Annotated in this window: 93 protein-coding genes and 6 pseudogenes (2 of these 99 cut by a window edge); 53 read left to right on the top strand and 46 right to left on the bottom strand. The window is 70.6% G+C overall.

Going from position 1 to position 115,343, the window contains the following annotated elements:
• The 4 genes from ACFPZJ_RS29955 to ACFPZJ_RS29940 form a co-directional block, all read left to right on the top strand.
• Window positions 1-1,310, top strand: the 3' portion of a protein-coding gene (locus tag ACFPZJ_RS29955) for a phytoene desaturase family protein (protein ID WP_381028039.1). 310 nt of this gene lie to the left of the window's left edge; the window shows 1,310 of its 1,620 coding nt (coding positions 311-1,620); the start codon falls outside the window, past its left edge; it ends in the stop codon at window positions 1,308-1,310.
• Between the two features lie 46 nt (window positions 1,311-1,356).
• Window positions 1,357-1,818 (top strand): hypothetical protein, encoded by a 462-nt coding sequence (locus ACFPZJ_RS29950; RefSeq protein WP_381028037.1) that lies wholly within the window; start codon window positions 1,357-1,359, stop codon window positions 1,816-1,818.
• Between the two features lie 91 nt (window positions 1,819-1,909).
• Window positions 1,910-2,770, top strand: a complete 861-nt coding sequence (locus ACFPZJ_RS29945; protein ID WP_381028034.1) for an oxygenase MpaB family protein — start codon at window positions 1,910-1,912, stop codon at window positions 2,768-2,770.
• Between the two features lie 213 nt (window positions 2,771-2,983).
• A complete protein-coding gene (locus ACFPZJ_RS29940) occupies window positions 2,984-4,801 on the top strand; it encodes an ABC transporter ATP-binding protein (RefSeq protein ID WP_381028032.1) in 1,818 nt (605 codons plus the stop codon).
• A 62-nt stretch (window positions 4,802-4,863) separates the two neighbouring features.
• Here the strand turns inward: ACFPZJ_RS29940 and ACFPZJ_RS29935 are convergent, their stop codons facing one another.
• Entirely contained in the window at window positions 4,864-5,571 is a 708-nt protein-coding gene (locus ACFPZJ_RS29935; RefSeq protein ID WP_381028029.1) for an AAA family ATPase, read from the bottom strand.
• Between the two features lie 93 nt (window positions 5,572-5,664).
• Window positions 5,665-6,708 (bottom strand): serine hydrolase domain-containing protein, encoded by a 1,044-nt coding sequence (locus tag ACFPZJ_RS29930; protein WP_381028028.1) that lies wholly within the window; start codon window positions 6,706-6,708, stop codon window positions 5,665-5,667.
• Between the two features lie 445 nt (window positions 6,709-7,153).
• Here ACFPZJ_RS29930 and ACFPZJ_RS29925 point away from each other — a divergent pair, with 445 nt between their 5' ends.
• Window positions 7,154-8,410 carry an ABC transporter substrate-binding protein gene (locus tag ACFPZJ_RS29925; RefSeq protein WP_381028025.1) on the top strand — a complete coding sequence of 419 codons (1,257 nt, stop codon included), beginning with the start codon at window positions 7,154-7,156 and terminating at the stop codon, window positions 8,408-8,410.
• A gap of 35 nt (window positions 8,411-8,445) precedes the next feature.
• On the opposite strand, the gene ACFPZJ_RS29920 is transcribed toward ACFPZJ_RS29925, so the two are convergent.
• From ACFPZJ_RS29920 to ACFPZJ_RS29895, 6 genes and pseudogenes are all read right to left on the bottom strand, one after another.
• On the bottom strand, window positions 8,446-9,189 hold the full coding sequence (locus tag ACFPZJ_RS29920) for an ABC transporter ATP-binding protein (RefSeq protein ID WP_381028023.1): 744 nt from the start codon (window positions 9,187-9,189) through the stop codon (window positions 8,446-8,448).
• A 32-nt stretch (window positions 9,190-9,221) separates the two neighbouring features.
• Entirely contained in the window at window positions 9,222-10,115 is an 894-nt protein-coding gene (locus ACFPZJ_RS29915) for an ABC transporter ATP-binding protein (RefSeq protein ID WP_381028020.1), read from the bottom strand.
• Window positions 10,105-11,097, bottom strand: a complete 993-nt coding sequence (locus ACFPZJ_RS29910; protein WP_381028018.1) for a branched-chain amino acid ABC transporter permease — start codon at window positions 11,095-11,097, stop codon at window positions 10,105-10,107. Before ACFPZJ_RS29910 ends, ACFPZJ_RS29915 begins: the two co-directional genes overlap by 11 nt.
• 10 nt (window positions 11,098-11,107) lie before the next feature.
• The gene (locus tag ACFPZJ_RS29905) at window positions 11,108-12,103 is read right to left on the bottom strand and encodes a branched-chain amino acid ABC transporter permease (RefSeq protein ID WP_381028015.1); all 996 of its coding nucleotides are present in this window, start codon (window positions 12,101-12,103) and stop codon (window positions 11,108-11,110) included.
• An 80-nt stretch (window positions 12,104-12,183) separates the two neighbouring features.
• A complete protein-coding gene (locus ACFPZJ_RS29900) occupies window positions 12,184-14,607 on the bottom strand; it encodes a transglycosylase domain-containing protein (protein ID WP_381028014.1) in 2,424 nt (807 codons plus the stop codon).
• Window positions 14,608-15,110: 503 nt separating this feature from the next.
• Window positions 15,111-16,090: pseudogene (locus ACFPZJ_RS29895) on the bottom strand (alkaline phosphatase family protein); the annotation flags it as partial.
• Between the two features lie 202 nt (window positions 16,091-16,292).
• On the opposite strand from ACFPZJ_RS29895, the gene ACFPZJ_RS29890 reads away from it, so the two are divergent.
• From ACFPZJ_RS29890 to ACFPZJ_RS29880, 3 genes are read left to right on the top strand one after another with little or no spacing between them, the layout of a single operon-like run.
• Window positions 16,293-17,072, top strand: a complete 780-nt coding sequence (locus tag ACFPZJ_RS29890; protein ID WP_381028011.1) for a hypothetical protein — start codon at window positions 16,293-16,295, stop codon at window positions 17,070-17,072.
• A 52-nt stretch (window positions 17,073-17,124) separates the two neighbouring features.
• Entirely contained in the window at window positions 17,125-17,490 is a 366-nt protein-coding gene (locus ACFPZJ_RS29885; RefSeq protein ID WP_381028009.1) for a phage holin family protein, read from the top strand.
• Window positions 17,466-18,164: a DUF3618 domain-containing protein gene (locus ACFPZJ_RS29880; protein WP_381028006.1), complete on the top strand. Its 699-nt coding sequence runs from the start codon at window positions 17,466-17,468 to the stop codon at window positions 18,162-18,164. The genes ACFPZJ_RS29885 and ACFPZJ_RS29880 overlap by 25 nt, the downstream gene beginning before the upstream one ends.
• Window positions 18,165-18,168: 4 nt before the next feature.
• Here ACFPZJ_RS29880 and ACFPZJ_RS29875 read toward each other — a convergent pair whose 3' ends face one another.
• Window positions 18,169-20,193 carry a glycosyltransferase family 2 protein gene (locus tag ACFPZJ_RS29875; RefSeq protein WP_381028004.1) on the bottom strand — a complete coding sequence of 675 codons (2,025 nt, stop codon included), beginning with the start codon at window positions 20,191-20,193 and terminating at the stop codon, window positions 18,169-18,171.
• A 379-nt stretch (window positions 20,194-20,572) separates the two neighbouring features.
• Window positions 20,573-20,827, bottom strand: a complete 255-nt coding sequence (locus tag ACFPZJ_RS29870; protein WP_381028001.1) for a DUF3072 domain-containing protein — start codon at window positions 20,825-20,827, stop codon at window positions 20,573-20,575.
• 222 nt (window positions 20,828-21,049) lie between these two features.
• On the opposite strand from ACFPZJ_RS29870, the gene ACFPZJ_RS29865 reads away from it, so the two are divergent.
• Window positions 21,050-22,030, top strand: coding sequence for an alpha/beta fold hydrolase (locus ACFPZJ_RS29865; protein ID WP_381027998.1), 981 nt, complete (start codon window positions 21,050-21,052; stop codon window positions 22,028-22,030).
• A gap of 39 nt (window positions 22,031-22,069) precedes the next feature.
• Here the strand turns inward: ACFPZJ_RS29865 and ACFPZJ_RS29860 are convergent, their stop codons facing one another.
• From ACFPZJ_RS29860 to ACFPZJ_RS29845, 4 genes are all read right to left on the bottom strand, one after another.
• The gene (locus ACFPZJ_RS29860; RefSeq protein ID WP_461097246.1) at window positions 22,070-22,270 is read right to left on the bottom strand and encodes a helix-turn-helix domain-containing protein; all 201 of its coding nucleotides are present in this window, start codon (window positions 22,268-22,270) and stop codon (window positions 22,070-22,072) included.
• A 110-nt stretch (window positions 22,271-22,380) separates the two neighbouring features.
• Window positions 22,381-23,880, bottom strand: coding sequence for a serine/threonine-protein kinase (locus tag ACFPZJ_RS29855; RefSeq protein ID WP_381027993.1), 1,500 nt, complete (start codon window positions 23,878-23,880; stop codon window positions 22,381-22,383).
• A 216-nt stretch (window positions 23,881-24,096) separates the two neighbouring features.
• Window positions 24,097-24,825 (bottom strand): GAF and ANTAR domain-containing protein, encoded by a 729-nt coding sequence (locus ACFPZJ_RS29850; protein ID WP_381027990.1) that lies wholly within the window; start codon window positions 24,823-24,825, stop codon window positions 24,097-24,099.
• A 180-nt stretch (window positions 24,826-25,005) separates the two neighbouring features.
• A complete protein-coding gene (locus ACFPZJ_RS29845) occupies window positions 25,006-25,512 on the bottom strand; it encodes an ATP-binding protein (RefSeq protein ID WP_381027987.1) in 507 nt (168 codons plus the stop codon).
• A 219-nt stretch (window positions 25,513-25,731) separates the two neighbouring features.
• Between ACFPZJ_RS29845 and ACFPZJ_RS29840 the strand changes: the two genes are divergently transcribed.
• Window positions 25,732-26,346, top strand: a complete 615-nt coding sequence (locus tag ACFPZJ_RS29840) for a dihydrofolate reductase family protein (protein ID WP_381027984.1) — start codon at window positions 25,732-25,734, stop codon at window positions 26,344-26,346.
• Between the two features lie 125 nt (window positions 26,347-26,471).
• Here the strand turns inward: ACFPZJ_RS29840 and ACFPZJ_RS29835 are convergent, their stop codons facing one another.
• The gene (locus tag ACFPZJ_RS29835) at window positions 26,472-27,233 is read right to left on the bottom strand and encodes a ZIP family metal transporter (protein ID WP_381027981.1); all 762 of its coding nucleotides are present in this window, start codon (window positions 27,231-27,233) and stop codon (window positions 26,472-26,474) included.
• A gap of 58 nt (window positions 27,234-27,291) precedes the next feature.
• On the bottom strand, window positions 27,292-27,528 hold the full coding sequence (locus ACFPZJ_RS29830) for a hypothetical protein (RefSeq protein ID WP_381027978.1): 237 nt from the start codon (window positions 27,526-27,528) through the stop codon (window positions 27,292-27,294).
• 435 nt (window positions 27,529-27,963) lie between these two features.
• Between ACFPZJ_RS29830 and ACFPZJ_RS29825 the strand changes: the two genes are divergently transcribed.
• The gene (locus tag ACFPZJ_RS29825; RefSeq protein ID WP_381027976.1) at window positions 27,964-28,707 is read left to right on the top strand and encodes an SOS response-associated peptidase; all 744 of its coding nucleotides are present in this window, start codon (window positions 27,964-27,966) and stop codon (window positions 28,705-28,707) included.
• Window positions 28,708-28,885: 178 nt separating this feature from the next.
• Here ACFPZJ_RS29825 and ACFPZJ_RS29820 read toward each other — a convergent pair whose 3' ends face one another.
• Window positions 28,886-29,470 carry a TetR/AcrR family transcriptional regulator gene (locus ACFPZJ_RS29820; protein ID WP_381027973.1) on the bottom strand — a complete coding sequence of 195 codons (585 nt, stop codon included), beginning with the start codon at window positions 29,468-29,470 and terminating at the stop codon, window positions 28,886-28,888.
• Window positions 29,471-29,680: 210 nt separating this feature from the next.
• Between ACFPZJ_RS29820 and ACFPZJ_RS29815 the strand changes: the two genes are divergently transcribed.
• The 8 genes from ACFPZJ_RS29815 to ACFPZJ_RS29780 all read left to right on the top strand — a co-directional run bounded on the left by ACFPZJ_RS29815 (window position 29,681) and on the right by ACFPZJ_RS29780 (window position 40,636).
• Window positions 29,681-30,112, top strand: coding sequence for a tautomerase family protein (locus ACFPZJ_RS29815; protein WP_381027970.1), 432 nt, complete (start codon window positions 29,681-29,683; stop codon window positions 30,110-30,112).
• Window positions 30,105-31,115, top strand: a complete 1,011-nt coding sequence (locus ACFPZJ_RS29810; protein WP_381027967.1) for a zinc-dependent alcohol dehydrogenase — start codon at window positions 30,105-30,107, stop codon at window positions 31,113-31,115. Before ACFPZJ_RS29815 ends, ACFPZJ_RS29810 begins: the two co-directional genes overlap by 8 nt.
• An 80-nt stretch (window positions 31,116-31,195) precedes the next feature.
• Window positions 31,196-31,903 carry a PaaI family thioesterase gene (locus tag ACFPZJ_RS29805; RefSeq protein WP_381027964.1) on the top strand — a complete coding sequence of 236 codons (708 nt, stop codon included), beginning with the start codon at window positions 31,196-31,198 and terminating at the stop codon, window positions 31,901-31,903.
• 175 nt (window positions 31,904-32,078) lie between these two features.
• A complete protein-coding gene (locus tag ACFPZJ_RS29800) occupies window positions 32,079-33,056 on the top strand; it encodes a hypothetical protein (protein WP_381027962.1) in 978 nt (325 codons plus the stop codon).
• Window positions 33,057-33,404: 348 nt separating this feature from the next.
• Window positions 33,405-35,267 carry an HSP90 family protein gene (locus ACFPZJ_RS29795; protein ID WP_381027959.1) on the top strand — a complete coding sequence of 621 codons (1,863 nt, stop codon included), beginning with the start codon at window positions 33,405-33,407 and terminating at the stop codon, window positions 35,265-35,267.
• A complete protein-coding gene (locus ACFPZJ_RS29790) occupies window positions 35,268-38,294 on the top strand; it encodes a hypothetical protein (protein ID WP_381027957.1) in 3,027 nt (1,008 codons plus the stop codon).
• A 185-nt stretch (window positions 38,295-38,479) separates the two neighbouring features.
• Window positions 38,480-38,911, top strand: a complete 432-nt coding sequence (locus ACFPZJ_RS29785) for a nuclear transport factor 2 family protein (RefSeq protein WP_381027954.1) — start codon at window positions 38,480-38,482, stop codon at window positions 38,909-38,911.
• 249 nt (window positions 38,912-39,160) lie between these two features.
• Window positions 39,161-40,636, top strand: coding sequence for a SulP family inorganic anion transporter (locus ACFPZJ_RS29780; protein WP_381027951.1), 1,476 nt, complete (start codon window positions 39,161-39,163; stop codon window positions 40,634-40,636).
• Between the two features lie 35 nt (window positions 40,637-40,671).
• On the opposite strand, the gene ACFPZJ_RS29775 is transcribed toward ACFPZJ_RS29780, so the two are convergent.
• A complete protein-coding gene (locus ACFPZJ_RS29775; protein WP_381027948.1) occupies window positions 40,672-41,859 on the bottom strand; it encodes a PucR family transcriptional regulator in 1,188 nt (395 codons plus the stop codon).
• A 204-nt stretch (window positions 41,860-42,063) separates the two neighbouring features.
• On the opposite strand from ACFPZJ_RS29775, the gene ACFPZJ_RS29770 reads away from it, so the two are divergent.
• The 5 genes from ACFPZJ_RS29770 to ACFPZJ_RS29750 all read left to right on the top strand — a co-directional run bounded on the left by ACFPZJ_RS29770 (window position 42,064) and on the right by ACFPZJ_RS29750 (window position 46,490).
• On the top strand, window positions 42,064-43,020 hold the full coding sequence (locus tag ACFPZJ_RS29770) for an NfeD family protein (protein ID WP_381027945.1): 957 nt from the start codon (window positions 42,064-42,066) through the stop codon (window positions 43,018-43,020).
• 17 nt (window positions 43,021-43,037) lie between these two features.
• A complete protein-coding gene (locus ACFPZJ_RS29765; protein WP_381027944.1) occupies window positions 43,038-43,436 on the top strand; it encodes a DUF3040 domain-containing protein in 399 nt (132 codons plus the stop codon).
• A 58-nt stretch (window positions 43,437-43,494) separates the two neighbouring features.
• Window positions 43,495-43,896 carry a CBS domain-containing protein gene (locus tag ACFPZJ_RS29760; protein ID WP_381027941.1) on the top strand — a complete coding sequence of 134 codons (402 nt, stop codon included), beginning with the start codon at window positions 43,495-43,497 and terminating at the stop codon, window positions 43,894-43,896.
• Between the two features lie 17 nt (window positions 43,897-43,913).
• Window positions 43,914-45,203, top strand: coding sequence for a Na+/H+ antiporter NhaA (nhaA, locus tag ACFPZJ_RS29755; RefSeq protein ID WP_381027938.1), 1,290 nt, complete (start codon window positions 43,914-43,916; stop codon window positions 45,201-45,203).
• A gap of 153 nt (window positions 45,204-45,356) precedes the next feature.
• Window positions 45,357-46,490, top strand: coding sequence for a site-2 protease family protein (locus ACFPZJ_RS29750; protein WP_381028341.1), 1,134 nt, complete (start codon window positions 45,357-45,359; stop codon window positions 46,488-46,490).
• Between the two features lie 1,044 nt (window positions 46,491-47,534).
• Here the strand turns inward: ACFPZJ_RS29750 and ACFPZJ_RS29745 are convergent.
• Together ACFPZJ_RS29745 and ACFPZJ_RS29740 are read right to left on the bottom strand one after the other, a co-directional pair.
• Window positions 47,535-49,070 carry an alanine/glycine:cation symporter family protein gene (locus tag ACFPZJ_RS29745; protein WP_381027935.1) on the bottom strand — a complete coding sequence of 512 codons (1,536 nt, stop codon included), beginning with the start codon at window positions 49,068-49,070 and terminating at the stop codon, window positions 47,535-47,537.
• A 744-nt stretch (window positions 49,071-49,814) separates the two neighbouring features.
• The gene (locus ACFPZJ_RS29740) at window positions 49,815-50,177 is read right to left on the bottom strand and encodes an STAS domain-containing protein (RefSeq protein WP_381027932.1); all 363 of its coding nucleotides are present in this window, start codon (window positions 50,175-50,177) and stop codon (window positions 49,815-49,817) included.
• A 168-nt stretch (window positions 50,178-50,345) separates the two neighbouring features.
• Between ACFPZJ_RS29740 and ACFPZJ_RS29735 the strand changes: the two genes are divergently transcribed.
• Window positions 50,346-50,825: an ATP-binding protein gene (locus tag ACFPZJ_RS29735; RefSeq protein ID WP_381027930.1), complete on the top strand. Its 480-nt coding sequence runs from the start codon at window positions 50,346-50,348 to the stop codon at window positions 50,823-50,825.
• A gap of 108 nt (window positions 50,826-50,933) precedes the next feature.
• On the opposite strand, the gene ACFPZJ_RS29730 is transcribed toward ACFPZJ_RS29735, so the two are convergent.
• Window positions 50,934-51,476, bottom strand: a complete 543-nt coding sequence (locus ACFPZJ_RS29730; protein WP_381027927.1) for a GNAT family N-acetyltransferase — start codon at window positions 51,474-51,476, stop codon at window positions 50,934-50,936.
• Between the two features lie 122 nt (window positions 51,477-51,598).
• Between ACFPZJ_RS29730 and ACFPZJ_RS29725 the strand changes: the two are divergent.
• Window positions 51,599-52,718, top strand: a pseudogene (locus ACFPZJ_RS29725) (pyridoxal phosphate-dependent decarboxylase family protein); the annotation flags it as partial.
• A gap of 205 nt (window positions 52,719-52,923) precedes the next feature.
• Here the strand turns inward: ACFPZJ_RS29725 and ACFPZJ_RS29720 are convergent.
• A complete protein-coding gene (locus ACFPZJ_RS29720; protein ID WP_381027924.1) occupies window positions 52,924-54,195 on the bottom strand; it encodes an MFS transporter in 1,272 nt (423 codons plus the stop codon).
• A 386-nt stretch (window positions 54,196-54,581) separates the two neighbouring features.
• On the opposite strand from ACFPZJ_RS29720, the gene ACFPZJ_RS29715 reads away from it, so the two are divergent.
• From ACFPZJ_RS29715 to ACFPZJ_RS29690, 6 genes are all read left to right on the top strand, one after another.
• Window positions 54,582-55,145: a dihydrofolate reductase family protein gene (locus tag ACFPZJ_RS29715; RefSeq protein ID WP_381027921.1), complete on the top strand. Its 564-nt coding sequence runs from the start codon at window positions 54,582-54,584 to the stop codon at window positions 55,143-55,145.
• A 401-nt stretch (window positions 55,146-55,546) separates the two neighbouring features.
• A complete protein-coding gene (locus ACFPZJ_RS29710; protein ID WP_381027918.1) occupies window positions 55,547-57,373 on the top strand; it encodes a glycosyltransferase family 2 protein in 1,827 nt (608 codons plus the stop codon).
• Window positions 57,374-57,409: 36 nt separating this feature from the next.
• Window positions 57,410-58,471: a UDP-glucose 4-epimerase GalE gene (galE, locus tag ACFPZJ_RS29705; RefSeq protein WP_381027915.1), complete on the top strand. Its 1,062-nt coding sequence runs from the start codon at window positions 57,410-57,412 to the stop codon at window positions 58,469-58,471.
• On the top strand, window positions 58,468-59,865 hold the full coding sequence (locus ACFPZJ_RS29700) for a UDP-glucose dehydrogenase family protein (RefSeq protein WP_381027912.1): 1,398 nt from the start codon (window positions 58,468-58,470) through the stop codon (window positions 59,863-59,865). The genes galE and ACFPZJ_RS29700 overlap by 4 nt, the downstream gene beginning before the upstream one ends.
• The gene (locus ACFPZJ_RS29695; RefSeq protein ID WP_381027910.1) at window positions 59,850-60,803 is read left to right on the top strand and encodes a UDP-glucuronic acid decarboxylase family protein; all 954 of its coding nucleotides are present in this window, start codon (window positions 59,850-59,852) and stop codon (window positions 60,801-60,803) included. Before ACFPZJ_RS29700 ends, ACFPZJ_RS29695 begins: the two co-directional genes overlap by 16 nt.
• A 5-nt stretch (window positions 60,804-60,808) precedes the next feature.
• Window positions 60,809-62,479 (top strand): right-handed parallel beta-helix repeat-containing protein, encoded by a 1,671-nt coding sequence (locus tag ACFPZJ_RS29690; protein WP_381028338.1) that lies wholly within the window; start codon window positions 60,809-60,811, stop codon window positions 62,477-62,479.
• Window positions 62,480-62,521: 42 nt separating this feature from the next.
• Here ACFPZJ_RS29690 and ACFPZJ_RS29685 read toward each other — a convergent pair whose 3' ends face one another.
• From ACFPZJ_RS29685 to ACFPZJ_RS29675, 3 genes are all read right to left on the bottom strand, one after another.
• Window positions 62,522-63,688 (bottom strand): glycosyltransferase, encoded by a 1,167-nt coding sequence (locus ACFPZJ_RS29685; RefSeq protein ID WP_381027907.1) that lies wholly within the window; start codon window positions 63,686-63,688, stop codon window positions 62,522-62,524.
• A gap of 58 nt (window positions 63,689-63,746) precedes the next feature.
• A complete protein-coding gene (locus tag ACFPZJ_RS29680) occupies window positions 63,747-65,072 on the bottom strand; it encodes a nucleotide sugar dehydrogenase (protein WP_381027904.1) in 1,326 nt (441 codons plus the stop codon).
• Between the two features lie 93 nt (window positions 65,073-65,165).
• A complete protein-coding gene (locus tag ACFPZJ_RS29675; RefSeq protein WP_381027902.1) occupies window positions 65,166-66,575 on the bottom strand; it encodes a glycosyltransferase in 1,410 nt (469 codons plus the stop codon).
• An 80-nt stretch (window positions 66,576-66,655) separates the two neighbouring features.
• Here ACFPZJ_RS29675 and wecB point away from each other — a divergent pair, with 80 nt between their 5' ends.
• The 5 genes from wecB to ACFPZJ_RS29650 all read left to right on the top strand — a co-directional run bounded on the left by wecB (window position 66,656) and on the right by ACFPZJ_RS29650 (window position 73,381).
• Window positions 66,656-67,744, top strand: a complete 1,089-nt coding sequence (gene wecB, locus ACFPZJ_RS29670) for a non-hydrolyzing UDP-N-acetylglucosamine 2-epimerase (RefSeq protein WP_381027899.1) — start codon at window positions 66,656-66,658, stop codon at window positions 67,742-67,744.
• Window positions 67,737-68,420 (top strand): class I SAM-dependent methyltransferase, encoded by a 684-nt coding sequence (locus tag ACFPZJ_RS29665; protein WP_381027895.1) that lies wholly within the window; start codon window positions 67,737-67,739, stop codon window positions 68,418-68,420. Before wecB ends, ACFPZJ_RS29665 begins: the two co-directional genes overlap by 8 nt.
• Window positions 68,420-70,231, top strand: a complete 1,812-nt coding sequence (locus ACFPZJ_RS29660; RefSeq protein ID WP_381027892.1) for a hypothetical protein — start codon at window positions 68,420-68,422, stop codon at window positions 70,229-70,231. Before ACFPZJ_RS29665 ends, ACFPZJ_RS29660 begins: the two co-directional genes overlap by 1 nt.
• Entirely contained in the window at window positions 70,228-72,414 is a 2,187-nt protein-coding gene (locus tag ACFPZJ_RS29655; protein WP_381027889.1) for a glycosyltransferase, read from the top strand. The genes ACFPZJ_RS29660 and ACFPZJ_RS29655 overlap by 4 nt, the downstream gene beginning before the upstream one ends.
• Before the next feature lie 103 nt (window positions 72,415-72,517).
• Window positions 72,518-73,381: a glutaminyl-peptide cyclotransferase gene (locus ACFPZJ_RS29650; protein ID WP_381027886.1), complete on the top strand. Its 864-nt coding sequence runs from the start codon at window positions 72,518-72,520 to the stop codon at window positions 73,379-73,381.
• A 134-nt stretch (window positions 73,382-73,515) separates the two neighbouring features.
• Here the strand turns inward: ACFPZJ_RS29650 and ACFPZJ_RS29645 are convergent, their stop codons facing one another.
• Window positions 73,516-74,088, bottom strand: a complete 573-nt coding sequence (locus ACFPZJ_RS29645) for an AAA family ATPase (protein ID WP_381028336.1) — start codon at window positions 74,086-74,088, stop codon at window positions 73,516-73,518.
• A 255-nt stretch (window positions 74,089-74,343) separates the two neighbouring features.
• On the opposite strand from ACFPZJ_RS29645, the gene ACFPZJ_RS29640 reads away from it, so the two are divergent.
• From ACFPZJ_RS29640 to ACFPZJ_RS29630, 3 genes are all read left to right on the top strand, one after another.
• Window positions 74,344-74,673: a trypco2 family protein gene (locus tag ACFPZJ_RS29640; RefSeq protein ID WP_381027883.1), complete on the top strand. Its 330-nt coding sequence runs from the start codon at window positions 74,344-74,346 to the stop codon at window positions 74,671-74,673.
• A 65-nt stretch (window positions 74,674-74,738) separates the two neighbouring features.
• On the top strand, window positions 74,739-79,523 hold the full coding sequence (locus ACFPZJ_RS29635) for a tetratricopeptide repeat protein (protein WP_381027881.1): 4,785 nt from the start codon (window positions 74,739-74,741) through the stop codon (window positions 79,521-79,523).
• A gap of 307 nt (window positions 79,524-79,830) precedes the next feature.
• The gene (locus tag ACFPZJ_RS29630) at window positions 79,831-80,796 is read left to right on the top strand and encodes a YihY/virulence factor BrkB family protein (protein WP_381027878.1); all 966 of its coding nucleotides are present in this window, start codon (window positions 79,831-79,833) and stop codon (window positions 80,794-80,796) included.
• A gap of 34 nt (window positions 80,797-80,830) precedes the next feature.
• Here ACFPZJ_RS29630 and ACFPZJ_RS29625 read toward each other — a convergent pair whose 3' ends face one another.
• From ACFPZJ_RS29625 to ACFPZJ_RS29615, 3 genes and pseudogenes are all read right to left on the bottom strand, one after another.
• Complete coding sequence (locus tag ACFPZJ_RS29625; protein WP_381027875.1) at window positions 80,831-81,256, bottom strand: DUF6003 family protein; 426 nt, start codon at window positions 81,254-81,256, stop codon at window positions 80,831-80,833.
• Window positions 81,257-81,406: 150 nt separating this feature from the next.
• On the bottom strand, window positions 81,407-81,997 hold the full coding sequence (locus ACFPZJ_RS29620) for a TetR/AcrR family transcriptional regulator (RefSeq protein ID WP_381027872.1): 591 nt from the start codon (window positions 81,995-81,997) through the stop codon (window positions 81,407-81,409).
• Between the two features lie 149 nt (window positions 81,998-82,146).
• Window positions 82,147-82,674: pseudogene (locus ACFPZJ_RS29615) on the bottom strand (hypothetical protein); the annotation flags it as partial.
• Between the two features lie 379 nt (window positions 82,675-83,053).
• On the opposite strand from ACFPZJ_RS29615, the gene ACFPZJ_RS29610 reads away from it, so the two are divergent.
• The 3 genes and pseudogenes from ACFPZJ_RS29610 (at window position 83,054) to ACFPZJ_RS29600 (ending at window position 85,239) form a co-directional block, all read left to right on the top strand.
• Window positions 83,054-83,614: a hypothetical protein gene (locus ACFPZJ_RS29610; protein WP_381027870.1), complete on the top strand. Its 561-nt coding sequence runs from the start codon at window positions 83,054-83,056 to the stop codon at window positions 83,612-83,614.
• Between the two features lies 1 nt (window position 83,615).
• Window positions 83,616-85,047 (top strand): annotated as a pseudogene (locus ACFPZJ_RS29605) (dihydrolipoyl dehydrogenase family protein).
• Between the two features lie 69 nt (window positions 85,048-85,116).
• Window positions 85,117-85,239, top strand: coding sequence for a hypothetical protein (locus ACFPZJ_RS29600; protein WP_381027868.1), 123 nt, complete (start codon window positions 85,117-85,119; stop codon window positions 85,237-85,239).
• A 552-nt stretch (window positions 85,240-85,791) separates the two neighbouring features.
• Here the strand turns inward: ACFPZJ_RS29600 and ACFPZJ_RS29595 are convergent.
• Together ACFPZJ_RS29595 and ACFPZJ_RS29590 are read right to left on the bottom strand one after the other, a co-directional pair.
• The gene (locus tag ACFPZJ_RS29595) at window positions 85,792-86,166 is read right to left on the bottom strand and encodes a TraR/DksA family transcriptional regulator (RefSeq protein ID WP_381027865.1); all 375 of its coding nucleotides are present in this window, start codon (window positions 86,164-86,166) and stop codon (window positions 85,792-85,794) included.
• A 44-nt stretch (window positions 86,167-86,210) separates the two neighbouring features.
• On the bottom strand, window positions 86,211-86,522 hold the full coding sequence (locus tag ACFPZJ_RS29590; protein ID WP_381027862.1) for a TraR/DksA C4-type zinc finger protein: 312 nt from the start codon (window positions 86,520-86,522) through the stop codon (window positions 86,211-86,213).
• A 372-nt stretch (window positions 86,523-86,894) separates the two neighbouring features.
• Between ACFPZJ_RS29590 and ACFPZJ_RS29585 the strand changes: the two genes are divergently transcribed.
• From ACFPZJ_RS29585 to secD, 4 genes and pseudogenes are all read left to right on the top strand, one after another.
• Window positions 86,895-87,848 carry a HAMP domain-containing sensor histidine kinase gene (locus ACFPZJ_RS29585; RefSeq protein ID WP_381027861.1) on the top strand — a complete coding sequence of 318 codons (954 nt, stop codon included), beginning with the start codon at window positions 86,895-86,897 and terminating at the stop codon, window positions 87,846-87,848.
• Window positions 87,849-87,850: 2 nt separating this feature from the next.
• Window positions 87,851-88,534 carry a response regulator gene (locus tag ACFPZJ_RS29580; protein ID WP_381027858.1) on the top strand — a complete coding sequence of 228 codons (684 nt, stop codon included), beginning with the start codon at window positions 87,851-87,853 and terminating at the stop codon, window positions 88,532-88,534.
• 98 nt (window positions 88,535-88,632) lie between these two features.
• A complete protein-coding gene (locus ACFPZJ_RS29575; protein ID WP_381027855.1) occupies window positions 88,633-89,043 on the top strand; it encodes a hypothetical protein in 411 nt (136 codons plus the stop codon).
• A 90-nt stretch (window positions 89,044-89,133) separates the two neighbouring features.
• Window positions 89,134-91,388, top strand: a pseudogene (gene secD / locus ACFPZJ_RS29570) (protein translocase subunit SecD).
• An 849-nt stretch (window positions 91,389-92,237) separates the two neighbouring features.
• Here the strand turns inward: secD and ACFPZJ_RS29565 are convergent.
• The gene (locus tag ACFPZJ_RS29565; protein ID WP_381027852.1) at window positions 92,238-92,612 is read right to left on the bottom strand and encodes a hypothetical protein; all 375 of its coding nucleotides are present in this window, start codon (window positions 92,610-92,612) and stop codon (window positions 92,238-92,240) included.
• 399 nt (window positions 92,613-93,011) lie between these two features.
• On the opposite strand from ACFPZJ_RS29565, the gene ACFPZJ_RS29560 reads away from it, so the two are divergent.
• The 3 genes from ACFPZJ_RS29560 (at window position 93,012) to ACFPZJ_RS29550 (ending at window position 94,700) form a co-directional block, all read left to right on the top strand.
• The gene (locus ACFPZJ_RS29560; RefSeq protein WP_381027849.1) at window positions 93,012-93,221 is read left to right on the top strand and encodes a hypothetical protein; all 210 of its coding nucleotides are present in this window, start codon (window positions 93,012-93,014) and stop codon (window positions 93,219-93,221) included.
• On the top strand, window positions 93,218-93,412 hold the full coding sequence (locus ACFPZJ_RS29555) for a hypothetical protein (RefSeq protein ID WP_381027846.1): 195 nt from the start codon (window positions 93,218-93,220) through the stop codon (window positions 93,410-93,412). The genes ACFPZJ_RS29560 and ACFPZJ_RS29555 overlap by 4 nt, the downstream gene beginning before the upstream one ends.
• Window positions 93,413-93,662: 250 nt before the next feature.
• Entirely contained in the window at window positions 93,663-94,700 is a 1,038-nt protein-coding gene (locus tag ACFPZJ_RS29550) for a PP2C family protein-serine/threonine phosphatase (RefSeq protein WP_381027843.1), read from the top strand.
• Between the two features lie 74 nt (window positions 94,701-94,774).
• Here the strand turns inward: ACFPZJ_RS29550 and ACFPZJ_RS29545 are convergent, their stop codons facing one another.
• Window positions 94,775-97,168, bottom strand: a complete 2,394-nt coding sequence (locus tag ACFPZJ_RS29545; RefSeq protein ID WP_381027840.1) for a putative bifunctional diguanylate cyclase/phosphodiesterase — start codon at window positions 97,166-97,168, stop codon at window positions 94,775-94,777.
• A 348-nt stretch (window positions 97,169-97,516) separates the two neighbouring features.
• Here ACFPZJ_RS29545 and ACFPZJ_RS29540 point away from each other — a divergent pair, with 348 nt between their 5' ends.
• Window positions 97,517-98,368 (top strand): alpha/beta hydrolase, encoded by an 852-nt coding sequence (locus ACFPZJ_RS29540; RefSeq protein ID WP_381027838.1) that lies wholly within the window; start codon window positions 97,517-97,519, stop codon window positions 98,366-98,368.
• A 48-nt stretch (window positions 98,369-98,416) separates the two neighbouring features.
• Here the strand turns inward: ACFPZJ_RS29540 and ACFPZJ_RS29535 are convergent, their stop codons facing one another.
• From ACFPZJ_RS29535 to ACFPZJ_RS29525, 3 genes are all read right to left on the bottom strand, one after another.
• Window positions 98,417-100,219 carry a heparinase II/III domain-containing protein gene (locus ACFPZJ_RS29535; protein ID WP_381027835.1) on the bottom strand — a complete coding sequence of 601 codons (1,803 nt, stop codon included), beginning with the start codon at window positions 100,217-100,219 and terminating at the stop codon, window positions 98,417-98,419.
• Window positions 100,220-100,569: 350 nt separating this feature from the next.
• Complete coding sequence (locus ACFPZJ_RS29530) at window positions 100,570-101,469, bottom strand: NAD-dependent protein deacetylase (RefSeq protein WP_381027832.1); 900 nt, start codon at window positions 101,467-101,469, stop codon at window positions 100,570-100,572.
• 276 nt (window positions 101,470-101,745) lie between these two features.
• On the bottom strand, window positions 101,746-101,979 hold the full coding sequence (locus ACFPZJ_RS29525) for a Rossmann-fold NAD(P)-binding domain-containing protein (RefSeq protein WP_381027830.1): 234 nt from the start codon (window positions 101,977-101,979) through the stop codon (window positions 101,746-101,748).
• 49 nt (window positions 101,980-102,028) lie between these two features.
• Between ACFPZJ_RS29525 and ACFPZJ_RS29520 the strand changes: the two genes are divergently transcribed.
• Window positions 102,029-102,469: a TetR/AcrR family transcriptional regulator gene (locus ACFPZJ_RS29520; protein WP_381028333.1), complete on the top strand. Its 441-nt coding sequence runs from the start codon at window positions 102,029-102,031 to the stop codon at window positions 102,467-102,469.
• A 305-nt stretch (window positions 102,470-102,774) separates the two neighbouring features.
• Here ACFPZJ_RS29520 and ACFPZJ_RS29515 read toward each other — a convergent pair whose 3' ends face one another.
• The 9 genes and pseudogenes from ACFPZJ_RS29515 to ACFPZJ_RS29475 form a co-directional block, all read right to left on the bottom strand.
• Window positions 102,775-104,751 carry a ricin-type beta-trefoil lectin domain protein gene (locus tag ACFPZJ_RS29515; RefSeq protein ID WP_381027828.1) on the bottom strand — a complete coding sequence of 659 codons (1,977 nt, stop codon included), beginning with the start codon at window positions 104,749-104,751 and terminating at the stop codon, window positions 102,775-102,777.
• A gap of 65 nt (window positions 104,752-104,816) precedes the next feature.
• On the bottom strand, window positions 104,817-106,223 hold the full coding sequence (locus ACFPZJ_RS29510; protein ID WP_381027825.1) for a glycoside hydrolase family 43 protein: 1,407 nt from the start codon (window positions 106,221-106,223) through the stop codon (window positions 104,817-104,819).
• 219 nt (window positions 106,224-106,442) lie between these two features.
• Window positions 106,443-106,910: pseudogene (locus tag ACFPZJ_RS29505) on the bottom strand (SDR family NAD(P)-dependent oxidoreductase); the annotation flags it as partial.
• The gene (locus tag ACFPZJ_RS29500; RefSeq protein WP_381027822.1) at window positions 106,907-107,878 is read right to left on the bottom strand and encodes a fumarylacetoacetate hydrolase family protein; all 972 of its coding nucleotides are present in this window, start codon (window positions 107,876-107,878) and stop codon (window positions 106,907-106,909) included. The gene ACFPZJ_RS29500 and the pseudogene ACFPZJ_RS29505, both read right to left, overlap by 4 nt.
• 117 nt (window positions 107,879-107,995) lie before the next feature.
• Entirely contained in the window at window positions 107,996-108,934 is a 939-nt protein-coding gene (locus ACFPZJ_RS29495; RefSeq protein WP_381027819.1) for a VOC family protein, read from the bottom strand.
• Between the two features lie 13 nt (window positions 108,935-108,947).
• The gene (locus ACFPZJ_RS29490; RefSeq protein WP_381027817.1) at window positions 108,948-109,961 is read right to left on the bottom strand and encodes an amidohydrolase family protein; all 1,014 of its coding nucleotides are present in this window, start codon (window positions 109,959-109,961) and stop codon (window positions 108,948-108,950) included.
• The gene (locus ACFPZJ_RS29485) at window positions 109,958-111,121 is read right to left on the bottom strand and encodes an FAD-dependent oxidoreductase (protein WP_381027814.1); all 1,164 of its coding nucleotides are present in this window, start codon (window positions 111,119-111,121) and stop codon (window positions 109,958-109,960) included. Before ACFPZJ_RS29485 ends, ACFPZJ_RS29490 begins: the two co-directional genes overlap by 4 nt.
• A 79-nt stretch (window positions 111,122-111,200) precedes the next feature.
• On the bottom strand, window positions 111,201-112,166 hold the full coding sequence (locus ACFPZJ_RS29480) for a cyclase family protein (RefSeq protein WP_381027811.1): 966 nt from the start codon (window positions 112,164-112,166) through the stop codon (window positions 111,201-111,203).
• The gene (locus ACFPZJ_RS29475) at window positions 112,163-113,143 is read right to left on the bottom strand and encodes a fumarylacetoacetate hydrolase family protein (protein WP_381027810.1); all 981 of its coding nucleotides are present in this window, start codon (window positions 113,141-113,143) and stop codon (window positions 112,163-112,165) included. The genes ACFPZJ_RS29480 and ACFPZJ_RS29475 overlap by 4 nt, the downstream gene beginning before the upstream one ends.
• A 120-nt stretch (window positions 113,144-113,263) precedes the next feature.
• Here ACFPZJ_RS29475 and ACFPZJ_RS29470 point away from each other — a divergent pair, with 120 nt between their 5' ends.
• On the top strand, window positions 113,264-114,178 hold the full coding sequence (locus ACFPZJ_RS29470; RefSeq protein WP_381027808.1) for a LysR family transcriptional regulator: 915 nt from the start codon (window positions 113,264-113,266) through the stop codon (window positions 114,176-114,178).
• A gap of 147 nt (window positions 114,179-114,325) precedes the next feature.
• Here ACFPZJ_RS29470 and ACFPZJ_RS29465 read toward each other — a convergent pair whose 3' ends face one another.
• Window positions 114,326-115,343: the 3' portion of an MFS transporter gene (locus ACFPZJ_RS29465; RefSeq protein ID WP_381027806.1), read on the bottom strand. 245 nt of this gene lie beyond the right edge of the window; the window shows 1,018 of its 1,263 coding nt (coding positions 246-1,263); its start codon lies beyond the right edge, outside the window; it ends in the stop codon at window positions 114,326-114,328.

Raw genomic sequence — 115,343 nt, 5'->3', positions numbered from 1 at the left:
ACGCCACCGCCGCCTCCCTCGAAGCCTTCGCGCCGGGCGACGGAGCCGCCTGGCGGCGGCTGCACGACGTGTGGCAGCGGCTGCGCCCCGACCTCCTGGACGCTCTGTTCACCCCTTTCCCGCCCGTCCGCGCGGCTGCGCGGCTGGCGTACCGGCTGCGGGCGGCGGGCGGACTGCGCATGGCACGTTCGCTGGTGCTGCCGGTGCGCCGCCTGGGGGAGGAGGAGTTCCGCGGCCAGGGCGGCCGACTGCTGCTGGCCGGCAACGCCCTGCACGCCGACCTCGCGCCCGAGTCGGCGGGCAGCGGCGGCTTCGGCTGGCTGATGGCCATGCTGGGGCAGACGTACGGCTTCCCCGTCCCCGTCGGCGGCTCCGGCGCGCTGACCCACGCCCTGGCGCGGCGCTTGGAGGCCCGGGGCGGACGGGTGCGCTGCGGGCAGCGCGTCGAGCGGATCGTCGTGCGCGGCGGACGGGCCGCCGGGGTGCGTACCGCGGCCGGTGACGCGGTGCCGGCACGCCGGGCGGTGCTGGCGGACGTGTCGGTGCCCGCCCTGTACGGCGAGCTGGTCGATCCCGAGCACGTGCCGCCGCAGCTCCTGGACGACCTGCGCCGCTTCCAGTGGGACTTCGCCACCTTCAAGGTGGACTGGGCGCTCGACGGCCCGGTGCCCTGGCAGGCCGAGCAGGCCTCCCGAGCCGGCACCGTGCACCTCGCCGACGGCCTGGACGAGCTGACCCGCTTCGCCGCGCAGATCGCCATGCGGCACGTCCCGGACCGCCCCTTTCTGCTGTTCGGCCAGATGACCACCTCCGACGCCTCCCGCTCCCCGCAGGGCACCGAATCGGCCTGGGCCTACACCCACGTCCCCCACGAGATCGGCACCGACGCCGCCGACGAGGGCATCACCGGCCGCTGGGACACCAAGGAACAGGAACTCATGGCCGACCGGGTCGAACGCCAGGTCGAACGGTTCGCGCCGGGCTTCCGCGCGCTGATCCGCGCCCGCCGCGTCCTGGCGCCCCCGACCCTGGAGGCCCTCGACGGCAATCTCGTCGGCGGTGCCATCAACGGGGGCACGACCGCGCTGCACCAGCAGCTCATCTTCCGCCCCCTGCCCGGCACCGGGCGCCCGGAGACCCCGGTCCCCGGCCTCTTCCTGGCCTCCTCCGGGGCCCACCCCGGCGGCGGTGTGCACGGCGCACCGGGCGCCAATGCCGCACGGGCCGCGCTGCACCGCCGCCGGCCACCGGGTCTCGCCCGCGCCCAACGGCTCCTGACCCACCGCGACCGCACCGGAACCAGGCGCTGACCCACCGCGCCGCCGCCGCTCGGATCGACCCCCGCGAGGAGACCCCGTGAACAGCTACGAGGAAGCCCCCCATGGCCCCGACCGCGACCACCGGCGCCCCGCCGGGGTCGACGACAAGACCGTCGAGGCCCTCGGAGCGCTGTCCAAGGCACTGGAGACCACCGAGCGGGCCAGAGGCCGCCTGTACGACTTCCACCAGCTGACCGGCACCGCCGACCTGCAACTGGACCGCGCCGTCCAGCTGCTGCACGAGGCCGGCCACCCCGAGTGGGCCGAGAAGGTCCGCTCGGAGGTCCTGGGGCGCAACGTCATCCCCGGGCACTGGACGTTCCAGATCATCGAGGCCTACAACGCCACCTACTACCGGCCGTTCCAGCAACTGGAGGCCGGCGCGGTGCGGGAGCTGGCCCAGGGCCGCGACCACCTGTTCGAGGCGGAGATGAAGGAGGACCGCCGTACGCCCGGCCACCCCCACCACACCGCGCGCCCGCCGGACCGCGCGACCTGACGCGCCCCCGGACCCGTTACCCCACGTCCGACCCGCATCCGGTCCGGGTGGGCATGACGGACACTGGGCAGCAGAGGAGGGGAGGCCGACCGTGCTGACCGCAGTCCGTGAACAGCTGGGCCAGGCCCTGTTCCGCCGTGTCGCCGGCCCCGACGGACCGGCGACACGCGCCCGTATCCACCACACCCCCGGCCCGCGCTGGTTCGGACCGGACCGCCCGATCCGTACGGTCCACGGCGACGCCTCGATGTTCATCGGCGGGCTGAGCGCCCTGCTGCTGCAGTCCCTGCATCCGCTGGCCATGGCGGCGGTGGCCGGACACTCCGGTTACCGCGGCGACCCGTGGGGCCGGCTGCAGCGCACCAGCACCTTCCTCGCCGTGACGACGTACGGCACCGCCGCGGACGCCCAGCGGGCGGTCGACCACGTGCGCGGCATCCACGAACGGATCCGCGGGACGACCGCCGAGGGCGTGCCGTACCACGCGGCCGATCCGCACCTGCTCGGCTGGGTGCACGCAGCCGAGACCGACAGCTTCCTTCGCGCCCACGAACGCTACGGAGCCCGGCCGCTGGACGCCGCCGGTTACGATGCCTACGTCGCCGACACCGCGCGCGTCGCGGAGGCGCTCGGGGTGAGCGACCCGCCGCGCGACCGGCGCGAGCTGTCCGAGCGACTGGCCGCCTACCGGCCGGACCTGCGGGCCACACCCGAAGCCCGGGCCGCCGCCCGCTTCCTGCTGTTCCAGCCGCCTCTCCCGCTGGCGGCACGGCCCTTCTACGGCGGGCTCGCCGTGAGCGCCGTCGCCCTGCTCCCGCCGTGGGCCCGCGGCATGCTGTGGCTGCCCCGGGTACCGGTCGTCGAGGACCTCGCCGTACGCCCCGCCGGCCACGCACTGACCCGGACCATCCGCTGGGCCATGGCCCCGCACCGGCAGCGCCCGCCGGGGTGAACGCCCGGAGGCACCCCGACAAGGGCCTGTCTGGCCGGTTTTCGCGGCACCGGCCCGGCCCTGTGGAAAACGCTTGGACGGGGCGGTCGCGATCGCGGAACACTTGACGGGCCGGGGGAGCGGATCGAGCCGACGCCGCGCACGAGCGTCGAGGCGACGGCGTCGGTCCGAGGAACCACGCGGCGGGGCCGTTCTACACACCACAGGGGTCGAATGGGATCGCCTGAATCGCGCGGGAGTCGGCGGGGCAAGGGCCCGGTGCTCCTCGCTCTTCGTTACTACGGACGGGAGTTGGCGCGGCTGCGGTGGATCGCGGTGGGCGCGTTGCTGCTGCCGGCGCTGGGCAACATCGGCCTATACTACATCGCACCGCTGGTCGTCGCCAAGCTGGTCGGCCGGCTCGCCGGTGACAGTGGGGGCGGCGGCGTGGACATGGCGCTGCCCTACGTCCTCGGCTTCGTCGGTGTCCTGCTGTTCGCGGAGGCGCTGTGGCGGATCGGCGTGCACTGCCTGAACCGGCTCGACGCCCTGGGCATCGAGCACCTGTACGTGATCGGCATGGACGAACTGTTCGCCAAGGACGCCGCGTTCTTCCACGACAACTTCGCCGGGTCGCTGACCAAGCGGGTGCTGAGCTTCGCCTCACGGTTCGAGGCGTTCGTCGACACCCTGACGTTCCAGGTCGTGGGCAGCCTGGTGCCGCTGGCGTTCGGGTCGGTGGTGCTGTGGCGCTACGAGCCGCTGCTCGTGGTCGGGCTCCTGACGATGATCACGCTGACGGCGCTGTGCGTGGCTCCGCTGATCCGTCGTCGCCAGATGCTCGTGGGCCGGCGCGAGGAGGCGATCGCCCGGGTGTCGGGCCATGTCGCCGACAGCCTGATGAACATGGACACCATCCGGGCGTTCGCCGCCGAGGACCGTGAGGCGGCCGAACACCGGTCACGCGTCGCGCGGTCACGGCGGCTGACCCTGAGGTCGTGGGACTACGGCAACCTGCGCATCGACACGCTGGTCGCGCCGATGTCCGTGCTGACCCACGCGGTCGGCCTGCTCCTGGCGGTCTCCGTAGCGGGAGGCCGGCACGGCGTGGAGGCGGTCGTCGTCGTCTTCACGTACTACTCCAACGCGACGCGGATCATGTTCGAGTTCAACCAGATCTACCGCCGTCTGGAGAGCTCGATGACGGAGGCCGCGCAGTTCACCGAACTGCTGCTGACGCCGCCGACCGTGCTCGACCCGCCCGTGCCGCAGCCGCTGGCGCCCCGGGCCGCCGACATCCGCTTCGAGCAGGTGACGTTCGCCCACGCGGGCGGCAAACCCCTCTTCGAGGGGCTCGACCTGGAGGTGCCGAGCGGAGCGAAGATCGGCCTCGTCGGCCGGTCCGGCGGCAGAAAGACCACGCTGACCCGGCTGTTGCTGCGGATGACGGACATCGACGCCGGCCGCATCCTGATCGGCGGTCAGGACATCAGCCGGCTGCGCCAGGCGGACCTGCGCAGTCTGATCGCCTACGTGCCGCAGGATCCGGCGATGTTCCACCGCACCCTGCGGGACAACATCGCCTTCGCCCGCCCGGACGCCACCGACGCCGAGATCCGCCGCGCGGCCCAGGCGGCGCACGTCACCGAGTTCGCCGACGCGTTGCCGGACGGCTTCGACACGCTCGTCGGCGAACGCGGCGTCAAGTTGTCCGGCGGACAGCGCCAACGGGTCGCACTGGCCAGGGCGATCCTGCGCGACGCGCCCATCCTGCTGCTGGACGAGGCGACCAGCGCCTTGGACTCCGAGAGCGAGATCCTCGTGCAGGAGGCGCTGTGGCGGCTCATGCAGGGGCGGACGGCGCTCGTGGTGGCGCACCGGCTCAGCACGGTGGCCTCCATGGACCGGCTCGTCGTCCTCGATCGCGGGCGGATCATCGAGCAGGGCTCCCATCAGGAACTGCTCGCCCTGCACGGCGCCTACGCCAAGCTGTGGCAGCACCAGTCGGGCGGCTTCCTCGACGACAGCGCCGCGCGGGCAAACCTGCACTGAGATGTCCGGAACCGCCCAGCCGCACCGTGCACGTGGACCGCGCGCGCCGAGCGGCGGGACCGTCAGTCGAGGATGTGCCGCAGATAGGCCTGCGGAGCGGCCAGGTAGCGGCGCCAGTGGTCGACCAGGGCGAGTTCGTCCCAGTCCACCCGGCGCATGCCGTGCTCGCCGACCTCCACGATGTCCGCACCGGGCAGGGCGGTCAGCAGCGGAGAGTGGGTGGCGCAGATGACCTGGCCGCCGTTCTTCACCAACTGATGGATGTGGCCGAGGAGTTCGAGGCACGAGGAGAACGACAGCGCCGCCTCCGGTTCGTCCATCACGTACAACCCGGGCTGGAAGAACTTCTCCCGGAAGGCCGCGAGGAAGCCCTCGCCGTGACTGACCGAGTCGGCGTCGAACCCTTCGCGGTTCAGTGCGTCCAGTGCCGTCTCGGCGCGCAGGAAGAACCCCTTGCGGGCGGACCAGCTGCTCAGCATGCGCCGTCCGCGCGGCGCCGCGTCGAAGCGGACCCGCTCGCCCAGGACCGACTTCGGGCGGGGGCCCGCGTAACGCCAATCGTGCGAACCGCCCCACGAGTCCAGCCCGAAGCCCTCGGCGAGGCCCTCGACCAGGGTGGACTTGCCCGAGCCGTTCTCACCGACGAGGAAGGTCACCGGCGCGGTGAAGCGCAGGCCGTCCGACAGGAGCGCGCGCACGCACGGCACCGACCAAGGCCATGCCCTCTCGTCGCACGAGGCCACATGCACGTACGCACGTTCGATGATCATGCGCCGATTCTCCCACGGGGGCGCGCCGGTACGGCTGTGGGAAGCTGGCCGGCGACACCGTGCCGCAAGTCTGACGACCGGCTGTGCCCCGCATCACCGGACGCCCTCGCACAGCACGGTGTCGACGAGCCGCTGGACGGCCGCCTCGGCGCGCAGGAGCGGTTCGTCCTCGGCGACCTTGCCCGTCGCGTTGACGGCGATGCTCCGTGCACCGTCCTCGGTGAGGCCGTTCCTGACGGTGCCGCCATCGGTGTCCCCGCCGTGCCCCCATCGGTGGCCGCCGCAGGTCAGCGGCTGCCGCATCAGTCCCAGTCCGTAGTGCAGGCCGGGGAAGGGCACCTGGAACTCCTCGCCGACGGGTACGACGCGGCGCATCGCCGCCAGTTCACGCGGGGGCAGGAGACGGCCGCCGAACAGGCCGGTGCAGAAGCGGTCCATGTCGCGCTCGGTGGTGACGAGCGATCCGGCGGCGTCGGCCCACGACATGGTGCGCACGGTGGTGTCCGTCCAGCCGGCCGACCCCGGGAAGCGGTGGTACGTGCGCGCGTGCGGCCGGGGCAGGAACGGGTCCTGTCCAGGGGCGTACGTGCCGGTCAGGCCCAGCGGTTCGACGATCCGTTCGCGTACCTCCGTCGCCCAGGAGCGGCCGGTGACCTTCTCGACGATCATCCCGGCGAGCACGTAGTTGGGGTTTAAGTAGTTCCAGTCCGGCTCGGGGTCGGCGGGGTCGGCGGGGTCGGCCGACGGGAAGTCAGGCTTGCTGCGTATCGCCCCGGCGACGAGTTGTTCCGGCTGGAGTCGGTCGAACCTGTGCCGCTGGAACGCCGCCGCGTCGGTACCGGTGTCGTCGGTGTAGTCGTAGCTGTGGATGCCGCTGGTGTGCTGGAGCAGATGGCGGACGGTGATGCGGCGGCCGTCGTTGCCGTTGCCGGCGACGAGGCCGGGCAGCCACCGCTGCACCGTGTCGCCGAGCGACAGGCGTTCCTCCGCGACCAGTTGGAGCACCACCGTGGCGACGAACGGCTTCGTCACACTGGCGGCCCGCAGGCTCCCGCCGTACGGAACGGGGCGGCCGGTCCCCAGCTCCGCCTCCCCGGCCCGTGCCCGGACGCGATGGCGCCCGTCCCGGACCTCCACCGAGATGCCGATGTACCCCGTAGGGTGCGCTCCACCTCCGCCCGCGGTTCCTGCCGGGTCAACGGGTCGGCCTCCCGTGGCGGGGACGGCGTCGTGAAGGGCGCGGACGCCCCCGAAGCCGGCGCCGCCGAGGCGGGCACCACCAGGGCACTCGCGCCGAGCGCCGCGCCGACCAGTGCGGCCGTCTTGCGCGACCGGGCGTCTTTCACCTGTGGCTCGGTCATGGCAGCCAGCTTGAGCGAAGGCCGACACCGGGCACCATGACGGCACCACCCCGCCGGTGCGTGGCGGAATCCCCCGTGTCACATCCGGCGGGCCGACGGCGGTGTCACCGGGTCCTGCTGAGGGAGGCGCGACCGTGCGTGTGTTCTATTCTCGAAACAGAAGGGCAGGCGGAAGGCCGGCCTGACGACCCTCCGCCGGCCTCCGGAGAGAGGAGGCGGACATGAAGACGCCCATGCGGCGTTCCGCGATATGCGCCAGTGCGGCCGCCCTTTTGATCTCGGTGGTGGGCGCGACGGGCGGTCCCGCGTCCGGGCTTCCGGCCGGTGAGGAGGACGGTGAGCTGAAGTTCGGCTACGTCCTGCCGGAGACGGGACAGCTGTCCTTCCTCGGACCACCGCAAATCGAATCGGTGAAGTTCGCGATCCAGCAGATCAACGATGCCGGTGGTGTCCTGGGCAAGCCGGTGCCGGCCGTGGTCGCCAGCGACGAGGCCGGACAGGAGGCGGTGGCCGCCCAGTCCGCCGACCGGGTTCTCGCCGCCGGGGTGGACGCGGTGATCGGTGCCGCGGCCTCCGGCATGTCGCTGGCGTTCATCGACCGGGTGACGGGCGCCGGAGTGGTCCAGTGCTCGGCGTCCAACACGGCACCCACCTTCACGAACTACGACGACGGCGGGTACTACTTCCGTACCGCGCCCAGCGATGTGCTGCAGGGACCGGTCCTGGCGGACGTCGTACGCGAGGACGGCCACGAGCGGGTCGCCGTGATCGGCCGGGCCGACGACTACGGGCGCGGCCTGCTGAGGGCCACCGAGCAGTCCCTGAGGGACGGCGGCGCGACCGTGGCGCTCGCCGAGACCTACGACCCGAGGGCCACCAACTTCGACCAGATCGTCCAGCAGGTCAGGGACAGCGACCCGGACGCCGTCGTGGTGATCGCCTTCGAGGAGGGCGCCCGGATCCTGCAGGGCCTGCTCGAGGCAGGGCTCGGGCCCGACAACGTCGGCGTGTACGGCGCCGACGGACTGCGCAGCGAGGAACTTCCCTCGCTGGTCTCCCGGGGCGACCCCGAACGGCTCGCCGGGATGAAGGGGACCGCGCCGGCCTCCGCGGCCAACGAGCAGTACGTGAAGGACCTGCGGAAGTTCGCACCGCAGCTGAAGGAGCTGCAGTACGCGCCCCAGGCCTTCGACTGCGTGAACACGATCGCGCTCGCCGCTGAGAAGGCCAAGTCCGACAACCCGGAGGTCTTCGCCAAGGAGATGAACGGAATCACCAAGGACGGTGAGAAGTGCAACTCGTTCGCCGACTGCAAGAGGCTGCTCGCGGCCGGCCGGGACATCGACTACGACGGCGTGAGCGGTCCGCTCGAATTCACCGACGCCGGTGAGCCGGGCCGGGCCACGATCGAGGTGTACACCTACGACGACCAGGCCCAGCTGCGCACCCTGCGCACGGAGGTGAGCACCCAGGAGTGAACCGGATGTCGCGGGAGTGATCCCGGACAGCGAGATCAGCGGACGCGGGCGAGGGTGCCGAGGTACAGCTCGATCACCTTCTCGTCGTGCAGCAAGGCCATGCCGGTTCCGGAGTACGCGTTGCGGCCCTGGTCCAGGACGTAGCCGCGGTCGCAGACCTGCAGGCACCTGCGGGCGTTCTGTTCGACCATGAGCACGGCGACGCCCGCGCCGTTGATCTCCTTCACCCGGTCGAACACATGGTCCTGGTGGAGCGGCGAGAGGCCGGCCGACGGCTCGTCGAGCAGCAGCAGTTCCGGCTCCATCATGAGCGCGCGGGCCATCGCGAGCATCTGCCGCTCGCCCCCGGACATCGAGCCGGCCTTCTGCCGGCGGCGGGTGGCCAGCAGAGGGAAGAGTTCCTCCACCGCGGCGACCCGCCGTGCGTAGGCCCTGGGGCGCAGATAGATGCCCATCCGCAGGTTCTCCGCGACGGTCAGCTCCGGAAAGACGTTCTGCAACTGCGGCACGTACCCCACGCCTCGGCGCACCAGCTCGTGCGCGGGCCGGTTGGTGACCTCCTCGCCGTGCAGCCGTACCGTCCCGCCGCGCACCCGCAGCAGCCCGAAGACGGCCTTGACGAGGGTCGACTTGCCGGCGCCGTTGGGGCCGATCACACCGACCAGCTCACCCGGTCCCACCTCGATGCTGCAACCGCGCAGCACGTCGACGCCCGGCACGTACCCGGCGACGATCCCGTCGGCCGCCAGCACCGGCTGCCCGTCGCCTCTCGCCGTCATCGATTCTCCTCGCCGGTGTCGTGCGGACATGGTCACTCCTCCTCGCCGGTCACCTCCGGCTCGTCGTGCCGCCTGCCGAGGTAGGCGTCCACGACGGCGGGGTTCCGGCCGATCGTGTGCGGCGGGCCCTCGGCCACCAGCCGGCCGTCCGCCATGACGGCGACCCAGTCGCTGATGCCCATGACCACGTCCATGTCGTGCTCGACGAAGCAGACGGTCAGCCCCTCGTCGCGCAGCCGGGTGATGTGACCGAGCAGGGACTGGACCAGCGCGGGGTTCACTCCGGCCATCGGCTCGTCGAGGAGCAGCATGGCCGGCCGGGACATCAGCGCGCGGGCCAGCTCCAGCAGCTTGCGCTGCCCCCCGGAGAGCGTCCCCGCGTAGTCGTCGCGCACCCGGGTGAGCCGGAACCGGTCCAGCAGCTCCTCGGCCCGGTCCCGGGCATCGCGCTCCTGCCCGCCCCACAGCGGACGCAGCAGTGCGGGCAGCAGCCGTTCGCCCCGTTGCCCGGGGACGGCGAGCAGCATGTTCTCCAGGACGGTGAGCCGGGGCAGGGTCCTGGTGAGCTGGAACGTACGGACCAGCCCGCTGCGCGCCACCCGGTGCGCGGGGCGGCCGGTGAGAGGCTTTCCGTCGAACGACCACCGGCCGTCGTCGGCCCGGTCGAACCCGCTCACCACGTTGAACAGCGTGGTCTTGCCGGCGCCGTTGGGTCCGATCAGCGCCGTGATGGCCCCGCGTTGCACCTCCAGATGCTCGACGTGCACGGCGACGAGGCCCCCGAAGGCGCGGGTCACCCGGTCCATGACCAGCAGCGGATCGGGCTTGCGGACCCCGGGCTCGGGCGGGGTTCCGGCGAGTCGGCCGGCGGCCGTGGCGGAGGCGGGGCCGGTGGTGCCACCGGCGGGAGCGGAGTCAGCGGCCACTGAGCATCATCTCCTTGCGGCTGCCGAGGAGACCCTGGGGCCGGAAGACGATCAGCAGGATCAGCGCGACTCCCACGAGGGCGAAGCGCACGGCGCCGGCCTCGGAGGTGCTGATCAGCTCGGGCGACACGTACCCGGCGCCGATGGCCTGCCGCAGCGCACTGTCGAGGAAGGTCAGCACGAACCAGAACAGCACCGAGCCGACGACCGGCCCGAGCACGCGTCCGGCACCGCCCAGCACCAGCAGGGTGTACAGGAAGAAGGTGACGCCCGGGTCGAAGCTGTCGGGGTTGACCGACTGCACCTGGATCGCCTGCATCATGCCTGCCGCACCGCCGATGAGCCCGCCCAGCACCAGGGACTGCATCTTGTACGCGTACACGTTCTTGCCGAGGCTGCGCGCGGCGGTCTCGTCGTCGCGCACGGACCGCACGACACGGCCCCAGGGGCTGTGCACGAGCAGGGCGAGCAGGACCGCGACCAGCGCCACCAGCGACCAGCCGACGATCATCACCCACAGGTCACGGGCGCTGAACTCCACCAGCCACACGCCGTAGCTGCCGCGCGGGACGGGACTGAGGTCGTAGAAGTCGCCCGCGAACCTCTGCAGGCCGTACACGCCGCCGGTGACGGGCTCGGCCCAGCTGGAGCGGTAGAACAGCCGCAGTGTCTCCCCGGCGGCGATCGTGGTGATCGCGAGGTAGTCGGCGCGCAGCCGCAGCGTGGGCAGGCCGAGCAGCAGGGCCAGCACGATCGCGCAGCCCAGCCCGGCGAAGACGCCGAGCCACATCGGCCCGCCCCAGGTGGCCACGGTGATGGCGAGGCCGTAGCCCCCGACCAGCATGAAGCCGACCTGGCCGAAGTTGAGCAGCCCGGTGTAGCCGAAGTGCAGGTTCAGGCCCATCGCGGCGAGGGCGTAGATCGCGGCGATGGGACCGACACCGGAACGCAGCGCGTCGGAGACGATGACCGAGACGTCCACACCCGCCCCCTCACCCCACCCGCTCGCGACGGCCGAGGATGCCCTGCGGCCGGAGGAGCAGCACGACGATGAGGACCAGCAGCGCCCAGGCGTACTGGAGGTCGACCGGGAACCACAGGGTGGACATCTGGGCGACGACGCCGATGACGAGGCTCCCCACCATCGCGCCGTAGGCGGATCCGAGACCGCCCAGGATGATCCCGGCGAACATCAGCAGCAGCAGCTTGAAGCCCATGTCCCACGTGATGATCTCGACCAGCCCGAAGAAGATCCCGCCGAGCGCGGCCAACCCGCCCCCGGCCATCCAGACGATGCTCACCACCCGCCGGACATCGATACCGGACGCCTCGGCGAGATCCCGGTTGGCGGCGACCGCCCGGACGGCGGTGCCGATCCGGGTCCGCTGCAGCAGCACGGCGAGAGCGAACAGCACCAGCACCGAGAGCAGGGTCACCGTCAGATCGCGAGGGGTGATGCCGACCGGCCCGAGCTCGATGGCCTGCTGGATGTCGTACTGGGCGAAGGAGGCGGGACGGTTCCCGTACAGCACGAGCACGACGTGGCGCAGCAGCAGCGACAGCCCGATCGTGACGATGAACATGTTGATCAGCCCGGTGCCGCGGGCGCGCAGGGGCCGCCACACTCCGCGGTCGACGGCCCAGCCCACCAGGGCACCGAAGGCGACGGCCGCGAGCGCGGCGGGGATCAGATGCCAGCCGGGGCCCGCGGCGGAGACGTTGAGGAAGAACGCGAAGGTGGCGCCGATGGTGACGAACTCGCCATGCGCGAAGTTGATCAGGTGGATGGTTCCGAAGATCAGCGAGAGTCCCACCGCGGTGATCGCGATGATGACACCGAACTGAACCCCGTCGATGAACGCCTGCAGGGCGCGCTCCCCGAAGCCCGGGCCGTGTCGGCCCCCCTCACCCTGCGCCCGTGCGGCGACCGCGCACAGCACCACGGAGAAGAGCGCCAGCGCCGGTACGAAAGCCCACCGACCACGCATCGCCAGTCCGATACGTTCGAATGATCCGTGTCAACAGTGTATGCGCGTGTTCGCCCGCCCGGCCGGGACGGTGCGCGCGGTCAGCTGTGCGGTCGCATCGGCGCCCCCGGGGCGGTTTCCTGCCCGTCGTGGCCACCGTTTCCGCCGCCGAAGAGGCCACCCACCGGGCCCGTCGGGGTCTGCGAGGGCGAGGGCGAGGGCGCGGTGCTCGGTGAGGCGCAGTCGCCGATGAGGCCGCCGCACGGCGTGGCGGACGGGGAGGCGGTGGACGCCGACGGGGTGGGTGTGGGTGAAGGGGACGGGGTCGGCGACGCCGACGGGCTCGGGGAGGGCGCACCGCTTTCGTTCACGCCCTTGCCCAGGTGCGGTGCGGCGGGGAAGGGCAGCACGGGCCGGCCCTGGAGGGCGGCGGTCATGTAGCCGACCCAGACCTGGGTGGGCATGTCGGCGCCGAAGACCTTGCTGTAGCCGCCGACCCCGGCCATCGACCGCAGCCCTGAAGAGCCCGGGGCTTCCTTGAACATGGCGACGGCGGTGGACAGTTGCGGGGTGTAGCCGATGAACCAGGCGGACTTGTAGTCGTCGGTCGTTCCGGTCTTGCCGGCGGCGGGCCGCCCGAGGGCGAGGGCGTTGGTGCCCGTGCCGTGCTCGACGACGCCCTGGAGCACGTCGGTCACGGTGTCGGCGGTCGAGGCCGGCATGGCCCGGGTGCCGGCGGGCGGTCGGAAGCCGGACAGCGGCCGGCCCGCGTGCAGGACCTTGGTGACGGAGTAGGGCTCGTGGTGGACGCCGTGGTCGGCGAACGTGCCGTAGGCGTCGGCCATGCGGATGGGCGAGGGGGTCGAGGTGCCGATGTAGAAGCCGGCCGTGTCGTACTGCAGGCTGCTGCGCAGCAGGCCGGCCTTGAGCGCCTCGTTCTCCACGTTGTGGTAGCCGACGTACTCGCCGAGCTGCACGTACGGGGTGTTGACCGACTGCTCCATGGCCTTGCGCAGGGTGATGTATCCCCACTTGGTGGAGACGTCGTTGCGCTGGTGCAGCAGTCCCGTGGGGTCGGAGCCGTCCGGGAGGTACTGCCCCTGCTGGTTCTTGATCTCGATGTCGTCGTCGCCGTCGAACTTGCTCTCCGGCGTGATGGGGGAGGGCGGTCGGCCCGGTGAGAGCACGGCGCCGTGGTCGAGGGCGGCGGCGAGGTCGAAGGGCTTGAAGGTGGAGCCCACGGGGACGCCGGCGCTGTTGGCGTTGTCGGTGTAGTGGCCCTTGTTCCACCCCTCCCCGCCGTACAGCGCCACGATCGCCCCCGTGGTCGGGTCGACCGAGGCGGCACCCACCTGGACGTTCCTGTCGGCCGCACGGTGCGCCGGGTCAAGGCGCCGCTTGCGCATGTTGGCCACCGAGGCGCTCAGCTCGGCCACCTTGCGCTTGTCGAAGGTCGTGTAGATCTGGTAGCCGCCCTGGTTCAGCTCCTGGTCGGAGAGGGACGAGTGCTGTTCGACGTACTGCTCGGCGATCTGGACCAGGTAGCCGACCTGTCCGCCCATCGAGCCCTGGGCGCGCATCGGCCTGGGCACCGGGAACCCCGCCCGCAGGTAGTGCTCCTTCTCCGCGGCGCTGAGTTTGCCGATGGCCGCCATCCGTCCCAGCACGTACTTCCAGCGGGCCACGGCCGGGGCCCGCTCCTGCGGGTCGTCGGCGTTCATCAGCACGCTCGGCTCGTTGACGGTGGCCGCCAGGAACGCCCCCTGGCTGACCGTCAGTTTCTGGACGGGCACGTGGTAGTAGGCCTCGGACGCGGCCTCGATGCCATAGGCGCCCCGGCCGTAGTAGCTGGTGTTGAGGTACCCCTGCAGGATCTGCTGCTTGCTGAGCCTCCGGCCGATCTTCAGGGAGATCATGATCTCCTCGAACTTGCGCGACAGGGTCTGGCTCTGGTTGAGGTACGTGTTCTTCACGAACTGCTGGGTGATGGTCGACCCGGACTGCACCTGGCCGCCCTGCGCCATGTGGTACAGCGCCCGCAGAATTCCCTGCGGATCGACACCGGGGTCGGTGTAGAACGAGGCGTTCTCGGCTGCGAGGAAGTCCCACTGCACAGCGCGGGGTACTTGGGAGAGGGAGACGTTCTGCCGGTCCACCTGCCCGACTTCGGCCATCTGGGAACCGTCGGACCAGTAGAAGACGTTCGCCTGCGTCTGCGTGCTCGGATTGACGCTGGGAATCGACACGGACGCGTACGCGCAGGCCACCGCGCCGGCCAGGGTGCCGCACAGCGCCACGAACAGACCGAGCGTCTGCTTCCAGGACGGCACCCAGCGCCGCAGACCGCGTCTGCCCGTGCGCGGATAGTCGATGAGCCTTCTCTTCCCCGGCGGCTGTCGCCGGGCCGACGCCACGGGACGCCCCGAGGAGCCCTCCGCCTTTCCACCGGCCTTCCCGTCGGCCTTCCTGCGCGCCGACCGACGGTTCGCCGCCTGGGCGGCCCTGCGCATCTCCGCGCGCGTCATCCGCGGTTCCCCGCCCGCGGGGGCTCGCCCCTCGTGGCCACGACTGGGGCGTGAGGGGCTGTCGCCACTCGGCCGGGAGGGCCCGCTGCGGTAGTCACTCATTCTGGGCTGTGCCTTCAAGTCGGTCGGACATGCCGGGACCCGGCCGGGGCGCTCGTCACGGGCAGCCGAACAGGACAACGCCGCTGTCCGCCCCACACCTGTCAGGGCCTGAGCGTAAGCAGCCGACAGCAGGCGGGGCGGACGGTTTGGGCTGGTATTGACCGGCCCGTCGGCGAGATATTCCGATGGGCTGACGCTTCGGATACCTCCGACCGCTGAGCGCCAGTGCGCCGCAGGGGGCGTGCCCTTCGCTCGGGAACGCGCGGCGGGCTGCTGCCCCGCCGCAGGCGCCGCGGGCACGCGGTGGGTACGCATCACCGCGACGAGGCACAGCAGGGGCAGAAGCAGCGCGAGCGCCACCGTGCCGAGGAACCGGCCGAGCCGGAAGTCACCGGCGGCGCGAGGCGTGATGACGCCCCGCGACGGCGCAGGGCGAACGCGACGGTCGCCGTGCCGGCGGTCAGCAGCCCGGCGGCGAGGGCGACCGGCAGGGCAGGGGAGGCGGAGCCGGTGTCGGCCACGTTCCGCGCGGCGAGGTCCTGGACGTACGGGGCGTACGGAGCCCGGGCCGAGACGGACACGGCGGTGCGGGTGTGGTGCGGGATGTCCTTGACCGACCGCACCGAGCCGTCCTGGTTCAGCAGCACCTGCTTGTCGTTGGGGTGCCGGAAGTCGAACATGTGGGTGAGGGTGCCGGCCCGCTGGTCGAAGGAGGCGTCGCCGATGCGGCCGGCGTGCCAGTTGTCCTCGATGAACCGGGTGATCGACGCCTGCTCGGTGGCGGTGCGGTCGACCGTGTCGACCCTGCTGTACGGGGAGATGACCAGCAGCGGCTGCCGGGTCCTGACCGCAGCGGTCCGGGTAGCCGCCCGCTGCGGCCGGGCCGGACTGGCAAGCGGGGCTGTCGAGAGCATGGCCGTCGGAGCCGAGGGTTGAGTCGGTGGAGCCGTTGAGCACCTTCGAGGTGACGTGGTCGTACCAGCCGTCGGAGTCCTCGTGGGCGACCACGACCGCGGTGGACTTCCACTCGGGCGACCCGGGCGTCCGGGGAGACGACGGTGTACGGGTCGGGGGTGCCGGTCTGCTCGGGGTCCTCGGTGCCGGAGGCCGGGTCGACGGATACCACGCCGTGCGTCTGGCCGGAGACCAGGCTGAGGGTGCCGGGGGTGTAGGGGCCGTAGGCCGAGCTGAAGGAGCGGTCGTTGAGGGTGTAGTGCTGGGCGTAGTTCCACAGCGCGGTGACGGTGTTGCCGTCGTAGTAGTCCATCACCAGGCCGGGTTCGCCGAACAGGCCGGTGCACTTGCTGCCTTCGGTGTTCTCGACGCACATGTCGGCCTTGCCGCCGCCGGCGGCGTACTGCTCGGGCCCGCGTGACCGGTTGGGAGACGACTGCTCCCGCAATGCGAGCTCGAGCTCACGGCTATCGCGGGACGGAAGACGAGAGCCGGTGCGGGCACGGACCCCGCTGGAAAAATCGGGATGCGGACTTTTCTTCTCTGATGTGTGTGAATCGGCACAAAACAGTCACTCGTGCATCAAAGAGACGAACGCATGAACGAGGTGCTCCGAGGAGGAGTGGCTGATGAGTGAATCAGTCCAGGGCAACGCGACCAGGTTGCAGCAGACCGGCGAGACAGCCAGGGCACAGGCGTCGGCCATGGCCGACGAGACGAAGCAGGCCACCGGCCAGGTCGCGGGAACCGCCGCGGAGCAGGCCAAGGCCGTGGCGGGACAGGCGCGGCAGCAAGCCGGCGTGGCCGTCAGCGACCTGCGCGGCCGAGTGGTGAACGAGGCCGACCAGCAGACCAGGCGGGCGGCCGGGACGCTGCGCCAGTGGGCGGACGACCTGGCCGGACTGGCCGAGAAGGCACAGGGCGACTCACCCGCCCGCGGTCTTGCCTCCCAGGCGGCCGACGGCGGGCACCGGGCGGCCGACTACCTGGAGAAGCAGGGAGTCGAGGGCCTGGTCTCCGATGTGCAGGACTTCGCCCGCCGCCGCCCCGGCGTGTTCCTGGGCGGTGCCCTGCTGGCCGGCCTGGCCGTCGGACGGATGGCGAAGGTGGCGGGCAAGGCCGGTCAGGCCTCCGCAACGGGACAGCAGGGGGACGGAACAGGACAGCAGGCAACGCCCGGGACTGCGGAGCAGCCCGCGCTGGGAGAGCAGACCTCTCCGCCGCTGCCGCCCGGCCCAGTGCCCGACGCCGCGCGGACGCCACAGCCCGGTCCCGCGCCGTACGCCACGCAGTCGCCACCTGTGGCTCCACCCCCACCGCCGCAGGTGCCGCCGGCCGCCCCCTACGTCCCGCCGTCCGCCGGCACGCCGCCGGGCGGTGCGCCGGGCCGTCCCTCCCCGGAGGTGTGAGGTGACCTCGATCCCCTCCACTCCCGCGGAGTCGCAGGGCCGGGACAGGTCCGTGGGCGAGCTGCTGTCAGCCGTGACCTCGGATGTCCAGACCCTGTTCCACCAAGAGGTCGAACTGGCCAAGACCGAGGTCAGGCAGGAGGCCACCAAGGCGGGCAAGGCGGCCGGCATGTACGGCGGCGCCGGGTTCGCCGGCTACATGATGCTCCTGTTCCTGTCGCTGGCCGCCGTGCTGGGGCTGGCCAACGTGATCGACGGGGGCTGGGCCTCCCTGATCGTCGCCGCGGTGTGGGCCGTGGTCGCGGCTGTGCTGTACCAGCGGGGCCGCACCCGGATGCGCACCGTGACGCCGAAGCCCGAGCACACGCTCGAAACACTCAAGGAGGATGCGCAATGGGCACGTCACCCGACCAGTTGAGGGCCGAGATCGGTGCCACGCGGGACCGCCTCTCCGCGGACGTCAACCAGCTCGCGGACCGGGCGAGCCCTCGCCGTATGGTGCGCCGCCGCCGCGCCAGGATGCGCGGTGCCGTCTCCGGCATGCGGGAACGGGTCATGGGAACCGCCTCGCACACCGCCCACGGGGTGAAGAGCAGTGCCCAGTCCGCGGCCGGTTCGCTGCAGGAAGGCACCCAGCAGGTGGCCGACACGGCGCGCGACGCGGCCGGTCAGGCCCGCGACGTGGCAGGTCAGGCGGGTGAAGCGGTGCGCCAGGCGCCCGAGCAGGCGATGCGCCGGACCCAGGGCAATCCGCTGGCCGCGGGTCTGATCGCCTTCGGTGCCGGCATGCTGGCGTCCTCCTTGCTGCCCACCTCGCAGGCCGAGGAGGAGAAGGCCACCGACCTGATGCAACGCGGTGGCGAGGCACTGGAGCCGGTGAGGCAGGCAGCCCTCGATTCCGCGCAGACCCTGAAGGAAGGCGCGAAGGAGGTCGCGCAGAGCGCGGCGCAGGAGGTGAAGGACACCGCCACGGAAGCCGCCCGTACCACCCAGGAGGAGGCCCGGAACCAGGCCGGACGGGTGACGGACCAGGCCCGCGACTCGGGCAGGCAGGTCACCGACGAGGCCCGGCAGCAACAAGGCCCCGCCTGACGAATCACCGGTGGCTTCGCCGCTCGCGGCGGACGGCGCGCGGCCCGAGCCGACGGCGAAGGGCCGCGCCCAGCCTCACGGGAGCCACCCGTAGGACGAGAACTTCCTCCCGCCCCCGCGTCAGGGGCGTCGCGTAGTAGGGGCGTCCGAGTCGCCGTGCGCGGAACCAGTGCGTCCCCGTGACCGCATCCAGAGGCGGAACAGCTGCCTGTTCGTTCTGCCGGCGCAGAGCAATGGTCCACTGGCCGGGACGGAGTCGGCGGACGGGCAGTCTGGCGGTGAAAAGGATCCGGTCCCGGTCTTCGTCCGGTGAGCACCGCACGGGCACCTCGTAGACCGAGCCGGAAGTGTCCTCGGCGCGCAGTGTCATCGCTCCGGGCCGGGACGTGGCCTGTCCGGTCAGGAAGCCACTGACGATCAGCTGGCCGCGGGCGGTCGGGTCCCAGGCGGTCCTCGTGACCCGGCAGGCTCGGCCGAGCGCGCTCTCGGCCTGCCGGACGTGCAGGGAGAAGCCGCCGTGCGGAGTGAAGAAGGGCCGTACGAGCACCTGCCCCTGCCCGGCAGCCCTGCCGCCGAGGGCGCGCTCGGGTGGAGCGGTGCCGCTGCCGTCGCCGCCGGTGGCTGTCCGCCGGAGCCTGACCGTACGGCTGACCCCCTGCGCGCGCACGTCCAGCACGAGGTCCCAGACGCCGAGACCCAGGGGTTGACCGCCGGCCACCGTGCGCAGGTCGACGTCGACCTCGAAGCCGGCCCTGGCGTAACGGCCCTCGCCGGGCAGGTCCGCACGGGTGCGGGCGGTCACGGGCAGGCGGATGTCGGGGTGGGCGAGACCGCGACGGCGCACGATCAGCTGGGTGTCCGGTTCGGCGGTGGCGACGTGCTCGATGTAGGCGTGCCCCGACAACCGCAGCACCCCGCCGTCCCCGTGCCATGCCGCTTCGGCCAGTTCCGTGCGGACGGGGAGACGATCCGTGGCGTCGAAACAGACGTCGGGGACGGCCTTGGCGGGATCGCGGAAGTAGGGGTGGCACCAGTAGACGCGGCCCTTGTCGACCAGATACCCGCGCCCGGCGTCCTCCTTCCTGTTGCGCGCCACAGCCATGACGTCGTCGTAGCGGTCGGCGCGCAAAAGATGGATCAGCAGACGGTCGGGCGGGGAGAGCTGCTGGAAGACCCCGTCCGTCACATAGGACAGCGCCCAGCTCCGGAACTCCGGGTAGAAACGCTCGCGGGCCTGCTGTTCGTTCTCCTGCGGAAGCAGGGCGCGCAGTGGGCCGCACAGTTCCCATTCCACATGGCGGCGCATGATCCGGTCCCGCCGGGGGCCCGGTTCGACATAGCGGGCGACGGTCTGGAAACACAGCCGGGTGCCGTCCATACGGTGGGTCAGGGCGGCGGCGGTGAGAGTGAGGTTCTCCCCGGAGCGGCGGTTGCGGACGTAGTAGCAGTCATAGTCGGCCACGACGGAAATACCGTCGGCATTGAGGTAGGCGGCTGCCGTGAACGGCTTGTCCTCGCAGTTGCGGTACGGCGGGAATCTCAGGTGCAGTCGTTCGATGAGCGAGCGGCGGAACAGCTTCCAGCAGCCCAGGGTGCGGTAGGCGTCGGACGAGAAGACATCGGTCCGGGGCTGGTTGTGCCGGAAGGCGGCGGTGGGGACCGCGCGCCCTCCCACGGACACCATCTTGCCCAGCACGACGTCGGTCCCGTTCTCGTCCGCCATCGCGACCATGCGGCGCAGCGCGTCCGGCCCCAGGTAGTCGTCGGAGTCGAGGAAGAAGACATAGTCGCCCGTGGCGAGGTCCAGCCCTGTGTTGCGCGGGCCTCCGGCACCTCCGCTGTTGGCCTGGTGCACCACGCGCAGGGCAGGGCATGCGCGCGCCAGCCTGTCGAGCTCGGCACCCGTGCCGTCGGTCGACCCGTCGTCGATGGCGATGATCTCGATCTTGTCCAGCCCGAGCGTCTGCTCCATGGCGGAGGTCACGCACGCGGTCAGCTCCGGCATGGAGTTGTAGGCCGGAATGATCACACTGACACGGGGAGCATCCGTACGGGGCGGCATGGCGACTCCCAAATCACCGGGGGCGGCGTTCAACAGGGACGAATTCAGGCGCGCACATACGACGTGGAGGCGAAGAACCACACGCAGTCACACCGTAGATTCGTCGACGCCCACTCGCCCGTCCGCAGTCACCGCGGCGTATGCGGAGAGCCGCATCACGGGTGCCGCTGCCAAGGCCGCAAAGGCAATCCGCCGTGTGCGTGTCCAACGCGACTGATCTGCGGCCCTTACGCCGCCCGAGTGACCGGGGAGAACCGGGTAAACCGTGCGGCAGCCGAAGGCCGGAAGTCGAGAGCCGAAAGCCCGGGGCTTGAAAGCCCAGAGCCGAGCGCTTCCTTTTCGAGCCTCAGATTCCGTTCTCGTCGGCGGGCCGGGTTTCCCGCGCCCCTGCCCCTCCCTGTGCTTCCGCCCCTCCGGTGCGGGGCGAAGCCTGCTGCAAACGGTCGATCATCCGGGACGCCTCAGCCTTGGTGAGGCCCTGCGGAACCTCCTCACCCGCCTCACGGGCCAACGTGCGCAGATAACTCAGCTGCGGACCGGTGGCCGGTTCGTCGCCGGTGGCCCAGTCCTCCACGTCCTTGGCTGGATTCGATTCACTCATGGCCTACGACTACCCCATTTCCGCTGCCGTCTCCACGCAGGAAAGCACAGCGGTATCCCGGAACGGAGCCGGGTGACCGGCCGGACAACGCTTTGCAGGAACAGCAAAAAGGCTGGCTTCCGCGCAGCGTCCGCAGCATGATCGGCACCGGGCTGCGGGCAAGGGACACGGACGGACGCCGTCGACCGTGGCTCCCGCGGGCCGGACGGACTCGGAGGACTCATGCCGCTGCACGCCACGGACGTCACTCACCGCCTGGTCTCCTCACCGGCAGGCCGCATCCACCTGGTGGAGCAGGGAACCGGACCGCTGGTACTGCTCGTCCACGGCTTCCCCGAGTCCTGGTACTCCTGGCGTCACCAACTACCCGTTCTGGCCGCCGCCGGCTATCGTGCCGTCGCCATCGACGTCCGCGGCTACGGCCGCTCCTCCCGGCCCGCTGACACGGCCGCATACCGGATGATCGACCTGGTGGAGGACAACGTCGCGGTGGTGCGTGCCCTCGGCGAGGAGTCGGCCGTGATCGTCGGCCACGACTGGGGCGCCACGACAGCCGCCAACTCCGCCCTGATCAGACCGGATGTCTTCCGCGCGGTGGGGCTGCTCAGCGTCCCCTACACACCACGCGGCGGACCCCGGCCCAGCGACGTCTTCGCCACCCTGGGCGGGGACGAGGAGTTCTACGTCTCGTACTTCCAACAGCCGGGCCGCGCCGAGGCCGAGATGGAACCCGACGTGCGCGGCTGGCTGGCGGGCTTCTACGCCTCTCTGTCCGGGGACACCATGTCCGGGCCGGGGGTCCCGGACCCGCACTTCGTCAGCAGGGGCGGGCTGCTGCGTGACCGGTTCCCCGCCGGCCGGTCGCCCGCCTGGCTCGGCGAGGCCGACCTGGACTTCTACGCAGGCGAGTTCGAGCGCACCGGCATGACCGGGGCGCTCAACCGGTATCGGAACATGGACCGCGACTGGGACGACCTGGCCGACTTCGACGGGGCGCCCGTCACCCAGCCGTCGCTGTTCATCGGCGGCCGCCTGGACGCCTCCACGACGTGGCTTGCCGACGCGATCGACGCCTACCCCGTGACGCTGCCCGGGCTGGTCTCCTCCCACGTCCTCGACAACTGCGGCCACTGGATCCAGCAGGAGCGCCCCGCCGAGGTCAACCGGATCCTCACCGACTGGCTGGCCGCCCTGCCCGGCTGACGCCCCCCCGGGGGTGACGGTGGTGTCCGTCGCGGTCACTCATCGGCTGCCGACCCGAGTGTCACCGCCTCGGCTGCGCAGGCTGACGCCCGCCTCGGTGAGCACGCGGTGGACGAACCCGTAGGACCGCCCGTGATCTTCGGCGATGGCTCGGATCGACCGGCCGCGCTGGTACTGCTCCTTCATGGTCTCGGCGAGCCTCTTGCGTGCCGTGCCGGTGATCCACTTGCCCTTGCTCACCATGGGTCTCCTTCCAGCGACCGATGCGGAACCTGATCACCGACTGCCCCGAGCGCCGCCTTCCGCACCTGACTCGGCAGGCGATTGCGGGGACAGATGGACCGGTCCGGTCAGCGATGTCCGGGCGCCTGAGCCGCACGCTGCTTTCCGCGTTTGCCTGACTTCGGCGTGTCCTGGTTCTTCGACGTCTGCGGCTCTGCCGCGGCCTTGTCGTTCTTCCCCGGCTGGAGCTGGGGATCCGCTGCGTCGGGCTCGGAGCTGGTCGCGGTGTACTCGCGATCCGTGCCGCTCACCTGAGGGGTGCGGGACGGGAGCGCGGCAGCGGCAGGCGTGGTCGAGATCCGCGTCGGACGTTCCTTGTCGCCCGCGCTCTTCTTCTGCCTCGGCGGCGTGCTCGACGGCTCCGTGGCCGGAGCGGTCGTCCTGGGGCCGTCGGGGCCTGATGCCGCGTCGGCACCGCTCCCGGAGAGATCCCCGAGGGAGCCGGTCAAGGTGGCGCCGAGCAGCGTGGCCACCGCGGTGCCGACGGTGGCCATGGTGCGTCGGCTGGGCCGCCGTCCGCTTGAGGTGTGCTGCGCGCCCACTACGGTGCCTGACGTGGCAGAGCCGGGTGAGTCGGCCGGGCCTGCGGGGTCGGCCGGGTCGGCCGGCTCTGCGGGCGCGGCGGGGCGGGCCGGCTCCGCGGGCGCGGCGGGTGCGGGCGGGCCGACGTAGAGCGCTGGAGTGCGGCTCTGTGGCCTGCCCTCGGTCCACGCGCCGGACGGGAGCACAGGGGCCCTGCGCCCCCCGCCCAGGGACGACAGCACCTCGGCGCATGACCGGGCGTCGGGCCGATCGTGCTGTTCCAGGGCGGTCATGGCCTTCAGCAGGCGCGTGAGGTCGTGGCCGATGTGCGGAGGGAAGGACGGAGGACGGTGCAGTCGGGCGATCGCGGCTTCCAGCTGAGTGCCGTCGTATTCGAGGTCGCCCTTGAGGCACTCCAGCAGCGTCAGACCGAGGGCATAGATGTCGGCTGCCGGTCCGACGTGTTGGCCGAGGACCTGTTCGGGAGCCAGGTAGGCCGCGGTACCGATCAACGCGCCGCTCGCGGTGTGCGTCGTGCTGTCGATCAGCCGTGAAATGCCGAAGTCGGTCAGGCGCGGGGAACCGGTCGTGTCCATCAGGACGTTGGAGGGTTTGACGTCACGGTGGACCACCCCGGCGGCATGGACGTAGGCGAGCGCGTCGGCCAGGGCCGCGCCGAGCGTGCCGACTTCGGCCGGCTGAAGGCGACCGCGGGTGATGCGTTCGCGCAGGGTCGGGCCCTCGACGAGATCCATGATCAGGAAGGGCTCCCCCTTGTCCCGCCCCGCGTCGTACACGGTGACGAGCCCGGGATGCTGCAACCGGGCCAGCAGGATGCCTTCCTCGGTGAAGCGCTCCTCCGTCTGCGTGTCGCTGCTCGCGCGGAACACCTTCACCGCCACTGCCCGCCTGAGCCGGAGGTCGAACCCCTGGTGGACGTCGGCGGCGCCTCCTCTTCCCAGGAGGGCGTCCAGACGATACCGGCCTGCCAGCACCTTGCCGTGAAGGCGAGGCTCGGGTCCTGAGGCCCATGGGCGTACCGCCATTTGCTCCCCTTGTGACGAACGGTGTGATGAGGCCGGATCCACGATCCGGAGCAGACGATCGAGTTCCCCTCACTCCTCCTGTCATCCCAACGAACTCCGCCGCTCTCGGACGCGGAAGGTCCGCCGTTCGGCGGCATGGCGCCCGTCGGTCTCACAACGGGATACCGGCGGGCCGAGTCCCGGCCGACCGGAGCGATTAGGGGCGGGGAGCTGTGGTCAGGGACGGGGGCGCAACGGTGTGCCGCTGCCGGGCGGGCTGCCGCTGATGTCGGTGATCAGCCGGGCGCACAGGTCGCGGAGTTTGACGTTGCGGTGCTGGGAGGCCTTGCGCAGGATCGTGAAGGCCTCGTCGGCGGTGCAGCGCTGCTGCCCCATGATGACGCCGATGGCCTGGTCGATGATGCTGCGGGACTGCATGGCGGTTTCGAGGTCGGCGGCGTACTGCCGGGCGTCGGCGATGCGCTGGGCCAGGGCGATCGCTCCGGTGGCCTGGGCGGCCAGGGCACGCAGCCCGTTGCGGTCGGCCTCCGCGAAACCCAGGGGCTGGGGGAAGTAGACGTTGAGGGCGCCGGCGGTGTGGGTGTGGGCGGCGACCGGTACCGACAGCGAAGAGCGGGTGCCGGACGCGGCGGCATAGGCCGGGTAGGGGCCCCAGCGGTCGTCATCCAGCATGTCCGGGACCTCGATCTCCTTGCCCAGGCGCAGGCTCTCGAGACAGGGCCCGTCGTTCTGCCCGTACTGCGCCTCGTCCAGGGCCGGGCCGCTGGTGCCGGCGCTGACCACGGTCATGGGACGACCTTGACGTTCCAGAGTGATGCCGGAGCCGTCCGCGGTCGGTGAGAGGGCCAGCGCACTGTCGGCCATGGATTGGAGGAACTGTTCGAGAGTGTCGGTGCTCAGCAACAGGGACGTCACGTCCGGCACGTCAGGCGGCTGATCGCTCATGAAGGAGGTGTCCTTTGCCCGGGCGGCGGCCAGTGGTTGTCAGGGAAGGTCCGCCGAGGACCACGGAGTCCAGCCCACGGGGTCTCCCTCCAGCGGATCGGCCGTCCGCCATCGGAGGAAGCGGAACCGACGGCCACTGCTCCCTCCACTATGCCCCTGCCCGGGCGGCCGCCCAACCGCTCAAGAAAGGGAGCTGGACGGAGCCTCCCGGTGGACGGCGCCGATGTCGTCGTCCGGGGCCAGGCGCAGGTAGGCGGTGATCTGCTTGCGCGCATCGTGGAGGGTGACGACGACCCTGTCACTGACCGTGTGCACGAGGTGCAGTCCATGACCGCCGACGCGGCGCCGGTCGCTCTCCTCCACCGTCGGTTCGTCGGTGGAGGTGTCCCATACCGTGATGGCCAGTTCGTCACCGGACAACCGCAGGAGCAGCCCGCAAGGGCCGGGAGCATGCCGGATGGCGTTGGTGACCAGTTCGCTGACGACGATCTCGGAGTCCGGGACCAGGGGGGCCGGTCCGGGGGTGGTGCGGTCGGCAAGGGGGGCGTGGGCGAGAAAGGCGTGGAGGGCCTGGCGCGCGTCGAACGCGCGGGCCGCACCGTCGGCCCAGGCAGCGGCATAGCACAGCATGGCGTACTCGTCCGTGCCCTGCTCATCCGCCGCCTGCTGCTCAAGCGGGATGACCATACGAGGTTCTTTCGTTGTCTTCGCCCTTCTTGGGCGGGCTTGTCGCCATGCGTCTACCCGAGGACGGACCGCACACACCGGGGGGCTGCGTCTTTGCGCCGTGCCGTAACGGTCGATGGTCAGCATTCCGAGCGGAGTTCCGAGCGGATGTCGAATGCGCCGGTTCCCGATCGACGTGAGAGTGAAGGCAGTACATCCCCAGCTTCAGGAGCACCCATCGTGACCGTGACCGCGGACATGGCCATCTCCCTCGACGGCTACATCGCCGGCACCGACGTCTCCCTCGACAACCCGGGAGGCGACGGCGCCGAACCGCTCTTCGAGTGGATCCACAACCTGGCGAGCTGGCGGGAGCGCCAGGGCCTGACCGGCGGGGAGGACAACCGTGACTCCGAGCTGATGCGCGAGTGGTTCGACGCCACCGGCGCGGTGGTCATGGGGCGGACGATGTACGACACGGGGGAGGGGTTCTGGGGCGACAACCCGCCGTTCCGGGCGCCGGTCTTCGTGCTCACCCACCGCCCCCGGCCGACCCTGGTCAAAGAGGGCGGCACCACCTTCACCTTCGTCACCGACGGCATCCACAGCGCCCTCGACCAGGCGAAAGCCGCCGCAGGGGAGAGGAACGTCGACATCGCGGGCGGGGCGAGCACGGTGCGGCAGTACCTCAGGGAGGGGCTTGTCGACGAACTGCAGCTGCACGTCGTACCCGCCCTCCTCGGCGACGGGCTGCGGCTCTTCGAGGGTGTGGGCACCGGGCGGCGGAACCTGGAGCCGATCAGGGTGGTCGACACGCCCCTCGCCACACACCTGAAGTACCGCTTCGTGAAGTGACCCGGGCACGCAGAGGACCGGTCCCCGGCGCCCCGCTGGGAGACGCACGGCCAGGGCCCGGCCCCCTCCGCGCTACCGGCCCTGGCCCGCCCCGAAGCCCTCCGCGCCCGTATGTGACCGCGAGGTCAGGCGTGGGAGAGGGCGAAGGACACCAGGAAACCGCACACAGTGATCAGCCCGATGGCCAGGTGGGCGTCCTCGAACGCCTCGGGGATCATCGTGTCGGCGATCATGGCCAGGATCGCGCCGGCCGCCACCGCGGTGACCGCCGCGATCACGGCCGGGGAGAACGCTCCGACCACGGTGTAACCGAGGACGGCGGAGACGGTGCCGGCGGCGGCGATCGCCGCCCACACACCGAAGACGTACGCCTTGCCGCGCCCTGCCCGCTTCATCCCCGCGGAGCTGGACAGCCCCTCCGGGATGTTGCTGAGGAACACCGCCGCGACGGTCACCATGCTGACCGCCCCGCCGTCGAGCAGGCTGACCCCGATGACCGCCGACTCGGGAACACCGTCCAGCAGCCCTCCCAGCGCCAGCGCCGTCCCGGACCCGCCCTGCTCGGCCTCCGACGGCTGAGACTTCGCCGGCTGGTGGCCGGAGCGCTTGCGGTGCCGGGCCCCGCGGCCGGCCAGCCAGAGGTTGCCCACGGTGTAGGCGATCGCGCCGGCGAGCGTGCCCATCGCCGCCGGCGCGAGACCGGCCTGCTCGTACGCTTCACCGACCAGTTCGAACGAGACCGCCGACAGCAGCACCCCGGCGCCGAAAGCCATCACCGTCGCGATGACCTTCTGCGGCACTCGCAGTCCGTAACCGACCGTCGCACCGATGAGCAGCGCCGACCCCGACAACAGTCCCCACAGTCCCGCCTGCACCGCTTCTGCCATGCCGTGACCGGTACCCGGCGCTGTCCCGGTCAGACAGACACGGAAAAGGTGCTGTCCGCTAGGAGGCCTTGACGGTCGTGGTCCTCCAGCGTTCCCTCAGCCAGGCGCGCCAGCGGGTGGCCCGTCTGTCCGTGGGCGGCTGCCCCGTCGGGGAGGAGCCCGCCTCACGCAGCGCGGCGCACCAGGGGCAGTCGTCGATGACCGGGTCGTCGGCCGGCAGGTGATCGTCGCGGGTTCGGATGCCTGACAGGTACGGGTCTAGCGGTCGTCGCCTGTACTGCTTCCGGTTGGTCATCCGACGGCTCCATCTGTTGGGGGATCAGCGCACCCGACTCGTGGTGCGACAGCTCTCCGGCATACGTCCGGCGCGGCGGCACGGCGTCCCGCCGCACTCCGTTCGTCCGGCCGGCCCGTTCAGGGCTCCTCATGCTGGTGGATATGTCTACGCACCGGAAGGGGTGGCGCGGCCTGGCGATTAGGCCCGCGTCCGGGTGCGCGCCGCGCTTGCGCTCCAAGGCGTCGATCGCGCATGTGTTGGATCGCCACCATGGCGGCGTCGTCGCCCAGGCGCCCGGCGTACGGGCGAGGAGGTCGTCGCGCAGGTGCTTCGGCAGAGGCGATGCGAGGGGGCCGATTCCGAATACACCCGTCGAGCCCCTCCCGGCGACCGCCCGCCCGGGACAGGGTGCGCGGCCCGTCATCATGGGGGGCGCCGTGGCACAGTGGCGGTATGTGCGGCCGCTACGTCTCCACCCGCAGTCCGCAGGACCTGACCCGCCTCTTCGGCGTCACCGACTGGCGTCCCGACGAGACACTGGCGCCGAACTGGAACGTCGCCCCCACCGACGACGTCTACGCCGTCCTGGAGCGCACGCCACGGCGCAACGGCGACGGCGGCTCTGTGCGCAGGGTACTGACGCCGCTGCGGTGGGGCCTGGTGCCCTCCTGGGCCGAGGACCCGAAGATCGGCTCCCGCATGATCAACGCGCGCGTGGAGACGGTGCACAAGAAGCCCGCCTACCGCCGCGCGTTCGCCCGGCGCCGCTGCCTGCTCCCGGCCGACGGCTTCTACGAATGGACCCAGATCAAGGACCGGGACACCGGCAAGCCCCGCAAACAGCCGTACTTCATCCACCCCACCGACGGTGAGGTCATGGCGCTCGCCGGCCTGTACGAGTACTGGCGCAACCCGGAGATCAAGAACGACGACGATCCGGACGCCTGGCTGATGACCTGCACCCTCATCACGACCGAAGCCACCGACGCGGCCGGGCGCGTCCATCCCCGCATGCCGCTCGCCCTCAGCCCCGACCACTACGACGCATGGCTCGACCCCCACCGTGAGGACGCCGACGACCTGCGCGCCCTGCTCACCCAGCCCGCGGACGGCCACCTGAACGCCCGGCCCGTCTCGACGGCCGTGAACAACACCAGCAACAACAGCCCACACCTTCTGGACGAGGTCACCGCTTAGCTCGGTGGCGGGGGAGTCCACGGCGGGGCCCGCCGAACCGTCCACCGGCATGCTCCGGCGTCACGCACGGAAGCGGGCGCGCTGGTCATCGCCTCCGATCAGGAGACGGCTGGTGCGTACATCGACCGCGGACCCATCCCATCGGGCCCACGCATACTCCGACGCGGAAACGGCTCGGTCAGTCCTTGAGCGCCGTGCGGATGAGCGCCTGCAGTTGCTCGGCGGTGTGGTCCAGGGGCTGGATGCTGCGCTTGGCGCGGCACATGGCCACGGTGCCTTCAACAGCCGCGACGACGAGCGTCGCGAGTTGCGCCGCCCGCCCGGGCTCGGCGCCGTGCTCGCGCAGTGAGGCGGCCAGCAGTCCCTCCCACTCGGTGAAGACGTCGGCGGCGGCCGCCAGGGCGGTGGGTGTCTCGTCGACGGGCGGCTCCTCGATGGAGACGGCCAGGACGGGGCAGCCGGCCCTGAAGTCACTGTCCACGACGATGGTGCGCCACAGGGCGAGGAAGGCCCGCAGTCCGGCGACCGGCCCCGCCTCCAGCTCCTTGCGCAGACTGCGGGCGACCCACTGGCCCGTGTGGCGGACGGCCTCGGTGGCCAACTGCTGCTTGCCCTCGGGGAAGTAGTGGTACGTCGAGCCGAGCGGCGCCCGGGCGTGCCTGGCCGTCTCCCGGATGCTCGTCGCGTTCAGGCCGCGCCGACTGATCATGTCGGCCGCTCCGGCCACGATCCGCTCACGTGCCGTCGGGCTGGGCTTGGACACGTACGCGCTCCCTTCTGACCCCACTGGCTATAACGGTCGTCATAGTCTAGCGTGGCCTCCGCCTATAACGACTGTCATAGACCTGCCGTGCGCTCCTACGCCCTACTGCTGTGCCGACGTCCTGCCGCCGCAGCCAAGTGCCGCAGCCCGCGCCGCAGTTGTGTGCCGTCCGGCGGAAACGTACAAAGCGGAAACGAAAGAGGTACCCCCATGCCGATGATCCGGCTCACGGCCCCGGTCGGCGCCCTGACCGAAGCCGGTCGCCATAACATCCAGCGCGACCTCGCCGCGGTGCTGCTGCGCTGGGAAGGCGCACCCGACACGGCGTTCTTCCGCGCCCAGGCCTGGAGCCACCTCGTCGAACTGCCGGAAGGCGCCCAGGTCACCGCCGAGGACGACGCGCCGCGTTTCCTGGTCGAGGTCACCGTCCCCCACGGTGCCCTGTCCGAGCGCCGCAAGGCGGGCCTCGTCGAGGAGGCGACGAAGACGGTCCTGTCCGCCGCCGGACTCACCCCGGACGACGCCCTGCGGGTGTGGGTGCTGGTGCACGAACAGCCCGACGGCACCTGGGGCGCGGGCGGAGCCGTCATCCGCTACGCCGACCTGGTGGCGCTGGCGAAGGGGGAGCGGGGCCGTGCGTGAACTGACCTACGTCGCACGGCGCACCGTCGAGTGGCGCGAGGTGCCCGACCCGAAGATCCAGTCCGGCCAGGAGGCGATCGTCGCCCCGGTGGCCGCCACCCCCTGCGACGTCGACTCCTCGATCCTGGCCGGCCACGGCTTCATCGAACCGCCCTTCGCCCTCGGCCACGAGTGCGTCGCCAAGGTCGTGGAGACCGGCGACGCCGTCACCACCGTCGCCCCCGGCGACCTCGTCGTCGTCCCCTGGTCCATCAACTGCGGCACCTGCGACCGCTGCCGGGCCGGGCTGACCGCGCACTGCACCGCGGTGCCCTACATGGCGATGTACGGGGCGCCGATCGGCGGCAGTTGGGGCGGACTCTTCTCCGACCTGGTCCGCGTGCCCTACGCCGACGCCATGCTCGTACCGCTGCCCACCGGCCTCGACCCGGTCGCGATGGCGTCGGCCAGCGACAACTGGTCCCTGGCCTGGCGCCTGATCGCTCCCCACCTCAAGGCCCGCCCCGGAGCACGGGTCCTGGTCGTCGCGCGCGGCAGCATCGGACTGTACGTGTGCGACATCGCCCGCGCGCTCGGCGCCTCCGACGTGCTCTACGTCGACCCGGACCCCGAACACCGCGCGTTGGCACGCGGGTTCGGAGCCTCCACCGCCGACGCCCGGGAGCCGATCCGGCAGGGCTTCGACATCGCCGTCGAGGCCACCGGCCGCGTCGACCAGCTCGCCCTGGCCGTCAAGTGCCTGAGACCGGAGGGGATGTGCGAGTCGGCGGGCAACCACTTCCGCCCCGGCGAGCTGCCGCTGCTCGACATGTACCTCACCGGCGTCACCCTGCGCATCGCCCGGGACAACGTACGCGCCCACATCCCCGACGCCCTCCAACTGGCCGCCTCCGGCAAGGTCGCACCGGAGAAGGTGGTCTCCCACGTCATCGACTGGGAGGACCTGCCGACCGCGCTGCCGGAGAAGCACCTCAAGCCGGTCTTCGTCCGGTCCGACGGCTGACCCGCCGGACTGCTTCCCACCCTCCCACCGCACCGAGAGACCAACCCGGAAACCCCACCCGCACCCAAACGAGAAACCCGATGCACACCTCCTTCACCGGCCCACCGGCCGCCGACACCCACCCCACGCCGGCGACAGCCGAGGAACTGGAACGCCACAAGGCGGCCATCACCCGCCTCGGCAACGAACTGCGCGCCCTGGTGGAAGCAGCCGTCCGCACCGCCGCCACCCCGGACACGCTCCACCGCGTGGCCGAAGGCGTCCGCCACGTCACCGGCCAGCTCACCGGACGACGGCGCGCACGAGCGGACATCCCCGAGGTGGACGAATTCCCCGCGGGGACGCGGATCTACAGCCCCGTCACCGGAGCCGGAAGCCCGCTCGCCCCGCCCCTGCGCGTCACGCCCACCGACGACGGTCTGATCGGCCACTGCACCCTCGGCATCGCCCACGAAGGCCCGCCCGGTTACGGCCACGGCGGTATGAGCGCCATGCTCCTGGACGAGCTCATGGGCCGCGCCTGTGCGGCAGCCGGAGCCCCCGGCCTGACGATCTCCCTCCAGATGCGCTACCACCGTCCCGTCCCGCTGGAGACACCGCTGCGGATCCTCGCCCGGGTCACCGGCACGGACCACCGCAAGTCCTTCGTCACCGGGTCGATCACCACTGAGGCGGACCCCGCCACAGACCTGGTCACGGCCGAAGGCGTCTTCGTCGCTCCTGATCCCCGTCGCGTCCGCGCCCTGTTCCCGGGGCTGACAGCGGACGGTGACCCGGCCGGAGGGTAGGCGGGGCGATTCCATCGCCGCCAGGTGCACGTCGCGCACAAACCGCGTCGGCACGGGGCCGCGGGGCGCGGACGTGTACGGGTGTGCGAATGTCGGTCGCGCATGATAGTCACTACGTCCACGGGAGACGTGATCATCGGCCTCCCGGTTCGAGGACTCGGCGAGGGGTGGGGACATGGCGGTGCTGCGTGACTGGGGGCTCACGCTGGGGAGATGGACGGGCCGGCCCGTCGCGCAGGTGCAGCAGGACTCCGGCGATCCCGACGTGGGGCGCGTACGGGAGGCCGCCGGGGCGGCGGACTGGGCCACGGTGCGTGAGGTGCTCGAAGCACGTCCCGAGAGCGAGGACCGGACGGAACTGCTGTGGGCCGTCGGTGACACCACTGGGGTGGAGGGGTGGATCGCCGAGGTGGTCGAGGCGGAACCCCAAGCGCCGCTGCCCCGGCTCGTGGCGGGCATCCGCCACATCAGCTGGGCGTGGGAGGCCCGGACCGCGGCCCGGGCGAAGGACGTCTCACGCGAACAGTTCGAGGTGTTCCACGACCGGCTGCGCACGGCCGAGCGGTGGCTGTACGAGGTGGCGGAGCGCGAGCCGCAGTGGACCTCACCCTGGTACGGCCTGCAGATCACCGGCCGCGGCCTCCAGGTCGGCCAGGCCACCGCGCGCCGCCGCTTCGAGGCGACGGTCCGACGCGACCCGCACCACCTGGGCGCGCACCAGCAGCAGTTGCAGCAGATCTGCGCGAAGTGGGGCGGCTCGCACGAGGAGATGCACGCGTTCGCGCGCGAGGCGGCGTTCGGCGCGCCCGGTGGCACGCTGCTGGGCCAGCTCGTCGCGGTCGCGCACATCGAGCACTGGCTCGACCTCGACTCGGGGCCGGACGCCGAGTACATGGGCCGGCCCGAGGTTGCGGCGTCCCTGCGGGAGGCCGCCGACCACTCGTTCAGGCACCCGGACTTCGTCCGCCGGGGCGCGTGGAACCAGGTCCTCAACACCTTCGCCATGGCCTTCTCACTGGCCGGGGACCGCGCCGCCGCACGGGAGTGCTTCCACGCGACCGAGGGCCGCGTCACCGAGTTCCCCTGGTACTACATGAACGGTTCCGACCCCGCCGCCGCGTACCGGAAGCAGCGTTCGTCAGCCGGGCGCTGATCCGGAACACCGCGAACGCCCGGGTCGCAACGGCCCGTCGCCGTCCCGGCGGTCCGCGGGGCCGCGCAGTCCCGGGCCGCAGCTGGCGTCCTCGGGTGCCGTCGGCCGGTCGTAGTCGTGCCGGTCCCGGAGCGTCAGGTCCCAGGCCCACAACGGACCCGAGACATCGGGGCCGCCGGGCCCGCGCTCGTACCCGCACGGTCCGCGCTCTCCGCGCCACGCCTTCGGTGCTCCTCGCGTATCCACGGTATCCCCGGTGTCCGTCGTCCCCCGTCCCCCGTATTCCTTCCGTCCGCATCCGCGCCGCGCCCGCACGGCGCGGGCGCGCTCACCGAAAGACTCCGTCAGGTGTCCCACTCCGAAAGCGCTCACACCTTCCAGGTCGACCTGCGCGGCCTGGTCGACCTGCTGTCCCACCACCTCTACTCCAGCCCCCGCGTCTACCTGCGCGAGCTGCTGCAGAACGCCGTCGACGCCATCACGGCCCGGCAGGCGGCCATGCCCGGCGCACCCGGCACCATCACCGTGCGCACCGGCGACACCCTCACCGTCACGGACACCGGCATCGGCCTGACCGAGGCCGACGTCCACCGGTTCCTCGCCACCATCGGACGCAGCTCCAAGCGGACCGCCGACGGCTCCCTCGACGGCGCCGGACTCGCCGCCGCCCGCGGCGAGTTCATCGGTCAGTTCGGCATCGGACTGCTCGCCTGCTTCGTCGTCGCCGACGAGATCACCGTGGTCAGCCGGACCGCCACCGACCCCTCGGCGCCCGCTGTCGAGTGGCGCGGCCACTCCGACGGCCGCTACACCATCCGCACCCTGCCCGCCTCGACCGTGCCCGAGCCGGGCACCACCGTGCGGCTCGTCCCGCGCGCCGACAGCGCCGAGTGGACCAGCCCCGAGCAGGTCGTCTCCCTGGCCCGGCACTACGGCGGTCTGCTGCGCCACGAGGTCACCGTCGTCACACCGCGCGGCGAGACCCACCGGATCAACGACACACCCCCGTGGGAGCGGACGCACCGCTCCCCGCTGGCCCGCCGCGAGGCACTCACCGCGTACTGCCGCACCCTGTTCGACTTCACCCCGCTCGACACCATCGAGCTCGACCTGCCGGCGGCCGGGCTGCGCGGCGTCGCCTACGTCCTCCCCACCGCCGTCAGCCCGGCACAGCGCGCCGGGCACCGCGTGCACCTGAAGGGCATGCTCCTCACCGACCAGGCGCCCGAACTGCTGCCGGACTGGGCGTTCTTCGTACGCTGCGTCGTCGACACCACCAGCCTGCGGCCGACCGCGTCCCGCGAGGCGCTGTACGAGGACGGCACCCTGTCCGCCGTACGGGACGCCCTCGGCGAACGGATCCGCGACTGGCTCACCGGACTCGCCGCCAGCGACCCCTCCCTGCTGCACCGTTTCATCGACACCCACCACCTCGCGGTCAAGGCGCTCGCCCGCTACGACGACGAACTGCTGCGCATCGTGCTGCCGTGGCTGCCGTTCGAGACCACGGACGGCAACGTCACGCTGGAGGAGTTCGCGCGGACCCACCCGACCCTCCTGGTCACCCGCAGCGTCGAGGAGTTCCGCCAGGTCGCCCCCATCGCCTCGGCCGCCGGACTGGGCGTCGTCAACGGTGGCTACACCTACGACCGGGACCTCGTGCACCGGCTGCCCGAGATCCGCCCGGGCACGGCCGTCACCGACCTCGACCCGGCCACCGTCACCGCCCATCTCGACGCCGTGGACCCGAACGCCGAACTGCGGGCGGCGGCCTTCCTCGCCGTCGCCCGGGAGACGATCGGCGTGCACGACTGCGACGTCGTCCTGCGCGACTTCCAGCCCGTCACCGCCCCCGCGCTGCTCCTGGACAACCGGGAGGCGCGCCACGAGCGAACCCGGTCCAGCCTCGCCGCCGACAGCGACGGCCTGTGGGCCGACATCCTCGGCTCGCTGCGCCACGACACCCCGCGCGCCCAGCTCGTCCTCAACCACCTCAACCCGCTGGTCCGTCAGGCGGTCACCATCACCGAGCGCGGCCTGGCCGTCACCACCGCCGAGGCCCTCTACGGCCAGGCCCTGCTGCTCAGTCGCCGCCCGCTCAAGGCCAGCGAGAGCGCCCTGCTCAACCGGGCCTTCATCGGCCTGCTCACCCACGCCATGCACCACCCCGGCACGGCCGCACCCGGCTCCGAGCCCCGGAAGGAACTGTAAATGCTGGACACCCCCGAGGCCGTGGTCGAGGCGCTGCGGCAGAACAACGACCGCCCCTACGGCCTGCAGCGCACCGTCACCGCCGAGGAGCTCGTCGAGGCGGCGGAACCCTTCGACAAGCCCGACGTCCTCGTCACGGCCCTGCTGGAGCTCATGGAGGCGTACGAGTACACCGGCGAACACCGCAAGTCGCCCGTCGTCTTCGCCCGGATACTCAAGCTGTGGGACACCACTCCTGAATCCTTCAGCGAGTGGGAGGCCCGCCAGGTCTTCTGGCGCTTCAAGTGGGTGACGACGTCCCTGCTGCAGGTGCCCGACGTGCCCCTGGACACCCTGCACGGCTGGATCGACCAGATGCGCAGCCGCTACGAGGCCGCCGAGCACGGCACGCAGCCGGTGGCGGCGATGCGCTACCACGTCGCGGCCCACACCGGCATCGGCGTCGCCGACGCCTACGACCTGTGGATCACCCGGCCCCGCACGCAGCTGAGCGACTGCGAGGCCTGCGAGATCCGGCACCTCGCCCAGCACCGGGTGACGGCGGGCGACGACGCAGCGGCCCTCGACACCTGGAGCCCCGTCCTCGCCGGGTCCACGGGGTGCAGCGAGGAGCCGCAGACGAGCCAGGCGCGCGCCCTGCTGCCGCTGCTGCGCCTCGGCCGCACCGACGAGGCCCGCTCCCACCACCTCACCGGCTACCGGCGGGTCCGCGGCAACACCGGCATGCTGCACGAGGTAGGTCTCCACCTGGAGTTCTGCGCCCTGTCCCGCAACGAGGGCCGCGGGCTGGAGATCCTCGCCGAGAACCGCCCGCTGTTCGAGGCGACCGGCGCCCCGCTGGACCGCCTCGGCTTCCTCACCGGCGTCGAGGTGCTGCTCGCCCGTCTCGTCGAGGACGGACACGCGGGCACCCCCGTCGCCGGCCCGCCCGGACGGAACTGGACCGCGGACGAACTCCTCACCCACGTCCGCTCGGAGGCCGACGGGCTCGCCGCCGCCTTCGACGCGCGCAACGGCACCACGGCCGTCGGCGACCGCCGCCGGCTGCGCCTCGCCCGGCAGCCGCTGCTCGACGAGCCGCTGCCGCTCGGACTGCGCACCTCCACCAGCCGGGCCGTCACACCGGCCGCCCCGGCGCCCGGCGCAGCGTCCGCCACCGCGCAGGACGTGCCCGACGACTTCGTCGCCCTGGTACGCGAGGCCCGGCGCCTGGCGACCGTGGGGCACCCCGGCGGCACCCGGCTCTGGACCCGCATCGCCGAACGCCTGGCCGACGGGACCGCCACGGACGACGACCAGCTCGGCCCGCGGGACCTGCTGCACGCCGAACTCGCCGAGCAGCGCGCACGGATGCTCGCGCACGAGGACCGCACCGCGGACAGCGTCGCCGAACTGAGGCGGGCCAGCGAGCTGTTCGAGCGGCTCGACATGCCCTGGCACGCGCTCTCCGCCCGCACGCGCACCTTCGCCTGGGCGACGGTCCCCGACGAGATGCCGGACGGCACGACCCCCGGGGAGGGCGACGCAACCTCCCACGCCACCGGCACGCCGGACGCGGACGCCGTCCGGGCCGGCATCGACGAGGCCCTGAGCGAGGCGGAGCGGCTCAAGGCCGAGGCCCCCTTCGAGGGCGAGGCCCGCGGGGCCGGGGAGGCCGCGTACGGGGCGGATGTGGAGACGGAGCGCGTGCTGGAGTACCTCTCCGTGCTGCACTCCTGCACCTTCGCCGCCTACCAGGAGGTGCTGCGGCAGCTGCCGCAGGTCCCCGACGCCGCGCTGCGGCGCTTCGAGGAGTGCGCCGGCAGGCTGCGCTCGGAGGCCGAGCGCCTGTCCGTCCCCCACCAGGTGGCGAACGCACGGCAGTTCACCGCGGAGCTCGCCGCCCGCCGGGGCGACGTCGACCTCGCCGAGACGGAGCTGCGGGCGGCCCTGAAGGACGTCGACGCCTCCGGACGCCCCTGGCGCGCCACGCGGGCGCGCGCCATGCTCGCCCAGATCCTCCTGGCCAAGGAGGAGCCGGCCCAGGCCGCGGAGCTGCTGCACCAGGCGGTCTCCGAGGCGGTCCGTCACGACGACACGGACTTCCCGCTCGCCCCGACCTACGCGCTGCTCGGCCACGCCCTCTCGCACACCGGGGACTTCGGCGGCGCCGTACGCCACCTGTCGGAAGCCGCCACGCGCTACGACCAGCAGGGCGCGCACGACGAGGCCACCGACGTACGGCTCCAGCTCGCCGACGTCCTGGCGCGCACCGGGCAGCAGGCCGACGCCGTCGCCGTACTGGAGTCCGTGCTCTCCGACGAGACGGCTGCCCTGCTCGACGAACGGCTGCACGCCCAGGCCCGCCTGACGCTGGCGCGCGGTCTGCGCGAGCTGGAGGAGTACCTGCCCTCGGCGGAGGAGTTCCTGCGCCTGGCGGACACCGTCGCCACATGGGAGGACGACCGCTCGATCCACACGCTGGTCGCGGCTGAGGCGGCCACCACGCTGGCGATGGCCGACCGCTGGGACGCGGCGGACACGGCCTACCAGCGCGCCGTCGCCTCGCACGCCGAGGCACCGAACCCGTCCCTGATCATGCACATGATGTGCGAGTTCGCGCGTCTCGTCATGCTGGCCCGGGGGTCCGAGGGCGTGGACACCGCACTGGACCACCTGGCGCAGGCCGACGCCGTCGGGGCCGCCGTACCGGACGGCACGGACTCCTTTGTCCCCTGGTACGAGAGGGGCACGGTGCACTACCGCCGCGCCCGCGTCCTGGCGGAGGCCGAGCGCTTCGAGGAGGCCCTGGCCGAGGCGGAGTCCGCCGTCGCCGCCCACGAGCAGGGCGGGCAGCACGGCGAGGTGCCGCGCGCCGAAGCCGTCCGTATCGCCGCCCTGATCGAGGGCAACGGTCTCGGCCGGTACGCGGACGCCATCGTCCGTCTGACGGCGGCGGCGCGACGCTGCCGGGCGGCGGACCTCGCCGAGGCCGCCGACATCCTCGACGCGCTGCGGCAGGACTACCTGACGCGACAGGAAGGCTGACAGGCCCCCGCCGCCCGGCGGCACGGACCTCGTGGCGACGAGCGTCCGGTCGACGGGCGGCGGGGTGCGGCACGGTCAGGCGTACGCGCGCGGCGAAGACCGAGGCGCCCGCTAATCAAGTTTGACTAGCTGGCTGCGTGGGGCATACGGTGAACGTTGTCGATCACACGCCAGAGGGGGAGCCCATGACCGAACTGCCCGACACCGGCTTCGTTCCGTCCGCCGAGGACCGTGCAAGCCTGGACGCCTGGTTCGCCGAGTACGACGCCGCCTGTGCCCGACGCGACGTGGCCCGCATGGCCGACATGGCGGTCTTCCCGCTCAACCTGGTCAGCGACGACTCGGCGGGCAACGGGCGCAGTGCCCAGTGGGACCGCGCCCGGTTCGTCGAAACGATGTCCCAGGTGATGGGCGAGGGCGACGAGACGATCGCCTTCAAGTCCACCCGCACACCCGTCTTCCTCAGCGCGTCGATGGCCGTGGTGTTCACCGACTCGACCATGACCGTCGGCGACGAGACGCGGCAGTTGCGGTATGCGGACATCCTCGTCCGGCGGGACGGCACGTGGGCGTTCCAGACCATGATGCAGAGCGGCTGGGGCGACGCCCTGGGGTGAGCGAGGCAATCCCGAGGGCGGTGGCCGCGAGGTCATCGGCATCCATGAGGGTTGCCGATCGTCTGATAGGGCGTCAGACACCCGCGCAGGCCAGTTGGTGATGGAGCATCAGCTCAGATAGGCGAATATCTGGTCTTGCCTTGACTCCTTCTATGCGGCACCTTTGCGGATGGAGCGCCGGGAAGCCTGGTCGGCAGCTCGGCCCACCGTGGGTCGAGTTCATCGAGCTGTCGACCGAAATGGGGGCTGATGTTCCAGCGCATCATGCGGGAGATTCTTGCCGGCTTGACTGTCGCGATTGTGGCGCTGCCGTTGGCGATCGCCTTCGGGATCACGGCGACCGGCACCTCCGAGGGCGCCCTTGTCGGACTGTACGGCGCGATCTTCGCCGGCTTCTTCGCGGCACTGTTCGGTGGTACACCTGGCCAAGTGACCGGCCCCACGGGCCCCATCACCGTCGTCTCCACCGGTGTCATCGCCACGCACGGACTGGAAGCCGCGTTCCTCGCGTTCATCATGGCCGGCGGTTTCCAGATCCTGTTCGGACTGTGCAGGCTCGGATCGTACATCCGCTACATCCCCCACCCGGTGGTGTCGGGTTTCATGGGCGGGATCGCACTGATCATCATCCTGGGCGAACTGGACCAGGCACAGAGGAGTTTCCTCGTGGTGGCGGGCACGATCGTGCTCATGCTCGTATCCACACGAGTGATCAAGTCGATTCCGGCCAGTCTGATCGCGCTCGTGGTCATGACCTTGACCCTGCGGCTCGCGGATCCGCTGCTGCGGGACGTGCGCCTCGGACCGGTCCCGCTCAACGACGCGATCGACTACATCGGCCGGATCCCGGAGTCGATTCCTTCGGTCAACGTCCCCGAGCTGAGCGGGTCACAGTTCCTCACCCTCCTGCTGCCCGCGCTCAGCATCGCCCTGCTGGGCTCCATCGACTCGCTGCTGACCTCGGTGGTCATGGACAACATCACCGGCCGCCGGCATCGCAGCAACAAGGAACTGATCGGTCAGGGACTCGGCAACGCCGTCAGCGGACTGTTCGGTGGCCTTGCCAGCGCCGGCGCGACCGTCAGGTCCGTGGTCAATGTCAGAAGCGGCGGCCGCACCGCACTGTCGGCCGCCACGCACAGCGCCATCCTCCTCGCGCTCGTGGTCGGCCTCGGGGCCGTCGTCCAGTACATCCCCCTGGCAGTGCTGTCCGGGATCCTGATGCTGACCGCGTTCGGCATGTTCGACTGGGAGGGCCTGCGCAAAGCGCATGTCTCACCCAGGGGCGACGTCGCCGTGATGTTCGCGACGATGATCGTCACCGTCCTCGTGGACCTGACCGTGGCGGTCGCTGTCGGCGTCGTCCTGGCGCTGATCGTGCACTTCGTCAAGTCGCGGTGGCGGAGGGCCTCGATCGTCCACGACGGCGCCGACACTTACCGCATCCAGGGGCCGCTGTCGTTCCTGTCCGTCGACCGTGTCTTCTCCGCGCTGCGCGACGGGCCGTCGAACCTGTCGGTGAGCCTGCAGGCCGTGAGCTACATGGACCTGTCCGGGGCGAAAGCGCTGCTGACCTTCATCGAACACGCGCACAAGTCCGGCGTCGAACTCCACGTGAAAGACCTGCCACCCCATGTCGCGAACAGGCTGATCGCGCTCGCGAACGAGGAGGACCGCGCCAGGCTCGATACCGTCCTCGAGGACCGACTGGTTGAACTCCGTTAGGGCATGCGACTCTGCGTCACTCCCGTACGGCTGGGTCACTCGGCCGACTGCAGGGGGTGGTTGGGCCAGTCCAGCAGGCGCGCGCCGAGTGCCGCGGTCTGCAGGATGTACCGCTGCTCCGGATCGGTGGGGTCGTGGCCCGTGAGCTGCTCGATACGGGTCAGCCGATAGGTGACGGTGCGCACGCTCACCCCGAGCCGTCGCGCGGTGGTGGTGTTCTGGCAGCCGCTGGAGAAGTAAGCGGTCAGGGTTTCGAGAAGGACCTTCGGGCCGCCGCGTGCGGTGCCGAGGCCGCCGAGGACCGTGGCCACCAGGTCGGTGATGGCGGCACGGTCCCTGCCGAGGACCTGGAAGACGAGCAGGTCCGAGGCGTGCACGAGCCGACGGCTCAGGCCTAGCAGCGCGGCGAGGTCGAGCGTGCTGCGTGCCTCCTGGTAGCAGCGGACGATGCCGCTGGCGCCTGGCCGAGGACGGCTGACGGCGGTTCGGCACTGTTCGTTCACCGCGGTGCGTACCGCGGTGGCGAAGATGTCCGGAACATCGGGCACCGCGCCGGGTGACACGCACACGAGCAGGCCGTCCTTGGTGGTGATCAGCACGTCCTTCGCGGGGAAGCGGGAGGTCAGGGCTTCCTCGACGTAGCGCGTGGAGTCATCCCCCGCCCCGAAGGGCTCGGCGGCCCGGGCGACGGCCACGCTGTGAGGCCCGACAAGCCGCAGCCCGAACCGTTCGGCCCGCTCGGCCAGGCGGCCCAGGTCGGTTCGGCCGTCGAGGAGGTCGTCGACGAACTCCCGCCGCATGGCCTCCTCGCCTCGAATGGCCGCCCGATGGGCGGTTTCGTAACCTTCGGTCAATGCCACGGTTGCCTCGCCGATCGCCCCGATCAGTGCGGAGGCGACCTCGATCACGTCGCCGGGCTCCCGCGCCCGCCCACTGGCCACGAGGTCCGCCCAGACGTCACAGGCGGAGGCCAGGTACTCGGCGACCACGCACCGCAGGGCCGTTCCTCGGCCGGCCGCTGTGGCGGCGAGCCGCCGTAGCTCCTCCAGGTCGCTCTCGGGCAGTCGCCGTCCGGTGAGGGAGGTGTCGGCGAGCTGCGCAAGGTGGCGGTGCAGGTCCGCCATCGGGGGGTTGGCCCCCGTGGCGGCGGCGCTGACCACGCGAGCCACCGGGGCATCCGGGGCCGCCGCACGGGAGCCTCGGGGGCGTTTTGCCGTCGGCATGCCCCTATTTTGCCGAAGGACGGCAAAGAACGGGTGTGTGAAACGGCCGTGCTCGCGCCTGTTCGGCAGGCGTCCGGCCGATCCGTCCCGGGTAAACCCTGAGTAAAACGCCCGGTGGAACGCCCTGCGAACAGGGGGTACCGCGCTGTGTCCAAAAGCCTCCCCCACACGTCGGCCCGGAGGGTCACCCAGATCCTCCTCGTGATGCTGGGCCGCCTTCTCGCCGCCCCGGCCGTATCCGCGGCGCAGTCGTCATCGACCCTGCTCACGATGCGGATCGACGGCCCCCTCACCCCCGTCGTCGCCGATCACCTCGAAAAAGGACTGCGGACCGCCGAGCGGGACGGGCACCAGGCGGTCCTGGTCGAGCTGGACACTCCTGGCGGGCTGCTGGAATCGACCAGGAAGATCGTCCAGGACGTCCTCGCCTCCGAGGTCCCGGTCATCGTGTACGTCACTCCCTCCGGGGCGAGCGCGGCCTCGGCGGGCGCCTGCATCGCACTGTCCGCGCACGCGGCCGCCATGGCACCGGGCACCCACGTCGCGGCCGGCACGCCGGTGACCGGGAAGGGCAAGGAGGGCGGGAAGCTGGTCTACGACGTGGCCGCCTTTGCCGTCTCGATCGCCGAACGGCGGGGCAGCACCACAAACTTCGCCCGAGGCACGGTGCGCGACGGCAGCTCGGTGTCCGACCAGGCGGCCCGGCGGAGCGACGTCGTCGATCTCGTGGCACCGTCCCGCGACCCCCTGCTCACCGAACTGGACGGCCGCCGTGCGGTGGTCGGCCCGGAGGACGCGGAGCGCGAGATCGTGCCGCGCACGGCAGGGACGCAGATCGTGGAGCACGAACCGGGGTTCTTCGGGGAGCTGCGGCAACTGCTGGCGCGCCCGGAGCTGGCGTATCTGTTCCTGTCGATCGGCACGCTGGCAGTGATCTGCGAGCCGGCCAGTACCGGCATGGGTTCCGCCGGCGTGATCGGCGTCATTCCAGTGAGCGGAACTCCACCGTCGTCTTCGCCCTGCCGATGGAGGCACTGCGCATGGTCGACATGCTCCGGCCCTCCGACGCGGCACCAGGTAGCGCGCGCACCGCAGAGACCACACCCACGGAGCGGGCCGTGCGTGCCGCAGGGCGAGCTCCCGTCCCCACGACACAGGTGATCGGCATGAACCCCTCCATGGACGACCGGCGCATCCTCGCCGAGCTGGAGCAGCGCCTCCAGCGGGACGACCCCGAGCTGGCCAGGCTGATGGACGCGCTGAACCGCCAGTTCCCCGACCAACAGAAGAACACCGACACATCCGACGACGACAGCGGCCGACGGTTCGACTGGCGGTGGAAGGCGGCAATCGCGTGTGTGGTCGTCGCGGTGCTGGGTCTCCTCCTCACTTCGATCTTCACCGCGACGCCGTCCACCGGTGACGATCACGAGCCGCCCAACAGCCGGCTTCCGGCCGTGTCCGCTCATACGCAGCGCCGTGCGCCCGGTTCCGGGTCGAGCCGCAGGGCAAAACCGGCCCGTCAGGGGCGAGGCACCACCGAACGCCCGACGGGGGAGCCTCATGCGCGCACGTGATCTCGCACAGCCCTACGTCATGATCAGTAAGGACGCTGACGCTCTGGAAGCCGTGAGAATGCACGTCGCACACGATCTTCCCGGGCTGCTGGTCGTCGATCCCGACGGGCGGCCGTACGCGGCTCTGCCCGCATCCGACCTGGTCAGGATGCTGGTGCCCGGTTACATCCAGGAGGACCCGGTCCTGGCCGAAGTGATCGACGAACCGCATGCCGACCGCCTGTGCCGGGCGCTCGCGGGACGCAAGCTCCTCGACTGCCTCCCGGTCGGCAAGCCGTTCCTGCCCACGGCCGCTCCCGACTGCACCGCCATGGAGATCGCGGAACTGATGGCCCGCACCCGGAGCCCGCTCATCGCGGTCGTCGAGCGGAGCTCCTCGGGCCCGGACCGCCTCCTCGGCGTCATCACGGCCACTCACCTGCTCAAACAGCTTATCCAGGCCTGCGGCTCGCCGGATTGAAGCACACGGGAGCAAGGATGCTCGGTCGACGCAACCGCCAGAACCGCACCTTCCTCGGCCGCCTCCCGCTGCCCGAGCGGACGTTCGTGGTGGACGCCCTGCGCACGGAGACGGTGGGTGGGACGGTGCTGCTCGTCGCGGCTGCCGTGGCGATGGTGTGGGCCAACACACCATGGCGCGACGCGTACCAGTCCGTACGGGACTTCCACTTCGGCATCGACGCCCTGGGGCTGGACCTCTCCGTGGCCCACTGGACGGCCGACGGGCTGCTGGCGATCTTCTTCTTCGTCGCCGGCGCGGAACTCAAACGGGAACTGGTGGTCGGTGAGCTGCGCCACCCGGGCACAGCGGCACTGCCCGTGATCGCGGCGGTCTGCGGCATGGCCGTACCGGCCCTGGTCTACGGTGTCGTCTCCACGAGCCTGGGAGGAACGTGGAACGGCTGGGCCGTCCCCATGGCCACCGACATCGCCTTCGCCCTCGGTGTGCTCGCGGTGATCGCCACGCATCTGCCCGCCGCGTTGCGCGCCTTCCTGCTCACGCTGGCGGTGGTCGACGACTTGGGAGCCGTCGTCGTCATCGCCCTCTTCTACACCTCGACGATCAACCTTCCGGCTCTCATAGCCGCCGTGCTCGGGCTGGGACTCTTCTTCCACCTGCACGACCGACGGCGCGTACACGGCTGGTACTGGTACCTGCCGCTTGCCCTGGTGATCTGGGGGCTGACATACACCAGCGGCGTCCACCCCACCGTGGCGGGAGTCGCCATGGGCCTGCTGCTGCGTGTGGGGCACGACGGCGAGAGAGGCCGACGTCCCGCCGAACACATCGCGCACCTGGTCCGCCCGGTCTCCGCCGGTGTGGCCGTCCCGCTGTTCGCGCTGTTCGCGGCCGGTGTCGTCGTCACCGGCGACACGCTGAGGACGATGGTCTCTGCACCGGAACCACTCGGCGTGGCCCTCGGCCTGGCCGTCGGCAAGGTGCTGGGCGTCTTCGGCGGCTCCTACCTCGCCGTCCGTTTCACTCGCGCGCGACTCAGCCGGGAACTGGCCTGGGCCGACGTACTGGCCGTGGCGATGCTGGCCGGAATCGGCTTCACCGTCTCGCTCCTGATAGGCGACCTCGCTTACCCCGACCCGGCGGACCGCGAGCACATCAAGGCCGGCATCCTCCTCGGCTCCCTGACCTCCGCCCTTCTGGCCTCGCTGCTGCTTCGCCTGCGCAACAACAAGTACCGGCGGCTGTACGAGCAGGAGAACCGCGACGAGAACGCAGACAACATCCCCGACATCTACCAGCACAGGTGATTCGCTCATGCCCAGGAACGCGGCTCACACCGCCACCCGCCCCCGTCGAGTGACACTGACAGTAGACGGACACCGCGCAGGTGCCGGTCCGTGGACACGCCGGCACACGGGTTCCGGCGGCGCACCGCCTGCCCCGGTCCGCAGGAGAAGGCCATGAACGCCTCGGTACGGATGGGACGCGTTCTCGGGGTGCCGCTGCGCATCCACTGGACCGTGCCCCTGCTCGTGATGCTGTTCGGCTACAGCCTGGGCAGCCAGACGCTCCCGGCCGGAGTCCCCGGCCGGTCGGACACCACCTACACCGTCGCCGGCCTGGCCGGCGGCCTGCTGCTCCTGGCGAGCCTGCTGGCCCACGAGACCGCCCATGCGATCACCGCCCGCAGGAAGGGCATCCCGGTCCAGAGCATCACCCTGTGGGCCCTGGGCGGCATGACCGCCATGAGCAGGCCGCGCACGGCGGGCGCGGCCTTCTGGGTAGCGGTCAGCGGGCCGCTCACCAGCCTGGTCGTCGGTGCGCTGGCACTGGGGGCGGGCATCGGGCTGCACGCGTTGCCCGGCTGGGCGGTACCCGCGGCCGTCCTGCTCTGGCTCGGCTGGGTGAACCTCGTCCTCGCCGTGTTCAATCTGCTGCCGGCCGCGCCGCTCGACGGAGGACGCGTCGTGCAGGCCGCTGTGTGGCGGCGCACCGGAGATCAGGATCGCGCCGAGCGAGCGGCTGCGCGCGCTGGACAGGCTCTTGGCATCCTGCTGATCGGCCTTGGGTGGATCGCCGTTCTGGGTGGTGTCCTGGGCGGTCTGTGGCTGGCCGTCGTCGGCTTCTTCGTCATGGTCGTCGCCAGTGCGGAACACCGGCACGCCAGGGTGGCGCCGGCCTTGCGCGGAGTGCGAGCCGCGGATGCCATGTCGAGTCCGGTGGAAACGTGCCACGACTGGCTGACCGTGCAGCGGTACGTGGATGAGTTGGCCCCGGCCACGCGCCACTCGACGCTGGTCCTGACCGACTTCGAAGGGCGCCCCAGTGGACTGCTGTCCATTGCCCGGCTCTCTCGGGTTCCCGTGCCGCAGCGGGAGACCGTGCGCCTGCGGGATGTGGCGATGCAGACGTCGCGGTGCGCCACCTGCGCTCCGGACGACCTCCTGGAGGGGGTGCTCGAAAAGCTCTCCCCCTCCAGTGGTCTGCCCCTCCTCGTCATGGCCGACGGGCGGCAGCTGGTGGGCATCATCACCGCACGTGACGTCTCACGGATCGTCCGGCGCCAGACGCTCCGCGGCACGGGGAACCAGTGACGAAGAACTGCTCACCGGATGACAGGTGACTCGACACAGTGGGCCGCCGGCACGAGACCTCGTCAACGGCCGGCGCTAGCGAGGGTGGAAGCGGAGGTGCCGCAGGCGACGGCGAGCGATTCTGCGCAGCCAGCGAAGGGGGTGCGTCGTGACAGGGCGGGCCGGGGACGGCGCCCGCCGAGCGGCGAGCGGCGCGTAGGGAAGGGGCTCGCGGTGGCCGTCGACCTCCCATGAGCAGAAGGGGACGCCACCCGCCCGAGGCGACTGGTCGAGGTGGGCGGTGAACGGCTGCGGTGGCTCGCCGGGCAACTCTGCGGCCAGCACGGTCACGTCGTGGGGACGACTCCGCTGAGAAGCGACTACCTTGCCGTCGACGAGCAGCTCGACGACACCGGAGGAGGCCAGGCCTGCGGAACCCGTCTGAACCGTGACTGAATGGCCGTCCCGGTCGACGTGGAAGCGGTGACTGCGAGCCATGAGACACCTCCCGCGCGGGTCACCGACACTCCTTCCAGTGTAGGAAGGCCTCCGGAACCTTTCGGGGCGATCAGGACGACCGTGGTGACGTCGCCCCCCGGCGGCGACGTCGCCGCAGGCGGTTCCTGCAACCGCTGCACGGTGCTGTCGGCATGGGTTGTCGATCCCGGCCCGGTGGACAGCCGGGATCAGACTCGGAGCCAGGGCGACAGAGGCCGCCGTGATGCTCACCTTCCCGGGGGGCATGCGTCCTCATGGGTTCGCCGTACGCCGGCCGGCTCTTCGGGCCTTCCGTTCTCGCACTGCCCTTGCGCGGCCACGATGCTCTCCCTCCCTGTGCTCCACGCGATGTCTGCGCCGAGCCGGACGGAGGCGGGACCGTGTACAGGGAGCCGGCCGACGCCCGGTGCGCGTTTGTCCTGTGCCAGACGTGAGGGCATATCTGCGGTCCACAGTATGGGGCTTCCCCAACGGCCCGAAGAGTGCGGGAACGGGGAGCGGGCCCGTGCTCACCAAGGCGCGAGGTGTGCACGGGCCCGCTCAGGAGCCGGGCCGCCAGGGGGACGGTCAGGCGGTGGTCTTCGCCGACTCCTTGTCCTCGTCGTCCTCGGCGATCTCACCGGCGCTACGGGCGCGGACGAACTCCAGGAAGGAGTTGAGCTCGCGCTTGACGACGGGGGCGAGGAGGTAGAGGCCGATGATGTTGATGACGGCGAGCGTGAAGAGCACCGCGTCGGCCATGTCGATCAGGGTCTGCAGCGTCAGCAGCGAACCGGTGATGACGAACAGCGTGTAGACGACCTTGTAGGTCACCTCGCTGGCCTTGCTGCGGCCGAAGAGGTGGGTCCACGCCTTGAGGCCGTAGTAGCCCCACGTCAGCACGGTGGAGAAGGCGAACAGCAGCACCGCGACGGTGAGCACGTACGGGAACCAGGGCAGTACCGTCGCGAAGGCGTCGGAGGTGATCGTGACGCCACCGATGGAGGCGCCTTCGCGGGCCTCGCCCCAGCTGGCCGGGTTGGCGATGACGATGGTCAGGGCGGTCATCGTGCAGATGACGACGGTGTCGATGAACGGCTCCAGCAGGGCGACCAGGCCCTCGCTGGCGGGGTGCTTGGTCTTGACCGCGGAGTGGGCGATCGGCGCGGAGCCCAGTCCGGCCTCGTTGGAGAACGCCGCCCGCTTGAAACCGATGATCAGCGCGCCGAGAACACCTCCCGCGACACCCTCCGGGTCGAACGCGCCGTCGATGATCGTGCCGACCGCGGCCGGGACCGCCGTGACGTTGACCAGGATGACGACCAGGCAGGCCGCGATGTAGATGCCCGCCATGGCGGGCACGAGCCTGCTGGTGACGTTGGCGATGGAGCGGATTCCGCCGAGCAGCACGATGCCGACGATCGCGGCCACGAGGATGCCGAAGAACAGGGCGCCGGCGGAGGAGCCCATCAGACCGTCCTCGCCACCCGTGACCGAGACGAGCTGCGCGTACGACTGGTTGACCTGGAAGAGGTTGCCGCCGAAGAGGCCGAAGAACAGCACCATGAAGGAGGCGAGGACGGCCAGGACCTTGCCGAGCTTCTTGCCGTTCGCGCCGAACCGGTCGGCCAGGCCCTTGGGCAGGTAGTGCATCGGCCCGCCGGACACGGTGCCGTCGGCGTGCACCTCGCGGTACTTCACGCCGAGCGTGACCTCGACGAACTTGGTGGCCATGCCGAGCACGCCGCACAGGATCATCCAGAACGTGGCGCCGGGACCGCCGATGGAGACGGCGACGGCCACGCCCGCGATGTTGCCGAGGCCGACCGTGCCGGAGACGGCGGCGGTCAGCGCCTGGAAGTGGTTGACCTCACCCGCGGACCCCTTCTCGTCGTACTTCCCCCTCACCACGTCGACCGCGAGTCTGAACTTGCGGATCTGCACGAACCCGAACCAGCCGGTGAAGACCAGACCGGCGACGACAAGCCAGGCGACGATCAGGGGAAGGTCGGTTCCGCCGACGGGAACGGCGTAGAAGACGACCTCCCCGAGCCACCTGGCTATGGGCTCGAAGAATCCGCTGACGGCTTCGTCGACGGACTGGGTGACGGAGTCGAGTGACACTGTGGCTACCTCGAAATGGCGCGGGGCCGGGGCATGAAGGGTGGTGCCGCCGGTTGATGTGCGGTCGGTCAGGGCGAGCGTCGTTGTCCGATCAGCGACCCGGGCGCGGGGTCCATGTTCTCGGACCGTGAGCGCCCTGATCGTGCTGCCGGTGCATGCCGACACTCCGCAGTGCGGTGCGACAAGCGGGACCACCTGCGGAGTTGCGTTGTTGTATCACGCCGTTTGCTAAATCTTTAGTAACGCAGATCACATGACCATCAGTGACGGTCGATAGTGCCAGCGAACGAGATCGGACCGTTACGCAGAGGGTCAGATGCGTGCATTGGGCACTTATGTCTCGGGTGGCGTTGCGGGCGCCTGCCCCCGGTCCGCTGCCGTCCACCGTCGCACTGATCACCGAGCGCCAAGTCGACGGTGGCCGCTGTCGGCTGCGAAGCGGGCGGTTACTCCCGGCAGGGGGGCTTCGTCGGCGGTGACCCCGGACTGCCGACTGGGGCGCCGCGCGGCCGAGGGTGCCGGTGCGCGGCAGATGTTCTGGTGCACGTCCAAGGCGTACGATCCGGCCGCCCGAGTCACGGCTGGGTGTTGCGTTTTCTCCTGGGCGTCGTCACAGATGCCATGGCCGGGAGACGGAGCGGTGCCCATGTCACCCACCATGCCTGCCACGTTCTGCTGCGGTGGGCGACGGCGCCGGGACCAACCGGCATACAGGTGCGCAGGTTCAAGGCAGGTCGGGGGCTGTCAGGCTTCCAGGGCGTTGTCGAGGGTGGGGTAGCAGGCGATGAGGGTGTCGACGCCGACGAGTTGCAGGACGCGCTGGACGGATGGCTGGATGCCGGCCAGGCGCAGCCAGCCCTGGTCGCCGTGGGCTTGGTGGGCGGCGATGAGGGCGTTGATGCCGCTGGAGTCCATGAAGGTGACGCCGCTGAGGTCGGCCACGGTGCGCGGTCTGGTGAGGCCGTCGGGGGGCGTCAGGGCCTGGCGGAGCGGAGCGGTGGTGTGGTGGTCGACCTCGCCCTTGACGATGACGACGGTCGTGCCGTCGATGAGGGCGCTGGTGATCGACAATCGGTCCGGTCCTGCCAGTTCGTCGGTGCCTGCCACACGTCCCTCACATCGATCGGTGATCCGCCGGGTTGATGCTTCTCTACGGAGACTGCCCGCAGACGCTGCGGGGATGCCCCCGGCACACTCCCGTCGCAGAGAGGAGGCCTGTGTTGCCGGGGAACGGGTACATGCCGACTTGTGAACGGGGGAGTGAAGGCGGTCCGGATGAAACCAGTTCCTCGCGGCGAGGGCCACGTGACGCCGGACACCGACGCCATACAGATGACAGTGGCCCTGGACGGGGACGGCGCGTGCATCGCCCATGCCCGCCACCTGGCCACGGAATTCCTCGCCCGGATCCAGACCGAGCACGGTCTGCCCGTCTCGCAGCGCGCGATCGACCTCACCCAGCTGGTGGTCAGCGAACTGGTCACCAACGCCCGCAAGTACGCTCCGGGCCCGGCACTGATGGATCTGAGGATCGCCGGCGGAGCGATCGAGGTGGTCGTGTGGGACTCCGACCCCGTGCTGCCGGTGGCCAGGGCCGCCGATGCCGGACGGGTGGGCCAGCACGGCCTGGAGATCGTGATGGCCATCGCCCAGGCCTTCGAGGCACAGCGGGAGCCGGTCGGCAAACGCATCACCGCCCGCATCGCCCTCCTGGACGACCCGGGCGGTGCCCCGACCGGACGCCGACCGCTGTAGAGAACGCCCGGCCTGCCCGGTCAGTGCCGCTGCCGGGAACCGACGGCACACCGATCACTGGGGGAAGCCGCAGGAGCCGACACCGACCGCGGCCCGGTGCGTCTCTCGTCAGCCGCGCATCCCGGCGTACTCCTCGCGCGTCATCGCGTACACGCGCACACGTGCGCCGTGCGAGGGCACCACCGTCTCGCGGTCGAGGCGCAGACCGAGCTTGCGCATGACGTTCTCCGAGGCGCCGTTGCCGACATCGCAGATGCTCACGATCCGTTCCAGTCCTACCGTGTCAAAGGCATGCCCGAGGGCGACGCGGGCGGCCTCCGTGGCGATGCCGCGCCCCCAGAACCGGCGGCCGAGACGCCAGCCGATCTCGACGGCGGGAAGCACCTCCGGGAGGAAGGCCGGCACAGTGGTGCCCGTCCACCCCGTCATCTCCCCGGTCTCGCGCAGCTCGACGGCGAACATACCGTGGCCGCGCTCCTCCCACTCGGCCCGCATCCGGGCCAGCCCCGCCGCCGTCTCGTCCCGCGTGCGCACGGAGCCGTCACCGATGTACCGCATCACCTCCGGATCCGCGTTCATCTCGGCGAGCGGATCGAGGTCGTCGTCGCGCCAGGGCCGCAACCGCAGCCGGGCGGTGAGGATTTCGGGCACGGGCGCATCCTCGCACGCGTACGGCTCTGCTGACGGGGATCCCGTCGGCCACGGGTTCCTTCTCCGCTGCGTCAGCGCCCCTCGGTGTCGTTGCCTCCGTGTCCCACCCCACCATGAGGACGAACCACGCCCTGGACGGCAGCCCCGCCACCGCCCGCATGGAACGCGAGGCCGTCGCGCAGCTCGCCGCGATGTTCGGCTACGACACCCACCTGGGCCACCTCACCACCAGCGGCACCATCGCCAACCTTGAAGCACTCTTCGTCTCCCGCGAACTCGACCCCGGCCGGGGCGTCGCCTACAGTGCGGACGCCCACTACACCCACGGCCGCATGCGCCACGTCCTGGGCGTGAAGGGCCACCCGGTGCGGACCGACGACCGGGGCCGCCTGGACCTCGACGCGCTCGAGGACCTGCTGCGCACCGGCGAGGTGGGCACCGTCGTCTCACCGCCGGCACCACCGGACTCGGCGTCGTGGACCCCGTCCACGAGGCCCTGGCGCTGAAGGAGCGCTACGGCGTCCGCCTCCACGTCGACGCCGCCTACGGCGGATTCTTCACCCTGCTCGCGGGCGCCGACGGCCCCCGAAGGAGTCGCGCCGAGCCGTGGAGGGCCGTCTCGCAGTAAGACTCGATCGTCGTCGACCCGCACAAGCACGGCCTCCAGCCCTACGGCTGCGGCGCCGTGCTCTTCCGCGACCCCGCGGTGGGCCGCTTCTACCGCCACGACTCGCCGTACACCTACTTCACCTCCAGCGGGCTCCACCTCGGCGAGATCAGCCTGGAATGCTCCCGGGCCGGCGCCTCCGCCGCGGCCCTCCGGCTCACCTTCCAGCTCCTGCCGCCCACCCCGGACGGACTCGACCGCGTCCTGACGGCCGGACGCCGCGCCGCACTGAAGTGGGCCAACCTGATCACCGCATCCGACGCCCTGGAGCTCTACCAGCAGCCCGAGCTGGACATCGTCAGCTACTTCCCCCTGGTCGCCCCGGTCGCCCTGACCGGCATCGACGCCGCCACCGCCAGGATCCTCGCCGACGGCATGGCCAGCGAGAACCCGGTGCTGCTGAGCACACTCAAAGCCGGCCGCCAGGATTTCACCGCCCGCCACCCGAAGATCACCAGATCACCGCGGACGCCGACGGCGCCCGGATCCTGCGCAGCGTCCTGATGAAGCCGGAATCCGAGCACCACGTCACACACCCGCACACCCGGGTCGAAGAGATGGCCCGGTCCCGGTAGAGGTCACACATCGTGGCTCTGGTCTCCGCTGACGTCGGTGGCGCGCACCGGACGCGCACCCGGTGCCTCGTGCTCATCGCGCGCGCCGCACGACGTCCAGGAGCAACTGCGATCTGCACGGCGGGGGTCGTGAGCCTCAGCGCGACGCAGGGCCCTCGCACGGGCCCTCGGGGTGGGCGGCCGTCGGTGGCGCGTCATGCGAGGCCTAAAGCTCCCTTCCCAGGCGGGCGAGCGGGGACAGAGCCATCACCACGGGGGACAGCATCATGCCTGCGGCCGTCACCAGGAGGCTGGTGCGCAGCCCCCATTCCTCCGCGAGGAAACCGCCGACCAGAGACCCGAGCGGGGTCAGCCCCATGCCGACGAACGTGACGGTCGCGGCCGCGCGGCCCTGCATCCCGTCCGGAGTGACGGCCTGCCGGACCGCCATGACTGTGACATTCACCAACTGGCCGCCGCACCCGAACACGAAGCCGACCGCGAGGAGCACGGCGACCGTCACCCCAGAGGAGCCGCGCAGCGCGGGCACACACAGGAACACGCCGTCGCCGAGCGCCGCCGCGCACACGAGCACCGTGCCATGACCGAATCGGCTCGGCAGGCGGGCGGCCAGCAGCGAGCCCAGGAGCGCGCCCGGCCCCGCCGCCGTGAGCGCCAGCCCGACGACGGTGCCCGACAGGTGCAGTTCCCGCGGCAGGAAGAGCAGATAGACGGTCATCACGGCCGCGAAGGAGAACTGGAAGGCGGCCGAGGCCAGGCAGACGGTCCGCAGTACGGTATCGCCGGCGACGAAACGCAGGCCCTCATGAATCCGCTGCCACACCCGAGGGGGGTGTTCCGGGCGCTTCGGCATCGATTCGTCTCGGCGGATCCTCCGGATCGACAGGAACGACAGCGCGAAGAACAGCGCGCTGGAGGCGGCAGCGATCGGTGCCGACAGCAGGGACACCAACGCACCGCCGAGAGCGGGACCGCCGATCTGCGCCGCGGACCGGCTGCCCTCGAGAGCGCTGTTTCCGCGCACCAGTTGGCCCCGCTCCACCAACCGTACGAGAGACGCCTGGTACGCCACGTCGAAGAACACGGACAGGGCCCCGACGGCGAAGGCGAGCGCGACCAGGGCGGGCAGGCCGAGCCAGCCGAGGAGGCCGGCCACGGCGGCGGCGCCCAGGGCCACGGCCCGACCGACGTCAGTGAGGACCATCGTCGTGCGGGTCCGCCACCTGTCCACCCACGCGCCGACGAACAGCGAGAGCAACAGGATCGGCGCCTGCCCCACCGCGCGAAGGACGCCCAGCTGGCCGGCACTGGCGTGGAGCGTCAGGACCGCGAAGAGCGGCACAACCACCAGACTTACGTGTTCTCCGAGCTGGGACGCTGTCTGACCCGTCCAGAGCCTGCGGAAGTCGACGTCCCGCCACAGGCTTGACGAAACAGGTCGGCCGGAATCGGATGCAGCGGAGGAAACGGACGGCACGGGAATCCCTTGAGTCGCCGACAGCGGGCCCGCCGCCGAGCACATGAAAGGTGCACCGACGGTTCGGGCAGGGGAAGGCTCGCTGTGCCGCACCATCTCAGGCAGCACGCGATGACAGGCCGGTCACGGCCTACAACGTCAACGCGTGCTCGGGAAACCGACCATGTCAAGGCTCCTCATGGGTCACTCGCTGTGCCATGACCCTAGCCGTCGGCAGCCCGACGCGAAAGGCGGTTTCGCTCGCCCCTTGCGAACCAAGCGGCTGACTTTGTGGTCCGGAACAAGACCGCTGTACCCCACCCGCAACACGCGCGGGGCGCCACCCATCACGCTTCCGGAGCGTCCGGCGGTCGTACTGTCGAACCCCGTCACCGAGGAGACTTCTGATGCGTAGCGTGACCTACTCGATGAGCGTCTCACTTGACGGCTACATCGTCGGGCCGGACGGTGGCTTCGACTGGACGGTGCCCGACGAGGAGGTCTTTCGCTTCTGGATCGACGAGATCCGAGAGGTCGGCGTCCACCTGTTGGGACGACGGCTGTACGAGACGATGCTGTACTGGGAGACCGCCGACCAGGATCCATCGCTGGACCAGTCGATGCTCGAGTGGGCCGCACTCTGGAAGCCGCTCCCGAAGGTGGTGTTCTCGACCACGCTCTCGGCGGTGCAGGGCAGTGCCCGCCTGGCCTCCGGCGGCCTGGCGGAGGAGATCGAGCGGTTGCGGGCTGAGCCGGGGGAGGGTGACATCGCGATCGGCGGCGCGACTCTCGCCGCTGAGGCGGCCGCGTCGGATCTGATCGACGAATACCGTGCCGTGGTCTACCCGGTGCTGGTGGGCGGTGGCATTCCGTTCTTCCCCCACCGCGGGCGCCGAGTGGATCTCGAACTTCTCGAGACCCGCACCTTCAGCTCGCGAGTCGTCTACCTCCGCTATCGCGTGGCGCGCTAGCCGGCTCGTGGAGAACGGGTCAGCCGGTGAGGTTCTCCCCACGATCATTTCAACCTGGATGCCGATGCCGATGCCTACGCGGATGAGGCCCAGGCAGCACCTGATGGTGACAGTGGGTGACGGCGTGGGTGGCGTCCGCGATGCCCCCAGGCGGCGCGGCTCTCTGGCGCGGCGTGCCGCTCCGCGTCCGCGCTGCGACGCGCCTGGCTGTCAGCGTCTCTGACGCCAGAACCGGCGCGCCGGCCGGTGCTCTCTCCGGCCTGTTCGTCCCTGCCCACTGCCCTTGATCCGTGGTCCGCCTATTGACGCCATACCCGTAGGGGCGCAAACTCGTACATATACGACGTAAACAGGCAGTGTCAACGTACACCAGCAGCGTGCCCGGCCCCGGAGTGCCTCTCATGACGGACCGCAGTCAGTACTCGTCCGACACCCGGCTGGAGTGGCACATCGCGACCCTGTCGGGAGGGAACGTAGACCGGATCACCCCGGCCGGGCCGCTCTTCGGGCGTCGCAAGACCGTACGCACTGTGGGACGTACCACCTTCGTACCGGCCCTGTCGGCGGATGACCGCGCAACGCTCGTCGGCATCACGTTGAGCTGGTTCATCTGCTTCGTCTGGTTCTGGTCGTGGTGGCTGCAGCCGCAACACCGCGTCGGGTGGGCGGCGCTGATCGTGAACAGCGCTCTGCTGCTCTACCTGACGATCCTGCCCTGCTACTTCTTCGTCACCGCCGTACGGCTGCGCCGGATCAACCCCGCTCTGCCCATCCCCCGCATCCCGGTGGCCTTCGCCGTGACACGTGCCCCCTCCGAACCGTGGCCGACGGTGCGCCTCACGCTCGAAGCCATGCTCGACCAGGACTTCCCGTACGCGTACGACGTCTGGCTCTGCGACGAGGACCCGACTGCCGAGATCGAGCAGTGGTGCGCCGGTCACCACGTCCGGGTGTCGTGCCGGCGTGGCGTTCCCGAGTACCAGCGGTCGGAATGGCCCCGGCGCACCCGCTGCAAGGAGGGCAACCTCGCGTATTTCTATGACCATTGGGGCTACCGCGACTACGCGGCCGTGTCGCAGCTCGACTGCGACCATGTGCCCGCCCCGTCGTACCTGTCGGAGATGATCCGGCCGTTCTCCGATCCGGCGATCGGCTATGTGGCTGCCCCGAGCGTCTGCGACACCAACGGTGTGCACTCCTGGGCGGCCCGAGGACGGCTGTACCGGGAGGCCATCTGGCACGGAGCGGTCCAACTGGGGCACAGCGCCGGGCTGGCGCCCATGTGCATCGGCTCCCACTACGCGGTACGCACCAGGGCACTGCGGCAGATCGGCGGGCTCGGCCCCGAACTGGCCGAGGACTTCTCCACGACGTTCCTGCTCAACTCGGCAGGCTGGCACGGGGCCTTCGCCATCGACGCCGAGGCGCACGGCGAGGGACCGATCACCTTCTCCGACATGATCACGCAGGAGTATCAGTGGTCCCGCAGTCTGACCACGATGCTTCTCGACCTGGTGCCGCGACACCTGAGCCGGATGCCGTTCCTGCTCCGTCTGCGCTTCACCTACGCCCTGGCGTACTACCCGCTCCTCAGCCTGATGATCACAGCGGGGCTCGCTCTGCCGCCCATCGCGGTGGTGACCGGGACGCCGTGGATGAACGTCAACTACTTCGATTTCCTCCTCCACTTCTGGTCCATGCCGATATGGCTGCTTCTGGCGCTGGTCCTGCTGCGCCGCCGCGGGCTGATGCGGCCCCGCAGTGCGCCCATTGTCAGCTGGGAGACCTGGCTGTTCGCGCTCGCGCGGTGGCCGTTCGTCATTTGGGGGGTGATCTCCGCCGTTCGGCTGCGGATACGCCCCCGGAATCTGGTCTTCCGGGTCACCCCCAAAGATCGCTCGGGAACCCAGGTCCTGATGGCGCGCCTGGTGCTGCCCTTCACCGTCATCGCGACGACGCTGTCCGGCGTCGCCCTGTGGGGCGAACTGACCGGCCCGGCCGCGGGCTACGTCTTCCTGTGCGTCCTCGCCGCCACGACGTATGCGGCGGTCGCTGTGGCCGTGGCCGTGCTGCACGTGCGGGAGGCGTCGCGGGCTGTCGGCGTGGGTTTCGTATCAGCACTGTCGACCGCGCGACTCGCGCTGCCCACCGCGCTGCTGTCGGTGATGCCCGTCGCGGTGTCCATCGTCTTCTACCCGTCGTACGCGGCGGCTGTCCTGAGCTGGTGAGCCCAGCGCCACCGCTCACGAACGAGAAGGAAGCTCATGCGACCGTCGCACACGACACTCGTCACGGGCGGGGCCGGCTTCATCGGAAGCCACACCTGCGTGGAACTGCTCAACCACGGCTGCGAACTCGTCGTCGTCGACGACTACTCCAACAGCGCCCGACAGGTACTGGAACGAGTGCGGGCGATCACAGGCCGCACCATCGTCGCCGACTACGAAGTGGACATCCGTGACCGTCACGCCCTGTCGGCTGTCTTCGAGCGCCACGGAATCGACGCAGTGATCCACTTCGCCGCCAGGAAGGCGGTCGGCGCATCCATGCGGATGCCGGTGGAGTACTACGACACGAATGTCGGGGGGACGACGGCTCTGCTCTCGGTCATGCGTGAGCAGGGCGTGAAGGACCTGGTGTTCTCCTCGTCCTGCTCGATCTACGGCGAGGCGGGGCAGGGCGGAGGCCCGCTCGACGAGCACACCCCGGTCCGCCCGACGAATCCCTACGCGGCATCCAAGGCGATCTGCGAGCGGATTCTGGCCGACGTGTGCCGTCTGTGCCCGGAGTTCAGGGTCCTCTCCCTTCGCTACTTCAACCCTGTGGGCGCGCATCCCAGCGGGCTGCTCGGTGAAGTCCCGTCCGGCGTGCCCGACAACCTGATGCCGTACGTGTCGCAGGTCGCCGTCGGCCGGCGCACGCATGTCAACGTCTTCGGCGACGACTACCCCACCGCCGACGGCACCGCGGTCCGCGACTATCTCCACGTCATGGACGTGGCCGAGGCTCACCGCATCGCACTGGAACACCTGGCCGACACCGAGGGCTTCCGCGCCTACAACATCGGCACGGGAAAGGGAAGCTCGGTTCTCCAAGTCATCAAGGCCTTCGGCGAAGCCTGCGAAAGGCAGTTGCCCTACCGGATCGTGGCCCGGCGCCCCGGCGATGTGGCCGAGCTCGTCGCCGACGTCACCGCGGTGCAACGGGAATGGGGCTGGCGCCCCACGCAGGACCTGCCGGCGATGTGCCGGGACGCGTGGAAATTCCAACAGCTGAACCCGTTCGGCTACAGAACGCGTGAGCCGAAGGAGATGGAGTTCCAATGAAATTGACGGTCATAGGCACCGGATATGTGGGAGCCGTGCATGCCGCCTGCATGGCCGAGATAGGGCACACCGTCCTCGGTGTCGACATCAACCCCGACCGCGTCGATCTTCTGAACAGGGCGAAGGCTCCCATGCACGAGCCAGGGCTCGACGAGCTGCTCACCCGGACGGTGGCCTCCGGCCGGCTGCGCTTCACCACCTCCCTCGCCCAGGCCGCCCGCTTCGCGGGCCTCCACTTCATCTGCGTCGGCACACCCCAACAGCCGGACAGCCCGGCCGCGGACGTGCGGTACGTCGACGCCGCCGTGGAGGGCATGGCTCCCGACCTCCGGCCGGGAAGCCTGGTGGTGGGCAAGTCCACCGTGCCGGTGGGCACCGCGGCCCGCCTGGCGGCGCGACTGCGGCAGGTGGCCCCGCAGGCGGAGATCGCGTGGAACCCCGAATTCCTGCGCGAGGGATCCGCCGTGCGCGACACCCTGTGGCCCGAACGCCTCGTGGTCGGCGTCTCGTCGGCCCGCGCCGAGGCGGTGCTGCGCGACGTGTACGCGCCGATGTTGAGGGGCGGTGTTCCCTTCTTCTGCACCGACCCGTCCACGGCCGAACTCGTGAAAGTGGCGGCCAACTCGTTCCTGGCCACCAAGATCTCGTTCATCAACGCGATGGCGGAGGTCTGCGACGCGGCCGGCGCCGACGTGACCACTCTGGCCCAGGCCATCGGTGAGGACTCGCGCATCGGCCATCCCTTCCTGCAACCCGGCCTCGGCTTCGGAGGCAGCTGCTTCCCCAAGGACATCAGGGCGTTCGCGGCCCGCGCGGAGGAACTCGGGGCCGGCAAGGCCGTCGCGTTCCTGCACGAGGTGGACGAGATCAACACCAGACAGCGGCGGCGTACGGTCGATCTGGCACGCGCCCTCGTCGGCGGGTCCTTCGCCGACCGGAACGTGGGCGTGCTCGGGGCAGCCTTCAAACCCGACAGCGACGATGTGCGCGACTCGCCCGCCCTCGCTGTCGCCGACGCGGTACGAGCTGAGGGAGCAGAGGTCCGCGTACACGACCCGGCGGCCCTCGACAACGCCCAGGCCGCGTTCCCGGAGCTGAAGTACACCTCCGTCGTCCCGGAAGCATGCGACGGAGCCGACCTCGTCCTGCACCTGACTCCGTGGCGGGAGTACGCGGAGATCGACCCCGCTCTCCTCGCCAGGGTGGTGCGCAGGCCGCTGCTGGTGGACGCGCGCAACACTCTTGATGTTCAAGCCTGGCAGCAGGCGGGCTGGTGTGTGCGTGCCCTCGGCCGCCCCGGGCTGAACGGAGCGCACCGGCACGCGACGGGAACAGGGCCGTATGACGGCCTCATCGGCGTCTCCCTGGAGAGTGACCCATGCATGTCGTCGTGACGGGTGGCGCGGGATTCATCGGATCGCACCTGTGTGACGCCCTGCTGAGCAGAGGAGACACCGTCTGGTGTGTGGACAACTTCTGCACAGCACAGCCGGACAACATCGCGCACCTCATGGACGTTCCGGGCTTTCGACGGGTGCGGGCCGATGTGTCCGATGGCCTGGACATACCGGGATCGGTGGACGCCGTCGCCCACCTGGCCAGTCCCGCCTCGCCCCCCGACTACGACCGGATGCCGCTGGAGACGCTGGCGGTCGGCAGCAGGGGGACGGAGAACGCGCTGCGTCTCGCCCATGAGCACCGGGCCCGTTTCGTCCTGGCCTCGACGAGCGAGGTGTACGGCGACCCCGAAGTGCACCCACAGCACGAGGACTACTGGGGGCATGTGAACCCCGTCGGACCACGCAGCGTGTACGACGAGGCCAAGCGATTCGCCGAGGCACTCTCCGCGGCGTACCGGCGGCGCCTGGGCGTCAACACCGGTGTGCTGCGCATCTTCAACACCTACGGACCGCGCATGCGGCCCTACGACGGGCGGGTGGTGTCCACCTTCATCCGCCAGGCACTGGCCGGCGCACCGCTGACGATCTATGGGGACGGCAGGCAGACCAGGAGTTTCTGCTACGTCGACGACCTGGTACGCGGCATCGTGGCGATGCTCGACACCACCGAACCGGGACCGCTCAACCTCGGCAACCCCAGTGAGCGAACCGTGGGGGAACTCGCCGACCTGGTCCTCGCGGTGACCGGATCACGGTCCGGGATCGCATTCCGCCCGTTGCCCGTCGACGACCCCGCCAGGCGCCGACCGGTGATCGAGCGGGCCCGCGAGAGGCTCGGCTGGTCACCGCGCGTCACCCTGGAAGACGGCCTGCGGTACACGGTCGCCTGGTTCATGAACCGGGTGCCCCACGGCGAGCGGGTAGAGGCGTGACCACCATGCGGGGTACGGCGCGCAGACCGCGGGCGAGCAGAGCGCCGCGGCGGATCGTCCGGGTGGGCGGCGTCCTGGCCGTCGCCGGGCTGCTGGCGGCCAGTGGCTGCCTCAGCACACCCCACTACTCGACGCACCGCACCTACTACATCAGTCCCCAGGGCGACGACAGACGGGACGGCCTCTCGCCCGACGAGGCGTGGCGGTCCCTGAAGCGCCTCACGGGCGTGCAGGTGAACCCTGGCGACCGTGTGCTGCTGAAGGCCGGAGGGAAGTTCGCCGGCCCCCTCGAACTGCGACAGGACGACGCCGGCCGGGCCGACCGGCCGGTGACGATCGGCTCCTACGGCACGGGACGCGCCGTCATCGACGCGGCAGGCACCCACGGCATTGCCGTGTACAGAACCGCCGGCGTGGACGTCCGTGACCTGATCATCGTCGGAAAAGGCGCCTCGTACACCGGCAAAGGCGGTATCCACCTGTACAGCGACCTGCCGGACGACAGGAAGCTGGACCGCGTCACCGTCTCCGGGGTGGACGTCTCGGGCTTCCGGGTCGGCATACAGGTGGGCGGAGCCGCCGGACGCACGGGCTTCAAGAACGTGACAGTGAGCAATTCCGTTCTGCACGACAACAGGGACATGGGACTCTTCACCTTCGGCCCCCGGTTCAATGCCACCTCGCCTGTCTACGCCCACGAGAACGTCAGGATCTCCCGGGTCGAGACCTACAACGTCATGGGCGACCCCTCCGCGGATGACCATCACACGGGCAATGGCATCGTCCTCAGCAGCGTGAACGGAGCCACCGTGGCGCACTCCAGTGCCCACGACAACGGCGCCCGCGCATCGAAGGAGGCGGGGGAGGGGCCCGTCGGCATCTGGGCCTTCGACGCGACCCGAGTGGTGCTCCAGCACAACACCGCCTACCGCCAGAACTCGGGCTCGAAGGTGGACGGCGCGGGCTTCGGACTGGACAGGAACGTCTCGCGCTCGGTCATCCAGTACAACCTGGCGTTCGGCAACGACGGACCGGGCTTCCAGACCTATACGAACCTGAAGAACGGCGCGCACACGAACAACGTCTTCCGCTACAACGTCAGCAGTGACAACGGCCGCCTGCTGCCGCACCGCGGCGGTATCTCCATCCAGGGCAAGGACATCCGCGACCTGTACGTGTACCAGAACACCGTGGTACTGACGAACACCGCGGGGCAGCTCGGACCGGCCGTACGCGTGACCGGCGAGGCACACGGTGTCGTCGTGCGCAACAACCTGCTGGTCACCGATGCCTCACCGGTTGCCGTCATGGACGAGGACTACTCCTCCCAGGAGCTGTCACTGCAAGGGAACAACTACTTCTCCACCGATCGGAGGCCCGTGGTGCTCTGGGACGACCAGACGTACCGCGACCTGAATTCCTGGCGAGAGGAGACCAGGCAGGAATCGGTCGGCGGCCGCAGTACCGGCCTGAGCACCGACCCCTGCTTCTCCGGAGGCGCCAAGCCGATCGTCAGCGCTCCCGACAAGGCAGCGCTGCTGGTGCCCAAGTGCAACGCGATGGAGGGCAAGGGGGTGTCCCTGAACACACCGTTCACCGTGGACCCCTCCTTCCCCGACTACTTCGGCAAACCGACAGGCACACCCCCACCGGTGGGAGCGATGAGGGCGCGCTGACACGGCTTGGCCAACGCTCGTCGCCCAGGTCGGCGCAGGTGCTCAGCCGACCAGGGCCGCGTCGCTCAGGGACTGGGAGCGGGAGGTCGCGTGCAGGCCGGTGTCCGCCTCGTTCACCCACCCCTCCAACAGGCTCGCGAACTCGGCTGCTGCGGTGTCCCAGTTCAGGCTGGCCAGAGCGGCCTCGCGGCCCCGCCGAGCCGCGCGCGTTCGCAGTTCCGGGTCGGCGCGCAGACGCCGTACGGCCTGGGCCGCGGCTGCCGGGTCCTCGTACGGTACGACCAGTCCGCAGCCGTGCCGCTGGATAAGCTCGGACGCGAGCGGCGTGGGTGTGGTGACGACCGGCACGCCGTGGGCCATGTACTCGACGACCTTGGTGGGGCGGGAGTGGCGGTAGTTGGGCTGGTCGTGCAGGAGGGAGAGGCCGGCCAGAGCGCCCGAGAGCCGGGCGAGCGCACGGTCGTTGGGCAGGAAGCCGTACCAGCGCAGCAGTCCCTCGCGGTCGGCCTGCGCGAGCGCGTCCCGCACGTCGGGGGTCGCCTCGCCGATCACCTCGACCCGCACGGCGGGTCCCAGCAGGCGTGCCGTTTCGATGACGTCCAGCGCGCCGCGCGCCCGCGACAGGTGGCCCAGATAGACGACGCGGTCGTCGCAGGGCGCCTCGGACGAAGGAGGCGGTACGGCCGGGAAGTTCGGGACGACGGGGTGGACACGGCGGAAACGGGCCTGGTAGGCGTCCTCGGCCAGCAGGAGCCGCAGATGCCGCTCCGCCAGCCGTTCGGCGGCCCGCACACCCAGCCGCAGCGGCGGCCGCAGCACTCCCGGCAGCCAGCGCTTCATCACGAGCGCCGCCCCCGTGTCCTCGTGCACGTCCCACACCGTCACCGGGACCCGCCCGGCACGCCGCCAGCGGCGCATCGCGGCGGGCAGGACCAGCAGTAGCTCGGGGTCGTGCAGCAGCACCACGTCCGCTTCGGGCCCCCGCTCGGCGAGCAGCCTGCCGGCCGCGCGCAACGCCGCGCGGCGGTCCCGGCCGACGGCGCGGGGCAGCGGCAGGCCCTGGATGCCCGGCCGCGGCGCCACCCCGCGCGCCGCGAACGGCGCGGCGTACTCGATCTGGTGGCCGCGCTCGCGCAGCGCGGTGATCTGCCGGTGCAGGATCCGCGCATCCTCGGGGTGATGCACGATGGTGACGACGAGTACACGCATCAGAGAACCTCATAACTCCCTGGCACAGCAGGGGCGTTCGGACGTGCGGAGCGGCGGCCTAGAGAACTTCGACTCCTGGGCGGAAGATCCGCCCCCGGGTGTCGAACAGCAGCCGGGCCTCGTCGGCGAGCGAGGGCAGGTCGTAGGCGGAGTGGTCCTGCAACAGGATCGTCAGGTCGTGCTCGCGTACGGCCGTCATGAGGTCGCCGACGCGGGGGACGGTCGTCCCGTCGACGGTCCACAGCGGCACGTGCGGGTCGTGGAAGGACACCTCGGCGTTCCGCGCTCGCAGCAGCCGGGCCACCGGCAGGGCCGGGGACTCGCGCTGGTCCGCGACATCGGGCTTGTAGGTGACGCCGAGCAGCAGCACCCGGGAGCCGCTCAGCGGCCGCCCCGCGGTGTTGAGGAGGTCCTGCGCGCGACGCACGACGTACTCGGGCATCCGTCGGTTGACGTCCTGGGCGAGCTCCACGAAGCGGAAGTCGTAGCCGAGCGAGGAACGCACCTTGTACGAGAGGTAGTTGGGGTCGATGGGGATGCAGTGCCCGCCCACGCCGGCGCTCGGCCGGAAGGCCTGGAAGCCGAACGGTTTGGTGTCCGCGCAGCGGATGGCGTCCCACACGTCGACATTCAACTCACGGCTGATGATGGCCAGTTCGTTGACGAGTGCGATGTTCACATGCCGGTAGGTGTTCTCCAGCAGCTTGGCCATCTCGGCCTCGCGGGTACCCTTCGCTTCGACGACCGTGTCGACGAGCTTGCCGTAGAAGGCGACTGCCTCGGCGGTGCATGACGGGGTGCAGCCGCCGACCACCTTGGGCGTCTCGCGCAGTCCGTGCGTGGTGTTGCCCGGGTCGATGCGCTCCGGTGAGAAGGCCAGCGCGAAGTCATCGCCCGCCCGCAGCCCCGACTCTTCCAGCAGCGGCCGTACGACCTCCTCGGTGGTGCCGGGGTAGGTGGTCGACTCCAGGACGACGAGCTGTCCCGGTTGCAGCCTCCTCGCGACCGCGCGGGCCGCGGACGTCACCGCGCTCAGATCCGGCCCGCCGTCCGTACTGAGCGGGGTCGGCACACAGATCACCACGGTCTGCGCCCGGGTGAGACAGGCGTCGTCGGTGTAGGCCGTGAATCCCGCCTCCCGCATCCGGCGGACGTCCTCGTCCGAGACGTCGTCGACGTGGGAGCGGCCGGAGTTGAGTCCCGCGACGACCCGCGGGTCCCGGTCGAGACCCGCGACTCTCAGGCCGACGGAGGCCGCCTCGCGCGCGAGGGGCAGTCCGACGTATCCGAGCCCGATCACCGCGAGTTCGACACTGTCTTGACGTTCTTCCTCCACCAGTTGTGCGCTCAGTTCCCCGAGAGGTTCGGCCGGTGAGAGCTGCATAGCGAATCACTCCGCCTCGAAGGCAAGCCCTGCCGGACGGCAGGACGTGATGGACCGAAGGTGCAGGCTGGCCGCGGCTGGGGGATCTGGATGTCAGGCGCATCCGAGACTGCGGTATGCCTCACGGGTCGTGGCCGCGACCCGTTTCCAGGTGCGTTCGCGCGCGACCAGCTCACGCGCGGCTGCTCCCCATTCATTTCGCCGCTTTTGACAGTAAAGAAGCTTTTCGAGAAAATCTGCCCAGACACGAGGTGATGTGGGATGAATTAGGTGCCCGTTCACTCCGGGCTCGACCAGTTCCCGCATCGCTGGGAGATCGCTGCTGACGACGGGAAGGCCGCTCGCCATCGCCTCGACCGGCTTGAGAGGGGTCACCAGACGGCACACGCGCTCGTCGGTGCGCGGCAGGGCGAAGACGTCCAAGGCGGCGTAGTAGTCGCGTACTTGCGCGTGCGGCACCCGGCCGGTGAACACGGCGACGCCGTCGTCCAGGCCCAGTTCCGCGGCCAGTCGCTGCAGTGGTCGGCGTTCCGGTCCGTCGCCCACGATCAGCAGTCGCGCAGGGACTCCCCGGCGCCGCAACTCGGCACCCGCACGGAGCAAGGTGCCGATGCCCTCGTGTGGCGTAAGGCTGCTGACGGTGCCGACCACCAGGTCGTCCGGAGCGATGCCGAGCCGGGCACGCAGCGGCGCGCCGTCCGGCAGCGGAGCCAGGAACGTGTCGTCCACCGCGTTCGGCGAGATCAGCACCCGCTCTTCGGGTACACCGCGCGCCACGATCTCGGCCTTCATCGCCGCGCCCAGGGTGAGCACCAGATCGGCCTCGCGCATGCAGTACGTCTCCAGCTCGCGCCGGGCCCGGTAGATCTCGTCGTCCCGTGACCGCCCCGGTGCCTGTGTCAGCCAGGTGTCCTCCAGGAAGCCCCGTACCTCGTAGACCACGGGCAGCCCGTAGGCCTCACGCAGGGCCAGCGCCACGCGCCCGTTGCAGTGGTCGGTGGCCGCGTGCAGGACGCCGGGCCGCAGCCGCTCCACCAGACGGCCGGCCAGCTCGGCGTTGCGGGCCAGCACCGCGCTCTGCCCGTACGGCATCAGCAGCGGCAGCAGCCGGTGCTGCGGTACGCCCCCCACCGTCTGCAGCGGGCGGGCGTCGAGCACTCCCTGCGCCACCGGGAACCCCAGGCGCGTCACGACGTGCGGATCGAGCCCGACGGCGCGCTGCGCCTCGGCGAGCGCCTGGGTGCGCACGGTGTAGCCGGCGTGCCGGAACGGCAGCCCGTTGGTGACGAGATGCATCACCCGGCCCGGCACGGGCCGGACGGTTCGTCCGGCGGGCGGGGGCAGTCGCGCCGCGGACGGCAGCGCGGTCGGCCCGGCCGCCCGGGCGCGGACGGAGAGCCGCCGCTCCAGCCGTCGCAGCCGGTGCCGTACCCGCGCGGGCGACATCCGAATGCCGAGCAGGATCGCCCGAACGGGGTCGTGGCGCAGCTCAGCACAAGCCACTGATACCGCCAGGATAAGTGCATGTGGGATACGACCGGACATATCGCAACGGTAGGTCGACGGAGCGGAGACCAACGGAAATGAACCGCCCTGTACTCCATGTCGTCGGCACCCGGCCGAACTTCGTCAAGGCGGCACCGGTCATCGCCGCCCTGCGCACCACCGGCTGCGACCAGGTCCTCGTGCACACCGGGCAGCACTACGACGCACGCATGTCGGACGTCTTCTTCCGCCAGCTCGGCCTGCCCGAACCGGACACCGATCTCGGTGTCGGCTCCGGCAGCCACGCTCGGCAGACCGCCGACCTGATGGTGGCGCTGGAAGCCGAACTGACCGCCCGGGCGCCGGTCATCGTCGTCGTGTACGGGGACGTCAACTCCACGCTGGCCGCAGCCCTTGTCGCGGCCAAACTGTCGATCCCCGTCGCCCACGTCGAGGCCGGTCTGCGCAGCTTCGACATGGCGATGCCGGAGGAGGTGAACCGGCGCCTGGTGGACCAGTTGTCCGAGGTGCTGTTCGCCACCAGCTCCGAGGCCGTGGGTCACCTCTGCCGGGAGGGCGTCGACCCCGCCCGCGTCCACTTCGTCGGCAACCCGATGATCGACACCCTCCTCGGTCACCTGGACCGCCTGGACCCGGCCGCCGCCCGCGCCGCCTGCGGACTGCCCGAACGCTACGGCGTGGTCACGCTGCACCGGCCCGCCAACGTCGACGACCCCGAGGCGGCCCGAGCCGCGGTCGGCGCGCTGAGCGAGGCCGCCGCCCACCTCGACCTCGCCGTGCCGCTGCATCCGCGCGGAGGAGCGGCCCTGCGCGCGGCGGGCCTCGCGGACGTGCCCGGCGTCCATCTCCTCGAACCGCTCGGCTACATGGAGTTCATGAGCCTGGTCCGGGGAGCCGCCGCCGTGATCACCGACTCCGGCGGAGTGCAGGAGGAGACCACCGTGCTGGGTGTTCCGTGTCTGACGCTGCGCAGCACGACCGAGCGTCCGGTGACCGTCACCCACGGCACCAACCGACTCGTGCGGCACGAGGAGCTGGCACCCGCTCTGCACAAGGCGCTCGTCGGCTCGGTGACGGCGCCCGCGGAGGGCCCGCCGCTGTGGGACGGCAAGGCCGGCCCCCGCATCGCGCGCGTGCTCACCCAGTGGCTGGAGCACCATGGCTGACCCCACCACGACGGACCACCTCACCGCGAGGGACGCCTTGGGCGTGGCTGACGACCGCACCCGCCTGTACTGGGACGCCCGCCACCGGCAACGCGACGACCTCGCCTCCGGCGGGCACATCGGCCTGGACCGACCCGGCAACGAGATCTTCTACGCGGTACGGCTCGGCGCCCTGCTCACCCTGATCGGCGACTTGTCCAACCCGTCCGCCCCGCTGTTCGTGCTCGACGCCGGCTGCGGCAAAGGCCACTTCGCCCGGGCCCTGGCCCGTTGCGGCCACCGCGTCGACGCCTTCGACACCAGCCCCGCGGCCATCGCGCACGCCCGCGCCGAGGGCGGCGGCCCGCGCTACGCCGAAGCCTCGCTCACCGACTGGCGCAGCCCCTGGCCGTACGACGTCGTGCTGTGCGTGGACGTCCTGTTCCACGTCCTGGACGACAGCCAGTGGTCGGCCGGCCTGCGCAACCTCGCCTCCCTCGTGCGGGCGACCGGACGGCTGATCGTCGCCGACTCCGACGGGCGGGCGCGCTCCCCGCTCGGCGACTACATCGTGCACCGGCCGACGGCCGCCTACCGCCGCGAACTCGAACCCCTCGGCCTGCGCCACACCCTGTTCAAGCCCTACGGATTCCGCGAGAACCCGCTCGGCTTCCACGTCTTCACGAGGATCCGCTGATGCGCCTCATCGATCTGCTCCACCCCCATCTCGACGGCGTCACCACCGTCGTCGACGCCACGGCGGGCCACGGCCTGCGCCTGGACCGCTATCTGCACCTTCCACCGGGTGTGAGGTTGAGCCACCACGAAGGTCCCGTGGGAGCCGGGCAGTTGGTGCTGATGTCCTACGGCCCCGACCCCGAGCGGCACGGTGACGAGGCGGCCTGCCTGGCCGTACTGGAACGGATGCGCCCCGGAGGCAGAGGCCTGCTCCTGTTCGGCCACAGTGGCCCCGACCTGCCCTATCACCGGCTGCTCGACCACCTGGTGACCCACCGCTGCCAGGTACTGCGGGCCTGCGCCCTTGGTTACACGCACCTGCACGCGGGCGCGGTCTTCGCCTGCACCGAGGAACTCCTGCCGCTCCACGACTGGTTCGGCCGCGCCGTCCCGTCGGACGGTTTCGCCACGGCCCTGCGGATCGCCGACGAGTACGTGCTCGCCGACTTCGTCTCCCGTTCCCTGCGCGACCGTGCGCTCGACCTGGAACGCACGGTCGAGGAGACCACCCGCGCCCTGGACGCCGCTCGCGACGGCGGAACGGCCGAGCGTCTGGCCACCGTCACGCAGGAGAAGACGCAACTGGAGTCCGCGCTGCGAAGCGCCCGGGACCGCGTCGCGCTGCTGGAGTCACGGGTGGCCATGCTGGAGGGTTCGACCTCCCTGCGGATCGGGCGGATGCTGGTCGCGGCGGCCCGGTCACCCGGGCGCGGCGTGCTGAGGCTGCCGAAGGAGTTCTACGGGATGTGGCGCGGACGAGGACGCGCGACGACGGCGCGTCCGCTGCCGTCAGCCCGGGAAACCCAGGCCGAGGTCGCTGACGGCCGGCTCCACCTCGCCCATCGCGCCCTGTCCTCGGCGCCCCGCGACCGGCTGGTGATCGCGGGTGTGCTCAGCGACACCACCGCCGAGGACTTCGCGGCGCAAGCCGTCGTCAACCGGCTGCTGCCGCAGGACGGACGGCTGCTGCTGGAGCGCACCGACCCCGACGCGCTGGTCGTGCAGCTGAGCGCCTGCAGCGAGGCCGTCGGCCCGTGGTCGCTCGCCGGCACGGGACTGGCCCCCGACCTCGACCGCAACCTGGCCGAACTCATCGGCGTGGCGAAAGCCTCGGGGCGCACGTCGGTGCTGTGGAGGGATGCCCCGGCCGCAGGCGCACCGGGACTCGCTCACCTCCCCTTCGACGCCGTCATCGACGGCGACACCGGCGTACGGCTGTCGCGCCTGGATCCCGTCGCCGACGGCAGAGCACGGCTGTGGGAGGCGTTCCAGCAGGACAGCACCCGCGTACGCCTGGCACGACTCGCCCAGCTCACCGCAGCCCCCGATCCGCTGGACGGGCGCCGCGTCTGCGTCCTGGCCGCACCCCGCGACGACACCGACCTGGCCCGCCTCACCGACCAGGTGCTCGGCCAGGTGCACCGCCCGGTCGAGGTGGTCGTGCCCGGCGAGGCGGTCGCCGAACTCGAGGAAATCAGCGCCGCGGGCGTCGCCGTCCGCTCCGGCGACCCCACCGCCCCGTGGGTCGCCGACTGGACCGACCTGTCCGTGGACCGCCCGGACACCCTGCTGCTCGACCTGATGTGCGCGCAGGAGTACTCGGGCGCGGACGCGGTGGGCCACACACCCGCCGACGACGACTACGTCTTCGTACCGCAACTGCGGCCGGCCCTCGTCCGCCGGTCCCTGGCCCTGGCCGGTACGTCCGCGGACACCTGGTCCCGCGAGGGACACCGGCTGTTCGCGGTGCGGGGGAAGGAGAACGCATGACCCGCACGCTCCACGCGCTCGTCTACGGCGACGTCGACCTCAACGTCATCGACGGTTCGGCCGTGTGGGCCCAGTCGACGGTACAGGCGCTGTCGCTGGCGGGCTGCCGGACCCGGCTCGTCCTGAAGTCGCCCGTCCGCACCGAGCGGCTGATCGAGCCGCTGACCGGGCTGCCCGGTGTCACCGTGGTGCGCCCCTACGAGGAGCGGCTGGTGCCCGGGCAGGGGCCGCGCGCCTCCCTCTCACCCGTGCAGGCCTCGCAGCTGCTCGCCCGGCTGGACGGGGACGAGCCCTGCGACCTGCTGGTGCTGCGCGGCCGGAGAGTGGTCAGTCGTCTGGTCGCCGACGGCTCCTTCGGCGGGCGGATCTGGGCCTATCTGACCGACATCCCGCAGTCGGCCGCCGAGATGACCGAGGCGGCCCGGGCGGACCTCGCCCGCGTCGCCTCCGCCTGCCACCGCATCCTGTGCCAGACCGAGGAACTGCGCTGCTTCCTGGAGACCTGGGTGCCGGAGGCCTGCGGCAAGAGCGTGCTCAGCCCACCGGCCGTACCCGTCCCCGGCTTCCCCCTGCCGGAGCGCGACGGGCCGCACGACCCGCTACGGCTCGTGTACACCGGCAAGTTCGCGCCGCGTTGGAACACCTTGCCCATGACACGCCTGCCGTCCCTGCTCCGTGAGCGGAACATCCGCGCCGAACTGCACATGGTGGGCGACAAGATCCACGACGACCGGGCCCGACCCGCGTACAAGGCCGAGATGGCCGAGGCGCTGCGCAAGGCGTCCGGCGTCCGCCACCACGGCGGACAGCCCCGCGAGGAGGCCATGCGCATCGCCGCCGGCTGCGACCTCGGCCTCGGCTGGCGGGACCCGTCCCTCGACGCCAGTCTCGAACTGTCCACGAAGGTACTGGAGTTCGGGGTACTCGGCCTGCCCGTCGTGCTCAACCGCACGCCCGCGCACGAGGCGCTGCTCGGCGGTGACTACCCGCTGTACGTGCCCGGGAGCGCGACGCTCGACGACGCCGCCGAGGCCGTCACACGCGCCGTGCGCGAGCCCGAGGCCCGGCGGCTGGCGGCCGAGCGCTGCCGCGAGGCCGCCGGGCGCCACACCCTGCAGGCCGCGGCGGACCGGTGGCGGACGCATCTCGCCCGCGCCTTCCCGTCCCGGCCACCTGCCTTGGCCGCACGGAAACGGCCGCTGCGCCTCGGTGTCGCGGGCCATGACCTGAAGTTCCTCACCCGGCTGCTCGACCACCTCCGTTCCCTGCCCGGCCTCGACGTGCGCGTCGACGCCTGGCCCGCCCTCGCCCGCCACGATCCCGCCGCGAGCAAGGAACTCGCCGACTGGGCCGACGTGGTGTTCGTCGAATGGTGCGGACCGGCCGCCGTCTGGTACAGCCGCCACAAGCGGCGCGGCAGCCGCCTCGTCGTACGCCTGCACCGCTTCGAACTGACCGGCCCGTGGCCGCGGCAGGTCGACATCGACGCGGTCGACCGCGTGGTGTGCGTCAGCCCCTGTTACGCCCGCCGCACCCGCGAACACACCGGCTGGCCCGAGTCGAAGATCAGCGTCATCCCCAACTGGGTCGACACCGCCCAGCTCGACCGCCCCAAGGTGCCCGGCGCTCGGTTCCGCCTCGGCATGATCGGCATCGTGCCCAGCCTCAAACGCCTCGACCTCGGCCTCGACGTCCTGGAGAAACTGCGCGCCGGCGACCGGCGCTGGCACCTGTCAGTCAAGTCCAAGCCGCCGTGGGAGTACTGGTGGATCTGGAACAAGCCCGAGGAACGCGCGCACTACGACGCCGTGCTGCGCCGCATCCAGACCTCGCCGCTGCTCGAAGGGGCGGTCGTCTTCGACGCCTTCGGACCGGACGTGCCGGGTTGGCTGCGCCGCATCGGGCATGTGCTGTCCACCAGCGACCTGGAGAGCTTCCACCTCGCCACCGCGGAAAGCATGGCCTCCCGCGCCGTACCGGCCCTGCTGCCCTGGGCGGGTGCGGACGAGATCTACGACCGGCGGTGGATCCATGAGACCCCGGAGGCGATCGCGGACGCCATCGCCGAACTGGGGCCGCAGGAGTGGCGGGAGGCCGGGGAGCTCGCCCGCACTCAGGTGCACGAGTCCTTCTCGTTGGAGCGGGTGGCCGGGGACTGGGCGGAGCTGCTGCTGTCTGGATGAGGATTGCTGCACCTGCTGGAACGACGGGCGGACCGGTACCCGCCCTTCCGCGTGCCGACCATGACGCAGCTTGAGGCCACCCGGTAGGGAGGAGGTACACGTCGTGTCCGACCGCCTTCGCATCGCTGTGGCAGCCGCCGTGCTCGCGGGGGTGCTCGTCTCCTGCGCGGCGGGGGAGGGGATGAAGCACACCCCGTCCGGCGGGGCCGCCGTCAGCGAGGCAGCGGAGGGCGAGTCGGTCGCCGCGGAAGACGTCGAGCAGTTGCGGGTCGAGGTGCTCGCGGTTCTCCCGCACGATCCGCGGGCGTTCACCCAGGGGTTGGAGATGGTCGGCGGCACGCTGTACGAGAGCACCGGCCTGGCCGGTCGGTCCTCGGTGCGGGCGGGCCCGCCCGGTGGTCCCCCGAGCGTCCAGGTGGAGCTTCCCGCGCCGTTGTTCGGTGAGGGGATCACCGTGCTCGGCCGGACGCTCTGGCAGCTCACCTGGCGCAACCGGATCGCCATCGAGCGCGACGTGAGGACGTTGTCGGAGGTGCGTCGTGTCCCGTATCCCGACGAAGGCTGGGGCGTCTGTCACCAGCCGTCCGTCGAGCGGCTGGTGACGAGCGACGGGTCGTCCCGGCTGACCTTCCGCGACGCGCAGACGCTTGCGCGGACGGGCGACATCACCGTCACCCAGGCCGGCCGACCGGTGACGCAGCTGAACGAACTGGAGTGCGTCGGCGAGGCCGTGTACGCCAACGTCCTGTTTACCGATCGGATCGTGCGCATCGACTCCGCCACCGGTGCGGTGACGGCGAGCGTCGACGCCTCGGGCCTGCTGCGCGAGGACGAACGCGTGCACGGATCCGTGCTGAACGGCATCGCGGCCGTCCCCGGCACCGACCAGTTCCTGATCACGGGCAAGTTCTGGCCGAAGATGTTCCGCGTCCGGTTCGTCCCGGCGAAGCGGGAGCCCCGGGCATGAGAGGGGGAGCGGCGTGAGGGTGGCAGAATGCCGGGCTGGTCGTGGTCGACACGGAGCCAAGGACGTGACGAAGCCGGCCTTCGCGTTTCGGGTTCAGGTGTGCGCCACCCATTTGTCGATCAGCGGAGGCTGTGTCAGCGGTCCAGGGCCGGCAGGCGGTCCAGGCCGGACTCGAGCATGATGCGGTCGACCGTCTCGAGGAGGGTGCTGTCGGCGTCGATGACGGTCTCGATCCCGCCGGGCAGCAGATCGCGTTCCCGGTACCAGGCGCGCATCTCCGCCTCCCCGTACTCGCCCGCCTGCGGCTTGCCGGCGTGCCGGGCGAGGGTCTCCTCGAACGGCACGTCCAGGTAGTAGGTGTGGGTCCGGCCGCGATGGTCGGCACGTAGCTGGGCGAGCATGTCGCCGTAGCGGTCGGCGTACAGGGTGCCTTCCACCACGACGTGGAACCCGGCGTCCAGCGCGTAGCGTGCGCAGAGGTCGATCAGGCCGATGTTCGCGGCGCCGGGCCGGTCCCGCTCGCGCAGGACGACGCGGCGCAGGTTGTCCTGCCCGACCAGGGCCAGGCCGCGGCCGAACCGCCGGCGCAGGCCTTCCGCGACGGACGACTTGCCCGAGGCGCTGTTGCCGCGCAGAACGACCAGCCGGGCTTCTTCGGTGCCCACTACCGGCGGACGGCTTCGTCGCTCTGTTCCAGGACTCGACAGCACGGCGCCCTGCACGCCCGCGAGCCGGTTGTGGTGGGCGTCCAGCTCGGGGAACACGGGCGTTCCTGCGCCGATCCCGGTCGGACTGACGAACAGAGGGAGTTGGTCGCGCAGGCCGAGTCAAGGTCTTGGGATATATCCCCCATCTGCCCACCACCGCGACTGTAGGCTCCATGAGGTCTTTGGGGCGCATTGCCGGGGACGGGACCGAGGCAGCCGTGCGCCCGGGTTCGGGCGAAGAGGGGGGGAACGAGTGTGGAAATCGAGCTGGCTGCTGCGGTAGCGGCGTTGCGCGACGAGTTGACCAGGGCCGTGGAGGCCCGTGGGGCCGAGCAGGAGATCAGCTTCCAGGTCGGGTTCATCGAGCTGGAGTTCGCAGTCGAACTCCGCCAGGACGCGAGGGGCAAGGCCGGCTTCAAGGCGTGGGTGGTCTCCGGCGACGGAGAGGCGGGCGTCGCACGGGGGCGCACCCACCGGGTGTTGGTGACTCTGAGGCCGCAGGGCACCGACGGCGACCTCACGATCGGCGCGAGTCGGACGACGCCCCGAAGCACGGTGAACGGACTCGATCGAATTCAGGACTGACCGCTGTGTTCGAGGAGCCTGACGTTTCTCTTCAGAGGGCGAGCGATGTATGACCGGGGGGCGTTGTGAACGGTGATCTGGTGGTCGAGGTGGTCGGCTCGCACCGGGGGTCGGGTTATGTGATTGCCTCACGGCTGGTCCTGACCTCGGCTCACGTAGTGCCCGCGGTCGGTGCGAGGGTGACCTTCTTCCACCCGAAGCAAGCCTCCGTGCACTATGACGCCACGGTGGTCTGGCGCGGCACCCCCCGAGGGCGGGACGACGCAGCACTCCTCCGCGTCGACAGCGAGTACCTCGGGTCGGACGGGGCGCCGAGGTCGGTCGACCCGGTGCGGTGGGGGCGGCTGGTCACCCGCCGGCCCGTCACGCCGTGCGAGATCATGGGCCTTCCGGATGTCGTGCAGCGTGAGCGTCAGGCGGACGACATCCTGCATATGCCGGGCACGGTCAACCGGGCGGACCGTTCCGTGAACAACCGCTACCTCATGCGTCTGACGGAACGGGTGGAATCCCACACCGATCCGTCCGGTCGCCCGGCCTCGCCGTACGCCGGCCTGTCGGGTGCTCCCATGTACTGTTCGGGGCTTCTGACCGGGGTGGTCGCCGTCGATTTCGGCGGGTTCGCGCACACCCGTCTGGAAGTGGTGCCCGCCTACGTCCTCCTCCACGATCCTGACTTCCGGCGGATCCTCACGGAGAACGGCGCGAACACCGTGCTGGAACCGGCGGAGTGGCAGGGGCTGTCGGGCTTGTCGTCCACGGGCAGGGACCGCACCGGTCTGCCGGGCAGGCCGGGCCTGCCCGCCTCGCCGGCCGCACTGCTGGAGGCCCAGCGTGCCGTGGTGCCCTTCCGTGGCCGAAAAGAACTGCTGGAGGAGCTGTACGCCTGGTGTCAGGAGCCCGGCCTCGACGTACACCTTCTCCACGGGCCGGGTGGACAGGGCAAGACCCGACTCGCCCTGGAACTCACGGACCGGCTGGAAAGGGCGCGGTCCACGGTGGTGTGGTTGAGGAGTGACGCCACAGCCGATGCCATGGCGGCGCTCGGCGACGCGGCCGTACCGCTGCTGGTGGTCATCGACTACGCCGAGACACGTGTCGAACAGTTGACCGCCCTGCTCAGGACCATGGTCGCCCGTACGAGCGCCACACCCTTCAAGGTCCTGCTGCTCGCCCGCACCGCCGACGAAGACTGGTGGGCACCCGCGCGCAGGGAGAACAGCGACACTCGGGACCTGCTCGACGACATGCTGGAGACTTTGCTGTCGCCGCTGGAGCCGGACCCGGAGAACCGTGTCGAGGCCTATCGGACGGCTGTGCGGAGCCTGGCGCGGGCTCTGCCGCAGGTGCGCGGTCAGCAGCACCACCCCTGGCCGGAGCTCGCCGAGCAGGTGATCGACGCCTCCCACGAGCGGAACGACGACCGGTTGCGGGCCCCCGGCCTGGACATGGCGCTTACTCTTCAGATGACCGCTCTGGCCGACCTCCTGGACGCCGCTGTCCTGGCTGCGTCGTCCCAGTCCGTCACCGGTACGAAGCGGCTCACCACCCGCGGTCGCCGGACCGTACGGGTCGAAGAGCGACTGCTGGACCACGAGGCCAAGTACTGGCACGGCGCGGCACACCAGCCCGCACTTGCCGAGCTGGACACCAAGACCCGTGAGGACGCCCTCGCCGCGGCCCTTCTCTGCGGTGCCGACACCGCCCACCAGGGGGAAGCGCTCCTGGGAAAGATTTCCCACCTCCGTGACAGAGGCCGGATGTGCCACAGAGCCGTCACCGGATGGATCGCAGCGCTGTACCCTTCTCGCGACGGGCGGGCATGGGGTTCCCTGCGGCCGGACCGACTTGCCGAGTACTTCGTCGGAACACGGCTGACCGCCAACCCCGAGCTCGCGCACGACCTGCTCGGCGGCACGACCGAAGGGGACCGTGTCCCACAGGATCTGACGGACGCTCAGACCGCCCAGTTGCTCACCGTCTACGCCCGGGCCGCCGCCCACTCCGCCCACGTCGGCAACCTCGACGCATCGCTCACCGAGCTGTGCGAGCGCCACCCAGACGCGCTGACCCGACCCGCCATCGACGTCGCCACACAGGTCGAGCGGCCCGGACCGCTGGTGGCGGCGTTGCGTCGGCTGGCCGACGAGCCCGGCGCAACGCCCGACGACCTGCTGGCACTGGCCGACCACCTGCCGCGTCCGACACACGCGCTGGCGCCACTGGCGGTCCGTGTGACCGAGCGGCTCGTGGAGATGCGGCGCAAAGAGGCGGAGGACGAACCGGCGTGCCTGCCCGGTCTCGCCCTGGCGCTGCGCCGACTCACCACCCGACTGCTGGATCTGGGCAGCACCCGGGAGGCGCATCAGGCCGCTGCCGAGGCCGAACGCCTCTACGCGCGACTGGCACAGGAGGATCCCGCGTACCGCCCTCATCACGCCGCCGTCCTGCACAATCTGTCGGTCACGGCGCGTGGTCTGGGACTGCGGGAGGACGCCCTGGTACCGGCCGTGGAAGCCGTACGCATCTACCGTGAGCTCGCGGAGGCCCAGTCCCTCTCGCAGGAGCCCCTGTCTGATCTGGCCTACGGCCTCGGTGCCCTGGCGCAGGCGGAAGGTGAGCTGGGCCGGCCGCAGGCGGCGCTGGACGCGATCAACGAGGAGGTCGGCATCCGCCGTCGTCTGGTCGAACAACGCGGCGACGCAGCCCTCGCAGCCCTCGCGGCAGCCCTGAACAACCAGGCGATCTGGCTGAAGGAATGCGGCAGCGTGGAGCAGGCGGTGGAGGTGAGCCGGGAGGCGGTGACCCACTACCGGAGTCTGGCAGAGCGACGCCCGGACGCGTTCCGCGCCGGCGTTGCCCTGAGTCTGGGCACGTACTCGACCGCCCTGAACCTGGCGGGCAGGCACAAGGCGGCGCTGCAAGCGACGACGGAGGCCATCGCGATCCGGCGCCGGCTGGCAGAAGAACGCCCGGGCACGTATCTCCCCGACCTGGCGCTCAGCCTGAACTCCCTCGCGATCGACCTCGCCGAAGTGGGGCTGCCGGAGGAGGCCGTGGCACGGTCCGCCGAAGCCGTCGACCTCTACCGTCGCCTGGCGGAGAAGGAACCCGTCGCGTTCGGGCACCACCTCGCCAACTGTCTCAACACCCACGCTCTCAAGCTGAACGACGCGGGGCGAGCGACGGAGGCTGTGGAAACCGCACGCGAGGCAGTCGGGCGCTACCGGTCCCTGGCCGAGGCGGAACCGGAGGTGTTCACCTCCGACCTCGCCATGAGCCTCACCACGTATGCCACCCAACTGGGCCGGGCCGGCCAATCGCAGGAGGCGCTGCGGACCATCGAGGAGTCGGTCCGCCTGTACCGGGCAGTCGCCGGCCAGCGCCCTGGCGCCGGGCAGTACGACCTGGCGTGTGGTCTGCACAACCTCTCCCTGTGGCTGGAGAGGGAGGACCGGGTGGACGAGGCCTTGGCCACGGTGGACGAAGCTGCAGGTGTTCTGCGCGGCCTGATGGCGACCGGCCCGGCCGGTCGGGTGCGGCCCCAACTGGCCATGACCCTGTTGCACAAGGGCAGTTGCCTGCGCCGCGTGGGACGGACGGAGGAAGCGATACCCGTGACAGAGGAAGCGGTGGACCTGTACCGCGACCTCGTCGCACATGACCCGGGCCTTTATGAGTCCCGTTTGGCGACCGCCCTCTCCATGTTCTGGGCCGTCCTGTCGACGGCCGGGCGCGCAGCCGAAGCCATGCAGGTGCTGGAGGAAGCGGTGGAGGTCCGTGGACGTCTGCTGGCGCGGGAGGACGATGCGGTCCATCGGCCGGCATACCGCAGCGAGCTGCTCGCCCTTGGCGCCCAGCTCTCCGGGGCAGGCCGCTTGGACGACGCGGTGGAAGCCTTGCAGAAGGCCGTAGCCGCTCATCGAGCACTGGTGGAGGGTGATCCTTGCGGGCCCAGGCACGAGCTGGCCGTGTCCCTGTCCTTGCTGGCGACGTCCCTGACTCAGGCAGGCCGACGCCTCGAAGCCCTGCCCATCGTCGAGGAGGCGGTCGTGCTGTTGAGCGATCCCGCACGGCAGGACGACGCCCACCAAGGGCTACTGGCCGAGTCGTTGTGCCTCTTCGGTGGCCTGCTGCACAACGTCGACCGGACGGAAGCCGAGGAAGTGCTCCGGCGAGCCGTCGCCATCTCCCGGGCACTGCCCCGCACCGACGTGCACGACACGGTCCGAAGTCTGTCCTGCTGCACCCTGGGCATACACCTCGTCGAGCGCGGGCGCGTGGACGAGGGCCTGTTGCTGGCCCGGCAGGCTGTCGACATCGCCCGCGACAGGGCTGACAGCGACTTCGCGCACACAAGCGTGCTGGCCTGGTCGCTCGTCTTGCTCGGCCGACTCCTGGCGCTGGCCCCGACAGCACGGGAGGAGGCCCTGGACGTCTCCACAGAAGCGGTGTCCCTCTGCGAACGGCTGGCGCAGATCAACCTGGTGGCCTCTGAACATGTTCTTGCCTGGGCACTGCCGCATCACGGTCTGCGGCTGGCCGAAGCCGGGCGGTACGAGGAGGCCGTGCGCATCACCGCGCGAGCAGTCCGGCTGAGCCGCAAACTGGCTACCGCTCATCGCTCCGCCCACCAGGACCATCTCGCCTTCTCGCTGTACGCGCACGCCAGAACCCGGCTGCTCGGGAACATCGAGTCAGAGGCGGCCAGGAAGACCATCACGGAAGCCCTGCCCATCTGGCAGGCGATCGCGAAGCAGGAGCCAGGACTCGTGGCGCCCTACCTCGACGAGGTCATGGCCACTCACTCACGGCTCGCCCCCAGCAGGCATGACACGTCTACTGGGTGAACTCGCCCGTGCAGTCGGCCCAGGAGACGACGTCCGGCAGGATCGCTGAGGCATGGGGACTGCGGATCACGCTCGACGAGCGATCAGCCGGTGCTGGCCGCCGACCCGGCGCAGCGGCCGGACGCGGCGACGGCTGTTGCCGAGGCGCCGGCCACACCCGAACTGCTTTGGCCTGCGGGGGGGCGAACGGAGGGGATCCAACCGCACGAGGGACGGACCGCGGCCGTGTGGGAAGGACGAGGTCGCACGGGAAGGCTCACGGGGCAACCGGACAGGGACCAGCCGTACGACAAGGAGCGTCCACGCCATGGGTACCGCCGTCCACGTACCACAGACCCGGGACATGATCGGGGACGAGCTCTCCGGAGACGAGGCGTTCACCGCCCTGCGCCACTACGGGGGGCTGCGGCTGCTGGCCGACTCCTTCGCACGGTTCCGTTACGCGGACGGCTTCACCAACGCGCGGGCCCTCGCCTTCCAGGTGGTGCTGGGGCTGGTGCCGTGCACCGTGGCGCTGGTCGGGCTGGCCACGTCGGTGCACACGGAGGGCGTGGGCCGGATCATCGAGCTCACGCTCGGCCGGATCGTGCCGGGTGCCAGCGCCGAGATCGTCGAGGACGCCTTCGAGGGGACGCGGCGCACCGCCCACGGCGATGTCTGGGGCACGCTCGCCCTGTGGCTCGGTCTGGGCTTCGCGCTGCTGAACCTCGCCTCGGCCATGGGCCAGATCGAGCGCGGCGCCAACCGCATCTACGGCATCGAGCGCGATCGTCCCTTTCCCAGCAAGTACGCGCGGGCGATCGTCCTCGCGCTCGCAGCCGGTCTGCCGCTGGTGCTGGGGTTCGTCGTCCTCGTGGCCGGTGAGGCCGTGGGCGACGCGGTGGCGGAGTCCGCCGGCGGGGAGGGCAGCGGGCCGCAGTGGTGGGGTGTGCTCGACCTCCCCGTGGGGCTCGCGCTGGCCTGGGTGGCCTCGGCTGTGATCTTCCGCTGGTCGCCCCGCCGGGTCCAGCCCGGCTACACCTGGCTGGCGTTCGGTTCGGCCGTGCACCTCGTGCTGTGGGTGTCGGCCACTTGGCTGCTCGCGCTGTACGTCGAGGAGAGCGGTGCCTTCGGCGCAGTGTACGGGCCGCTCACCGCCTTCATCGCCCTGCTGCTGTGGGCCAACCTCACCGCTGTCGCGCTCTTCCTCGGCATCGCGTTCGCCGCCCAGCTGGAAGCGGCCCGCGCCGGCATCGAATCCGCTGTCCAGCCGGACCCCGGACCGGGTGCGTGAGGCCGGACGACGGGTGAGGCGGCCCGCCCCGTCGTCAGCCGCCCGCCGCGGCAGTCACCGTCGCGGGATCGACCCCGGTCAGTTCGACGATGCGGTGCGGTGGCACGCCGGCGGCCAGCGCGCGTCCGATCAGGCCGTCCCGGCCTTCGGCGCAGTCACGGTAGGCGAGCAGCTCTTCCTCGACCCGGGCGAGCGACTCCGGTGCCATCCGGTGACGGACCCGGCTCAATTCGTCCTCGCTCAGCGGGACGGGCAGCCGTTCCGCGCCCTCGGGCACGGCCGCTGTCTCCTCCGGCGGCAGCAGGCGCAGGTGCGGGGAGGTCGGCGTGCTTCCGTGAGCGTCCAGCCACGCGCGTACCGCGGGAGTCTCCATGCAGGCGAGATCACCGACGGCGGCGGGGGCCACGCCGAGCGGCGCCGACGCGTCGTCAAGCAGGAACAGATAGGCGTCGTCGGTCATCCTGGGCTCCTCTCAACGGGGGTTGATCGACGTCCCCTTACCCCGCCGCGCCCGAATTACCGCCGTGGCCCGTCCGTCAAGTGCTTCCGAGCCCTCGCCACCCGTTTCGGCAAGCCGGCGGCTCGCTACCTCGTCGGCCTCCGCGTCGCCTCACTCGTCCTCTGGGCTTGCTTGCAGCATTCCTTCGACGCCGTTCAGGAAGGTTTCGGAGATCAGTTTCGGGTCGAAGAGGCAGCCGGCTGCCATGGCGCCGTCGCGGAGCATGACGAAGTGGCGGCCGGCGGCGTCGGCGGGTGCGAGGCCCGTTTGTGCCAGCAGGTCTGTGACGGTGTTCAGGAACCACTGCCGGTGGGCGAGGACGGCCTGGTGGATCGGGTGGGCGGGGTCGAAGTATTCGGCGGCCGCGTTGAGGAAGGCGCAGCCGCGGAATCCGGGGGACTGGATGCCGTCGGTGATGGTTCTGGCGACGGCGCGGAGCTGGTCGGGTGGCGACGGGCTGCTTGCCACCGCGGCGGCGACCTGTCCGCGGATGGCCTGGTCGGCTTGTTCCAGGTAGGCGAGGACGAGTTCTTCCTTGCCGGCGAAGTGGCGGTACAGCGTGGCCCGGGTCACTTGTGCTTCCGCGGTGATCCGGTCGATGCCGACGGAGTGGATCCCCTCGGTGTAAAAGATCCGGGTTGCCGTGTTGAGGAGCCGTGCTCGCGCCTCAGAGATGTTGCCGCCTGCTGTACTCCGACTCATGCTGACCAAGGCTACCAAATGGTAGAACGTTCGGTCTCGCTGTGACCAGGGCAGCCTCGTCCACCACCCAGCAGACCGAACGTTCTCGCTCGCGCCTGGTGATGCCTTCATGGCTCACGTGCTACCTGCCGGATGAAGAACTACAAGATCAGCCGGGCCCCGTTGAAGCCGGCCGCCAGGGCCAGCTCGATGTCCCGGACCAGGGCTTCGTCGGTCGGCGCGGTCATCAGCCCGTCCGGGTACCAGCCCCTGGTCCAGGACCAGACGCTGGAAGGCCGGCGGCCGTTGAGCAGGACGGCCTTTCCGCTCCTGAGACGGCACGCAGGCCCGCGTAGCTCTCCACGCTGCCGACGACCTGGCCGTTCGCATCGAGGAGTTCCAGCCGCAGGTCGTGCAGGTGCGGGTCGTGCGGGCTCCACTCGTGGCGCCGTCCGAGCGGAGGCCGGCAGGTACAGGCGCGGGGCCAGCTCCAGGTCGGCGCGTGCCTCGGCGCGTCGGTGTCGCCGATGCCGGACAGGGGACTCGGGCGGGAAGGGCACGAGGATCTCTTCGCGCAGCTCACGGCCGAGCAGGCCGCGTTCGAGCCCGCTGTCCCCTCGGTCGGTCTCGAACTGCCAGGCGCCGTCCAGGTTGAGCCAGTCGCGCCGCACGAACTGCGGTCGTGGAAGTCTCGGCAGGGACGGTGCCGCGCACGAGCTGGTGCATCTCGGGGTCGATGTCGTGCAGCAGCGAGTGCCCCCCGGGATCGCGCTTCGGACGGCCGGCTTTCGGATGCGCTGCTCGTCATGCAGCAATCCCCCGGGGTGAGGTAGAACGTTCAGTCTTGACAGGTGAGCGCGCCGCTGACACAGTTAAGGGACAGAACGTTCAGTCTCGCGAAACGGCGCCCAGTGGCTCGTTGCAATCGGCAGTGACCGGGGTGCCACCGTCCTGGCGCCCGCAGGACCGGGAGGTCGCGCCGGTCCGGGGGATGTGCGGCAGGCCTGATCGAGAGAGCCGACTACCAGCAAGCCCTGAACTTCTTCCTCCTTCCTATTGCCCACCGAAAGGATCACCGTGAGCACTCTTGCTGCTCCGTCCGACATCGCCGGGACTGCCTCTGCTCTGCGGCGGCTGTACTTTGTCCGGTTCGCCTTTGCCATCGTCTGGGCCGGCGTGATGTTCACCATGGCCTCGAAGCTCAGCCCCGTCGCCGTCGTGCTGCTGGTGCTGTATCCGCTGTTCGACGTGGGTGCGGCCGTCGTCGACGCGAACGCGTCGCGCAGCACTCGATCGCCGGTGCTGCTGTACGTGAACATGGCGGTCAGCCTCGTCGCGGCCGTCAGCGTGGGGATCGCCGGTGCGTCCGGCATTCCGGCGGTGCTGCGCGTGTGGGGGGCCTGGGCGATCGTGGCGGGTCTGGTCCAGCTGATCGTGGCCATCCCCCGTCGCACGATGGGGGGCCAGTGGCCGATGATTCTCAGCGGCGGTATCTCGGTGCTGGCCGGAGGAGCGTTCGTCGCGTCGGCCGGCGCGGACGAGCCCACGCTCGCCGGTGCGATCGGCTACGCCATCCCGGGCGCCGTCTTCTTCCTCGTCTCGGCCCTGCGCCTGGGCCGCGCCGCGAAGGGTCGCTGACATGAGGACCGGCACTTATGACGTCATCGTGATCGGCGCGGGGCCGGTCGGGGAGAACGTCGCTGACCGGGTGGTGCAGGGCGGGCTGAGTGCCGCCGTCGTGGAGCGGGAGTTGGTCGGTGGTGAGTGCTCCTACTGGGCCTGCATGCCGACCAAGGCACTGCTGCGCAGCGCTGCCGCGCTGCGCGCTGCCCGGCAGTTGCCGGGAGCTCGTGAGGCGGTCACCCGCGATCTGGACGCTGCCGCCGTCGTCGCGCGCCGTGATTCGTTCTCCTCGCACTGGCAGGACGACGGGCAGGTGGCTTGGCTCAAGTCGGCTGGGATCGCGCTGTACCGGGGCCAGGGGCGGATCAGTTCCGACCGGGTCGTCGAGGTGACCGGCGAGGATGGCTCCGCGACGTCGCTGACCGCTCGGCATGCGGTCGTGGTCGCGACTGGCAGCGCCGCGCTGCTGCCGGACATCCCCGGTCTGCGTGAGGCGGAGCCGTGGAGCAGCCGGGAGGCGGCCGCCGCGAGTGCGGTTCCCGGCCGGCTCGCCGTCATAGGCGGCGGCGTGGTGGCGTCGGAGATGGCGACGGCGTACCGCACTGGGGTCCTCGGTGACGATGGTGGCCCGTGACGGTGTCCTACCGTTCGCGGAGCCGTTCGCCGGTGAACGGGTCACCGAGTCGCTGCAGAAGGCCGGTGTCTCGGTGCTGCTCGGTGCGGAGGCGGGGGCCGTCAAGCGGGACGGCGACGGCACCGTGCGCCTCACGCTCACCACCGGCGAGCGGATCGAGGCCGACGAACTTCTCGTCGCCATCGGTCGGACGCCGAACACCCAGGACATCGGCCTGGGCGCCGTCGGCCTGACGCCGGGTACGTGGCTCACGGTGGACGACACGCTGCGGGTGGTCGGGCACGACGGGGAGGGGCCGGCTGACGGGTGGCTGTACGCAGCAGGTGACGTCAACCGGCGCGTGCTGCTGACGCATCAGGGCAAGTACCAGGCCCGCGCCGTGGGCGATGTCATCGTTGCGCGTGCCAAGGGCGAAGCGGTCGACGACAGCCGGTGGGGCCGGCATGTGGCCACGGCTGACGAGCGGGCGGTGCCGCAGGTGGTGTTCACCGAACCGGAGATCGCGTCGGTGGGGCTGACCGCGGCCGAGGCCGCCGGGATGCGGATCCGTGTCGTCGACCACGACTTGGGTGCCGTGGCGGGATCGGCCCTTCACGCCGACGGATACCAGGGGCACGCCCGCATGGTCGTCGACGAGGACCGCAAGGTGATCGTCGGCTTCACACTCGTCGGGCCCGATGTCGCGGAACTGCTGCACGCCGCGACCATCGCGGTCGTCGGCGAGGTTCCCCTCGACCGGCTGTGGCACGCGGTTCCGGCGTTCCCCACCGTCAGCGAGGTGTGGCTGCGGCTGCTGGAAGCGTACGGCCTCTGATCGCCCGCCCGATGTCTCGTCCCGACGCGACCACGAGGGGACGAGAGGGCGCGGCACTTTCAGCATGGCATGGACCGCGAGTTCGTCGTCCTGCCCGGCCAGTACCACGGCTACGACGTCGAACACCACAGCTGCTTCTGGCGCAAGGTGGCCGCGTTCCCTGCCGCCAACCTGGCAGGGCCTGTGACCTGACCGGGCCACGGACGAGCTCGTCCCTCCTGCGTCTCGGCCGCCGCCCTGCCCTCGGCCCATGGATCTAAAGCTCCCGCAACTCACTGACGGGCTGGGCAGCTGCCTGGCCCGCTCGGTTGCCCATGACGACCGTAGGCGGCTCGCGTTGTGGGGCTGTGCCGCTGCCGGATGCACCGACGCCGGCCGCGCACCTGTACGCCTTGATCGAGGACGACGCACGCGTCCCTGATCGGGTCAGTCGGCTGATCGGCTTCCTCGCCGCCCGGCTCCTGCCGACTGAATCAGCGTCACGGACTGCGGGGTCCTCCGGCTCGAAGTGCCCTTCTCCTTGCCGGCACGCCTCTGGAGGCTGCGTCATGGGCGGTCGAGCTTCTGGCGAACGGCTTGCGTCGCACCCGTTCACATCGATGTACATTCCGCTTTGGCCTGCCGCGCATCTCCCCACGATCTGGCAGCGCCTGTTCAACCGGGACGGCACCGTCGCCGCGGGCAGCCGGCGCCCTCGTCCCGGTCCGTGACCGCAAGCTGGGTTGCGCGGATGATGTGGGCCCCTCACGGGGTTGCCTCCCTGACCAGTTGGCAGCGGGCGCAGTAGCGGGCCTGCGGCACGATCATCAGCCGCTCCCGGTCGATGGGACGCCTGCACAGGTGGCAGGTGCCGTATGAGCCCTCGCTCATGCGGGTGAGGGCTGCTTCGACGTCGGTGAGGACCATGCGGGCGGAGGCGGCGAGCTTGACGCGGACCTCGACCTGTGCCGCGGCCTTCCGCTGTTGCCGATCCTCGGCGCGGGAGGTGACCGGTCCGGTGAGCTGGCGCAGTTGCTCCTGGCGGAACACGCGCTGCTCGTGCAGGTTCTCGCGCAGCACGGCAAGGTCCTCGGCGGACAGGCGGGTCGTGCTCTCGCCGATGGTCTGGTGGTTCACCACGTCACCCCTTTGAGGCAGGGCGTAGCAGCTGGTACGGGCGGCAGTCAGGCGGTTCGGCGCTGACAGGCGACGCAATAGCGGGTGTAGGGCAGGATCTCCAGCCGTTCGGCGGGGACCGGCTTGGCGCAGCCCACACAGGATCCGTAGGTGCCGTCCGCGATGCGGGCGAAGGCTTCCTCGATCTCTTTGAGGACCCGTTCCATCGCGGCCTTCTGCATGGACAGCAGGTGATCGTCCGAGCCGTGCCCGGTCTCGTTGAGGGCCTGCAGCTGCGCCAGCCGGGAGGTGCGGGCGTGTTCCAGGCGCTGACGAGCCTCGTGCAGGTGGGGCGCGGCCCGGGTGGCATCGAGCGACATGATCGATCCCTTTCTCGACGGTAGACGGCAGGTGCGCCATCGCGCGGGTCCGTAGCGGGCGGTGGACGGCCCGGCGGCGCTGCCGGGCCGTCCACCGGTGACCGGGTGGTCGTGTGGCTTCCACCCTGGCCGGGCCGACGACGGATACCTATCGGGCGCGGACCCCATTCACGCCGGGGCAAGGGACCCATGCCGCGCCATGGGTAGTGCGCACCCCGCGAAATGGGCGCCGACGCCCATCGACGGGGCACTCGGGACCAGGCAGGCTGGCCACGGGCTCACTCACACACTCCGGGTCGCGGACCCGGTGGGGCTGCGTGGTGCCCGACAGTGGAGGTGAAACAAGGTTGTAGAAGGAAAGGCGTAAGGCCGGTGTCCCTGTTCTGGCGGATCTTCGCCCTCAACGCCGTGGTGCTGGGTACGGCCACGGCCCTGCTGCTGTGGGCTCCGGTGACCGTCTCGGTGCCGGTGCTGCTCACCGAGGCGATCATCCTGGTGGGTGGCCTGGTCGTCATGCTGGTCGCCAACGCCGCGCTGCTGCGGCTCGGCCTGGCCCCGCTGGACCGGCTCACGAAGTTGATGACCACCGTGGACCTGCTGCGCCCCGGGCAGCGCCTGCCCGCTTCCGGCGGTCGCGAGGTCGCCGAGGTGATCCGCACGTTCAACGCCATGCTGGACCGGCTGGAACAGGAGAGGGCCACCAGCAGCGCCCGGGCCCTGCTGGCCCAGGAGGCCGAACGCCGCCGCGTCGCACAAGAGCTGCACGACGAGGTCGGTCAGAGCATGACCGCGATCCTGCTGGGACTCAAGCGAGCCTCGGACGACGCACCGGCCGCGCTGCGCCGGCAACTGCACGAGGTGCAGGAGATCACGCGGGAGAGCCTGGACGAGGTCCGCCGCCTGGTGCGCCGGCTGCGGCCCGGCGTACTGGACGACCTCGGTCTGGTCAGCGCGCTCACCTCGCTCACCGAGGACTTCGCCACCCACACCGGCCTGCAGGTGGCCCGCCGCTTCGAAGCCGACCTGCCCGCCCTGGAGCCGGAGACGGAACTGGTCCTCTACCGCGTCGCCCAGGAGTCGCTGACCAACGTCGCCCGCCACGCGGACGCCGAACGGGTCACCGTCGCCCTGCGTCACACCGATGACGGCATGGTGCTGACGGTCACCGACGACGGCTGCGGCATCAAGGCCCCCCGCGAAGGCGCCGGCATCCGCGGCATGCGCGAGCGGGCCCTGCTCATCGGCGGCAGCCTCGACATCACCCCGGCATCCCACACCGGCACCCGGGTCCAGCTCACCGCGCCCGCCTCCAGGAAGCAGCCCTGACCATGCCCGAGACGACCACGACCGCCATGACGGACACGCGCACCACTCGCATCCTGCTCGCCGACGACCACGCGCTGGTACGCCGCGGCGTGCGGCTCATCCTCGACCAGGAACCGGACCTCCACGTGGTCGCCGAGGCCGGGGACGGCGCCGAGGCCATCGAGCTGGCCCGCACCCACGATGTCGACCTGGCCGTGCTCGACATCGCCATGCCTCGCCTGACCGGCCTCCAGGCGGCCCGCGAACTGGCCACTCTCAAGCCGAAGTTGCGGATCCTCATGCTGACGATGCACGACAACGAGCAGTACTTCTTCCAGGCACTGAAGGCCGGGGCGAGCGGGTACGTGCTGAAGTCCGTCGCCGACCGGGACCTGGTCGCCGCATGCCGGGCCGCGATGCGGGACGAGCCCTTCCTGTATCCCGGCGCGGTCACCGCTTTGATCCGCAACTACCTCGACCGGGCCCGCCACGGCGAGGAAACCCCCGACCAGATCCTCACCCCGCGTGAGGAAGAGGTCCTCAAGCTGGTGGCCGAGGGCCACTCGTCCAAGGAGATCGCCGACCTGCTGTTCATCAGCATCAAGACCGTCCAGCGGCACCGCGCCAACCTGCTGCAGAAACTCGGCCTGCGGGACCGCCTGGAACTCACCCGCTACGCGATCCGCGCCGGCCTGGTCGAACCCTGACCTCTCGGTCCGACGACCGCCCGGTGTCCGACTGCCACTCCCCAGTCGGAACACCGGGCCCCGGTCCGCACCGCACACCACGAGGAAGGGGACGGTGCATGCACCCCACCGTGGGCACCGCCCCCGGCGGCATCGGCGCCCGGCCCTTCGCCGTCGCGGTGCTGGCGGCCGTCGTGCTGGTGCTGCTGGCCGGGCTCGGCCTCACCGGCCCCGGTACGACGGGCGAGGCGGTGGTCGGCGCAGCGGCAGCAGCCGGCCACCACGGGGACGCCCCGCCGCGCACCGACGACGCGTGCGACACCGCCTGCTCGCTCCGGACGGCAACCCGCCAGGAGCCGCACAGCGAGCACCCTGCCCCGCGCGGCCACCTGGCCACCTGCGGCCACGGCACGGTCATCGCCCCACCCGGCCTGGCGCGGCCTTCGGCGCGGACCGGGCACCTGCCTTCCTCCGGCACTCACGCAGTGCATGACCGGGGGCGGGCACCACCGGTGTTCTCCGGCACCTGAAATTCCGTTTCTTTCCGTTCACACCACCACCTCGCCGCGCCGCGGTCTCTCGCCGCCGTGGCCGTGGTGCGCCTGCCGGAGGCCCTCCCGTTGAACCGTTCCCTGCGTCTGAGGGCATTGCTCGCCCTCGCCGTGATCGCCGTATCGCTGTACGTCGCCGTGACCGTGCCGGTCCGCCTCGGACTCGACCTCCGAGGGGGTACGCAGATCGTGCTGCAGACGCGCTCCACTCCCACCACCGACGCCGACAGGGAGGCCACCGACCGCACCCTGGAGGTGCTGCGCGGCCGTATCGACGCGCTCGGCGTGGCCGAAACCACCCTCGTCCGCTCCGGCGACCGCCGGATCGTCGTCGAACTGCCCGGTGTGCAGGACCCGAAGAAGGCGGCCGACGTCCTGGGCCGCACCGCGCAGCTCACCTTCCACCCGGTGCTCGGCACCGCCCAAGACAGCGCCGGTGCCCCCTCCCGCCCCTTGCCGAAGCGGCCCCGGCCACACGTCCTGCCCGACGAGTCCGGCACGCCGCTGCGTCTCGGGGCCGCCGCCCTGACCGGCGAGCACGTCAAGGAGGCCGCCGCCCGGTTCGACCAGCAGGGCGGCGCCGGATGGCACGTGACCGTGGACTTCGAGGGCGGCGGCCGTGACGGCTGGGCCCGGCTGACCGGCGAGGCCGCCTGCCACCCGGCAGGCGACCCGGCACGGCGGATCGCCATCGTCCTCGACAACAAGATCATCTCGTCCCCGCAGGTGGACCCCTCCGTCACCTGCCGGACCGGCATCCGCGACGGCGCCACACAGATCACGGGCTCCTTCGGCCCCGAGGACGCCCGCGAGCTCTCCCTGCTCATCAACGGCGGCGCCCTGCCCGTGCCCGTCGAGACCGTCGAACAGCGCACCGTCGGCCCGACCCTGGGCGCGCAGGCCATCACCGCAAGCGCCTGGGCCGCGGCCATCGGCACCGCGCTGACCTCACTGTTCATCATCGTCGTCTACCGGCTGATGGGCGTGCTGGCCGCTACCGCCCTGGCCTGCTACGGCCTCGTCTCCTACGCCGCCCTGGCCGCACTCGGCGCCACCTTGACCCTGCCGGGCCTGGCCGGCCTCGTCCTGGCGATCGGCATGGCCGTGGACGCCAACGTGCTGGTCTTCGAACGGGCCCGTGAGGAGTACGCGGCCCGCCGCCCCAGTACCCGCTCGGCGCTGGCGGCCGGGTTCCGCAACGCCTTCAGCGCGATCGCCGACTCCAACATCACCACACTGATCGCGGCCGCCCTGCTGTTCTTCCTCGCCTCCGGGCCCGTACGGGGCTTCGGCGTCACCCTCGGCATCGGCGTGCTCGCCTCCATGTTCAGCGCCCTGGTGATCACCCGCGTGCTCGCCGAGTCCGCCGTCGGCCGCCCCCGCCTACGCCGCCGCCCCCGCCTCACGGGCATCGCCACCACGGGCCTGGTCCGTGACCGCCTCACCCGCCGCGACCCCCAGCTCATGCGCCACCCGCGCCGCTGGCTGGCCACGTCCGCCGCCGTGCTGGTCCTCGCCGGCTCGGGGATCGCGCTGCGCGGCGTCGACCTCGGTGTGGAGTTCACCGGAGGCCGCCTCATCGAGTACGCCACCACCAGCGCCGTCGACCCCGACCGGGTCCGCACCGCGCTCGCCGACGCCGGCTTCCCCCGCGCCGTCGTGCAGTCCTCCGGGGACACCGGCCTGACGGTGCGCACCGATCCGCTCACCAACACCCAGGAGACCGAGATCACCGAGACCGTGCGCGACCTCGCAGGCCGGGCGGACAAGGTCCGCGACGAACTGATCGGCCCGAGCCTCGGTGAGGAACTGCGCCGCGGTGCTCTGATCGCGCTCGCCGTGGCCCTCGGCGCACAGCTCGTCTACCTCGCGGCGCGGTTCCGCTGGCTGTTCGGCACCGCCGCGGTCACAGCCCTCGCCCACGACGTGGTGATCCTCGTCGGCGTCTTCGCCTGGCTCGGCAAGCCTGTCGACGGAGTGTTCCTGGCGGCCCTGCTGACCGTCATCGGCTACTCGGTCAACGACTCCGTGGTCCTGTTCGACCGCGTCAGGGAACTGGCCCGCAAGAACCCCGAAGCAGCGCTCTCCGGCATCGTGAACCAGGCGATCGTGCAGACTCTGCCCCGCACGTGAACACCGGCATGGGCGCCGCCTTCATCCTCATCGCCCTCGCCGTGCTCGGCGGATCCTCCCTCACCGACTTCGCCCTGGCCTTGCTCATCGGCCTCGCCATCGGCACGTACTCTTCCGTCTTCACCGCCGCACCGGTCGCGATCCGGCTCCACCACCGCACCCGTACCCGGAAGCCACCCCGCCGCACCTGACGGGCCATCTGAAGCTGACCCTCCTTGGGGACTGCACGACGGTGCGGCGCCCGCTGGTCTCCGTGCAGCCAGGAGTCAGCTGCCTGATGCTCGGGACGAGACGCAGACACGCAACACCCGCCTGCCCTCGGAAGCAGCGAGATAGGGTTGAGCACGTGGAAAACACGCGTTCGGCAGGGCCGACAGGCTTCAGGTAGCCCGCCAGGGGATACCTGGCGGTTGCGGCGAACGGAGTTTCGTGACACGCACGGCCCACCATCTTCCCGCTCCATACGGCCACAGAGCACGCGGCTGCTCGTCAAGAAGCCCCTGGCGTTCCCTGGTTCTGCACGACCTCAGGTACAGCGCGCACACCTTCACCGAGGCGAGACGGGAGTCCAGAAGGCCCCGACCTCGCAGGGTCCGCCGCACGGTGAATGTCCACTCCTTCGCCCGGTACCAGCGGGACCGCTCCGTCGCCCAGTGGTCCGCAGTGGAGGAACGCCGGGCGCGACAGCGGCTACGGACCCAAGTAGGCACGCTCCTGAGGCTGGTGAATTCCATCGCCGACGAACTCACAGTCGATACCGCGGACACGGTGGATGTACCGCCGGCACGTCATCGGCGCGGCTCACTCTGGCTCGCGTAGCCGCCACCGGAGAACCGCCCCACCCGGAACCGTGGGTGAGGGCTCGTTCCAGACGGTGGTCGACGCGGGGCCGTTCGAGGGTGGCGGTGAGGCTGCGTGTCGCTCGGGAGGTCCAGAGCTTGCCGACCGGGCAGGGAGCAACCTGCGCTCCTCCGCGCAGCCGGCCCGAAGACGAGGCCGTGGAGCGGCCTCCGATCAGCGCCGTCCAGCAACGACCGGCGTCACGTCAGCAGCATGCGCGTCCATGCCACGGCCAGGAACGCGCAGGCGAGCGTGAACAGTGCCTGCACGACGGCGGTGACCGGCATCCTCAGGCGGGCGTGCACGACGGCGCCGGTCGCCGCCACGGCCGGGACGCCCCAGACGACGAGCCACGTCAGGAAGGGAACATCGCGGGAGTGCGTGGTCGCGGAGGGGTGCGGCGACTGTGTGCTGCCCATGCCGACCACGACGAGCAGCATCGCGGCGGCGACGACGATGACCGCGTCAGCGATCAGCAGCAGCAGGGCGACCATGATGTCGGTCAGCCAGGAGGGGCGTTCGCGGGCCTGGGCAGGCGACGGGGTGTCCTGGTCGTCCGGGAGCGGTGAGGCCATGAGCCGACTGCACCACGGAATGGCGTGTTCGGCACCGGCGCGGCAACGGACAGAGGCCCGACTGTGACCACCGGTGCCCGCCACCACCGGGGCAGCTGTGACTCACGACTCCCTCCGACGCACACCACGCGCCGACCCGCGAGGGGAGGCGACCGCCGAGCGGGTCCGGCACCTGGTTCTTCGACGGTGGCCGTGGGCGATACCTCCGTGTCGGCGGCCCGACCGCCTTCCACGATCCCGTCGTGGCCCGCAACGGGCCCGACCTGGCCGCCGAATTATCGTTTCACTTCCGGCAAGCGGGTCGCGTTCCAGCTATTGACCGGCAATGGGGCGGAACTCTAGCCTCCGGCCATTCCGTCTGAAACCACCGAGGCCTGGGACCCGGCGCTGAAGTCCAACATGACCTTCTCCCACGCCTGGGCCTCCGCACCGGCCAACGCCGTCTCCCGGCACCTGCTGGGCGTGCGGATCACCAAGGCGGGCGCGGAGGAGTTCCTGATCCGGCCCCGGATCGGTGACCTCACCCAGGTGAACGGCACCGTGCCCTCGGTACGCGGCCCGGTTCGGTCTCCGTGCGCCGCTCCGGCACCGCTCACTCGGCACGCGTGACCGTGCCGCCGAACGCCCGAGCCGTACTGGAGATCGAGATCGGGGACGCCGACCCCTCGCGGTACCGCGTCACGGCCACGGCACCGGGCGGCCGCGGACAGGTGGACGTACGGCCGTTCACCGACCTCACGGGAACGGTGCTGCGCATCGGCCCGGTCGGCTCCGGCACGACCGAGGTCACGTCCTCCTGACCCCGGCCTCGGCCCCCGGACCGCGCGCTCCGGGCACCGAGGGCGAGGGCGGCGTGACCGGGGAGAGCTGTGGCAGCAAGCGGGTGATCAGGTACGGCTCCACCGGGCACTGCACGAGACGAGTGCCTGCGCTGTTGCGGATCGTCACCCACTTGATCCAGATATGATCTATTTTGTGATCAGATCAAGGCCACTCCGGCGCCGCCACCGTCCCTACGGTGGCCAGCGGCAGGCCGTACTGCTGTCACCGATGATCGTCACCGTCCTCATCGCCGGCCTGGCGTTCTCCACTCCGAGGGAGATCGCCTTCAGCCGCCTCCTGCCCGCGGCGCCCGCCCTCGCGGCCGCGTTGTGGCCCGTGCTCCCGACGGCCCTGCTGGGGGCGCTCTGCCTACTGATCATGATCGGCCTCAGCTTCGTCTACTCCGATCTGGGGACGCCGTACACAGCTGCCGCAATCGCCGCGGTCACCCTCGCGGCCGCATACGCGAGTCATCTCCGACTCCAGCGAGAGGAGACGCTCTTCCAGGTCCGGCTCGTCGCCGACGCGGCCCAGAAGGTGCTGCTGCGTCCGCTGCCGCACCGCATCCAGGACGTCGAGATCGAGTCGTTGTACCTGGCGGCCCAAGAGCAGGCCCGCATCGGAGGCGACTTCTACGAGGCGGCCGACACCCGGTACGGAGTACGGCTCCTCATCGGCGACGTGCGGGGCAAGGGCCTGTCGGCGGTGGGGGCGGCCGCAGCGGTGATCAACTGCTTCAGGGAGAACGCGTACGACCAGCCCGACCTGAGGGGCATCATCCAGCGCCTGCAGATCACCATCGCCCGCTACAGCGCCGCGATCCCCGCCGACGATCAGCCGGAGCACTTCGCCACCGCTCTGATCGCCGAGATCCCGTACGGCAGCAGGCGCGTCAAAATTCTCAACTGCGGGCATCCGCCCCCGGTGTTCGTGCGGAGCGGGGAGGTCCACGTTCTTGAGCCCACCGTCCCCTCGACACCTCTCAATCTGGCGGCGCTTCTCGGAGACCACTACCACGTGGACATCGCCGCCTTCGGCCCCGGCGATCAGATGCTGCTCTACACCGACGGCGTGACGGAGACCCGGGACCGCACCGGCGCGTTCTTCCCGCTGCCGGACTGGATGCGGCAGCACGGCGTGGCAGCGCCCGACGAACTGCTGGACCGGCTTCACGGGGACTTGCTCCATTACGGCGGCGGACGGCTCGACGACGACATCGCGGCCCTCGCCGTGCGCTGCCGAAACCCCTCCGCCCAGGAGCAGTAGGGTCCGTTCGCGGTTCGGATCGCACCACGGCATCGCGGGACTGCCTCCCAGGTGCGGTGGGGCCTGGTGGGCCATCAGCGTTCAAGGCGCCGCGCGCGGTGGGGTCGCCGTCCCCGCACCGCGGTGTGCGGTGGAGGGTGTGAGGATGCCTGGGTGGTGAGGTAGGCCTCCAGTGCCTGCGGAGCCATGGGTGGGGAGTAGTAGAAGCCCTGGCCGTGCGGGCAGCCGAGTGCGTGAAGCCGCTGTGCCTGGAGGGGGGTTTCGATGCCTTCCGCGATCACGTCCAGGTCGAGAGCGTGTCCGATCTGGAGGATGGCCTGGATGAGGCTCTGGCTGGCGTCGCTGCTGCCCTTCAGGACGAAGCTCTGGTCGATCTTGACGATGTCGGCCGGAAGGTCGCGCAGGTAGGCCAGTGAGGAGTATCCGGTGCCGAAGTCGTCGATGGAGATGCGTACGCCGAGGTCGCGCAGTGCGCGGATGTGAGCGGCCGTGGTGTCGGCGTCGGTGACGAGGGTGCTCTCGGTGATCTCCAGGACCAGGGAGGCCGGGGGGAAGCCGGTGTCGTGCAGGACCTGTCGGACGGTGTCGGGGAAGTGGGGGTCCGTGAGCTGTCGGCCGGAGACGTTGACGGCCACGCTCAAGGTCCCTGCCTTCGCGAGGGTGTCGTGCCAGTGCCGGCCGCGGCGGCAGGCTTCGCGCAGCACCCAGGTGCCGATGGGGCGGATCAGCCCTGTCTCCTCGGCAACGGGCACGAACACCTCGGGCGGGATGGGGGAGCGGCCGCCGCGCTGCCAGCGCAGCAGTGCCTCCACGCTGGTGACGTGTCCGGTGGGCAGGTGGATGACCGGCTGATAGTGGACGGTGAGTTCACTGCGGGGGAGGGCGTAGCGCAGGTCCTGGGCGATACGGGCGTGGCTTTGCTGTGCCAGGCTCATGGCGGCCTCGAAGAGCTCCGCGCGGTTGCGGCCGCGTTCCTTGGCCGCGTACAGCGCGATGTCGGCGTTGCGGAGCGCGTCGTTGGCCGTGGTCGGTTCGGTGACGGCCAGGACGCCGATGCTGGCGGTGACGAAGACGCTGCGATGGCCGGAGAGGGCGAAGGGCTCCTTGAAGCGGTCCAGGAACCGCTGCCCGTAGGCTTCGGCGGGAGTCTCTGCCAGGTCTTCGGCGAGGACGGCGAACTCGTCACCGCCCATGCGGGCGATCGTGTCGTCGCGGCGTGCTGAGCCCAGGAGGCGGTGGCCCACGGTGATGAGCAGTTCGTCGCCGGCGGGATGTCCCAGGCTGTCGTTGATGTGCTTGAAATGGTCCAGGTCGATCAGCAGCAGGGCGGTGTTCTGAACCGTGCTGGACCGGGTGAGGGCGTGTTCCAGCCGTTCGAAGAACTGGGTTCGGTTGGCCAGGCCGGTCAGGGCGTCGTGGAACGTTTGGTGGGTGAGCTGCTGCTGCAGCGAGATCTGCCGACGCAAGGCGTCCTCCGCCGTCCGGGCCCGGGCCCTGGCCTGGTCGGCCTGGGCTTCGGCGAACCGCGCCAGCAGCATGATGCGCACGACCAGCAGCACGGTCGAAGCGGCCACGATGCCCACGATGGCCACGGCGTGCACGGGCTGCTCGCGCACGCCGCCGACGTCTGTCATCAGCAGTGCCGGCCCGAGGAGGGCAGGCAGGGTGAGGACGGTCATGCGTGCGGGTGAGAGCCGCTCCTGGCTGCGCGGCACCAGCCGGGTCGTAGCGGCCATGGACGGGTGCAGCGCGCCCGCACTGAGCAGCGGATAGGAGGCCATCCACAGGATGTAGGAGACGTCGGAGGCGATCGGGGCGCCGGTCGCCGCCAGGGTGGAGTAGTACAGGGCGTCGGCGGCCAGCGTGGCACCCACCCACAGAACGAACAGGCCGAGGGCCGGCAGACGGACGCCTGCGACCAGTACCAGCTTGGCGGCCACGCCCAGCAGCAGGAGATCAGCCAGCGGATAGGCCAGGGACACCGCCAGCGGCAGCGCCGACAGATGGCCGCGCAGGTAGGGCATGACCATGAACGCCCATGCCAGGGTGGACATCCCCAAGGTGATGATCCCCGCATCCAGCACGGCCCCCCAGCGCACGCTGCCCCAGGCCGCCATCAAGCTGACCAACCCGGCGGCGAAGCACGGGTAGGCCGCCAGATACAGCACGTCGGCCACCGAGGGGAACGGCACGAGCGTGCCCGCGAACTGGAATTCGCCGAAGACGGCGTCCGCCACCGTGAACAGCCCCATGCCGACAGCGAAGAGATACCAGGACCGGGCCGGGCGCGGCCGATGCAGGCGGACGCCGACCACGATCGCCGCGGTGCAGCAAGCCGCCAGCACCGGTGCGAACAAGTGCCGCACGGGGGCGGTCACGAGGACGTAGAGGATGATCACCACGGCACCGGCCGCCGGAAACCACCACCAGGCGTGCCTGCGCAGTCGCTCGGTCCACGCCTCCTGCATGACTCCTCCGCGGACGCAACCGGGGGTCCTGGCCAGGCCGGGTCGGATGGCCCACAGGGGCTGCCTGTCTGCTCCAGCGAAAGGCGGCTCGCGAGAGATCGCAACCGCAGGCCCCGGCCACAGTGCCGCTGGTCGGCTGTCGACGGCAAGGCGCGGTCTGACCCTGGTGGACGGCTGGGGTGGCCGGAAGGCGCCGCGGCGCACAGGATGAGCAGTTCAGGAGTGCTGCTTGCGCGCCGTCACCCGAGTCGAGGACTGCTACCCATGGCTGATCTCCCCACCGCGCCGCCCGCTGCCACCGGACCGACGCATACGCTGGAGAGCTGTCGCCGGCGGAGCTCACCCGGCGTGCGCCCGGTCACCGTGGACGCGGGCGGCATCGTCCTGTCCGGCCTGCTGAGTGAGCCCCCGCAAACGGCTCCGCGCGCGGTGATCGTCGCCCTGCACGGCGGAGGCATGAACGCGGGATATTTCGACGGACAGGCCCATCCGGACGTGTCCTTGCTGGCGGTTGGCGCACGCCTGGGATACACGGTGCTGGCGCTGGACCGGCCCGGCTACGGAGCCTCGGCCGACCGCCTGCCCGCAGGACAACGGCTGACCGCCCAAGCGGCCACAGTGCGCCGCGCCGTCCAGGCGTTCACGGCACGCCACGCACCCGGCGCCGGCACGTTTCTCTTGGCGCATTCGTTCGGGGCCAAGGTGGCTTTGGCGGCCGCCGCCGACTGGGACGCGCCGCATCTGCTGGGCTTGGACGTCTCCGGGTGCGGGCGCCGACTGGCCGTGAACACCGGCCTCGTCGACTGCCACCGTGTGGGCAGCCTGCGGCGGCTGAACTGGGGCCCGCTGGGTCTGTACCCGCCTCAGACGTTCTGGGCGAGCCAGCAGGTGGTGGCCCCCATGCCCGTACGTGAGGTCAGTACCGTGACCGGCTGGACACGCCTGTCTGCGGCCATCCTTCCCCGCGTCCGCGTCCCTGTCCGGCTCACCTTCGCCGAGTACGAGACCTGGTGGCGCCACGACGACGAGGAGATCGCCGATCTGACCGCTCGACTGTCCGCCGCTCCACGCGTCGTCGTCGACCACCTGCCACAAGCCGGCCACAACATCAGCCTCGGCTGGGCCGCCCGCGCCTACCATCTGAAAGCCCTGGCGTTCGCCGAGGAGTGCCTGGCCGACGCCCAGCTGACGAGCCGTTGAAGACCACCGGGGCGCAGACGAAGTCGCCCCCCTCATGGCGACGCGAGGTCAGGGCGTCATAGAGCCATCAGGGCCGACCCGGATCGCGCGTTCGGTGAATCCGATGCGCACCGTCACCCGATACCAGCCGTCGGCATCCCTGGTCGCCGACCAGGAAACAGGTTGATCGACGCCTGCTGGCACGATCAAGGTGAGCATTCGAAGTTCCTTCCCGTGGCGTTGCATCAAGGCTGTGCTCGCCGGCAGCCGCTGACCTTCGAGAGGGGAGACCCAGCCCTGGTAGGGGTCGGTGACGCCCCGTGCGACACGCGTGCTGCCAGACGGCACGGACTGGCCGGGAAGAGGCACCTGACTGACGACCAGTTGGCTTCTACCGTCGGAACTCAGCGCCTGGACGTGGGAGTGCGAGACTTTCCGAGGTGTGAAGTCGGGGGCCAGGTGCCACAGTGCTCTCCAGGTGCGTTCCTGCCGGTCATGGCCACGGTCATACACGACCAGGAACCCTGGATCCTCGACCAGGAGCACACCACGGGTACGGGTGATTCCGCCGTACGCCCTGTCGGAGGCTTCGTAGAACTGATGGAGCGGACCCAGCTTCTTCCGCGTGAGCCGCGTGGGAGCATCCCACTGGTGCCGCACACCGACGACTTCGACAACATTGTGGGCAGCGGGTGACTGAAGGTATTTCCGGTAGGCATCGGCTCGATACCCATCGTGCCCGCCATCCACGATCAGATCACGGCCGTTGCCGTAGTAGGTGAGTGACATGTGGTCGTTGTGGCCGTGGATGATACGGGCGGGGCCGAACCGCAGGGACATGAAGTGTTCGTCCTTCAGTTGGCGGCCGGAGGTGCCCCAGCCCGTCCGCGCGAAGACGAATCCAGCCGCATAAGCGGCGGACTTTTCTTTTCCAGGTCTTCCCTCCCGGCCGTTCGAGGTGAGATAGCGAATGACCGGAGTTCTGACACCTGGGGGCGGAACAGCGTGACTGTCGCCGAGCGGTACGATCCGCCCGTTCGGCTGCGTGGCGTTCTCCAGGAACGCCGGCATGAGGCGGACGCGTTCCGCGATCAGTCGGCGTGGAGTGATTTCGCACTCCTGCATGGCGGAATGGACAGCTCGCCACAACTCCCACACATAGGCCTGGTACCGGACCGACTGCTCGTTGCTGACGCCCTGTTCGTCGACTTGTACGCTGATGGCCGAGCTCAGTCTCCGCACGGCGAGGTCTCGGGCGGCAGCGTGCTGGAGCTGGCAACCCGCGACCAGGAGGGCGAGATCTTGCATGGTGCCGTGGTTCCATTGGCCCGCGTAGTCTTCGGCGAGTTGTTCGGCATGGGTACGCAGCGCTCGGTCCAGCCACGGCCGGCCGCCGATCGCGGCGCGCAGGCAGAGCAAGGAGCTGGCGCGTAGTCCGGTGGCGTGCTGTCCCCAGACTTCCGGGTGAACCGGGCCGTCCGCTCCCAGGTTGTCTGACACGAAGTCCTTGGCGATGAGAGTGGCGCGCTCCAGCATCTTCTTGCCGTCGGGCTTCATCCCTTCGGTGACCAGTCTCTCGAACCATTTCAGCGAGAACAGGTGCAATCGCACGGAAGGGTGATGCGTTGGATCGTAGCGCCAGTCGACGTCACCCCGTGGGGCGATGACCTGAGGGCGTCCGTAGATTTTCACCTTGCCAGCCATAAGGGCTGGTGCTGGATTGCTGCTGTACAGCCCGTTGGAGAATCCACAGGTTCCCGCAGGCCATTCCCCGGCGCCGGAGTGAATGTTTCGACCATCAGCGTCCGAATTGGTGTGGCGTTCATCGATGATGAGTGTTGCGACGCATGTAAGTACTGCCAAGATCGCCATGGCCGTCACGACCGTATGCCTGCGCAATCTCATTGTTCCTCGCTCGCGTCCACCGGGCTGCCGGCCAATCATTCAACGGCTACATCGGCGTCACTTTTCTTGCGCTTGAGACGGCCATACGGGGCTGGTTGCCGTCACACGGGACCTGCACGACGAGCAGTTCCTCACGGGGATGGAGCGGCACAAGGACGCCGTCCCGGGTCTGATGGCAGCCGTCGCGGACAGTTCCGGGTGTGCTGCTCCCCGTCAACGATGTAGAGGCCGGGGCCCCGGCCCAGGAGGCCCAGAGTGTCGAAGACCGACAGGTGCGATGGAGTCCTGGTGAGGCGCCCCTGTCGTCACCATCTCAGTCAGGCTGTCGCCTGGCCGTCGACGGGAATGCCCAGCCGGTCGGCCACAGAGGTGAGGGTCGTTCCCAGCGGGAGCGCTACCCGGGTGAGGGCGTGCCGGTCGCCGCGGGTCGGGTCCAGGTTGACGATCAGCACCGGCTTGTGGGCCTGGGCCGCCTGGCGAACGAACCGGAGCCCGGACATCACCGTCAGGGAGGAGCCCAGGACCAGCAGTGAGGTCGCTTCACGCACCAGTCGGCGGCAGTGCTCGACCCGCAGCGGCGGAACGGTTTCGCCGAAGAACACCACATCCGGTTTGAGGATGCCCCCACACACGGTGCAGGGCACTGCACGGAAGTCGCCGACCTGTTCGTCGGTGAGGTCGGCGTCACCGTCCGGGTTGATCTCCGCGGCCACCGGCTCGAAACCCGCGTTGGCCTCCTCAAGCCGCCGGGCGAGTTCCCGGCGCGGGCTGACTGCGCCGCAGGAGAGGCAGACGACCCGGGCCAGGCTTCCGTGGAGTTCCACGACGCCCTCGCTGCCGGCGGCCTGGTGCAGACCGTCGACGTTCTGGGTGATCACACCCGAGAGCAGGCCGTGCCGCCCGAACGCGGCCACGGCCCGGTGCCCGGCGTTGGGGCGGGCGCGGCCGAAGGTGCGCCAGCCCAGGTGGCTGCGCGCCCAGTACCGGCGCCGGGCCTGGGTGCTGGAGGTGAAGTCCTGGAAGGTCATCGGGGTGTGCCGGTTCAGGCTTCCGCCCTCGCCCCGGTAATCGGGGATGCCCGACTCGGTGGAGATCCCCGCCCCACTGAGCACCAGCACACCACCGGCGCTCAGCGCGTCGGCGACCGGTTTCGGGTCCGTTGTCCCCGATGGCAGGTCCTCGGTGGGGGTCCAGCTCAGAGTGGGGCGCATGCGCATGCCGCCAGGGTACGGAACAGGCCCTTCAGCCGCTCTCACCGACCGGCGGGACGGCGCACCATGCCGGTGCGGCGGTCTGGCATGTTTCGGTGTGGCCTGCTGGTTGCCTTTGCTCCCGGGAAGTAGCGGGTCAGTCGACGACAGTGCCCAGGCCGAGCGAGGCGAGCAGGTGGTCGGTGGGCTGCCTGGCGCCGGCGTTGATGGCTTCGACGGCTTCGCCGAGGGCGAACCGGTCGACGCTTACACGTTCGGGACGCCGGCCGGCGGGGGTGTCGATCAGTGCGGTGATGGCGTCCGCGACTTCACGGGGTCCGGTGGCTCTGGGGAGGTGAAAGCGGCGCCGACGTTCTGCATGAACACCTGGGTCAGGCCGAGGACCTCGGCATAATCACCGAGGCGGGTTTCGTCCGCGCCGATGAGCTGTGAGGCGGCGAGGTTACTCGGGAAAGCGCCGGGCTGGACGATCGAGACGTCGATGCCCAGGGGGCGCAGCTCGTAGCGATAGGCCAAGGGACTCTTCCGGGAGGCGGTCGGAACCCGAGATCCCACCCCACCCTCGCTGCCCGACATCGACCGGGCCGAGTTCGAGCAGCGGCTTGCCGAACTGATCGTCAGCGGCGGCCACACGTCCTCGACGCGAGGCGAGGACGACTACGACCCCCTCCTCATCCTTCTGCGCTCAGCAGCCAGCCACGCCGCCCGACCCGTCCTGTGCGACTACGTCCAAAGCACGGTCATACCGTCGCTCGCCGACTACTTCCACGACGACGACTGCGCCCGCGAACGCGCCGCGCTCGTACTGTCGCTGCTTCTCGGCATCACCGTGCTGGGCCCCATGCTCGGAGTCGAACCCCTCGAGATCCCCTTGTCGGCCGATGCTCTCGCGCCGCCCAACCCCAGGATCGAGCTCATCCTGTCAGCCATGCTGCAAGCGGCGGCCGACGCCGCACCCGCGGCCCACGAGCAGGACGCCGACAAAGCCGGGCGGGCAACTCTCTAGAGACCACTGACCGACGAGGACGGGCCTGGGTGCACGAGCGCCCACGGCGACGGTGCGGGCTCTGGTGCTTCCCAGCCTAGGAACGCACCGCAGCGCCAGCGTCGTCCCGTCATGTCACGCGGCGCGGGCTGCGCGGTGGTGACCTCCCTCAGGCGGGGACTACCCCCGCGTCTCCCTGAGCGGCCGCCTCTCTTCGGTCCCGGCCGAGCTCACCTCGGCCGATCCCGCCGGCAGGTCGCGGCTGCGCCGACCGGCGAGGGCGCCGCCCTCGCCGGTGGAGCGTCACACCCTTGCCTTTACCGTGATCAGGTCAGGCTCCATCTCTGGTTCGTCTGGCCGGTGCAGGTCCACAGGATCAGCTTGGTGCCGTTGGCGGTGCCTGCGTTCAAGGCGTCCAGGCACAGGCCCGACAGGTTGCTGGTGATGGTGCCGTTCGAATTGACGGTCCACTTCTGGTTGGTGCCGCCCGTGCAGTCCCAGATGATCACCTTGGTGCCGTTGGTGGTGCCGTTGTTGTCGGCGTCGAGGCACTTGTTGCCGTAGACGACGAGTTCGCCGCGCGAGGTCCGGGTGAAGGTCTGGTTGCGCCCTCCGCCGCAGTCCCACAGTTGTGCCTGGGTGGCGTTGACGTAGGTGTTCTTCTCGATGTCCACACAGCGGTCGGAAGCGGAGCCGACGAGGGCGGCACCGTCGGTGCCGGGGATGCCCTGGATGCGGAGGGCGTCGATGTCGGGTGCCGTGCTGCCGGAGACCGCGGCGAATTTCACGGTGTTGGTGCCCTTGGCCAGGTGCGCGAGCACGGACACGGTGCGGTAGGTGGTGGCCGAGCCGGTCGGCGGGAAGGCCACGACGTACGTGAACTGGCCGTTCACCTGGACGGTGGCCTTGCGGGCGGTGCTGCCGCCGTTGGCGTAGGTGATGTCCACCAGCTTGGTGCCCGCCGCGGAGGCCGTGATGCTGCTGAACGTCGGGGTGGTGGCGGAGGTGGTGTCCTCGACGGTCGTGGCGGAGGCCTCGGTGCCGGAGACGGTCAGCAGCACCGCGTCGTTCGCCGGGACGGAGGTGGTGTAGCCGGTGGTGAACGATCCGACGGTGCTGCGGGTCCAGGCGTTGCGTACGGAGGTGGAGGCCGTGGTCAGTCCCAGGTCGGCCCAGCGGACGGTGATGTTCGCGGCGGAGCCGGTGCGGTTGAACAGCAGCACCGCGCGCTTGCCCGTGCCGGACAGGACCTTGCCGTACACCTGCAGACCCCGGGTGTCCTCGGCTACCTTGACGCCCTGCAGGCCGCGCGGGTCCTGGTCGATGGCGAGCACCTCGGGGTTGGTGAGGATGTCACGGGTCTCCGTGCTCATCGTGGCCACGTTGTTGCCGGCGAGCAGAGGGGCGCCGGCGATCGACCACAGGCTCATGTGCAGCCGGTTGCGCTGGGCGGTCATGCCGTTCAGGCCGACCATCAGCATGTCGGGGTCGTTGTGGTAGCCGGTGTGCTGGGCCGCGGGTTGGAAGGCCTCGTCGAAGTTGCGGTACATCTTGGTCAGGCCCGGGGTCTCCTTGTACAGCAGGACGTCGTGGCTGGTGCGCCACAGGTCGCCGTAGCCGGTTGCCCAGTTCCAGGGCAGTCCGGTGCCCCACTCGCAGAAGGACAGCACGAGCCTGCGGCCGGTGACGGCACTCGCGGCCTCGTGGGCGGCGGCGATCTGCTTGTACGTGGTTTCCTGGTCCAGCCCTTCCTCCCGGCCGCCGCACCAGTCGATCTTGACGTAGTCGAAGCCCCAGCGCTGGAAGGTCTCCAGGTCCTGCTGGTAGTGGCCCTCCATACCCGTGTTGGGTGCCGCGGGCCGGGTGGTGGGGAAGTAGTAGCCGCAGCCCTGCTTGCCCGCGTCGGTGTAGATGCCGGCCTTCAGGCCCTTGCTGTGGATGTAGTCGGCGATCGCCTTCATGCCGCCGGGCCACAGGTTCTCGTCGACGACGATGTTGCCGTTCGCGTCGCGCCGGCCCTGCCACCATCCGTCGTCGAGGTCGACGTACTTGCAGCCGGCGGCTGCCATGCCGGAGGAGACCAGGGCATCGGCCTGCTGCTTGATCACGTTGTGGTCGATGCTGCTGAAGAAGGTGTTCCAGGACGCCCAGCCCATCGGCGGCGGGGTGACGCCGATCTGGTTGGTGCTCACGGCGGCCGGTTCGGCGGGCAGAGGCGCCGACGGATCCTGTCGGTCGAGGGTCGTCAGCCCCGCGCGGCGAGCCCGGCGGCGAGGGCCTGAGCGGCGATGCGCCTGGCCCATCTTCGTACGGGGGTATGGGACATGCGGCTTTCCTGGGGGAGGGAAGGATCGCTGACCGTGGCGGTTCAGTAGACGATGGAGAAGGTGGCGTCCGCGCGTTCGGTGGCGGTGGAGACGGGGTCGATGCGCAGGGCGTAGTCGGAGTGCCGGATGTAGCGGGTCGGGTAGTTGTGGGACCGGAAGGACGCCCAGGTGGAGTCGGCCAGGCCAGCCGTCCTGTGGAAGGTGGCGTCCTGGGCGAAGGCGCTGCTGCCGTCGTTGACGTCCAGCCGGAGCTGGTAGCTGTAGTGGCGCAGGTAGCGGGTGGGGTAGTTGACCGACTGGAAGGACACCCCGGAGCTGTCGGCGAGACCGGGCACGAGCTTCCACTGCGCGTCGGAGTACGGGTCGAAGGGGTACGGGTCGATCCGGCCGGCGAAGCCGGCGTGCCGCACGTAGCGGTCCGGGAAGTTGTAGGACTTCAGCCGGTTCCAGGCGGGTCTGCCCCAGTGGGCGACGAGGTTGTCGTACTCGCCGGAAGTGATCGTCTCGATGGTGTTGTGCTTGGAGCTGAGCGGCTGGGTGTAGTCGCGCTGGCTGAGTTCGGTCCAGGTGCCGGCGGCGAGGTCGGTGGTCCGCCAGGCGTAGAAGATGCCGTTGGGGTTGTAGGTGTCGCCCCACATGTACCAGGTGTTCGAGGTCAGCGACTTCACGATGGTCGGGGCCTCGGTGCCGCCGTGGGAGACCGGGGTGCCGAAGAGGGTGAAGCTGCCGGGGTCCAGCGACGTGGACCTCGTGCCGACCAGTTTCTGCTGCCCGTTGTTCTTGAAGTACATGTAGTTGACCCCGTTGACGCCCACCGTCATGTTCGCGTCGATGACGTCGTATCCGGGGTCGAAGAAGACCTGGGGTGCGGAAGCGGAGCGGAAGTCGGTGGTGTAGTTCACCATGATGACGTTGTGGCCGCTGGAGTTGACCGAGGAGTAGAGGATCGCGTAGCGGCCGCGGCCGGCGTCCCAGTACGCCTCGGGCGCCCAGCTGTGGGTGACCATGTCGTGCAGTTTCAGCCGGCGGTAGCCGGTGAAGGACCGCAGGTCGGTGGAGTCCCAGACGTGGATGTACTGGCTGTTGTAGCTCCAGTCGGTGCCCTTGAGGTCGGTGGCGAGGACGACGAAGGTGCCGTCCTGCTTGCGCATGATGAACGGGTCGCGCAGTCCGCCGGCGCCCGCGGTCGGGGTGACGACGGGGTTGTTCTGGTTGAGCGGCATCCACTGCAGGGCGTCGGTGCTGACGGCCAGATGCAGGCCGTAGTCGGTGCCCAGCCCGCTCGGCGACTCGGTGAAGTAGCCCATCACGTACGCGGAGTCCGCGGCGTGGGCGGCACCCGCCCCGATGGTCAGGTCGGCGGTCACGGCGGCCAGCGGAACTCCGGCGGCCATGCCGAGGAAACGTCGGCGTGACGGCTGGGAGCCGGGCCGGGGACTTCTGCTCATCTGCTCTCCAAGGGAGACGTGGGGGAGGGGAACGGGCGCTCGATGGCAGAGGGCCCTGGGCGGTCACGCCTGTGCGGCCACCTCCGTATTGTCCGGTAATTCGGACAGGGTTCGGTGGATCGATCAGAAGGTAGAGGTGAGGCAATGACAGGTCAACGGTTCTGTCGTTTCTCGTTGGACTTTGTGTGAACGCACCAGTTTCAGGGCTCAGTTGTGCCCCGCATCCGCCGACTGACCGCGCAGCGCCCACTTGCTCGCCGTGTACGCCACCGGGTAGTGCGCGGTGAGTGCGGCGGTGGAGCCCACGTTGACGATGGACGAGCCGGGCGGCATCAGCGGGGCCAGGTGCTGGATGCCGAGCAGGGGGCCGATGACGTTGACGGCGTGGACGCGGGCCATGTCCGCGGGGCGTACGGTGTCGAGGCGGGCGCGCCAGGTGATGCCCGCGTTGTTCACCAGGCCGTGCACCTGCCCGTACGCCTCCCGCAGATCGTCGGCGAGGTTGGCCCAGTCCTGTTCGCTGGTGACGTCGAGGCGGCGGCAGCCGGGTGCTTCGGTCACGTCGGTGGCGATCACCCGGGCGCCCTCCCGGCCCAAAGTTTCGGCCGCAGCGGCACCCTGGCCGCGGGCCGCGCCCGTGACCACGACGACCTTGCCGAGGAGCCTCGTGCGACAGAAGTCGGTCACGGCCGCTCCCGCGGGCGGCGCCGGGCGGCCGGGACCAGGACGGGATCCGGTCCGGCCACCACGGTGTTGGACACCGAGCCGATGCCCTCGACGGTGAGCGTGACGGTGTCGCCGGGCTTCAGCGACGGCGGATCCTGCCTGCCTCGCACTCCCCACAGCTCGGCGAGGCAGCCGCCGTTGCCACAGGTTCCGGAGCCGAGGACGTCACCGGGGCGCACCCAGGTCCCGCGCGAGGCGTAGGCGACCATCTCCTCGAACGTCCAGCTCATGTTGGACAGCAGGTCCTCGCCGACCACCTCGCCGTTGACCTCGGCGGTCAGCGCCAGGCGCAGGAAGCCGTCTGCGTCGCGGTACTGCTCCAGCTCGTCGGCGGTGACGAGGTAAGGGCCGAGCGTGGTGGCGGTGTCCTTGCCCTTGCAGGGACCGAGGCCGACCCGCATTTCGGCGGACTGCAGGTCGCGGGCGGACCAGTCGTTGAAGACGGTGTAGCCGACGATGTGCTGCCGGGCCTGCTCGGGGGTGAGGTCGCGGCCCTCCATGCCAACGACGGCGGCGACTTCCAGTTCGAAGTCGAGCACGCGCGATCCAGGCGGGACGGGGATGTCGTCGTACGGGCCGTACACCGCGTAGGGGTTGGTGAAGTAGAACGTCGGGGCCTCGTACCACTGCTCCGGAACCCCGGCTGCGCCGTCGACGGATCGTCGTACGCCCTCGACGTGTTCCTCGAAGGCGACGAAGTCCCGCACGGTGGGCGGCTGCACGGGAGGCAGCAGCCGCACCTCGGACACGTGCGGACCGGCCGGGACGTCGAGCGACGCGGCACCCGCGTCGAGCAGTCGGGGCAGGCCGTCGCCGTCGGCGAGCAGACCGGTCAGGGAGTGGACACCGGGCAGGGGGACGAGCGTGCCGTCCTGTTCCACGACGGCCACCTGGCGTCGGTCGCGGTGCTCGTAGGTGGCGAAACGCATGGGAATTCCTGTGGGCGAAGGGGGCGTGGACGGGGCTGGGGGCGCGGTGGGCGAGTCAGGGCAGGACAGGGCAGGACAGGGGAGCGCCGCGCCGCCCGTGTCGGGAGGCCCTGCCGGTCAGACCGGCGGGGCGACGAAGCAGCCGCGGTCGGGGTCGTTGAAGGACTCCTTGGCGACCAGTTCGTTCATCGGGTTGGCCGTGCCCCACTGGTCGGTGACCTCGGGCCGGGAGAAGTCGTAGACGTGGGGGTGCCAGGTGTCCTCGTCCAGGACCTCCAGTTCGGTGGTGTACTCGACGGTGTTGCCGTGCGGGTCGAGGAAGTACGTGAAGGTGTTGTCGCCCGCCATGTGCCGGCCAGGGCCCCAGATCGTGCGGAAGCCGGCTCGCATCACGCGGCCGGAGCCGCGCATGTACTCGTCCAGGCCGCGCATCTCGAAGGAGATGTGGTGCAGGGAGGTGTGCGGGCACTGGGCGATGGCCATGGAGTGATGCTGGTTGCTGATCCGCATGAAGTGCATGACCTCGCCCATGTGCGGGGAACCGAGCGTGTCGGAGAGGCGGAAGGCGAGGTGCCGTTCGTACCACTGGCGGGTGACGTTCAGGTCGGGCGAGTTGAGGACGACGTGCGACAGCTTGACCGGGATGGACTCCTTCTCCTCGATCTTGCGGTGCTGCCGTACCTCCACGTCGGCGGAGACCTCCAGGGTGCGGCCGTCGACATCGAAGAAGCGGAAGCCGTAACCGCCGCCAGGAGTGTCGATCCTGCCCGGCTGGGAGATCAACTGCACGCCCCCGGCGAGGAGTCGTTCGGCCAGGGCGTCGACGTCGGCCGGACTGCCCGCCCCGTAGGAGACGAGGTCGAGGCGCTTCTCGTCGGCCTTGCGCAGCCGTACGACGTACTGCTCCGGGGAGCCCTCGGCGGCCAGGAAGGAGATGCCGGAGTCCTCGGCGACCTTCGTCAGGCCCCAGACGCCGGCGTAGAAGTCGAGTTGCTTGTCGTAGTCGGGCACGGCGAGGTCGACGTGCCGCAGATGGGTGAGCAGACGGTCGCTCATGGGGGATTCCTCCTCAGGTGAGGTTGAGCAGGGCGGCCGCGTTCGCGCCGCGCACGGCGTGGAAGTCGGCGTCGGGCAGGTCCGCTGCGCGCAGCGCGCCCAGCGGGTCGTCGGTGCCCATGTCGAAGGGGAAGTCGGAGCCGAGCAGGACCTGGCCGGCTCCCGCGGTCCGGACCAGCTCCCGGAGGACGTGCGGGTCATGAACCAGGGAGTCGAAGTACAGCCGTTTCAGATAGCTGCTCGGCTTCCGGGCAGGGACCTGGGCGTCGGGGCGGACAAGCCAGGCGTGATCGGAGCGGCCGATGTGGGTGGGCAGGTAACCGCCGCCGTGCGCGGCGATCAGCTTCAGCCCGGGGTGACGGTCGAGGACACCGGAGAAGACCAGGTGGGAGAGGGCGACCGCGTTCTCGGTGGGCTGGCCGACGGTGTTGGACAGGTACCACTGGTCCAGGCGCTCGTCGAGGGTGCAGCCGAACGGGTGCAGGAAGACCAGGGCGCCGGTCTCCTCCGCGCGTGCCCAGAAGGGCGCGAGGCGCCGGTCGGACAGTTCCACCTCCCGTGTCCCGGCCGGTCCCGGCGCGTGCGAGGAGACCTCCACACCCCGCAGTCCCTGATCCAGTGCGTGATCGAGCGACTCCACCGCGAGCCCGGGGTGCTGGAGCGGAACCAGTCCGAGTCCGTACAGCCGGTCGGGGGCCTTCGCACAGTGAGCGGCGGTGCCCTCGTTGGCCAGCCGGCACACGCGCCGGGCCAGTTCCGGCCCGGCCCAGTAGTGGTAATGCGAGGGGGAGGGACTCACCAACTGGATGTCCACGCCCTGCGCGTCCATGGCCGCCAGACGCACGGCGGCATCCGTCAGCCGGGGCACCCGCTCAGCGACCATGGGCCCGTTCACGGCGAGCGCCGCCGGTCCGTTGCGGCGGGCGTCGAGGCCCTGGGCCCGAGCGAGGCCGGGCTGACCGGCGACGGCCTCCTCGACCTTGGGCAGCAGGACATGCGCGTGCACGTCAACGGTGGGCGTGGTCACGGCTTTTCCTTCAAGACGCTCATCGTGCGGCCGATCAGGCCGGGGACGTCGGCGTCGCGCACGCCGTCCAGCTGCCACTGGCCGATCCGCACGGACGCCTCGACAACGGTCCGCACCCGGTGGATCCGGCGGTCGTAGTAGCTCTGGAGCAGTTCGTCGTCCCAGTCCCGTCCGCTCGTGAGCAGTTCGGCGAGGACCAGGGCGTCCTCCAGGGACATGGCTGCGCCCTGGGCGATGGTGGGTGGACAGCAGTGGGCGGCGTCGCCGATCAGCACGACCCGGCCCCGGTGCCAGGAGCCTTCGACCAACAGGCGGTCGCACCAGGTGTAGTTGACCTTCCTCGGGTCGGCGATGTGCTTGGTGATCTGCGGCCAGAACCCGCCGTACCCCTGCGCCACGCGGCGCATTTCGTCGGCGTGGGCGGCGGGGTCGATCGAGGCGCGGTCACGGCACCTCTCGACGACGAAGGCGTAGAGGGTGTGCTCGCTGGTGGGGGTGTAGCCGGCTATGTAGGCCGGGCCGCCGTAGGCGAGGTCGGTGCGCTCCACGCCCTCGGGGCGCGGGGTGGCGATACGCCAGATCGCCATGCCGGTCGGCTCGGGTTTCTCGGTGATGCCGATGGCGGCGCGGGTGGCGGAGTTGAGACCGTCGGCGGCGATCACCAGGTCGTAGCGGGCCTGGGTGCCGTCGCTGAAGCGCACCGAGACGCCGTCGGCGTCCTGCTCCAGGGTCTCGGCGGTGGTGCCCAGGCGCACCGTGGCCCCGGAGGGGCGGACCACGTCGATGAGGATCTGCTGGAGCTGCGGGCGCTGCATGCCGAGGGTGGCGGGCAGGTCGTCACCGCCGGTCCGGATGTCCTCGGCGACGTGCAGCACCGTGCCGTCGGGAGCGGTGATGCCCAATGTGCCGAAGGGGAAACCGGAGGTGCTCACCCGCTCCCAGACGCCCAGTTCGCGCAGGACGCGCAGGGCGTTGCCCTGGAGGGTGATTCCGGAGCCGGTGGTGGCGTTCCAGTCGGGCTTGGTCTCGATCAGGTCCACCTGGATGCCCGCCCGACGCAGCAGAACGGTCACGGCGTTGCCGGCGGCGCCGCCGCCGATGACGAGGACGGTGGGGTTCCCCCGAGCCGGAGGCTGGGGAAGGGTGCGACGGTCGGTCATGTCGGGTCTCCCGGGGTTCGGGCCGCCCGGCTCCGGGCGGCCGGGGCGGCCACCGCTGTCGAGTGCGGGCCGGAGTCGGCTATTTGACGGCGACGGGGTTGACGGGGGAGCCGACGGCTCCGGTGATGGGCAGCGGGGCGGCGGTGAGCCAGAACTCGTACACACCGTCCGCCGCGCAGTCCTCGGCGAGCGCGTCGAGGTCCCACATCTCGCCGATCAGCAGGCCCATGTTGGGGATGACGACCTGGTGCAGCGGCTGGAAGGCGCCCTCGAACTCGTTCGGCCGGACCTCGAAGCCCCAGGTGTCGGTGGCGATCGCGGCGATCTCGGTGCGGTGCAGCCACCCAGCGGTGGTGAACGACAGCCCCGGCGCGGGCCCTCCGGCGTAGTCGCCCCAGCCCTCGCGGCGGACCCTGGCCAGCTGTCCGGTGCGCACGACGACGATGTCCCCGCGGCCGACGGACACGCCGTGCGCGGCGGCCGTCGCGGTCAGGTGCTCCTCGGTGACGGCGAAGCCGTCCGGCAGCTCCTTCGTGCCGTCGTCGTCCCCGACGACCCGGCCGACGTCCAGCAGCACGCCCCGCCCGGCGACGTACGGGGCCATGTGCTCGATGCCGGTGACGAGGTCGCCGTCGGAGGTGACGGTGGTCGCGGCGTCCCGCCCGTTCCATGCTCTGCCGTGGTCGAAGATGTGGCCCAGGCCGTCCCACTGGGTGGAGCACTGCAGCGGCATCGCGATCACGTCGTCGGCTCCGCCGATCCCGTGCGGGAAGCCCTGGTTGCCGAGGGCCGCGTCGGTGCCGGTGTCGAGCATGGTGTGCACCGGGTTGGTGCGGCGCCGCCAGCCCTTCTGCGGGCCGTTCATGTCGAACCGCTGCGACAGGGAGAAACTGACCCCTCGCCGGACGAGGGCGGCGCCTTCACGGCGCTTGGCCTCGGTCAGGAAATTGAGGGTACCGAGCACGTCATCCTCGCCCCAACGCCCCCAGTTCGAGTACGTCTTGGCGGCCTCGGCTATCGCGCCCTCCGGGTCGTCACGGTTCACGCCGTCTCCTTGACGCAGCGGGTGCGCTGGACGCCGAGGCCGGTGATGGAGCCCTCCATCACGTCGCCGTCGCGCAGCAGGCGGCCCCAGTGCATGCCGTTGCCGGCCGGGCTGCCCGTCAGCACCAGGTCGCCGGGCAGGAGCCGGGCGGTCTGGGAGACGTACGACACCATGCGCGCGACGCCGAAGATCATGTCCTTGGTGGACTCGTCCTGCATGGTCTCGCCGTTCAGTTTGAGGGTGACCCGCAGGTCACCTGGGTCGGCGATGGATTCGGCGGGCACGATCCAGGGCCCGAGCGGGGTGAAGCCGGGGGCGTTCTTGCAGCGTAGCCAGTCGGTGCCGATGGCCTTCATGTCCCGGCGGAAGACGGTGGCACGGTCGGTCAGGTCGTTGGCGATCGTGTACCCGGCGACGTACTCCAGTGCCTCCTGCACGGACACCCGGTACGCGGGCCTGCCGACCACGGCCGCAAGCTCCAGCTCCCAGTCCGGCTTTTCGGCCCAGGAGGGCAGGACCACGTCGTCGTACGGACCGGTGATCGCGCTCGGCAGGCCGATGAACACATACGGCAGGTCCTCCGCCGCCCGCCGGTCCATGACCGCGGCGATCTCCGCCCGTGCCTCCTCGACCGTGCGGGCGTCGTCGGGGGAGCGGTGGGCGACCTCCAGGTCGATCACGTGCTGCCGGTAGTTGGCACCGGACTGGAAGACCTGCCGCGGCTCGACGGGGGCGTGCACCCGCAGGCCCTCCAACGGCCGCCAGTCCGACGCGTCCTCGTGCGCGAGTACGGACAGGACGGGCAGGGCCTCCTCCCACCGCTCCAGCACGGCACGCATCCCGGACGGGGCCCAGGCCAGGGCCTGGCTCAGGTTCAGTACCCGGCCCGTGACCAGCAGTCCGGGGAACGGCTCCCCGCCCGGAGCGGAGAACGTGCCGAGCGCGAACGGGCCGGCAGGTGGCGCGAGTGTTGCCATGACATTTCCTCCCGCTGGGTTGCGGTCTACTCTGTCCCCGATCGTTGAATCACGGAAATGAATCCTGTGGATACATCGCATCCACAGCGTGGATACTCTTCGGCTTGCCAGGTGGTGCCCGTGAACCTCTCCCGACTCGACCTCAACCTGGTCGTGGCCCTGCGCGCCCTGCTGGAGGAGCGCAACGTCACACGGGCCGGCGAGCGGATCGGGCTGAGCCAGCCCGCGATGAGCGCGGCGCTCGCCCGGCTGCGCCGCCACTTCGACGACGACTTGCTGGCCCGGACCGGCAACTCCTACGAGCTGACCCCGCTCGGCGTGGCCCTGCGGGACCGCAGCGCGACCGCCTGCGACCTGCTGGAACGCGTCTTCTCCAGCCAGGCCGAGTTCGACCCGGCCGCCGAGACCCGTGAGTTCACCCTGCTCGCCTCCGACTACGGCGCGGCCGTGTTCGGCTCCGCGCTCGCCCGCGCCCTGCATCGGGAGGCGCCAGGGATCCGGCTCACCTTCCAGCACCCGGCGCCGAGCGTCGTGGAGAACACGGCGACCGTGCTCAGTACCGTCGACGGGTTGCTGATGCCGCACGGCGTCATCGACGGCTTCCCCGCCGTCGACCTGTACCGGGACCGTTGGCTGTGCCTGGTCGCCGACGACAACCGCGAGGTCGGTGACGAACTCACCCTCGAACAGCTGGCCCGCCTGCCCTGGGCCGTCTACCAGCGCCCCTACGACGCCCCGGCCGCCCGCCAGCTGAGCATGCTCGGCATCAGCCCCCGGGTGGAGGTGTCCGTGCAGACCTTCCAACTGCTGCCCCACATGGTCGAGGGCACCCGCCGGGTCGCGATGATCCAGCAGCGCCTGGCCCGCGGAGCGGTCCGCTCGGCCGCGGTGCGCGTTCTGCCGTGTCCCTTCGAGGCCGTGCCGGTGCAGGAGGCGCTGTGGTGGCATCCGGTGCACGCCCAGGACGCGGCCCACATCTGGCTGCGGCAGAAGGCCGCGGAGGTCGGCGCGGCGCTGACGGGCGACGGGGCGTGACCGACTCCGCAACGCGCGCACAGGCGAGCCGCTTGCGGGCGGCACCCGTCCCGAAGGCGGCGGCATCCCGTAGCGTCGCCGCGCGAACCACCGCCCGGCAGCGACGCCTGGCCCGAGGCCCGGGACACACAGCTCACCGCCTGGCGCTCATCCACCGGCCCGCTGCGGCAAGGTCTGGGAGTCGACCGCGTCCGCTCGGCGGCGGGACGCCCACAGCGCCGCCGCGACGAGGGCCGTGGCCAGTCCCAGCACACCCACCGCACCGGCGAGGCTGCCGACGACCGACTCCACGGCGAGCAACACCAGCGGACACACGAACTCGCCGCCGAAGAAGGCCGCCGTCCACAGCCCCGTCCCGCGGCCACGGTCCTCGAACGCCAGCCGGGACATGGCACTGGTGAGGAGGGCCGGCAGCAACAGGCCCGTGCCCACGCAGTTGACCACCGCCCCGACCACCAGCAGCGGGGCGTCGCCCGCGAGGTACATCACGCCGAAACCGGCCGCGCAGACCGCGAGGACGGCGGGCAGCATCGGGTCCGGGGAGCGCTTCGACCGGGCGAAGACGACCGCTCCGCCGACGGTGGCGGCGCTCGCGACCGCGGTGGCCAGGCCGATCACACCGGTGCTGTCCACCCCGAGGTCGTCGAGCAGGTACGACATTTCCACCGGGACGGTGTAGAAGACCATCGCCCCGAAGAAGGTGAGGACGCAGATTCCGGCCAACGGCCGCCAGGGGAACGGGCGACGGGGTTCGGCCGGCTTGTCGTCGGCGGCCACACGGGCCGCCGGAGTGGGCAGCGCGGCTGCCATCACCGGGGCGAGCAGCAGGCTGACGGCGTAGACCCAGAACGGCACGCGCCAGCCCGCGGCACCGACGGCCCCGCCGATCACGAAGAAGGCGGTGGCCGACGCGGAGGCGCACATGGTCTGCAGGGCCAGGTACCTCACCCGCCGGTGACCGGAGTAGTAGTCGCCGATCAGTGTGGTGCAGCACGTCATGATGGCGGCCTCGGCGACACCCACCAGAGCACGGCTGACGATGATCGCGCCCAGTGACTCCAGATAGAGCGGCGCCGTACCGAACACGGCGTACAGGACCGTCGCCACGATCAGCAGGCGCTTGCGGCCCAGCCGGTCCACGATCACCCCGGCGAACGGGGCAAGC

Source organism: Streptomyces bullii (genome assembly GCF_042657145.1).
GTDB lineage: Bacteria > Actinomycetota > Actinomycetes > Streptomycetales > Streptomycetaceae > Streptomyces > Streptomyces bullii.
The sequence above is the reverse complement of the archived record's forward strand: the minus strand, read 5'-3'. Positions and strand labels throughout refer to the sequence as shown.

Excerpts from the sequence above, each read along its gene's own strand:
- ACFPZJ_RS29940 (WP_381028032.1), top strand. The coding sequence starts at position 2,984 with ATGGGATCGCCTGAATCGCGCGGGAGTCGGCGGGGCAAGGGCCCGGTG.
- ACFPZJ_RS29935 (WP_381028029.1), bottom strand. The coding sequence starts at position 5,571 with ATGATCATCGAACGTGCGTACGTGCATGTGGCCTCGTGCGACGAGAGG.
- ACFPZJ_RS29925 (WP_381028025.1), top strand. The coding sequence starts at position 7,154 with ATGAAGACGCCCATGCGGCGTTCCGCGATATGCGCCAGTGCGGCCGCC.
- ACFPZJ_RS29920 (WP_381028023.1), bottom strand. The coding sequence starts at position 9,189 with ATGACGGCGAGAGGCGACGGGCAGCCGGTGCTGGCGGCCGACGGGATC.
- ACFPZJ_RS29905 (WP_381028015.1), bottom strand. The coding sequence starts at position 12,103 with ATGCGTGGTCGGTGGGCTTTCGTACCGGCGCTGGCGCTCTTCTCCGTG.
- ACFPZJ_RS29900 (WP_381028014.1), bottom strand. The coding sequence starts at position 14,607 with ATGACGCGCGCGGAGATGCGCAGGGCCGCCCAGGCGGCGAACCGTCGG.
- ACFPZJ_RS29890 (WP_381028011.1), top strand. The coding sequence starts at position 16,293 with ATGAGTGAATCAGTCCAGGGCAACGCGACCAGGTTGCAGCAGACCGGC.
- ACFPZJ_RS29880 (WP_381028006.1), top strand. The coding sequence starts at position 17,466 with ATGGGCACGTCACCCGACCAGTTGAGGGCCGAGATCGGTGCCACGCGG.
- ACFPZJ_RS29870 (WP_381028001.1), bottom strand. The coding sequence starts at position 20,827 with ATGAGTGAATCGAATCCAGCCAAGGACGTGGAGGACTGGGCCACCGGC.
- ACFPZJ_RS29865 (WP_381027998.1), top strand. The coding sequence starts at position 21,050 with ATGCCGCTGCACGCCACGGACGTCACTCACCGCCTGGTCTCCTCACCG.
- ACFPZJ_RS29855 (WP_381027993.1), bottom strand. The coding sequence starts at position 23,880 with ATGGCGGTACGCCCATGGGCCTCAGGACCCGAGCCTCGCCTTCACGGC.
- ACFPZJ_RS29850 (WP_381027990.1), bottom strand. The coding sequence starts at position 24,825 with ATGAGCGATCAGCCGCCTGACGTGCCGGACGTGACGTCCCTGTTGCTG.
- ACFPZJ_RS29845 (WP_381027987.1), bottom strand. The coding sequence starts at position 25,512 with ATGGTCATCCCGCTTGAGCAGCAGGCGGCGGATGAGCAGGGCACGGAC.
- ACFPZJ_RS29835 (WP_381027981.1), bottom strand. The coding sequence starts at position 27,233 with ATGGCAGAAGCGGTGCAGGCGGGACTGTGGGGACTGTTGTCGGGGTCG.
- ACFPZJ_RS29830 (WP_381027978.1), bottom strand. The coding sequence starts at position 27,528 with ATGACCAACCGGAAGCAGTACAGGCGACGACCGCTAGACCCGTACCTG.
- ACFPZJ_RS29825 (WP_381027976.1), top strand. The coding sequence starts at position 27,964 with ATGTGCGGCCGCTACGTCTCCACCCGCAGTCCGCAGGACCTGACCCGC.
- ACFPZJ_RS29815 (WP_381027970.1), top strand. The coding sequence starts at position 29,681 with ATGCCGATGATCCGGCTCACGGCCCCGGTCGGCGCCCTGACCGAAGCC.
- ACFPZJ_RS29805 (WP_381027964.1), top strand. The coding sequence starts at position 31,196 with ATGCACACCTCCTTCACCGGCCCACCGGCCGCCGACACCCACCCCACG.
- ACFPZJ_RS29800 (WP_381027962.1), top strand. The coding sequence starts at position 32,079 with ATGGCGGTGCTGCGTGACTGGGGGCTCACGCTGGGGAGATGGACGGGC.
- ACFPZJ_RS29790 (WP_381027957.1), top strand. The coding sequence starts at position 35,268 with ATGCTGGACACCCCCGAGGCCGTGGTCGAGGCGCTGCGGCAGAACAAC.
- ACFPZJ_RS29785 (WP_381027954.1), top strand. The coding sequence starts at position 38,480 with ATGACCGAACTGCCCGACACCGGCTTCGTTCCGTCCGCCGAGGACCGT.
- ACFPZJ_RS29780 (WP_381027951.1), top strand. The coding sequence starts at position 39,161 with ATGTTCCAGCGCATCATGCGGGAGATTCTTGCCGGCTTGACTGTCGCG.
- ACFPZJ_RS29775 (WP_381027948.1), bottom strand. The coding sequence starts at position 41,859 with ATGCCGACGGCAAAACGCCCCCGAGGCTCCCGTGCGGCGGCCCCGGAT.
- ACFPZJ_RS29770 (WP_381027945.1), top strand. The coding sequence starts at position 42,064 with ATGCTGGGCCGCCTTCTCGCCGCCCCGGCCGTATCCGCGGCGCAGTCG.
- ACFPZJ_RS29765 (WP_381027944.1), top strand. The coding sequence starts at position 43,038 with ATGGACGACCGGCGCATCCTCGCCGAGCTGGAGCAGCGCCTCCAGCGG.
- ACFPZJ_RS29760 (WP_381027941.1), top strand. The coding sequence starts at position 43,495 with ATGCACGTCGCACACGATCTTCCCGGGCTGCTGGTCGTCGATCCCGAC.
- nhaA (WP_381027938.1), top strand. The coding sequence starts at position 43,914 with ATGCTCGGTCGACGCAACCGCCAGAACCGCACCTTCCTCGGCCGCCTC.
- ACFPZJ_RS29750 (WP_381028341.1), top strand. The coding sequence starts at position 45,357 with ATGAACGCCTCGGTACGGATGGGACGCGTTCTCGGGGTGCCGCTGCGC.
- ACFPZJ_RS29735 (WP_381027930.1), top strand. The coding sequence starts at position 50,346 with ATGAAACCAGTTCCTCGCGGCGAGGGCCACGTGACGCCGGACACCGAC.
- ACFPZJ_RS29715 (WP_381027921.1), top strand. The coding sequence starts at position 54,582 with ATGCGTAGCGTGACCTACTCGATGAGCGTCTCACTTGACGGCTACATC.
- ACFPZJ_RS29710 (WP_381027918.1), top strand. The coding sequence starts at position 55,547 with ATGACGGACCGCAGTCAGTACTCGTCCGACACCCGGCTGGAGTGGCAC.
- galE (WP_381027915.1), top strand. The coding sequence starts at position 57,410 with ATGCGACCGTCGCACACGACACTCGTCACGGGCGGGGCCGGCTTCATC.
- ACFPZJ_RS29700 (WP_381027912.1), top strand. The coding sequence starts at position 58,468 with ATGAAATTGACGGTCATAGGCACCGGATATGTGGGAGCCGTGCATGCC.
- ACFPZJ_RS29695 (WP_381027910.1), top strand. The coding sequence starts at position 59,850 with ATGCATGTCGTCGTGACGGGTGGCGCGGGATTCATCGGATCGCACCTG.
- ACFPZJ_RS29690 (WP_381028338.1), top strand. The coding sequence starts at position 60,809 with ATGCGGGGTACGGCGCGCAGACCGCGGGCGAGCAGAGCGCCGCGGCGG.
- ACFPZJ_RS29685 (WP_381027907.1), bottom strand. The coding sequence starts at position 63,688 with ATGCGTGTACTCGTCGTCACCATCGTGCATCACCCCGAGGATGCGCGG.
- ACFPZJ_RS29680 (WP_381027904.1), bottom strand. The coding sequence starts at position 65,072 with ATGCAGCTCTCACCGGCCGAACCTCTCGGGGAACTGAGCGCACAACTG.
- wecB (WP_381027899.1), top strand. The coding sequence starts at position 66,656 with ATGAACCGCCCTGTACTCCATGTCGTCGGCACCCGGCCGAACTTCGTC.
- ACFPZJ_RS29665 (WP_381027895.1), top strand. The coding sequence starts at position 67,737 with ATGGCTGACCCCACCACGACGGACCACCTCACCGCGAGGGACGCCTTG.
- ACFPZJ_RS29660 (WP_381027892.1), top strand. The coding sequence starts at position 68,420 with ATGCGCCTCATCGATCTGCTCCACCCCCATCTCGACGGCGTCACCACC.
- ACFPZJ_RS29655 (WP_381027889.1), top strand. The coding sequence starts at position 70,228 with ATGACCCGCACGCTCCACGCGCTCGTCTACGGCGACGTCGACCTCAAC.
- ACFPZJ_RS29630 (WP_381027878.1), top strand. The coding sequence starts at position 79,831 with ATGGGTACCGCCGTCCACGTACCACAGACCCGGGACATGATCGGGGAC.
- ACFPZJ_RS29625 (WP_381027875.1), bottom strand. The coding sequence starts at position 81,256 with ATGACCGACGACGCCTATCTGTTCCTGCTTGACGACGCGTCGGCGCCG.
- ACFPZJ_RS29620 (WP_381027872.1), bottom strand. The coding sequence starts at position 81,997 with ATGAGTCGGAGTACAGCAGGCGGCAACATCTCTGAGGCGCGAGCACGG.
- ACFPZJ_RS29600 (WP_381027868.1), top strand. The coding sequence starts at position 85,117 with ATGGACCGCGAGTTCGTCGTCCTGCCCGGCCAGTACCACGGCTACGAC.
- ACFPZJ_RS29590 (WP_381027862.1), bottom strand. The coding sequence starts at position 86,522 with ATGTCGCTCGATGCCACCCGGGCCGCGCCCCACCTGCACGAGGCTCGT.
- ACFPZJ_RS29580 (WP_381027858.1), top strand. The coding sequence starts at position 87,851 with ATGCCCGAGACGACCACGACCGCCATGACGGACACGCGCACCACTCGC.
- ACFPZJ_RS29575 (WP_381027855.1), top strand. The coding sequence starts at position 88,633 with ATGCACCCCACCGTGGGCACCGCCCCCGGCGGCATCGGCGCCCGGCCC.
- ACFPZJ_RS29565 (WP_381027852.1), bottom strand. The coding sequence starts at position 92,612 with ATGGCCTCACCGCTCCCGGACGACCAGGACACCCCGTCGCCTGCCCAG.
- ACFPZJ_RS29560 (WP_381027849.1), top strand. The coding sequence starts at position 93,012 with ATGACCTTCTCCCACGCCTGGGCCTCCGCACCGGCCAACGCCGTCTCC.
- ACFPZJ_RS29550 (WP_381027843.1), top strand. The coding sequence starts at position 93,663 with ATGATCGTCACCGTCCTCATCGCCGGCCTGGCGTTCTCCACTCCGAGG.
- ACFPZJ_RS29545 (WP_381027840.1), bottom strand. The coding sequence starts at position 97,168 with ATGCAGGAGGCGTGGACCGAGCGACTGCGCAGGCACGCCTGGTGGTGG.
- ACFPZJ_RS29535 (WP_381027835.1), bottom strand. The coding sequence starts at position 100,219 with ATGGCGATCTTGGCAGTACTTACATGCGTCGCAACACTCATCATCGAT.
- ACFPZJ_RS29530 (WP_381027832.1), bottom strand. The coding sequence starts at position 101,469 with ATGCGCATGCGCCCCACTCTGAGCTGGACCCCCACCGAGGACCTGCCA.
- ACFPZJ_RS29515 (WP_381027828.1), bottom strand. The coding sequence starts at position 104,751 with ATGGGCCAGGCGCATCGCCGCTCAGGCCCTCGCCGCCGGGCTCGCCGC.
- ACFPZJ_RS29510 (WP_381027825.1), bottom strand. The coding sequence starts at position 106,223 with ATGAGCAGAAGTCCCCGGCCCGGCTCCCAGCCGTCACGCCGACGTTTC.
- ACFPZJ_RS29500 (WP_381027822.1), bottom strand. The coding sequence starts at position 107,878 with ATGCGTTTCGCCACCTACGAGCACCGCGACCGACGCCAGGTGGCCGTC.
- ACFPZJ_RS29495 (WP_381027819.1), bottom strand. The coding sequence starts at position 108,934 with ATGAGCGACCGTCTGCTCACCCATCTGCGGCACGTCGACCTCGCCGTG.
- ACFPZJ_RS29485 (WP_381027814.1), bottom strand. The coding sequence starts at position 111,121 with ATGACCGACCGTCGCACCCTTCCCCAGCCTCCGGCTCGGGGGAACCCC.
- ACFPZJ_RS29475 (WP_381027810.1), bottom strand. The coding sequence starts at position 113,143 with ATGGCAACACTCGCGCCACCTGCCGGCCCGTTCGCGCTCGGCACGTTC.